92 protein-coding genes and 1 pseudogene (1 of these 93 cut by a window edge) are annotated in these 115,343 nt (G+C 36.2%); 49 read left to right on the forward strand and 44 right to left on the reverse strand.

Going from position 1 to position 115,343, the window contains the following annotated elements:
- Positions 1-744 precede the first annotated feature (744 nt).
- Entirely contained in the window at positions 745-2,676 is a 1,932-nt protein-coding gene (locus EKL97_RS04180) for a polysaccharide biosynthesis protein (protein ID WP_126564286.1), read from the forward strand.
- Positions 2,677-2,891: 215 nt separating this feature from the next.
- Here EKL97_RS04180 and EKL97_RS04185 read toward each other — a convergent pair whose 3' ends face one another.
- From EKL97_RS04185 to dnaA, 4 genes are all read right to left on the reverse strand, one after another.
- The gene (locus EKL97_RS04185) at positions 2,892-3,773 is read right to left on the reverse strand and encodes an SDR family oxidoreductase (RefSeq protein WP_126461240.1); all 882 of its coding nucleotides are present in this window, start codon (positions 3,771-3,773) and stop codon (positions 2,892-2,894) included.
- Positions 3,774-4,208: 435 nt separating this feature from the next.
- Positions 4,209-4,931: an SAM-dependent methyltransferase gene (locus EKL97_RS04190; protein ID WP_126568224.1), complete on the reverse strand. Its 723-nt coding sequence runs from the start codon at positions 4,929-4,931 to the stop codon at positions 4,209-4,211.
- Positions 4,932-5,018: 87 nt separating this feature from the next.
- Positions 5,019-5,486 (reverse strand): low molecular weight protein-tyrosine-phosphatase, encoded by a 468-nt coding sequence (locus EKL97_RS04195; protein ID WP_126568226.1) that lies wholly within the window; start codon positions 5,484-5,486, stop codon positions 5,019-5,021.
- Between the two features lie 7 nt (positions 5,487-5,493).
- Positions 5,494-6,921, reverse strand: coding sequence for a chromosomal replication initiator protein DnaA (gene dnaA, locus EKL97_RS04200; RefSeq protein WP_126461231.1), 1,428 nt, complete (start codon positions 6,919-6,921; stop codon positions 5,494-5,496).
- A gap of 186 nt (positions 6,922-7,107) precedes the next feature.
- Between dnaA and EKL97_RS04205 the strand changes: the two genes are divergently transcribed.
- On the forward strand, positions 7,108-7,512 hold the full coding sequence (locus tag EKL97_RS04205; RefSeq protein ID WP_126461228.1) for an acyl-CoA thioesterase: 405 nt from the start codon (positions 7,108-7,110) through the stop codon (positions 7,510-7,512).
- Positions 7,513-7,541: 29 nt separating this feature from the next.
- Here EKL97_RS04205 and EKL97_RS04210 read toward each other — a convergent pair whose 3' ends face one another.
- From EKL97_RS04210 to ribD, 3 genes are read right to left on the reverse strand one after another with little or no spacing between them, the layout of a single operon-like run.
- Positions 7,542-8,165 carry an IMPACT family protein gene (locus EKL97_RS04210; RefSeq protein WP_199742815.1) on the reverse strand — a complete coding sequence of 208 codons (624 nt, stop codon included), beginning with the start codon at positions 8,163-8,165 and terminating at the stop codon, positions 7,542-7,544.
- Between the two features lie 55 nt (positions 8,166-8,220).
- Positions 8,221-8,823 carry an HAD family hydrolase gene (locus EKL97_RS04215; RefSeq protein ID WP_126461222.1) on the reverse strand — a complete coding sequence of 201 codons (603 nt, stop codon included), beginning with the start codon at positions 8,821-8,823 and terminating at the stop codon, positions 8,221-8,223.
- Complete coding sequence (gene ribD, locus EKL97_RS04220) at positions 8,816-9,859, reverse strand: bifunctional diaminohydroxyphosphoribosylaminopyrimidine deaminase/5-amino-6-(5-phosphoribosylamino)uracil reductase RibD (RefSeq protein ID WP_126568227.1); 1,044 nt, start codon at positions 9,857-9,859, stop codon at positions 8,816-8,818. The genes EKL97_RS04215 and ribD overlap by 8 nt, the downstream gene beginning before the upstream one ends.
- Positions 9,860-9,999: 140 nt before the next feature.
- On the opposite strand from ribD, the gene EKL97_RS04225 reads away from it, so the two are divergent.
- A complete protein-coding gene (locus EKL97_RS04225; protein WP_126461216.1) occupies positions 10,000-10,485 on the forward strand; it encodes a GNAT family N-acetyltransferase in 486 nt (161 codons plus the stop codon).
- A 14-nt stretch (positions 10,486-10,499) separates the two neighbouring features.
- Entirely contained in the window at positions 10,500-11,375 is an 876-nt protein-coding gene (gene prmC, locus EKL97_RS04230; protein ID WP_126568229.1) for a peptide chain release factor N(5)-glutamine methyltransferase, read from the forward strand.
- Between the two features lie 59 nt (positions 11,376-11,434).
- On the opposite strand, the gene EKL97_RS04235 is transcribed toward prmC, so the two are convergent.
- Positions 11,435-12,679: an ABC transporter permease gene (locus EKL97_RS04235; protein WP_197037205.1), complete on the reverse strand. Its 1,245-nt coding sequence runs from the start codon at positions 12,677-12,679 to the stop codon at positions 11,435-11,437.
- 235 nt (positions 12,680-12,914) lie between these two features.
- On the opposite strand from EKL97_RS04235, the gene EKL97_RS04240 reads away from it, so the two are divergent.
- From EKL97_RS04240 to EKL97_RS04290, 11 genes are all read left to right on the forward strand, one after another.
- Complete coding sequence (locus tag EKL97_RS04240) at positions 12,915-14,003, forward strand: hypothetical protein (RefSeq protein ID WP_126555248.1); 1,089 nt, start codon at positions 12,915-12,917, stop codon at positions 14,001-14,003.
- 125 nt (positions 14,004-14,128) lie between these two features.
- Complete coding sequence (gene hisS / locus EKL97_RS04245) at positions 14,129-15,505, forward strand: histidine--tRNA ligase (protein WP_126568230.1); 1,377 nt, start codon at positions 14,129-14,131, stop codon at positions 15,503-15,505.
- A gap of 288 nt (positions 15,506-15,793) precedes the next feature.
- A complete protein-coding gene (locus tag EKL97_RS04250; RefSeq protein WP_126461203.1) occupies positions 15,794-16,366 on the forward strand; it encodes a nucleotide exchange factor GrpE in 573 nt (190 codons plus the stop codon).
- Between the two features lie 76 nt (positions 16,367-16,442).
- Positions 16,443-17,558 carry a molecular chaperone DnaJ gene (dnaJ, locus tag EKL97_RS04255; protein ID WP_126453722.1) on the forward strand — a complete coding sequence of 372 codons (1,116 nt, stop codon included), beginning with the start codon at positions 16,443-16,445 and terminating at the stop codon, positions 17,556-17,558.
- 229 nt (positions 17,559-17,787) lie between these two features.
- Complete coding sequence (locus tag EKL97_RS04260) at positions 17,788-18,708, forward strand: ABC transporter ATP-binding protein (protein ID WP_126568232.1); 921 nt, start codon at positions 17,788-17,790, stop codon at positions 18,706-18,708.
- Between the two features lie 97 nt (positions 18,709-18,805).
- Positions 18,806-20,122, forward strand: coding sequence for an ABC transporter permease (locus EKL97_RS04265; protein ID WP_126568234.1), 1,317 nt, complete (start codon positions 18,806-18,808; stop codon positions 20,120-20,122).
- Between the two features lie 52 nt (positions 20,123-20,174).
- Positions 20,175-21,338: a sigma-54-dependent transcriptional regulator gene (locus EKL97_RS04270; RefSeq protein WP_126461194.1), complete on the forward strand. Its 1,164-nt coding sequence runs from the start codon at positions 20,175-20,177 to the stop codon at positions 21,336-21,338.
- Between the two features lie 96 nt (positions 21,339-21,434).
- Complete coding sequence (locus EKL97_RS04275) at positions 21,435-22,121, forward strand: DEAD/DEAH box helicase (RefSeq protein ID WP_126568235.1); 687 nt, start codon at positions 21,435-21,437, stop codon at positions 22,119-22,121.
- Between the two features lie 366 nt (positions 22,122-22,487).
- Positions 22,488-23,042, forward strand: coding sequence for an REP-associated tyrosine transposase (locus tag EKL97_RS04280; protein WP_233588550.1), 555 nt, complete (start codon positions 22,488-22,490; stop codon positions 23,040-23,042).
- 509 nt (positions 23,043-23,551) lie between these two features.
- Positions 23,552-23,770, forward strand: a complete 219-nt coding sequence (locus EKL97_RS04285) for a DUF2007 domain-containing protein (protein WP_113633582.1) — start codon at positions 23,552-23,554, stop codon at positions 23,768-23,770.
- 602 nt (positions 23,771-24,372) lie between these two features.
- The gene (locus tag EKL97_RS04290) at positions 24,373-25,170 is read left to right on the forward strand and encodes a Cof-type HAD-IIB family hydrolase (protein ID WP_126568237.1); all 798 of its coding nucleotides are present in this window, start codon (positions 24,373-24,375) and stop codon (positions 25,168-25,170) included.
- 368 nt (positions 25,171-25,538) lie between these two features.
- Here EKL97_RS04290 and EKL97_RS04295 read toward each other — a convergent pair whose 3' ends face one another.
- Positions 25,539-25,724, reverse strand: a complete 186-nt coding sequence (locus EKL97_RS04295) for a hypothetical protein (RefSeq protein WP_126555233.1) — start codon at positions 25,722-25,724, stop codon at positions 25,539-25,541.
- 130 nt (positions 25,725-25,854) lie between these two features.
- Here EKL97_RS04295 and mtaB point away from each other — a divergent pair, with 130 nt between their 5' ends.
- Entirely contained in the window at positions 25,855-27,183 is a 1,329-nt protein-coding gene (gene mtaB / locus EKL97_RS04300; RefSeq protein ID WP_126461178.1) for a tRNA (N(6)-L-threonylcarbamoyladenosine(37)-C(2))-methylthiotransferase MtaB, read from the forward strand.
- 157 nt (positions 27,184-27,340) lie between these two features.
- On the opposite strand, the gene EKL97_RS04305 is transcribed toward mtaB, so the two are convergent.
- A complete protein-coding gene (locus EKL97_RS04305; RefSeq protein ID WP_126461175.1) occupies positions 27,341-28,057 on the reverse strand; it encodes a 3-ketoacyl-ACP reductase in 717 nt (238 codons plus the stop codon).
- Between the two features lie 148 nt (positions 28,058-28,205).
- Positions 28,206-29,042 (reverse strand): DUF6929 family protein, encoded by an 837-nt coding sequence (locus EKL97_RS04310; RefSeq protein ID WP_126568239.1) that lies wholly within the window; start codon positions 29,040-29,042, stop codon positions 28,206-28,208.
- A gap of 172 nt (positions 29,043-29,214) precedes the next feature.
- Between EKL97_RS04310 and EKL97_RS15970 the strand changes: the two genes are divergently transcribed.
- Positions 29,215-29,349, forward strand: coding sequence for a hypothetical protein (locus EKL97_RS15970; RefSeq protein ID WP_255416325.1), 135 nt, complete (start codon positions 29,215-29,217; stop codon positions 29,347-29,349).
- Positions 29,350-29,389: 40 nt separating this feature from the next.
- On the opposite strand, the gene EKL97_RS04315 is transcribed toward EKL97_RS15970, so the two are convergent.
- Positions 29,390-29,941 carry a hypothetical protein gene (locus EKL97_RS04315; RefSeq protein ID WP_126461169.1) on the reverse strand — a complete coding sequence of 184 codons (552 nt, stop codon included), beginning with the start codon at positions 29,939-29,941 and terminating at the stop codon, positions 29,390-29,392.
- Positions 29,942-30,164: 223 nt separating this feature from the next.
- Here EKL97_RS04315 and EKL97_RS04320 point away from each other — a divergent pair, with 223 nt between their 5' ends.
- Positions 30,165-31,547, forward strand: a complete 1,383-nt coding sequence (locus EKL97_RS04320; RefSeq protein WP_126561833.1) for an MATE family efflux transporter — start codon at positions 30,165-30,167, stop codon at positions 31,545-31,547.
- A gap of 27 nt (positions 31,548-31,574) precedes the next feature.
- Positions 31,575-31,802 carry a hypothetical protein gene (locus EKL97_RS04325; RefSeq protein ID WP_126461163.1) on the forward strand — a complete coding sequence of 76 codons (228 nt, stop codon included), beginning with the start codon at positions 31,575-31,577 and terminating at the stop codon, positions 31,800-31,802.
- Positions 31,803-31,804: 2 nt separating this feature from the next.
- On the opposite strand, the gene meaB is transcribed toward EKL97_RS04325, so the two are convergent.
- Positions 31,805-32,893, reverse strand: coding sequence for a methylmalonyl Co-A mutase-associated GTPase MeaB (gene meaB / locus EKL97_RS04330; protein WP_126555221.1), 1,089 nt, complete (start codon positions 32,891-32,893; stop codon positions 31,805-31,807).
- A gap of 166 nt (positions 32,894-33,059) precedes the next feature.
- Here meaB and EKL97_RS04335 point away from each other — a divergent pair, with 166 nt between their 5' ends.
- Positions 33,060-33,974 carry an AEC family transporter gene (locus EKL97_RS04335; protein ID WP_126453692.1) on the forward strand — a complete coding sequence of 305 codons (915 nt, stop codon included), beginning with the start codon at positions 33,060-33,062 and terminating at the stop codon, positions 33,972-33,974.
- Between the two features lie 261 nt (positions 33,975-34,235).
- Here EKL97_RS04335 and EKL97_RS04340 read toward each other — a convergent pair whose 3' ends face one another.
- The 6 genes from EKL97_RS04340 to EKL97_RS04365 form a co-directional block, all read right to left on the reverse strand.
- Positions 34,236-35,810 (reverse strand): calcineurin-like phosphoesterase C-terminal domain-containing protein, encoded by a 1,575-nt coding sequence (locus tag EKL97_RS04340; protein WP_126555219.1) that lies wholly within the window; start codon positions 35,808-35,810, stop codon positions 34,236-34,238.
- 25 nt (positions 35,811-35,835) lie between these two features.
- Positions 35,836-37,266, reverse strand: a complete 1,431-nt coding sequence (locus EKL97_RS04345; protein WP_126555216.1) for a SusD/RagB family nutrient-binding outer membrane lipoprotein — start codon at positions 37,264-37,266, stop codon at positions 35,836-35,838.
- Positions 37,267-37,280: 14 nt separating this feature from the next.
- Entirely contained in the window at positions 37,281-40,730 is a 3,450-nt protein-coding gene (locus EKL97_RS04350) for a SusC/RagA family TonB-linked outer membrane protein (RefSeq protein ID WP_126568240.1), read from the reverse strand.
- 89 nt (positions 40,731-40,819) lie between these two features.
- Positions 40,820-41,764, reverse strand: a complete 945-nt coding sequence (locus tag EKL97_RS04355; RefSeq protein WP_126561837.1) for a FecR family protein — start codon at positions 41,762-41,764, stop codon at positions 40,820-40,822.
- A 92-nt stretch (positions 41,765-41,856) separates the two neighbouring features.
- A complete protein-coding gene (locus tag EKL97_RS04360; protein WP_126461145.1) occupies positions 41,857-42,441 on the reverse strand; it encodes an RNA polymerase sigma factor in 585 nt (194 codons plus the stop codon).
- 189 nt (positions 42,442-42,630) lie between these two features.
- Complete coding sequence (locus tag EKL97_RS04365) at positions 42,631-42,852, reverse strand: hypothetical protein (RefSeq protein WP_126461142.1); 222 nt, start codon at positions 42,850-42,852, stop codon at positions 42,631-42,633.
- Positions 42,853-43,684: 832 nt separating this feature from the next.
- Between EKL97_RS04365 and EKL97_RS04370 the strand changes: the two genes are divergently transcribed.
- On the forward strand, positions 43,685-44,896 hold the full coding sequence (locus EKL97_RS04370; RefSeq protein WP_126568242.1) for an MFS transporter: 1,212 nt from the start codon (positions 43,685-43,687) through the stop codon (positions 44,894-44,896).
- Between the two features lie 287 nt (positions 44,897-45,183).
- Positions 45,184-45,822 carry a peroxiredoxin gene (locus EKL97_RS04375; protein WP_126561842.1) on the forward strand — a complete coding sequence of 213 codons (639 nt, stop codon included), beginning with the start codon at positions 45,184-45,186 and terminating at the stop codon, positions 45,820-45,822.
- Positions 45,823-45,904: 82 nt separating this feature from the next.
- Here EKL97_RS04375 and EKL97_RS04380 read toward each other — a convergent pair whose 3' ends face one another.
- The 6 genes from EKL97_RS04380 to EKL97_RS04405 form a co-directional block, all read right to left on the reverse strand.
- The gene (locus tag EKL97_RS04380) at positions 45,905-46,786 is read right to left on the reverse strand and encodes a DMT family transporter (protein WP_126568243.1); all 882 of its coding nucleotides are present in this window, start codon (positions 46,784-46,786) and stop codon (positions 45,905-45,907) included.
- Positions 46,786-47,367 carry a GDP-mannose pyrophosphatase NudK gene (gene nudK / locus EKL97_RS04385; RefSeq protein ID WP_126515818.1) on the reverse strand — a complete coding sequence of 194 codons (582 nt, stop codon included), beginning with the start codon at positions 47,365-47,367 and terminating at the stop codon, positions 46,786-46,788. Before nudK ends, EKL97_RS04380 begins: the two co-directional genes overlap by 1 nt.
- A gap of 61 nt (positions 47,368-47,428) precedes the next feature.
- Entirely contained in the window at positions 47,429-48,700 is a 1,272-nt protein-coding gene (locus EKL97_RS04390; protein ID WP_126461129.1) for an adenylosuccinate synthase, read from the reverse strand.
- A gap of 31 nt (positions 48,701-48,731) precedes the next feature.
- Entirely contained in the window at positions 48,732-49,214 is a 483-nt protein-coding gene (locus EKL97_RS04395; RefSeq protein WP_126461125.1) for a Fur family transcriptional regulator, read from the reverse strand.
- 116 nt (positions 49,215-49,330) lie between these two features.
- The gene (locus EKL97_RS04400; RefSeq protein WP_126556323.1) at positions 49,331-51,550 is read right to left on the reverse strand and encodes a RelA/SpoT family protein; all 2,220 of its coding nucleotides are present in this window, start codon (positions 51,548-51,550) and stop codon (positions 49,331-49,333) included.
- Positions 51,551-51,944: 394 nt separating this feature from the next.
- Positions 51,945-52,730, reverse strand: a complete 786-nt coding sequence (locus EKL97_RS04405) for a TrmH family RNA methyltransferase (protein WP_126556320.1) — start codon at positions 52,728-52,730, stop codon at positions 51,945-51,947.
- Positions 52,731-52,907: 177 nt separating this feature from the next.
- On the opposite strand from EKL97_RS04405, the gene EKL97_RS04410 reads away from it, so the two are divergent.
- Genes EKL97_RS04410 through EKL97_RS04430 form a run of 5 tightly spaced genes read left to right on the forward strand, consistent with a single transcriptional unit; the run spans position 52,908 to position 57,850 of the window.
- Entirely contained in the window at positions 52,908-53,510 is a 603-nt protein-coding gene (locus EKL97_RS04410; RefSeq protein WP_126556317.1) for a trimeric intracellular cation channel family protein, read from the forward strand.
- 35 nt (positions 53,511-53,545) lie between these two features.
- Positions 53,546-54,496 carry a GNAT family N-acetyltransferase gene (locus tag EKL97_RS04415; RefSeq protein ID WP_126568245.1) on the forward strand — a complete coding sequence of 317 codons (951 nt, stop codon included), beginning with the start codon at positions 53,546-53,548 and terminating at the stop codon, positions 54,494-54,496.
- Entirely contained in the window at positions 54,493-55,611 is a 1,119-nt protein-coding gene (locus tag EKL97_RS04420) for a DegT/DnrJ/EryC1/StrS family aminotransferase (protein ID WP_126568247.1), read from the forward strand. The genes EKL97_RS04415 and EKL97_RS04420 overlap by 4 nt, the downstream gene beginning before the upstream one ends.
- A 3-nt stretch (positions 55,612-55,614) precedes the next feature.
- On the forward strand, positions 55,615-57,102 hold the full coding sequence (locus EKL97_RS04425; protein ID WP_126568248.1) for an oligosaccharide flippase family protein: 1,488 nt from the start codon (positions 55,615-55,617) through the stop codon (positions 57,100-57,102).
- Positions 57,095-57,850 carry an acyltransferase gene (locus EKL97_RS04430; RefSeq protein ID WP_231507370.1) on the forward strand — a complete coding sequence of 252 codons (756 nt, stop codon included), beginning with the start codon at positions 57,095-57,097 and terminating at the stop codon, positions 57,848-57,850. Before EKL97_RS04425 ends, EKL97_RS04430 begins: the two co-directional genes overlap by 8 nt.
- Position 57,851: 1 nt before the next feature.
- Here the strand turns inward: EKL97_RS04430 and EKL97_RS04435 are convergent, their stop codons facing one another.
- Positions 57,852-58,751 (reverse strand): glycosyltransferase family 2 protein, encoded by a 900-nt coding sequence (locus EKL97_RS04435; RefSeq protein ID WP_126461102.1) that lies wholly within the window; start codon positions 58,749-58,751, stop codon positions 57,852-57,854.
- Positions 58,752-58,797: 46 nt separating this feature from the next.
- Between EKL97_RS04435 and EKL97_RS04440 the strand changes: the two genes are divergently transcribed.
- The 3 genes from EKL97_RS04440 to EKL97_RS04450 are packed head-to-tail and all read left to right on the forward strand — an operon-like array spanning position 58,798 to position 61,405.
- Complete coding sequence (locus tag EKL97_RS04440; RefSeq protein WP_126568250.1) at positions 58,798-59,904, forward strand: glycosyltransferase; 1,107 nt, start codon at positions 58,798-58,800, stop codon at positions 59,902-59,904.
- Entirely contained in the window at positions 59,901-60,305 is a 405-nt protein-coding gene (locus tag EKL97_RS04445; protein WP_126461096.1) for a sugar 3,4-ketoisomerase, read from the forward strand. Before EKL97_RS04440 ends, EKL97_RS04445 begins: the two co-directional genes overlap by 4 nt.
- A complete protein-coding gene (locus EKL97_RS04450) occupies positions 60,302-61,405 on the forward strand; it encodes a glycosyltransferase family 4 protein (protein ID WP_126568252.1) in 1,104 nt (367 codons plus the stop codon). The genes EKL97_RS04445 and EKL97_RS04450 overlap by 4 nt, the downstream gene beginning before the upstream one ends.
- Here EKL97_RS04450 and EKL97_RS04455 read toward each other — a convergent pair.
- From EKL97_RS04455 to EKL97_RS04475, 5 genes are all read right to left on the reverse strand, one after another.
- On the reverse strand, positions 61,402-62,298 hold the full coding sequence (locus EKL97_RS04455; protein WP_126568253.1) for a glycosyltransferase family 2 protein: 897 nt from the start codon (positions 62,296-62,298) through the stop codon (positions 61,402-61,404). The two genes, EKL97_RS04450 and EKL97_RS04455, sit on opposite strands and share 4 nt — an antisense overlap.
- Complete coding sequence (locus EKL97_RS04460; protein WP_126461087.1) at positions 62,298-62,984, reverse strand: cell division ATP-binding protein FtsE; 687 nt, start codon at positions 62,982-62,984, stop codon at positions 62,298-62,300. Before EKL97_RS04460 ends, EKL97_RS04455 begins: the two co-directional genes overlap by 1 nt.
- A gap of 304 nt (positions 62,985-63,288) precedes the next feature.
- The gene (locus EKL97_RS04465) at positions 63,289-64,203 is read right to left on the reverse strand and encodes a glycerophosphodiester phosphodiesterase (RefSeq protein WP_126568255.1); all 915 of its coding nucleotides are present in this window, start codon (positions 64,201-64,203) and stop codon (positions 63,289-63,291) included.
- A gap of 4 nt (positions 64,204-64,207) precedes the next feature.
- A complete protein-coding gene (locus EKL97_RS04470; RefSeq protein ID WP_126568257.1) occupies positions 64,208-65,161 on the reverse strand; it encodes an alpha/beta hydrolase in 954 nt (317 codons plus the stop codon).
- A gap of 5 nt (positions 65,162-65,166) precedes the next feature.
- Entirely contained in the window at positions 65,167-67,668 is a 2,502-nt protein-coding gene (locus EKL97_RS04475) for a TonB-dependent receptor (RefSeq protein ID WP_126568258.1), read from the reverse strand.
- 253 nt (positions 67,669-67,921) lie between these two features.
- Here EKL97_RS04475 and EKL97_RS04480 point away from each other — a divergent pair, with 253 nt between their 5' ends.
- The 11 genes from EKL97_RS04480 to EKL97_RS04530 all read left to right on the forward strand — a co-directional run bounded on the left by EKL97_RS04480 (position 67,922) and on the right by EKL97_RS04530 (position 86,968).
- Positions 67,922-70,936: a tetratricopeptide repeat protein gene (locus tag EKL97_RS04480; RefSeq protein WP_126568260.1), complete on the forward strand. Its 3,015-nt coding sequence runs from the start codon at positions 67,922-67,924 to the stop codon at positions 70,934-70,936.
- Between the two features lie 74 nt (positions 70,937-71,010).
- The gene (locus EKL97_RS04485) at positions 71,011-71,874 is read left to right on the forward strand and encodes a PhzF family phenazine biosynthesis protein (protein WP_126568262.1); all 864 of its coding nucleotides are present in this window, start codon (positions 71,011-71,013) and stop codon (positions 71,872-71,874) included.
- A 66-nt stretch (positions 71,875-71,940) separates the two neighbouring features.
- Positions 71,941-73,746 carry a TonB-dependent receptor gene (locus EKL97_RS04490; protein ID WP_158614913.1) on the forward strand — a complete coding sequence of 602 codons (1,806 nt, stop codon included), beginning with the start codon at positions 71,941-71,943 and terminating at the stop codon, positions 73,744-73,746.
- A 123-nt stretch (positions 73,747-73,869) separates the two neighbouring features.
- Positions 73,870-74,319: a hypothetical protein gene (locus EKL97_RS04495; protein WP_126564263.1), complete on the forward strand. Its 450-nt coding sequence runs from the start codon at positions 73,870-73,872 to the stop codon at positions 74,317-74,319.
- Between the two features lie 269 nt (positions 74,320-74,588).
- The gene (asnB, locus tag EKL97_RS04500) at positions 74,589-76,265 is read left to right on the forward strand and encodes an asparagine synthase B (RefSeq protein ID WP_126461053.1); all 1,677 of its coding nucleotides are present in this window, start codon (positions 74,589-74,591) and stop codon (positions 76,263-76,265) included.
- Positions 76,266-76,436: 171 nt separating this feature from the next.
- Entirely contained in the window at positions 76,437-78,062 is a 1,626-nt protein-coding gene (locus EKL97_RS04505; protein WP_126568263.1) for an amidohydrolase, read from the forward strand.
- Positions 78,063-78,254: 192 nt separating this feature from the next.
- Positions 78,255-79,871 carry an asparagine synthase B gene (gene asnB / locus EKL97_RS04510; RefSeq protein WP_126461048.1) on the forward strand — a complete coding sequence of 539 codons (1,617 nt, stop codon included), beginning with the start codon at positions 78,255-78,257 and terminating at the stop codon, positions 79,869-79,871.
- A 184-nt stretch (positions 79,872-80,055) separates the two neighbouring features.
- Positions 80,056-81,999, forward strand: a complete 1,944-nt coding sequence (gene gyrB / locus EKL97_RS04515) for a DNA topoisomerase (ATP-hydrolyzing) subunit B (protein WP_126461045.1) — start codon at positions 80,056-80,058, stop codon at positions 81,997-81,999.
- An 85-nt stretch (positions 82,000-82,084) separates the two neighbouring features.
- Positions 82,085-83,020 carry a malate dehydrogenase gene (mdh, locus tag EKL97_RS04520; RefSeq protein WP_126461042.1) on the forward strand — a complete coding sequence of 312 codons (936 nt, stop codon included), beginning with the start codon at positions 82,085-82,087 and terminating at the stop codon, positions 83,018-83,020.
- Between the two features lie 226 nt (positions 83,021-83,246).
- Positions 83,247-86,219 carry a protein translocase subunit SecDF gene (secDF, locus tag EKL97_RS04525; protein WP_126568265.1) on the forward strand — a complete coding sequence of 991 codons (2,973 nt, stop codon included), beginning with the start codon at positions 83,247-83,249 and terminating at the stop codon, positions 86,217-86,219.
- 140 nt (positions 86,220-86,359) lie between these two features.
- Entirely contained in the window at positions 86,360-86,968 is a 609-nt protein-coding gene (locus EKL97_RS04530; RefSeq protein ID WP_233588548.1) for an acyloxyacyl hydrolase, read from the forward strand.
- Positions 86,969-87,027: 59 nt separating this feature from the next.
- Here the strand turns inward: EKL97_RS04530 and lgt are convergent, their stop codons facing one another.
- From lgt to EKL97_RS04555, 5 genes are all read right to left on the reverse strand, one after another.
- The gene (gene lgt / locus EKL97_RS04535) at positions 87,028-87,981 is read right to left on the reverse strand and encodes a prolipoprotein diacylglyceryl transferase (protein ID WP_126454092.1); all 954 of its coding nucleotides are present in this window, start codon (positions 87,979-87,981) and stop codon (positions 87,028-87,030) included.
- A 54-nt stretch (positions 87,982-88,035) separates the two neighbouring features.
- Complete coding sequence (gene yidD / locus EKL97_RS04540; protein ID WP_126461032.1) at positions 88,036-88,293, reverse strand: membrane protein insertion efficiency factor YidD; 258 nt, start codon at positions 88,291-88,293, stop codon at positions 88,036-88,038.
- Positions 88,294-88,368: 75 nt separating this feature from the next.
- Positions 88,369-89,847 carry a cysteine--tRNA ligase gene (gene cysS / locus EKL97_RS04545; protein ID WP_126555582.1) on the reverse strand — a complete coding sequence of 493 codons (1,479 nt, stop codon included), beginning with the start codon at positions 89,845-89,847 and terminating at the stop codon, positions 88,369-88,371.
- Between the two features lie 141 nt (positions 89,848-89,988).
- Positions 89,989-90,660, reverse strand: coding sequence for a GTP cyclohydrolase I FolE (folE, locus tag EKL97_RS04550; protein WP_126461026.1), 672 nt, complete (start codon positions 90,658-90,660; stop codon positions 89,989-89,991).
- Between the two features lie 225 nt (positions 90,661-90,885).
- Positions 90,886-92,091, reverse strand: coding sequence for a pyridoxal phosphate-dependent aminotransferase (locus EKL97_RS04555; RefSeq protein ID WP_126461023.1), 1,206 nt, complete (start codon positions 92,089-92,091; stop codon positions 90,886-90,888).
- 127 nt (positions 92,092-92,218) lie between these two features.
- Here EKL97_RS04555 and EKL97_RS04560 point away from each other — a divergent pair, with 127 nt between their 5' ends.
- The gene (locus EKL97_RS04560; RefSeq protein WP_126568266.1) at positions 92,219-93,547 is read left to right on the forward strand and encodes a PDZ domain-containing protein; all 1,329 of its coding nucleotides are present in this window, start codon (positions 92,219-92,221) and stop codon (positions 93,545-93,547) included.
- Positions 93,548-93,745: 198 nt separating this feature from the next.
- Here EKL97_RS04560 and EKL97_RS04565 read toward each other — a convergent pair whose 3' ends face one another.
- Positions 93,746-94,132 (reverse strand): DUF1573 domain-containing protein, encoded by a 387-nt coding sequence (locus EKL97_RS04565; RefSeq protein ID WP_126568268.1) that lies wholly within the window; start codon positions 94,130-94,132, stop codon positions 93,746-93,748.
- Positions 94,133-94,349: 217 nt separating this feature from the next.
- On the opposite strand from EKL97_RS04565, the gene EKL97_RS04570 reads away from it, so the two are divergent.
- On the forward strand, positions 94,350-97,043 hold the full coding sequence (locus tag EKL97_RS04570) for a valine--tRNA ligase (protein ID WP_126568305.1): 2,694 nt from the start codon (positions 94,350-94,352) through the stop codon (positions 97,041-97,043).
- A gap of 91 nt (positions 97,044-97,134) precedes the next feature.
- Here EKL97_RS04570 and EKL97_RS04575 read toward each other — a convergent pair whose 3' ends face one another.
- The 5 genes from EKL97_RS04575 to EKL97_RS04595 all read right to left on the reverse strand — a co-directional run bounded on the left by EKL97_RS04575 (position 97,135) and on the right by EKL97_RS04595 (position 105,157).
- Complete coding sequence (locus EKL97_RS04575; protein WP_126564400.1) at positions 97,135-97,683, reverse strand: PepSY-associated TM helix domain-containing protein; 549 nt, start codon at positions 97,681-97,683, stop codon at positions 97,135-97,137.
- A gap of 527 nt (positions 97,684-98,210) precedes the next feature.
- Positions 98,211-99,338, reverse strand: a complete 1,128-nt coding sequence (locus tag EKL97_RS04580) for a PepSY-associated TM helix domain-containing protein (RefSeq protein WP_126568270.1) — start codon at positions 99,336-99,338, stop codon at positions 98,211-98,213.
- Positions 99,339-99,401: 63 nt separating this feature from the next.
- Complete coding sequence (locus tag EKL97_RS04585) at positions 99,402-101,549, reverse strand: TonB-dependent siderophore receptor (RefSeq protein ID WP_126568272.1); 2,148 nt, start codon at positions 101,547-101,549, stop codon at positions 99,402-99,404.
- A 188-nt stretch (positions 101,550-101,737) separates the two neighbouring features.
- Positions 101,738-102,217, reverse strand: coding sequence for a DUF6265 family protein (locus tag EKL97_RS04590; protein ID WP_126568274.1), 480 nt, complete (start codon positions 102,215-102,217; stop codon positions 101,738-101,740).
- Positions 102,218-102,865: 648 nt separating this feature from the next.
- Positions 102,866-105,157 (reverse strand): DNA topoisomerase 3, encoded by a 2,292-nt coding sequence (locus tag EKL97_RS04595; protein WP_126568275.1) that lies wholly within the window; start codon positions 105,155-105,157, stop codon positions 102,866-102,868.
- A gap of 949 nt (positions 105,158-106,106) precedes the next feature.
- Here EKL97_RS04595 and prfA point away from each other — a divergent pair.
- The 4 genes and pseudogenes from prfA to EKL97_RS04615 all read left to right on the forward strand — a co-directional run bounded on the left by prfA (position 106,107) and on the right by EKL97_RS04615 (position 109,492).
- Positions 106,107-107,183, forward strand: a complete 1,077-nt coding sequence (gene prfA, locus EKL97_RS04600) for a peptide chain release factor 1 (protein ID WP_126460993.1) — start codon at positions 106,107-106,109, stop codon at positions 107,181-107,183.
- Positions 107,184-107,246: 63 nt separating this feature from the next.
- Entirely contained in the window at positions 107,247-107,606 is a 360-nt protein-coding gene (locus tag EKL97_RS04605) for a four helix bundle protein (RefSeq protein ID WP_126460991.1), read from the forward strand.
- 38 nt (positions 107,607-107,644) lie between these two features.
- Positions 107,645-108,472, forward strand: a complete 828-nt coding sequence (pyrF, locus tag EKL97_RS04610) for an orotidine-5'-phosphate decarboxylase (protein ID WP_126568277.1) — start codon at positions 107,645-107,647, stop codon at positions 108,470-108,472.
- Positions 108,473-108,680: 208 nt separating this feature from the next.
- Positions 108,681-109,492 (forward strand): annotated as a pseudogene (locus EKL97_RS04615) (ABC transporter substrate-binding protein).
- Here EKL97_RS04615 and EKL97_RS15660 read toward each other — a convergent pair.
- Positions 109,487-109,636 (reverse strand): hypothetical protein, encoded by a 150-nt coding sequence (locus EKL97_RS15660; protein ID WP_197037202.1) that lies wholly within the window; start codon positions 109,634-109,636, stop codon positions 109,487-109,489. The pseudogene EKL97_RS04615 and the gene EKL97_RS15660 overlap by 6 nt on opposite strands.
- 106 nt (positions 109,637-109,742) lie before the next feature.
- Here EKL97_RS15660 and EKL97_RS04620 point away from each other — a divergent pair, with 106 nt between their 5' ends.
- Positions 109,743-110,528: an alpha/beta fold hydrolase gene (locus EKL97_RS04620; protein ID WP_126568307.1), complete on the forward strand. Its 786-nt coding sequence runs from the start codon at positions 109,743-109,745 to the stop codon at positions 110,526-110,528.
- A gap of 273 nt (positions 110,529-110,801) precedes the next feature.
- Here the strand turns inward: EKL97_RS04620 and purU are convergent, their stop codons facing one another.
- Positions 110,802-111,656, reverse strand: coding sequence for a formyltetrahydrofolate deformylase (gene purU, locus EKL97_RS04625; RefSeq protein WP_126460985.1), 855 nt, complete (start codon positions 111,654-111,656; stop codon positions 110,802-110,804).
- A 240-nt stretch (positions 111,657-111,896) separates the two neighbouring features.
- Between purU and EKL97_RS04630 the strand changes: the two genes are divergently transcribed.
- Positions 111,897-115,343: the 5' portion of a methylmalonyl-CoA mutase family protein gene (locus tag EKL97_RS04630; RefSeq protein ID WP_126568278.1), read on the forward strand. It continues 6 nt past the right edge of the window; 3,447 of the gene's 3,453 nt are visible here — the first part of the coding sequence; its start codon is at positions 111,897-111,899; its stop codon lies beyond the right edge, outside the window.

Genomic DNA, 115,343 nt, shown 5'->3' on the forward strand with positions numbered 1-115,343 from the left:
AATACACGACAGTATATAATAGTTGTTACTGAGTTTCCTCTTCCCATTCAAAAAATAATCTGTGAAAATTGGTGTAATTTGTGTTAAAAAAGACTCGTTATTTGATTTGCTTCGTCTATTTGAACACAGTTCTTTGGTCTCCTTCCTCTAACATCTATCCAGACAAAACACCTCTATTTTTAATACACGACAGTATATAATAGTTGTTACTGAGTTTCCTCTTCCCATTCAAAAAATAATCTGTGAAAATTGGTGTAATCTGTGTTAAAAAAGATTTCTTATGTGATTTACTTAAGCCGTTTGAACACAGTTCTTTGGTCTCCTTCCTCTAACATCTATCCAGACAAAACACCTCTATTTTTAATACACGACAGTATATAATAGTTGTTACTGAGTTTCCTCTTCCCATTCAAAAAATAATCTGTGAAAATTGGTGTAATCTGTGTTAAAAAAGATTTTTTATGTGATTTACTTAAGCTGTTTGAACACAGTTCTTTGGTCTCCTTCCTCTAACATCTATCCAGACAAAACACCTCTATTTTTATTGATGACACACAAGGAATAGTCTTTTTGTTCGGCTTAAAAAAAATAGTGCGTGTAAGAAAATGTTTTATTTCATATATTTGACGTGAATATCGTTTAAAGCGCATAACCTAAAACCAATCAATTTTGAACCCGGAAACCAACAGAAATGCAACCCGATTTAATTCTAAATTTTTTTCAAGAATAAACCGAAGGCTGAACATGCATAATTTAGGTTATTTGCCCCGATGGATCATCGTATTAATTGATCTTATGGTGCTTACCACCTCCTTTGTGTTTACTTTTCTGATCTTTAAAGGAACAGGAATGGATTATATTATTACCGACCACAGCACAATTTTAATTGCTGGTTTTTTTGCGACTAATTTGTTTTTCTTTTGGCTTTTCAGAACCTATTCCGGGATCATTAGGCACTCTTCTAATATTGATGCGGTCAAGTTGTTATTTTCACAAATGTCCGTACTGATTGTTTTTTTTATTTTTAATTTTCTTTTCCAAATTTTTTTTAAACAAAAAGCATTCTTAAATACAGCCCTTTTTATCAATATTGTACTTTCTTTTTGTGGCCTGTTTTTATACCGAGTGGTCGTGAAGCAAACGTTTGAGTTATATTTTTCAGAAAAGAACGACAGTAAATTGATACGAACCATAATTTATGGAACCGATGCCAATGCGATTTCGGTAGCGAATGCGCTGAAATTTGAAACACCATCCCGCTTTAAAATAGTCGGGTTTGTAGATAAGAACAATCAAAACGCATCTAAGCGCATGCTGGATTTGCCTATTTTAATCCAAAAGAAAAAGTTGCCTACACTAATGCGTTCTATAGGTGCCGAAAGTGTCATTATAGCGGATAAAAGTTTGTCTAAAGAAGAACAGATTGTGATCGTAGACCAGTGTCTGGAGTATAATTATAAGGTATTTACCGTTCCGCTGATCTCCGATTGGGAAAATCAAAAGGAAATTTCCCAAAAAGTAAAAACCATACAAATTGAAGATTTGTTGGAGCGAAAACCAATAGTGCTGGACAATAAAGCCATATCGAAACAATTAAAGGATAAGGTAGTTTTGATTACTGGTGCAGCAGGTTCTATAGGAAGCGAAATCGTCCGACAAATATTGGTGTTTAATCCTAAGAAAATTATTATTCTGGATCAGGCGGAGACCCCATTGCATCATTTAAAACTGGAAACCGAAAACATCAGTACCACAGTAAAAATATGCACGGTAATTGGAGATGTCAGAAACAGACAGGCTATGGATGAAATCTTTAAAGCCTACCGTCCGCAGGTTGTTTATCATGCTGCAGCTTATAAACATGTGCCGCTGATGGAAGAAAATCCCTGTCAGGCTATATTCACCAATATTGAAGGAACTAAAATTCTGGCTGATTTGTCTTGTTTGTACAAAGTCAAAAAGTTTGTGATGGTCTCTACCGATAAAGCGGTAAACCCCAGTAATGTCATGGGAGCCAGCAAACGGATCGCCGAAAAATACGTGCAGTCCTTGCAACTCAGGGATCAGATTGAGAACGGGGAGGAAGCTACAAAGTTCATTACGACGCGTTTTGGTAATGTTTTGGGATCCAATGGATCTGTAGTGCCTTTGTTTACAAAACAAATTGCCGAAGGAGGGCCGCTGACCATCACCCACAAGGACATCATCCGTTATTTTATGACCATACCAGAGGCGTGTCAACTAGTGCTGGAAGCGGGTGCGATGGGGAACGGAGGGGAGATTTATATTTTTGACATGGGGAAACCGGTTAAAATTATTGATTTGGCTCGAAAGATGATTAAGTTAGCGGGATTTATTCCGGATAAAGACATTAAAATACAAATTGTAGGGTTGCGTCCCGGGGAAAAATTATACGAGGAATTGCTCAATGACACGTCTAAGTCGATACCCACACACCATGCTAAAATTATGATTGCGCAGGAAATTCAAGAGGAGTTTGAAGGATTACATGCAGATATTGATGAATTAATTTGTATTGCCAGCAGGTTCGGAAATAAGGCTATTGTGACGCAAATGAAAAAGATTGTGCCTGAATTTAAAAGTATGAATTCAGCGTATGAAATATTAGATAAACACGAGGAAGTTGCTGCGGTTCCTTATTTAACAGAACAATAATTATTGTGAACTTCTCAATACGCTTCGCACTCGGAGCGACGTGTTTCGAGAGCCGTTTTTAATTCCAAATTTATTACTTCCCATACGATCGCCCAAAATCAAGATCACTCGTACGGATGAAAATTGCAATTAAAACAATCTTCATCCAGCGAGTTTCATATTTGACTTTATGATGTTTAAACTTTGGACTTAATTGGTTCCGAGTAGGGTATGGATTATTTATTTTTCTTTGCTTTAATCAACAGCTCCAGTTGATCCCAAAGTGCTTCCGGTATCGCTTCTAACAGATTGAATTGTCCGGCGCCTTTCAGCCACTCACCACCATCAATCACCACCACTTCACCATTGACATACGCTGAAAAATCAGAGACCAGATAAGCCGCTAAATTAGCCAGTTCCTGATGGTCTCCCACGCGTTTCAATGGCACTTTTTTTGCCATATCAAATTTCTCGGCTAAGTCACCGGGTAGTAAACGGTCCCATGCGCCTTTAGTCGGAAAAGGTCCCGGTGCAATTGCATTAGAACGGATTCCGTATTTTGCCCATTCTACAGCAAGACTGCGCGTCATTGCCAGGACACCTGCTTTTGCTGTCGCACTAGGCACCACATAAGCAGAACCGGTCCAGGCATACGTTGTTACGATGTTTAAAATGGTTGCTGATTTTTGTTTGGTGTCAATCCAATGTTTCCCAAAAGCAAGGGTGCAGTTTTTTGTCCCTTTCAAAACAATATCAATCACGGTGTCAAAAGCATTGGCAGAGAGTCTTTCTGTGGGGGAAATGAAATTTCCGGCGGCGTTATTAAGCAGGACATCCACTTTGCCAAAAGTGTTCAAAACCTCTTGCAGCATGTTTTCGACTTCACTATAATGACGTACGTCACATTGAATAGGAAGGCAGGTTCCGCCAGTTAGCGTTTCCAGCTCCGCAGCGGTTTTTTTTAGTTTTTCTAAATCCCTGGAGGTGATGGCGACTTGCGCACCTAATTCCAAGAAATAGTGAGTCATCGCTTTTCCTAAACCACTTCCGCCTCCGGTGACTACAATCACTTTGCCTTTAAGAGCATCGTCCCGTAACATTTTATCTGTATAACTCATGTTTTTTATGTTTTAATGGTAAATATAGCAAAATTAAATAGTATGCATGCATAATAAAATAATAATATATTGAAACGATTTGCTAAAGGATGACTCCATTACACGACGATTCAACAGTTTCTCCCGCGTGTGTGTTGTAATCATTTTTGTTTTTGGAGTGCATGCTTTTTCTATAATCGCCCAATTTGGGGTGTAATGATCGCGTACTATGGGAACTTCATAACAATAAATATACTCGTGCTGCTATTTGGAAGTTTACTCCTAAAAAAAATCATTAATTCTAATCATAAAAATAGGGTTTTATAATTAGAATTAATGATTAGAGGTGTTGTTTTATTAAGTCCAACAATTCAGCGTATTCTGTTGTTTTATTGAATTGTAACTTTGTTAACGGATCTGGTTTACCTTTTTAGTAAAAGGAAAAGAAGTTTAAATTTACATTTTGTGGATGATAAAAATAGTCGGTCGTTTGTGCAGGTCGATGGTTTCTTTTTTCCAGGCCGCAATTTTCTTAGTCTTGATATATTCGGTCGGTAAAGTGATATCCGCAGCAATGCACAAGTGTGTTTCGGGATGCAGTGTTTGTACTAAATCTTCCAATAATTTGTTGTTGCGATACGGCGTTTCTATGAAAATCTGAGATTGATTTTTTTCAGAAGAAACTCTTTCCAAGGTTTTGAAACTGGCTTTTTTTTCGTCTTTTTCAATAGGCAAATAGCCATGAAACGTAAAGCTTTGTCCGTTCATTCCGGAAGCCATCATGGCCAAAAGGATGGAAGAAGGGCCAACCAAAGGAACAACCTGAATACCTTTTTCATGGGCTAATTTGACAATCACAGCACCAGGATCAGCCACTCCGGGACAGCCTGCTTCGCTCATTAAGCCCATATTTTGCCCTTCCAGCAATGGTTGTATAAAGTCTAAATGTTCTTTGGTTTCAGTGTGTTTGTTTAAAACAAAAAGTTTTAACTCAGATTGTTTCTTCTCAGGACTAACACCTTTGATCGATTTGCGGGCTGTTTTGTCGTTTTCTACAATATAATAATCAAGGAGGTCAATACTTCTTTTTATGGTTTGCGGCAAAACATCCATAGGATCGCAATCGCCCATTGTGGTAGGGATTAGATAGAGTTTTCCTAAAACAGCGTTTGGTTTCATAGGTGTGATTTATGTTCCTTAAAATAGTGTGTTTATAGTATGATCAGTATATTGTTAGGATATCCAAAATAATTTTATCCGAAAAAACTAGGTGTGTTTGGCGATTAGCTTTTGTGCAAGAACCGTACACGCTTCATCCAGCATGTTGTACACAATTTCAAATCCATTAGGCAAACCAAAATATGGATCAGGAACATCTACTTTTTCGTTTGGAAATAATTCATTCAAAATCAGTTGTACTTTTTCTATTTGTTCCGGGTGCTCCGCAAGCTGCACTATATCCTCATAATTGGAATTATCCATGACATAGATATAATCAAATGTGTCGAAATCAGCACTGCTGAATTGCCTTCCTTTTTGATTTGAAATGTTGATTTTGTTTATTTTTGCAACAGCAATAGAGCGTTCGTCTGGCGAATGGCCAATGTGCCAGGATCCAGTTCCTGCCGAATCCACTGAGAATTTGTTCTTTGGAAGCTTAGAAGCTAATAGGCCTTCAGCCAATGGGGAACGACAAATGTTTCCCAAACAAACCATTAAAATTTTTATGGACATAAGGTGTCTATAGCGTTAATTTTTTATTGATGTCTTCCACAAATTTTTTGAATTGTTTGTCCGTAGCCACTAAATTATCAACGGTTTTGCAAGCGTGTAATACTGTAGCATGATCGCGATCTCCAATTTGGGAACCAATATTTGCCAAAGAGGCTTTTGTGAATTTTTTTGCAAAAAACATCGCCAGTTGTCGGGCTTGCACCACGTGTCTTTTTCTGGTTTTGGATTGCAGTGTTTCTAAATCCAGCTGGAAATACTCCGAAACAATTTTTTGAATGTAATCAATAGAAATTTCTCGTTTTACATTTTTTACAAATTTTTCAACGACACTTTTAGCCAGTTCCAGCGTTACTTCTTTTTTATTAAAAGACGATTGTGCAATCAATGATATAATGGCTCCTTCTAATTCCCTTACATTCGATTTGATATTACGCGCTACGTATTCGATGATTTCGTCCGGAATTTCAACGCCGTCTCTGTACAATATGTTTTTTAGGATGGAAATTCTGGTTTCATAATCCGGTTGGTGCAATTCAGCACTCAATCCCCATTTGAAACGCGAAAGTAACCGTTGTTCAATATCTTGCATGTCAACAGGCGCCTTGTCCGAAGTTAGGATGACCTGTTTGCCGTTTTGATGTAAATAGTTGAATATGTGAAAAAACACATCCTGAGTTCCTGACTTTCCGGAAAGAAATTGCACGTCATCAATAATTAAAACATCAATTAATTGATAGAAATGGATGAAATCATTTCGGTTATTTTTCTTAACCGAGTCGATGTATTGTTGGGTAAAAATTTCAGCCGAAATGTATAAAACGGTTTTTTCAGGGTATTTGTCTTTTATTTCTACCCCAATGGCATGCGCCAAATGCGTTTTTCCAAGACCAACACCACCAAAAATTAATAACGGATTGAACGAAGTTCCACCCGGTTTATTGGCAACAGCCATACCTGCAGAACGAGCCAATCGATTTGAATCCCCTTCTAAAAAGTTGTCAAAACTATAATTTGCATTCAGCTGTGATTCGATTTTTAAATTTCGGATGCCTGGAATTACAAATGGATTTCTTAATTCGGGGTTTAAGTTTTTAAAAGGTGCATCTACTTCTTGCGGCTTCATAGGAACTCTATTGGCGCTTGGCAACTGTTCCGTAAACGGTTGTTTATTGCCGTAAGTGTTTTCCATTCTGATTTTATAAAGTAACTTAGCATTTTTTCCAAGTTCTTTAGTAAGGGCCACTTTTAACAATTTTACATAGTGTTCCTCGAGCCATTCGTAGAAAAATTTACTAGGTACCTGAATATATAATGCGTTATCGGTAAGTTCAACTGATTTGATTGGTTCGAACCAAGTTTTGTACGCTTGGTCTTGGATGTTGTCTTTTATGAAAGACAAACAGTTTTCCCATACTGATTGAGCAGTTTTGTTCATATATTCTATTAAATTATTTTTAATTGGTAATTTTTATCTTACTAAAAAAAAGAGGTTGTGTGATTATTTATTGGGGTAACAAATATGTGAACAAATTTCTGTAAAAAAAAATATATAGGGCACTAATTTCCCGAATTATTGTTGTAAGGCGCTTTTTTAAATTTAAATTTTTTTAATACATAAGTAATGAAAGATCATCAAATAGAAGTTCGGGTGCGATACTCGGAAACGGACCAAATGGGAGTTGTATACCATGGGAATTACATTCCTTATTTTGAGATAGGAAGGGTGGAATGGCTTAGAAACAAAGGGATCTCTTATAAAAATATGGAGCAAAGCGGAATTGCGCTGCCTATTGTTTCTATGAATATTAATTATAAAAAATCAGCGCGCTATGATGAGTTGTTAACGGTTCATACGATTTTCAAAAGCCAGACTTCGGTGAAGATAGAATTTGATTGTGCTATTTATAATGAATCTGATGAGTTATTAACAACGGCTCAATTTATTTTGGTTTTTGTCTCCTTAAAAACAGGTCGTCCAATGGCTCCTCCAGCGTATATTTTAGAATTGTTAAAAACAATCGAATAAAGTACAAAAGAAGCAATATTGAATGGGAATTAGAGTCGTTTTATACCGATTTCAAACATCGAATTGAAAGTGTCGAATAGTTTTTCGGCATTTTTTTTTCGGGTTTTTAGCTCGATTTTACCTATCGGAAGGGTAGTGATCGCACTTATTTCCATTTCCTGAGATACAATTTCCAATTTTTGTTCCTTGATGACCCGCATTACTTTATTCATATTTTGGTACTCAAAGGCGAGGCTAAAATGACAATCGATTGTTTTCTCTATAATGGCACAGCTTTCCAGAATCAGTTGTGCCGTGGTTTTATAGGCAGTAATCAAGCCGCCAACGCCTAACTTCACGCCGCCAAAAACCCGAACTACGACTAGCAGGATATTAGTGACTGAAAACGACTGAATTTGTCCGTAAATAGGCATACCGGCACTATGGCTTGGTTCTCCGTCATCGTTTGCTCTATAGGCCACTGTGCTGGTGCCAATTTGATAGGCATAGCAAAAATGTCCTGCATGAGGATGTTGCTTCCGCAAAATATCGATGATCGGCTTTACTTCGTCCTCCGATTGAATGGGATAGGCGTAGCCAAAAAATTTGCTGTTTTTTTCTTTGAATAGCAGTTCCTCTGAAGGAAATGCAATGGTGTTGTACGTATCTTTCAATTAAATTAAAAAAAGGAGTGAAATTTGAAATTTGATATGACTTGAAGCGGTTCTTTCAAATTATTTTTTTGTCCAGTAAATGGATGACATCTTCTGTGCCTACTTGTAAATTCCAAACTTCAAATCCCAATGCGAGTGCGACATCTGTATTTTCTTTTTTATCATCGACAAATAACGTTCGCTTGGGCGCTAATTCATGGTTGCTTATCAAATGATGAAAAGCGTCAGGATTTGGTTTTCTTAAGCCTAGCTCAAATGAAAAATAGACTTTCTCAAAGCATTGGTAAAAATCCCTGTAAAAAGAAATCCCGTTTTTGCGTTCGAACGTTTCTATATGAATAGCATCCGTATTGGATAATAAAAACAAGCGGTATTTTTGCGAAAGCATTTGCAGGAATTCCAATCGATACAACGGGAAATCGAGGAGTATGGCATTCCAAGCGGCTAGAATTTCTTTGGTGGTGGCATTTGGAAGATGTTTTTGAATGCCCAAAAGGAAATTTTCACGGGAAATTTTTCCGGTTTCAAACTGGATGTTCAAATGGTCTAAATCAGCATTCCATTCCTTCAGGCCTAATTTCTGGAACGCAGTAACGGTGGCTTGTTTGTCTAAGTTGATAAAAACATCTCCAAAATCAAAAATGATAGTGTTAATCATGGTTTCTGTGAATTAGAAGTTCGTCTGAACCTATGCATTGTTTTGTGAACTGTTTTTGAACAAGAATAGGTGCCTTGATTCCAGTTTTAAATTGGATATTTCCAACAAATATTCGAGCTTCGTCCCAAAGATTAGCATCGATAAAAGTTTGCAGCGTTTGCCTTCCGCCTTCAATGATAACGGATTGAATTTGATGTTTGTACAGGGATTGAACCAAGTGTTCAGCTGTGTTTTTTTCAAAATCGATGCACTCAAAGATAGTATTTTCTTTTTCAACACCCGTTTTAAATCCGGAAAAAAGGATAGTTTTAACGTGATTGTCAAAGATGTGACTGTCTTTTGGGATGCGGTTGTTTTGATCTAAAACCACCCGAATGGGATTGTTTCCATACCAATCGCGCGCATTGAGTTTTGGGTTATCATCAATAACAGTTTGTGTTCCCACCAGAATGGCTTGCTCCTCGGTGCGCCATTTATGAACCAGTTGTCTGGAATAAATAGTGGTGATCCAGACCGGTTTTTTTTCTGATTTTTCTTTTGGCGCAATAAAACCATCTTGACTTTGTGCCCATTTCAAGATAATATACGGCCTTTTCTTTTCGTGAAAGGTAAAAAACCTTTTGTTGAGCTCCTGGCATTCGTCTTCCAAAACGCCCAGGGTTACGTGTATTCCGGCTTCCATGAGCTTTTTGATTCCGTTTCCTGCCACTTTTATATTGGGGTCAACAGTGCCTATAACTACATTTGGAATTTTATTTTTGATAATCAAATCACAACAGGGCGGTGTTTTGCCAAAATGACTGCAGGGCTCTAAACTCACGTAAATAGTTGCTTTATTCAGCAGCGATTTGTCTTTTACGGAATTTATTGCAAGGACTTCTGCGTGCGGTTCTCCTGCTTTTTTATGCCAGCCTTCGCCAATGATGTTGCCGTCACAAACAATTACACTGCCTACTAACGGATTTGGATAGGTGGTTCCCAGACCATTTTTGGCCAGCTCGACGCACCGTTTGATGTATTTTTCATGTATTTTCACTCTACAAAAGTAGTGATTTTTGCGTGTAGCCCCAATCAGGTACCCAAACTTGGGATTGAGGCAGGATTAGTTTTAAAAACTTTAGAGAATAACAACAAACAATTGATACTTTTGTGGCTAAAATTAGTTTCTGAAAAAAAATGGAAAAGTACCGCATTAGAAAAATAAAAAAAGAAGACAATCTCGCAGTTGCAGCATTGATACGAGCAGTTTTTGACGAATTAAAGATTCCAAAAGTAGGAACGGCGTATGAAGATCCGTATTTGGATTTAATGTATGAGGAGTATAATAAGCCAAAATCAGTTTATTATGTGGTGGAAAAGGATGGGAAAATTATAGGTTCTGCCGGGGTTGCCCCACTTGAAAATGAAGCAGAAACCATTTGTGAACTTCAAAAAATGTATTTCCTGCCGGAAACCAGAGGTCTTGGACTTGGAAGTCAGATGATGGCTCAGTGTTTAGAAAGTGCCAAGGATTTTGGTTTTGAAAATTGTTATCTTGAAACCATGCCATTTATGCTTGATGCCCAGAAACTGTATAAGAAAGTAGGTTTTGAATACCTTGAGTCGCCCATGGGAAGCACTGGTCATACCAGTTGTCCGATATGGATGCTCAAAAAATTATAAATCATGAATTTTAAATGAAAAACAGTTCCGTTAAAATTAGAGATTACAGAACCCAATTTATTCAAGAACTGACTCCAATTTATGATGCCGGAGAAGCAGAGAGTTTTTTCTATTTAATAGCAGAAGAAAAGCATCAACTGAAAAGAATAGATCTGGCCTTGCATCCTGATTTGGTTTTTTCGGAAACGGAAAGGGTAGTTTGGAATTCGATTTTGGCACAATTAAAACAGGAAATCCCGATACAATATCTTTTAGGCAAAACGAGTTTTTACGGATTGGATTTTGAAGTCAATGAAAATGTATTGATTCCAAGACCCGAAACCGAAGAACTAGTCGCATGGATTATTAGAAATAATTTAAAGATTGAAAAATTCAAAGATTTAAAGATTCTTGACATAGGCACGGGAAGTGGTTGTATTGCTGTTTCATTGGCAAAACACATTCCGAATGCGCAGGTTTTTGCAATTGATGTGTCTGAAAAAGCGTTGGCTACAGCCCACAATAACGCCCACAATAATGCTGTAAATATTACTTTTATCAATCAGAACATTCTTGAAACTGAAGATTTACTTCAGGAATTTGATGTTATTGTTTCTAACCCGCCGTATGTTCGCAATTTAGAAAAAGAGGAAATTAAGAAAAATGTATTGGACTATGAACCGCATCTGGCACTTTTTGTAGAAGATAATGACGCATTGATTTTTTATAAAAAAATAGCCAAACTGGCTCAAAAAAATCTGCTGCCAAACGGAAAGTTGTATTTTGAAATTAATCAGTATTTAGGCAAAGAAATGGTCGATTTACTCGAAAAAATGAATTTCAAAAACATCGAATTACGAAAAGATATTTACGGGAATGACCGGATGATTAAAGGAGAAATAAGTAATTAGTATTTATAAGTTGAAAACGGATCAGTTTTTCAAAAGTTTTAGAGACTGACCACTGTAATCTACTCATAACGCAAGGCTTCAATGGGATCCAGGACCGCCGCTTTGATTGCGGGATATAAACCGGAAGCAATCGCTACAATGAAACTGGTAATAAAAGCCGCCATGATAGCGCCCCACGGAATTACAAAGGCAAAGTCCATGGCTGTGGCAATACCAAATCCGATTAGGATTCCAAAAATAATGCCTACTAATCCGCCCATTTGGCCTATCAGTAATGTTTCTATAAAAAACTGAATGGCGATTGTCGTTTTCTTGGCTCCCAAGGCTTTACGGACTCCAATTTCCCGGGTGCGTTCCGTAACGGAGACGATCATGATATTCATCAGGGCTATCGAAGATCCCAGCACGGTGATGATGCCTATAAGCCAGGATGCCAGTCCCAGGTATTTTGTGATTCCTAAAATTCGGTTGATCAAGTCATCGCTGCGCACGACGCCAAAATTACTGTCTTCTACGGGACTCAATTTACGAATCCGGCGCATCGTACTTGTGGCGTTGTCCAGAGCTTGTTCCAGTAATTCTTTTTTGCCCACCATGACACTCACTGTATAATTGATGTTGGGTGCCGTAAACAAGGAGCGCGCTAGTTGAATTGGAATCAAAACCCGTAAATCCTGACTGTTCCCAAACGTGGATCCTTTCTCTTTCAAAACTCCGATGACCTTAAATTTAGCTCCTCGGATGGATATTATTTTATCAATGGGATTTACGTCTTTCAGCAATCCTTTTTCAAAATCAGACCCTACAACACATACATACGCATTGTTGTCAATGTCAAATCCTGTAAAATTGCGACCGGAACTGGTTGCTAATCCGGAATTCGTTATGAAAAATTCGTCAACTCCGAGGATCGCATTTTCGGGATCCGTTTTTGTTGCCTCATATTTTACTTCGGCGGCAGATGTCGCGGTAAAGGAAAGCGACGTTTCTGTAAATGGGTAGTTGTATTTTTTCTTGAAAGCCACAGCCTCCGGATAAGAAATGATGGGATTAATGATTTCTCGCTCGTCCCCGCCACGATTTCGAGTGGTGTTTTCGTACTGTTTAATGTTGAAGGTATTGGCTCCCATGGAGGCAAAATCTGAGGAAATAGTGTTTTCAAGTGCCGAAACAACCGTAAGAATACTGACTAAAGCCGTGATCCCAATAGCGATAATCATCACCGTAAGCACCGTTCGCAACAATTGCGTTCGGATGGAACCAAATGCAATCCGAATATTTTCTTTGAATAATTTTAACATCATATACGTTTGACACGAAATTACAATTTTTGTTACAAATTAAGCTTTCGAAGACAGAATATTTATTTTGAATCAATATATTTGGTGTGAGAAAAATTTAAATTTCCATTTTTAGGAAATATATTTTTTTGAAATTTTTAATTTATAATTATTTGAAATGAATAATATTTTTTTCGCCTTTTTCTGTATTCTTTTTTGTAGCAATATTGGTCACTCCCAGAATTTTAAAATCACTAAAATGATTGCTGATAAAACAACAAAAGTACCTTTAGAAAACGTTAGTATTTATAATGATAAAGATAATTCTACAACAAATCAAGAAGGATTATTTGTATTTATTTCTGGCCGTAATGAAATTAATTTTAATTTGCTGGGCTATAATTCTCTGAAAACTACTTTTGAAAGAATAGAAAGGCACGACACCATTTTTATGGAAGCCAAAGCCTTTGAACTAAAGGAGGTTGTTGTGGCTAATAATGAATCGTTTATCAAAAAAGTATATGATAAAATGGTCGACAATTATAGTGCAAAGTATACTTCAAACTTCTTTTTAAGAAATGTACTCAAAAAAGGCAACAGCATCGTCGTGTTGCAGGATATTCACGCCAAAAGAGGTAAAAATTCATTTCCCAAAAATTTTAGTGAGATCGAAGTTTTAAATATGAGGAAAACTAGTTTTTTTGAAAAAAAGAAGCAGATTGATTTTGCCTTTCCAGATTTTACAGAGTTTTTTGGTGGATTCTATCCAGCGTTGGATCAAAATATTTTTACCGAGGTGGATTATAATGATTTTGATTTTAGAAAATTTTTATTTGAAGCCAAACAAAAAAATGTTTGGGGGCAAATTAGTAAAGGGTATTTTATTATTAATAGAAATGATTACGCAATTGTCGAATTTTTTGTGTCAATCTATGATAATCCTGAAGTAATACCTTTTAAGAAATTTAAGCTTTCAAGTACGCAATATAGGACCACACGATACGAAAAACTCGTCACCTACAATAAAAACAGTACAGTAAATAAATACTATCTCAATTTAGCAAAACTGAATGCACAGGTAGAAGTATTAGCTGATAAAAATAGCGATGGGTCATTTAAATACAACTTAACAATGGATTATTTTACAACCAATTCTGTTACGAATGAAAAAGTAGAATCCAATTTTGCTGTTGACAAAGATGTTTTTAAAGCTAAATTTCCTTATTCGGCAACCTTTTGGAACACTCAAAATCAACTGCCTTTAACGAATGAGCTTAAAGATTTTTTGAAACGAGTTTCTGATAACAAAGACCAAAAGAAGGAATTTGAGATAATTGGAAATTTCTAATTTTTTTTATTTAAAAATCAGGATATTTGCAGAGAGAATTAGGATTTTCAATGTAGCCATTACGATTTTGAAGAAATCGATTTTGTTTTTTGTAATTCGTATTTCGTAATTTGTAATTAATTAAAATGGCATCAAAACCTAGTATTCCAAAAGGAACCAGAGATTTCTCACCAACCGAGGTGGCAAAACGGCACTATATCATCCAAATCATAAAAAACAATTTCGAGAAATTTGGTTTTCAACCCATAGAAACCCCTTCATTTGAAAATTCCGAAACCCTAATGGGAAAATACGGAGAAGAAGGCGACCGTTTGATTTTTAAGATTTTGAATTCCGGAGAATATTTGGCGAAAGCCAATGCCACGCATCTCGAAAATAAAGACAGTACAAAACTGACAGCGAGCATTTCGGAGAAAGCGTTGCGGTATGACTTAACCGTTCCATTTGCCCGGTATGTGGTACAGCACCAAAACGAGATTGAATTCCCGTTCAAAAGATACCAAATCCAACCCGTTTGGAGAGCGGATCGCCCCCAAAAAGGCCGTTTCAGAGAGTTTTTTCAATGTGATGCGGATGTGGTAGGGTCTAAATCATTGTGGCAAGAAGTAGAATTAGTGCAATTATATGACACTGTTTTTTCAGCTTTGGGATTAGAAGGGGTAACCATCAAAATCAATAACCGAAAAATATTATCCGGTATTGCAGACGTGATTGGAGCATCGGATAAACTGATCGATTTCACAGTGGCACTCGATAAACTGGACAAAATTGGCGAAGAAGGGGTCAAAAAAGAAATGATGGAGAAAGGAATTTCAGCAGCAGCAATTCTGAAAGTCCAGCCGTTATTCCATTTTACAGGAACCATTTCTGAAAAAATAAGCCAACTTTCAGTCTTGCTTGCTGAGTCAGAGGAAGGAATGAAAGGCGTGGAAGAATTGCGTTTCATTTGTGATAATGTGATGAAATTAGGTTTGAGCAATTCGACTTTAGACCTGGATGTAACTCTGGCTAGGGGATTGAATTATTATACCGGTGCCATTTTTGAAGTGGCGCCGCCAAAAGCTGTTGCAATGGGCTCCATTGGCGGCGGCGGACGATACGATGATTTGACCGGAATTTTTGGATTGAAAAACATGAGTGGTGTGGGGATTTCTTTTGGACTGGACCGCATTTACCTGGTGATTGAAGAATTGAATTTGTTTCCGGAAACCGTAACAGCAACTTCAAAAGCATTGTTCATTAATTATGGTGATGCTGAAGCTTTTTATGGATTGCAAGCCATTCAGAAGCTTAGAGCTGCAGGAATTAAAGTGGAATTGTATCCGGATAATGCCAAAGTGGCCAAGCAGTTTCAGCATGCCGACAAACGAGGAATTCCTTTTGCCGTAATTGCAGGAGAACAGGAAATAGCGTCGGATACGTTTGTGCTCAAAAATTTAATATCGGGGGAACAGCGTACAGTGGATTTTGAGAGTCTAAAACAAGATTTGTTGCGGTCTTAAACACATAAAAAAAGCTCCGTTTTAGTACACGAAGCTTTTTTTTACTATTAGGTAATGGTGAATTAATAATTGTTTAGAATAAAATCGTAAGTTTTTACTTTCTAAAAGTGTTCTAAATAAAAAATTTTAACAAAGCTAAAGAAACAATAGCAAGATAATCTTAAAATAATCTTAAAATTTTGAGTACTCAGGTGTTATATTGAAAAGAAAAGCGAAATCAATAAAAAGATGACAATTTGACATTTTAAAAGAATTGGCAGTACTTTTGCAATCCCAAAAAGAATAAAAATGAAGTTTAAGAATATTTTTAAAAATACGAGTACTATGACTACCGAAAATACAGAAATCGATCAAGAATTAGAGGAGGTGACATTAGAAAATAATGCCAATGAAGAGCAAATCATTGTTGAGGAATTAAGTGTAGAAGAGCAATTAACGCAAGACTTAGCTAAAGAGAAAGATAAATATTTACGCTTATTTGCTGAATTTGAAAATTACAAACGCAGAACAACCAAAGAGCGTATTGAATTATTCAAAACGGCTAATCAAGAAGTGTTATTAGCGATGCTGCCTGTATTGGATGATTTTGACAGGGCTTTGGTTGAAATAAACAAATCGGATGACGAATTGTTGACAAAGGGAGTGGAGCTTATTCATGAGAAATTAAAAAGCACTTTGATTTCTAAAGGATTAGAGCAAGTTGAGGTTAAAGCTGGAGATGTTTTTGATGCGGATTTTGCAGAGGCAATTACTCAGATTCCAGCTCCAAAGATGAAGGGGAAAATTGTTGATGTTCTTGAAAAAGGATATAAATTAGGAGACAAGATCATTCGTTTTCCAAAAGTGGTTATCGGTCAGTAGAGATGCGATTTATTGCGTCTTAATTAAATAGACAAAGACGAGATACATTGCGTCTGTACTGTATAAAAAAATAAAAATGAAAAAAGATTTTTACGAAATATTAGGCATTTCTAAAAGTGCTGATGCTGCTGAAATTAAAAAAGCATATAGAAAAAACGCTTTACAGTACCATCCTGACAAAAATCCCGGAGACAAATCGGCAGAAGATAAATTCAAACTAGCTGCTGAAGCTTACGAAGTATTGAGCGACCCTCAGAAAAAAGCCAAATACGACCAATACGGCCATCAAGCTTTTGATGGATCGGGTGGTTTCAGTGGCGGAGGTGGTCACGGAGGCATGAATATGGATGATATTTTTAGTCAGTTTGGGGATATTTTTGGTGGCGGTTTTGGTGGTTTCAACAGTGGTGGAGGCGGTGTTCGTCGCGCTAAAGGAAGTAACCTGCGCATCAAAGTAAAATTGACGTTGGAAGAAATTGCCAACGGCGTGGAGAAAAAAGTAAAAGTAAAACGTAAAGTTCAGGCCCCTGGAGTTAGTTATAAAACGTGTTCAACCTGTAACGGTCAAGGACAAGTAATGCGTGTTACGAATACCATTTTGGGCAGAATGCAATCGGCTTCTACCTGTCCTACCTGTGGTGGTTCCGGACAAATTCTAGATAAAAAACCAGCCGAAGCAGACGCGCAAGGAATGATTCTTGAAGATGAAACGGTTTCTATAAAAATACCTGCGGGTGTGGTAGACGGTATGCAGTTGAAAGTGTCTAATAAAGGGAACGATGCTCCGGGAAACAGTATTCCTGGAGATTTAATTGTGGCAATTGAAGAGTTAGAGCATGAATTCTTGAAACGCGAAGGAGAGAATTTACACTACGATTTATACATCAGTTTTGCAGAAGCGGTTCTAGGAATTTCCAAAGACATTGAAGCTATAAACGGAAAAGTGAGAATCAAACTAGAAGAAGGAATCCAATCCGGTAAAATTTTGAGATTAAAAGGAAAAGGAATTCCGAGTATCAATGGGTATGGAAACGGCGATTTACTGGTTCATGTCAATGTTTGGACGCCAAAAACGCTGGATAAAGATCAAAAACAGTTTTTCGAAAAAAATCTTACGGATGAGAATTTTATTCCAAATCCGGAAAAATCAGACAAATCCTTTTTTGAGAAAGTAAAAGACATGTTTTCATAAAAAAAGTTAGACTCGAGTTATCGATTCGATTATAAAAATACATTACCCATCCTTGTTATAATAAGGATGGGTTTTTTATGAAATCGTCATTAACAATTTGTTTGCATATAAACACCAATACACTTAAGGCAATAACAGAGGATCGCTAAAAATTAAATGCTACATAAAGGAAACAATTCTTAGTATTTTGGCACGAATTATTTACTTTTACACGAATTAAAAAATAAGCATGAGTAATATTCTTGAAGTGAATAAAGTTGTCAAGCAATACGGTGATTATGTTGCGCTTAACCAGGTTTCATTAACGGTTCCTAAAGGAAGTATCTACGGACTTTTAGGTCCAAACGGAGCCGGAAAAACATCACTTATCCGAATAATAAACCAAATTACATTACCGGACAGTGGCGAAATTATTCTTGATGGCGAAAAACTGCAACCCAAACACGTTCAATATATAGGATATTTACCGGAAGAAAGAGGCTTGTACAACACGATGAAAGTAGGAGAACAATGCTTGTATTTAGCTCAGATGAAAGGGCTTTCTAAAGCTGAAGCCAAAAAACAACTGGAGTATTGGTTTGAAAAGTTTGAAATACAAGGCTGGTGGAACAAGAAAATCCAGGAACTTTCTAAGGGAATGGCTCAGAAAATTCAGTTCGTCGTGTGTGTGTTGCACAAACCAAAACTATTGATATTTGATGAACCTTTTTCTGGTTTTGATCCCGTGAATGCCACTATTATCAAAGAAGAAATTCTGGCGTTGCGAGAAGAAGGAGCCACCATAATTTTTTCGACACACCGCATGGAAAGTGTAGAAGAATTATGTGATCACATCGCTTTGATTCACAAATCAGATAAACTGATTGAAGGAAAACTGGACGATGTTAAAAGACAATTTAAAACCAATAGTTTTGAAGTGGGTATTTTATCGGATAATGCAACGGGATTGATGTCTGCTATTACACAAAAATTTAACGTTGCTCCGGCACATTTTAAATCACTGAATAACGAGTTAAAACTGGAAATCCAACTCGGAAATGCTACGCCAAATGAATTATTGAATATCCTTACACAATGTGGACAAGTAACACATTTTGTAGAAAAAATTCCAAGTGTAAATGATATTTTCATTCAAACAGTAACACAATAGATGGTTAGACTTCTTAGATTGTCAGACTTTTTACAGTTTCCTAATCTAATTGTTCTAAAAAAATCTAAGTAATTTAAAAATTTAAGCAGTCTAAAAAATGAGTATCATTTCATTAATCATAAAAAGAGAATTTATTACTAAAGTGCGTAATAAATCTTTTGTTGTAATGACTTTTTTAAGTCCGTTGTTATTTGTTGGGATAGCAGCATTTATAGGCTATTTAAGTTCCATGAAAGCGGATACCAAACGCATCGCCATTCATGATGAATCAGGTTTGTTCGTTAAAGAATTTATACTTAAAAACAACAAAAACAGCCAGTACAAATACCTCGATTTATCTCTTGTAGATTTAAAATTTTTGAAAGACAGCATTGCTGACGAGCGCTATGAAGGACTATTATATATTCCAAAGTCAGAAAACACAAAGGATTTCGAAAATAAAATACAGTTTATTTCAAACAACAGTCCCAGTATTTCTTTTATAGAAAAAGTTCAGGATGTGATTGCTAATAAATTGACTAAAAACAATTTAGAAAAAGCACATTTAGATACGCTTGCCATAAAAAAAGCCCAGGCCCAAGTCAATATTAGTTTGACAAAAGCATCGGGTGAAGAGAGTGTCAAAGGACTTAACGAAATCAAAATTGGGATTGGTGGCGCATTTGGATACCTCATAATGATGTTCATAATCATCTACGGAAACATGGTGATGCGAAGTGTGATCGAAGAGAAAACCAGCCGAATTGTAGAGATTATTATATCCTCGGTCAAACCGTTTCAACTGATGATGGGCAAAATCATTGGAACTGCGCTAGCCGGATTGCTGCAGTTCCTTATTTGGGCTATCATTGGACTCTCATTAATGTTTGCAGCCTCAGTCTTTTTTGGGGTAAATGTGGGTCCAAGTGCCAGCGTTTCGCCTGAATTGATGCAAGCTGCACAGCAGGAAATGACTGGAACTGCCCAAATGTATATTAAGGAATTATGGAATCTGCCCATTGCAAATATCTTGATTGGATTCGTGATTTATTTCATCGGCGGTTATTTTTTGTACAGTTCGTTTTACGCAGCCATTGGTGCCGCAGTAGACAATCAGACGGACTCACAACAATTCCTTTTACCTATCATTATGCCATTGATGCTGAGTGTTTACGTTGGTTTTTTTACGGTTATCAATGATCCACACGGAACAATTGCCGTTATTTTTTCAATGATTCCGCTTACATCACCAATTGTTATGCTGATGCGAATTCCGTTTGGCGTACCTTTGTGGCAAATCGCCATTTCAGTAACGCTGCTATTTGGCACCTTCTTTTCTGTAGTTTGGTTTGCCGCAAAAATATACCGAATAGGAATACTAATGTATGGCAAGAAACCCACTTGGAGGGAATTATATAAATGGTTGAAATACTAATAGAAGTTTAATCGGTTATTTGGTTAACTGATTAACCCAATAAAGAAAAGAGATGTCAAAAATACTAATCATAGAAGATGAGGCCGCCATTCGAAGAGTACTTACAAAAATACTTTCGGAAGAAAATGATACTTATCAGGTGGAAGAAGCCGAAGATGGTCTTGCAGGTCTTGAAAAAATAAAAAATAACGATTACGATTTGGTTTTGTGCGACATCAAAATGCCTAAAATGGATGGTGTTGAGGTACTGGAAGCTGTAAAAAAAATCAAGCCCGAAATTCCTATGGTGATGATTTCTGGTCATGGCGATATGGAAACGGCTATCAATACAATGCGTTTGGGAGCCTTTGATTACATCTCAAAACCGCCCGATTTAAACCGATTGTTGAATACAGTTCGAAATGCTTTGGACAAAAAACAACTTGTAGTAGAGAACAAATTTCTGAAGAAAAAAGTCAGCAAAAACTACGAAATGATTGGCGAAAGCGACGCCATCAATCACATTAAAGTGATGATTGAGAAAGTAGCCCAAACCGAAGCCAGAGTTTTAATTACGGGACCCAACGGTACCGGAAAAGAACTGGTTGCACATCAATTACATGAAAAAAGTGAGAGAGCTAACTTCCCTTTAATCGAAGTGAATTGTGCGGCTATACCATCGGAATTGATTGAAAGCGAATTATTTGGTCACGTAAAAGGAGCGTTTACCTCCGCAGTGAAAGACCGCGCAGGAAAATTTGAAGCGGCAGATAAAGGCACTATTTTCTTGGATGAAATTGGAGATATGAGTCTTTCGGCGCAAGCTAAAGTATTGCGTGCTTTACAGGAAAGTATGATTACCAGAGTGGGAGCGGACAAAGATATCAAAGTCGATGTTCGTGTAGTCGCGGCAACCAATAAAGATTTGAAAGTCGAAATTGCCGAAGGACGTTTCCGGGAAGATTTATACCATCGTTTGGCCGTGATTTTGATAAAAGTTCCGGGATTGAACGAAAGACGGGATGATATCCCGATGTTGATTGCTCATTTTGCCGAAAAAATTGCTTTGGAGCAAGGAAACGCGGTAAAAAAATTCTCTTCAGCAGCGATTCATTTATTGCAGGATTATGATTGGACAGGAAATATTCGGGAATTACGAAATGTAGTGGAGCGTTTGATTATCCTTGGCGGAAACGAAATTTCTGAGAATGATGTGAAGTTATTCGCATCTAAATAAAATTAATTTAATGATTTAAAAATTTAATGATTTAAAGATTTGGCAATAGCTTTAATCTTTTAATTTTTTAATTTTTAATCTTTCAATCTAAAATAAATGAAACTAAAAAAAATAAACCAAGCGTTACAACAAGCCCTGATTGAAAACGGTTTGACTGAGGCCAATGCAATTCAAAAAGAAACATTTTCGACACTAAAAAGTGGTTCGGATTGTATTATTATTGCACCAAAAGGAAGCGGGAAATCAACTACAATCGTGCTAAATGTAATTCAGAGATTGACAGGAGCAACCGAAGAATCGCCAAGGGCTTTGATAATTGTTGAAGACAAAGCGAAAGTATTGGAAATGGAATCCCTATTTGAAAAATATGGGAAGTATTCTAATTTAGAAGTCTATGGTGTTCATGACAAAGGAGATATGGAATACGATAAGAATTATATTTCCAGCGGAATTGACGTGTTGATAGGGACTCCAAATAAACTAAGTGAAATGTTTACTACGGCTGGTTATAATGTAAACCGATTAAAAATGCTTGTTCTTGATGATGCAGATCCAATTTTGAAATTGCGTCATGAGACAAAAATCATGCGTATTTCGAATAGCATTGTCAAAACTCAACGTATTATTTTGTCGGAACAATTCACCGAGCGAATAGAGGTTCTTGCTGAAAAAATGCTGGTGGAGCCTTTTGAATTCGATTTTGATGGAGGAGAGGAAGAGGAAGAGGAAGAGGAAGAGGAGGAAGATTTAGAACCTGAAGTTGGAGATGACTTCCATAGCTAGAATAATTTATACTCCTTATGCTCCGCAAAGTTTTTAACTTTGAGGAGGTGTAGTTCAGTCTCAGACTGAAATAATAACAATAGAATAGGCTACATATTTGCTCCTCAAAGTTTTTAACTTTGAGGAGGTGTAGTTCAGTCTCAGACTGAAATAATAACAATAGAATAGGCTACATATTTGCTCCTCAAAGTTTTTAACTTTGAGGAGGTGTAGTTCAGTCTCAGACTGAAATAATAACAATAGAATAGGCTACATATTTGCTCCTCAAAGTTTTTAACTTTGAGGAGGTGTAGTCAAGTCTCAGACTGAAATAATAACGATATGAAAGAAGGCTACATTATCCGAGACTAATCAAAACCTCATTTTATTACGGCAACAGTTGTAGATTGGGTAGATGTGTTTTCTAGAAAAAATTACAAAGATTGCATTATTGAAAGCTTGGATTTTTGCATAAAAAACAAAGGGATGATTTTGTATGGATTTGTAATTATGTCCAATCATATTCATTTGATTATTCAATCCGAAGAAAGTAAATTATCTGATTTGATTAGAGATTTCAAAAAGTTTACGGCAAAGACTATTTTGAATAAAATAGAAAACGGACCAGAAAGTCGCGCAGACTGGATGTTAAAACGATTTGAATTTGCTTGTAAAAGTCATACGCGTAATGAAAAATATCAGTTTTGGCAATATGGCAGCCATCCCGAAGAAATCTTTTCTGAAAAATTTATGTGGTCTAAATTAGATTATATCCACATGAACCCAATACGAGCGGGAATAGTTATTAAAGCGTCACATTATTACTATTCAAGTGCATCGAATTATGTAAATGATGAAGGAATCATAGCAATTACAAAAGTTGACAATCCAGTAATAGATGTTTTAAAACCGTCTTCAATAACGAATAATTTTATTTGGTAACGAGGTCAAAATAAAATAGGGAAAACTATTAGATTATAAATAACAAGGTCAGGAGACCTTTAACGCATCCTCAAAGTTGGAAATTTTGCGGGGCTAAGAACAGATATTACATTGAAAATAATAAGGTCAGGAGACCTTTAACGCATCCTCAAAGTTGGAAACTTTGCGGAGCTAAGAACAGATATTACATTGAAAATAACAAGGTCAGGAGATCTTTAACGCATCCTCAAAGTTGGAAACTTTGCGGAGCTGGATATTACATTAAAAATAATAAGGTCAGGAGACCTTTTACGCATCCTTAAAGTTGGAAACTTTGCGGAGCTAAGAACAGATATTACATTGAAAATAATAAGGTCAGGAGACCTTTTACGCATCCTCAAAGTTGGAAACTTTGCGGAGCTGGGAGCTAAGAACAGGATATTAGATTATAAATAACAAGGTCAGGAGACATTTAACGCATCCTCAAAGTTGGAAACTTTGCGGAGCTAAACAATTAAATAAAGAGTAAAATGGGATTAATGAAAGTGTTTTCGGGAAGTGAAATTTTAGCAATGGCGTTACAAGAAAAAATCGAAGCGATTGGTGTAAATGTAGTAGTGAAAAACAATATACAATCGGCTCGATTGGGAGGATTTGGAAATTCAGATTTGGCGGTTGAATTGTTTGTTCAGGAAACCGAGTTTGCAAAAGTAAACCCCGTTATTGAAGAATTCAGAATGAGTATTTAAATTAGTATATTTGCTATTCAAATACGGATATAAGACGGATATAACTGCAAAAAAAAATAGAATTGATGGATTGATTACTTCACATCGATCATGAACGTAAACTGAGAAAATAATAGTGTTTAAATCTGTTTTAGACCAGAAATTTGTTGCTCATACTATAGCTGTTATCCAGTTTATAAAGAAGCTGATAGATGAATTTTATCAGGAAAATATACAACTATTGAGGATATATATAAGTAAATTGAGAAATGGTAATAGGTAAAAACAAATCACCCTACTTTAGTATAATGAAGCGAAAGCCGATTTAAAATTAATAGTTGAATTTATTAAATTAAAATCTCTTCAAGGAGCGAGAAATGGTATCAGAGATATTGTAATTCAAAGTAAAAATATTCATTTTGTGGAACAATATCAACTTGATGAATTCTTGGGAGAACCATACAGAAGAATGATTATTCTAACGTATAAAATTATTTATAAAATTCATTCTGAAATGAAAATTCGGATTCTTCAAATTTTTGACAATCGTCAGAATTCAATCAAATTGAAAAAGTAATTTGTGAATCCGCAGTAATTGAAACTACTACGTTTAAAAAATAAAAATGAAATATAAAATGTTGGTTTTGGACATGGACGACACATTGTTGAACGATGATCATACCATTTCAGACGAGAATAGAGGGATGTTGGCTAAGGCGCAGGAATTAGGGGTTTATGTTATTTTGGCTTCTGGACGACCTACACCTGCAATGATTGCCTACGCCAAAGAGCTACAATTGGATAATTCCTACATGATATCCTACAACGGGGCAGTAATTACCGATTTAAAGGAAGATAAAATTATTTTTGAGCAAATGTTAACACAAAAGCAAATCCATGAATTGTACGATTATAGTATAAAAAGTAAGACACATATTATTACCTATATTAACGGTAAAATTGTAAGTGAAACGGATTCTGAATACATAGAAATTGAAAAGGAAATTACCGGTTTAGCCCATAATAAAGTGGTGAGTTTTAAAGAGGAAGTGCAGTCTTCAGCTGTAAAATGTATTTTATTGCAAGAGCCAAGTTATCTTAAAGAAGTAGAAAAAGACCTGAAAATCGCTATGCCGCATCTAAGTGTCAGCATGTCTAAGCCGTTTTTTCTGGAAGTAGCACAAAATGGAATTGATAAAGGAGCCAGTATTGAATTTTTAGCCAAAAAATTAAATATTCTGCAAAGTGAAATTATTGCTGTTGGAAATGCAGGGAATGATTTAACCATGATTGAATATGCTGGATTGGGTATTTGGGTGGATAATGTGGATCCTGAATTAAGACACAGAGGAGATTTTATCGTGGCATCAAATAATAATCATGGAGTGGCTGAGGTGGTAAGACGGTTTATATTGAACTAAGATTTTTTTTAAGAGTTTTACAACTAATATAAAAATCAAGGTATTGTTGTAATCTTTGTAGGAGACCTGTTCGAATTTCTAAAAGCTTTTCTCTTTTTGTCTCAGTTCAGTAGTTTTTGAAGCAATTGCATATTCCTTCTTGTATTGTTTCTGAACGGCGTTAAAAAGCACTTGTAAAAGGTGGTGTCAGAAAAAATTCCTTTTGGGTTGTAAATTTATTTTAGCAATTTTATGCATAGAGTACAGATAAATTAAATTCATACTGAGCAAAATTCACTAAATGGTTTGCTGTATTAGTTTTAATTGCAATAATGGATGCCGTAGCACTTTTGAATTAAAATCCTTGGTAAACAGGAACTCAATATTGCTCATTTGAAACGCAAAATCAGGACTGGAAGCGTTATGAATACTATTGATTTTATATTCCCAATTTGAGTAGCGCTAGATTGAAAATCGGAAAGCTGCATTTGGTACTTATCATGCCATTCAACAATGTTTTGAGCATTTGCTTGAATTGCATTAAAAAGGAATATAATTAAAATTATTTTTTTCATCTTTTGAGTCTAAAGTAGTCTACTTCACGATGCTAGTATATAGAAAATTATTGATTTCATTTTCCAGAATATTGTTCGTAAATTTGCACTCTTAATTTTTTGACAACGATTTCATTAATTGAGTTATCTTATGGAAAACAGAAAAAAAGTTGCTTTTTATACACTAGGTTGTAAACTGAATTTTTCAGAAACGTCAACAATTGCCCGTACCCTGCAAGACGAGGGTTTTGATCGGGTAGGTTTTGAGGAAGTGGCTGATATGTATGTGATTAATACCTGTTCCGTTACGGAAAACGCGGATAAGCAGTTCAAGCAAGTTGTGCGAAAAGCGATGAAATTGAACAATAAAGCCTTTGTAGCGGCGGTGGGTTGTTATGCGCAATTGAAACCGGAAGAATTAGCGGCTGTTGATGGTGTGGATTTAGTTCTTGGTGCTACCGAAAAGTTTAAATTGACCGATTATATCAATGATTTGTCCAAAAATGATTTTGGTGAAGTACACTCCTGCGAGATTTCCGAAGCTGATTTTTATGTGGGAAGTTACTCGATTGGGGATAGAACCCGTGCGTTTTTGAAAGTACAGGACGGTTGTGATTACAAATGTACTTATTGCACAATTCCATTAGCAAGAGGGATTTCCAGAAGTGATGAACTGGAAAATGTATTGAAAAATGCAGCCGAAATTTCGAAACAAAATATCAAGGAAATTGTGCTTACCGGCGTAAATATTGGGGATTACGGAAAAGGGGAATTTGGTAATAAAAAACACGAACATACTTTCCTGGAATTGGTTCGGGAATTAGACAAAGTAGAAGGAATAGAAAGATTGCGAATATCCTCTATTGAACCGAATTTATTGAAAAATGAAACGATTGAATTTGTATCAAAAAGCAGAACTTTTGTGCCGCATTTTCATATTCCGTTGCAGTCTGGAAGCAATGATATTTTGAAATTAATGAAGCGTCGGTACCAACGTGAAATTTATACTGAAAGGGTAAATAAAATTCGGGAAGTGATGCCGCATGCTTGCATTGGCGTGGATGTGATTGTGGGTTTCCCTGGAGAAACAGACGAGCATTTCCTGGAAACCTATCATTTCGTGAATGATATGGATATTTCGTATTTGCACGTTTTTACCTATTCTGAACGTGATAATACTGAGGCAGCAACCATGGCAGGTATTGTTCCTGCTAATGTTCGGGCTAAACGCAGTAAAATGATGCGCAGTTTATCCGTCAAAAAACGCCGTGCTTTTTATGAAAGTCAGTTGGGAACTAATAGAACCGTTTTGTTTGAAAGTGAAAATAAAGAAGGCTATATTCACGGGTTTACGGAAAACTATGTGAAAGTAAAAACCCCTTGGAATCCGGAATTAGTAAATACATTACAAAAAATCAATTTGACAAAAATTGATGAAGACGGTAGTGTTCGAATGGAATTTGTTACAACTTTGGTTTAATTAGTTTTTAAACATATAAGTCATATAAGCAAAAGATTAAAAAACCATTAAGGGATTAAGTTCATTAAGTTTTATGCTTAATTTTCTTAATCCCTTAATGCTTTTTTTTACTAGATATTGGTCATTCGACTTTAAGACTTTTGACTTCCGACTACTTTTAAGGATTCGTAGACCAAATACTGCTGTTTTTAATGAAAACGCGTCGGTTAAGTTTGAGTTGTGCGATGATTAACTCTGCCATATCTTCTGCTTGCATGACTTTTTCCGGATTCCCGTCGGTCAGTTTTAAATCTTTGGCCATTTCCGTGGCAACCGTACTTGGGGTTAAGGCCGTTACACGAATATTGTGTTTACGCACTTCCTGCATCAACGATTCCGTTAATCCTAAAACGGCAAATTTTGAGGCACTGTAAGCGCTTGTCAATGCATTGCCACTTAATCCGGCTGTGGAAGAAATGTTGATGATGTCCCCGGTTTGTCTTTCGATCATATTGGGTAAAACGGCGCGAGTTACATAATAGGTTCCCATTAAGTTTACCTGAATGATGCGTTCCCAATCCGTAGGTTCTAATTCTAAAAATTTTCCAAAAGCGGCTATACCGGCATTGTTGATTAGAATATCAATGGTTCCAAATTCAGCCAATGCTTGCTCAACGGCAGCGTTTACCGAGTTGATATCAGCAACATCAGCAGTTATTGCAAGTGCTTTTACGCGCAACGAACGCACTTTTGCCGCTACGCTGTCTATTTCATCCTGTGTTCTGGCAATCAAAATTACATTAACACCTTCTTTGGCTAGGGCCAAAGCGATTGCTTTACCAATTCCTTTTCCTGCGCCGGTGATCAGGGCATTTTTATTTTTTAAATCTGTCATTTGGAGAATTATTTTAGGCCAATAAAAGGCTAAGTTTACTGTAAAAGTAGTCCGTTTTACATTTGAAATCTATTTTGATTTTCTATTTAATCTAAATTTAACGTTCTGTTATTTTGACAGGAACGAACATTTTTTAATCAAATGGACTTTATTTTTTGTCCAATGTCAGTTTGTAAATTTCGGTTTTTAAAACCTCGGTATCTTTGTCTTCACAGAGCAGGAATTCTATTTTTTCTTTTGAATTGGCGTATAAAGTCAACCCTTCGAATTTATGGGTGCTGCTAATTTTTTGTGTGAAATCGATTTTCATGGTTGTCAGGTTGATGCTTCCAATAAGACTTCCTAAAATTTCGCCATCCTCATAAGTAGATTTGGTATCTTCGGCTGTGGCCAAAAAATAAATGCTGTTGTCGACTAAAACGGCATCGGTAAAACTACTTCGTACTCCTTGTATTTTTGGGAGTTTGTAGTTGTTTGAAAGAATAGCGAAATCAATAGTGAGGTTTTTTCCTTCGATGGTAAAAAGGACATTCTTATTGGCGCTTCCGTTGCCACGATTCACTAAAAACCAACTTTTGCCATTGTAGATGGCACCTTCAATGTTGAAATCTTCGGCTTTTATTTCCCCGAAACTTTGCAGCGCTGCATATAAATTAGTGATATCATTTGTGGCAGTTACTCTTTTATGGCTGGAGTTGATTTGAATCATTTTGTTTCTTTTTTCGGTGGAACCGGAGCCAAAAACATACACGCTGTCTTCAAAATGGGTTATGGCTTCAAAATCAGCTTTGTCTTTTTTTGGCGTGTTCTCTGTAGGATTTTCCAGTAGCGGATAGCGTTTTAAATCCTTGGAATCGATGTGATATTCGTAAAGAAAGCCGCTGTTGTCGCCAATAATCAGTAGCAAATTGTCTTTGTAAACAAGTCCTGATGCGGAACCAATGCCGATAATTTGAAACAGTAATTCGAGTGTGAATTTTTCCATTGTATATGTTTTGAAAACAAGTGCCTAGCCCAGATAATAGTGGAAATCCTTTTATTATTTTTCTTTAAAATAATAAAAGATTGCAACGAATAGCTGGAATATGCTCCTAAAATTCATCAGGATTAATCCTTATAGTTTGTTACATTTGAGTTGCAAAGATAAATTATTTGTTATGAAATCTATAAATCCCGATGATTTTAAAGTGATTGGCAAAATGGAGCGAGTTGCAGGATGTGATGCATGCGCACAACAGGTTCTGGTTTTGATTTGTTTGCAAGGCATGGATACATCGTTAAGTGTAGCCTGATTCGGGAAGTTTGCGGTTTTTAACCGAATGCAAAATAACGTTATAGTTTGAAACCATAAGCCACACGAACGCCAACTTGTCCTACACCTTCTCCTAGAGTTCCATTGTTATTCACTCTAGGAAAATCAGAATAGTGCTCATATCGCAAAGAGATATCAATGTATTTTGTAGCGTAACCAATACTTGGCGCTACGATTAATGAGGTTTCATTATAACCGTTAGTCACTGCAAAAGCAGCACCGGCTTCTCCCATTACATAAAATTGATCGTCCCATATAAAAGCTTTAAAACCTGCTTTTGCCGGAATAAACCCTAGATCAGATCCATCAGCTTTACTTACAAATAAGTTGTTGAAACCAGTTGTTACGGTTACAGAATATCGTTTTGATAAATCATATTGTAATCTGGCATCGGCTCCTAAAGTTAATTTGTATGGATCATTTACGGAATATCCACCATTTACACCAACTCCTAAACGGAATCCTTGATCATAGTGCTCTACTTTGGTTGTTTCTTGAGCTTGTACATTATTTGCAAACATCATTACGATGGTACATGCAAATGCGATTTTCATTTTTTCTGTGATTTTCATAATTGTATTTTTTAAATTTATATTCTGTTTTGTAGGTTAAACTGCCCCCAAAACAACATATCAAAAGTAACAGTACCAATGCTGAAAAAGTTATACAATTATTTCGTTTTGTTATAGAATTTATAACTTGCAGCCTGTTTCACTAAAAAAGTAGTGATATATATCAAATAGTAGTGATGCAATTGAAAGCTTCTAATTATATTTGCCATCAAAAAAGCAAAAAGTGAATTTATCCCAATACTTCAAAGAGTTTTCTTATAATATAAGATTAGCGTATCCCATAATTTTAGGAATGTTGGGACATACCTTAATAGGGATTGTTGACAATTTCATGGTAGGAAAATTAGGGTCTACGGAGCTGGCGGCGGTATCACTGGGAAACAGTTTCATCTTTATTGCGTTATCGATAGGAATAGGATTTTCAACAGCAATTACTCCTTTAGTTGCAGAAGCTGATGCGGAAAAAGAGGAGGATAAAATCCGTTCTATTTTTCACCATGGATTGCTTTTATGTACAGTTCTTGGAGTCGCTTTATTTATTCTGACCGTTTTGTCCAAACAAATTATGTACTTGATGCACCAACCCAAAGAAGTGGCTGACATGGCTGCTCCGTACATTGACTGGGTTGCTTTTTCTTTGATTCCGGTAATAATATACCAGGGATACAAACAATTTGCGGATGGTTTAGCAAAAACTAAATATTCTATGTATGCCATACTTATGGCTAATGTGGTGCATATTTTTTTTAACTATGTTCTTATTTATGGCATTTGGATTTTTCCTAAATTAGGTATTCTTGGGGCGGCTTTAGGAACTGTCATTTCAAGAATTATGATGGTCGTTTTTATGCATTATTTAATAAAAAGAAATGCAGCATTAAAACGATATTTCAAAAATTTCAGTTTCAAGGAAATACGAAAATCAGTGTTGAAAAAAATCATCAATCTTGGGTTGCCTTCAGCCATGCAAATGCTGTTTGAAGTAGCATTGTTTACCGCTGCTATTTGGCTTTCAGGTTCGATTGGAAAAAACAGTCAGGCCGCCAATCAAATAGCCCTCATCCTGTCATCATCAACATTTATGGTCGCTATGGGATTGAGTGTTGCCGCCATGATCCGCGTGAGTCATACCAAGGGAATGAATGATTACAAAGAATTGATTGTTGTAGCCCGTTCTATCTTTTTACTGGCTATAATTTTAGAAACATTTTTTGCCATTATTTTTGTGGCGTTTCATCAATACCTGCCACATTTATTTTTGAATATGTCTGATTCGGCTCAAATGATTGATAATTCTGAAATTATCACTATCACATCAAAATTACTGTTAGTAGCCGCTGTTTTTCAAATTTCAGATGGAATTCAAGTTGTTGTTCTTGGTGCTTTACGTGGCTTGCAAGATGTGAAAATCCCCATGTATATTACCTTTGTGTCCTATTGGGTTATTGGTTTTCCAATTTCCTACTATCTGGGAAACTATACCAATCTAAAAGCAGTTGGAATTTGGATCGGGCTTTTGGCAGGATTGACGGCAGCCGCTTTATTTTTGTATATTCGCTTTGCAAGATTGACAAGAAAGTTGGTAATGCAAAGCGAGAATAAATAAAACAATAAATACTTAACTATTAAATTCATGGAATTACCAAAATTTTTACTGGGCGACAACACCGATTTTCCTGAAGATATTTTTATCATTCATTTGGATTATCCCCGATTTATTATCAATCTGAAAGATGATGAAGTCGAATTTATCGAAGAAGCCGAAGATCTGGATGAAGGCGAACTAAATGCAGAAATGGAAGGATTAATTATTCTTGCCAATGAGTTTTACGATAGAGAAATCAAACTTTACGAGGAGTAAATCTATTTTTTAAAATAGGTTTCTAATAATTTTTGAGCGGCTGCAAAGGGTGAAATTTCATCATTTTGCACCGCTTTTTTAGTTGCATTCATTGATGCTTGAATTTCCGGATTATTGTAAAAATTAGTTTTTAATTGTTCGTTGATGGTTTCTAACATCCAATATTGGTTTTGTTCTTTCCGTTTTTCAAAGAAATAATTATTGACTTTAGTAAGTTCCAGAAATTTATGAATGGTTTCCCAAACTTCCGCTATTCCTTCGTGACTTATGGAGCTACAGGTAGAAGTGGTAGGGATCCAGCCTGATTTTTTAGCCGGAAAAAGATGCAGAGCTCTCTTGAATTCCAGTTTGGCTAATTGAGCTTTTCGGATATTGTCTCCATCGGCTTTATTAATTACGATGGCATCAGCCATTTCCATAATACCGCGTTTTATTCCTTGTAAATCATCACCAGCCCCGGTAATTTTTAACAACAAAAAGAAATCTACCATGCTGTGTACTGCGGTTTCACTTTGACCAACACCCACCGTTTCGATCAATATAGTGTCAAAACCGCAGGCTTCACAAAGCGTGATGGTTTCCCTGGTTTTTCGGGCTACTCCACCTAGGGTTTCCCCAGAAGCAGATGGTCTGATGTATGCATTTTTGTCTTTAACCAATTCCTCCATTCGGGTTTTATCACCTAAAATACTTCCGTGCGAAATGGTACTGCTCGGATCTACTGCCAAAACAGCTACTTTCTTTCCTAAACTGGTCAAGTGCAAACCAAAGGCTTCAATAAAAGTGCTTTTTCCTACTCCGGGAACCCCTGTTATTCCTATTCTGACGGATTTATTGGCGTGAGGCAAACAAGCATTTATGACTTCATTGGCTTTCGCTAAATGGTTGGTGTTTGTACTTTCTACTAACGTAATGGCACGACTCAAAGCTGTGATATTTCCCGCTAATATACCGCTAAAGAGTTCGTTAGATGAAGGCTGTATTTTTCTAAATTGCTGGATATGTTCCACCGCTGCAGCACTGATAGCTTCAGGAGAAGAAACCCCAGGTTTTTCGTTAAGGGCAGAATGAAGTAGTTTTTTATTTGACAAAGCAGCTTTTTTTAAAAGTAAAATTAATAAAAAAGGATGGTGAATGAATGGTGATTTGCATAAAATATCAAATTGATCGTGATCACGCTTTTGATGCACAGCTAAATCAATAATTTTATTTTTTGAATTGAGTTTATAAAGGATTTGTCAATATCTTTGCACCATTATGAATAATTTTATCTTGATTTTTGTTTTTTTATTCCTCGGTATTGTGCTGCAAAATATAAAAGCATTCCCTGTTATTAGTGTTTACAAGCTGTTAAATAAGCTTGTTATTTATATTTGCCTTCCGGCTCTGGCCTTGTATTATATTCCAAAAATAGACTGGAGTCCTGAATTGTTATTCCCTATTGGGGTAGCCTGGATTGGATTTGTAGTTTCCTATTTGTTTTTTAGTTTTTTAGGAAACAAATTTGGCTGGTCTAAGAAACTCACTGGGTGTTTAATTATCACGGCTGGTTTAGGGAACACATCTTTTTTAGGTTTTCCAATAATTGAAGCATTATACGGTGAAGAAGGTTTGAAAACGGCTATTTTAGTAGATCAGCCCGGTTCTTTTGTAGTGCTTTCGACCTTAGGGATTCTGGTGGCAACAGTATACTCTACCGGAAGTCCAAATGGTGTTCAAATTGCCAAGAAGATTCTGTTTTTTCCACCTTTTATAACTTTTTTAGTAGCCTGTTTGATGAATGTTTGTAATGTGGATTTCCATGAGTACATCCAAGTTTTATTTCAAAAAATGGGAAGTGCAGTAACTCCTTTGGCTTTGCTATCGGTTGGTTTGCAATTGCGTTTTGAACGGAAAAGCCAGCACTGGAAGTTTTTAGGATTGGGCCTTTTGTATAAATTAATTTTGACCCCGGCTCTTATTTATGTGTTGTATGTATTGATTTTGCAACAGCATTCTAAAATTATTCAAGTTGCTATTTTAGAGTCGGCTATGGCCCCAATGATTACAGCTTGTATTTTAGCTTCTACGCACGGTTTAAAACCTCGATTGAGCAGTATGATGATCGGTTTTGGAATACCACTATCTTTTATCACGTTGTTGTTTTGGTATTTTTTGGTTCAATTGGTGTAATTTCTCGGTTGCTAAAGAAAAACGATAAACTAGCCTCACTTACTTCATTCCAATATCGGAAAGGATGGTGATACGTTGGTATAGGACTATGATTTCGCACTGCTTTGAAAGAAAAAAAGTTGATTTTAGTTTGAAATCCAGAAAAAGGAATGTGCCGTACTATTATATGGGAGCAGCGTACTCCTATTTATTTTGAATAAAAAAAGCTCGCCTGGATTAAAATCTTTAGCGAGCCTTTTAAAAAATAAAAAACAAACAAACTTATTTTTGATTCTCCAAGCGGTAGGAAGTTGTTTCAGTGTAGGTTTTTCCAAATTGATCTGTGGCTTTAATCTCGATCGTATGTACGCCTATTTCCAGATTCGTAGGAATTTTTCCTTTCCAAAGATGTTTGCTTTCTATAGGATTAGACGAGCGTCTACCAGGAATTAATTCTTCGGTTAGATCCCATTCATAAACCTCAGTGGCATACGAAGGATCTATTTCCTTTACATAGTCCATTGCTTTCCATTCGCCTTGGTCTACACGGTATTCGAGGCTGTCGTTTTTACTTCCCATAAAGAAATTCACATAAATTCCGGATCGGGTAGGACGGCCTTTTTCCACTACTTTGGGTGCAAAAACTTCCATTTGATAGGTTTTAGGTTTGCCCGCCACTTTATAATCCAGACTGTATTTATTTCCTTTAAAATTAATAAAGGCATATCCTTTTGGTGTTCCATCACGCATGGTCGAAACCGGAACGCCTTCAGAATTCAGTTTTCCGGAATACCAATCTCCGGAAGTGGTTCCAACATTGTAATGATGGTGTGGTTTTTCCTGTAACCAGCCATCGGTTTTGTCAAAGTAATCCTGGCGTTGAATGTGGGTATGGGCAGAAAGAGAAAGTGTGTTTGGGAAATCTTTTAAAAGCTCGAATAACTGATCCCGATCTGCATCTCTGAAAGTATCTTCATCGGTAGGCTCACTTATTGGAATATGAAAAGCCAGCACTATTAAATGTTCTTTTGAAACCAATTTCAAATCATTGGCTATAAACTGCAACTGTTTTGGTGTAAAACCGCCCCAATATCCTTTTTGATTTCGGGGATCAGGATAGAGCACATTATCCATGACGATAAAATGGACTTTACCATAATTGAAGGCATAATTTGCTGGGCCAAAATGGGCTTCGTAGGTTTCATCGGCCATTTCATCTGTGGTGGCATCAAAATTAAGATCGTGATTTCCCAATAAATTGTACCACGGAATCCCCGCTTTTTGTACCGCTTTAATGTAAGGATTAAAAAGAGCAAGGTCATTTCCTACTAGATCTCCTAGGCTCAATCCGAAAGGAACATTTTTAATTCCTTCTACTTCGGCTACAATCCCTTTGGCAAAAAAGTCAACTTCAGCCTGGGTATAAGGTTGCGGATCACCAAAAATAAGAGCTGTGAACTCTTGATTTTCCTGTTGGGGAACCAAACCAAAATCGATTGATTTAGGCAATTTTCCCGTGGGGTCTACTCCTTTGAATTTTAATTGAGGAGAGCCATTGGGTTTGTGATTGTAAAAAAACTGAGGCAGATTATTTTCATCCACGCCTACTTTATAATTGGTGGGTTTAATTACGGCTATAATTGCATCGTCGCTAATAGGCAGGATGTATTTACCTTTTTCATCGGTAAGGACCACTTCCAGACCATTGGTTACGGAAACATTAGCAATTCCTTTTTCATTTCGTTCTTTTTTGCCGTTCTGATTGTGGTCTTCAAAAACACAACCTTGAACGTTGGTTTGTGCCATAATTCCTATTGAAAACAGCAAGGCACAAATGGAGAATGTTGATTTTTTCATTGTTTATTTATTTTAAATTAAGATTTTATTTGTCCCACCAAACTTTAGTGTTAATATCATCTGTACCCAACATTTCAACTGCTTTGAGGTAATTTTGCTGGTTGTTGATTTGAATGCTCGTTGGATAATAAAAACGGGAAGGCATAATTCCATTATTTTCCATGGCAGTCGTTTTTGGAAGAATTGGGAATCCAGTTCTGCGGTATTCAAACCACTGTTGGTAATCGATAAAATAAAGGGCATAATATTTTTGAAGCATGATTTTTTCTAAAGTACCATCATAAGCTGCTAATGAATTATTAAAATAAGTACTGGGTATTGTGGCTCCCAATTGCTCCATGGCGGCCTGAACTCCTTTTTTATAATGCGTTTCGGCATCCGTGGTGAATCCTCTTTGCGCCATTTCGGCTTTTATAAAGGCTACTTCGGCATACGTCATCAAGAAAATATTCATGGGATTGGTTATCTGAGTTGCATTAAACGTAGAAGCATTGTAAGCAAACTGAGATTCAGCTCCTGCATAGGCACTGGGAATTCCTTTGTAGCCTATGGAAACATTGTTCAAGTCTCTTGCAACACCAGCAATAACAGGTCTTCGGGGATCGGCCATGGTGTTTAGATTGTCTATAAAAAAAGAGGCTATTTTTACGTTTAAACTAAAATCCTGCGGTCTTCCCCAAGGAGAAACATTAGGGGTTACCCCAGTTACTTTCAGGATGGCAGATTCGGATGTGTTTTCAAAAACAGGGTATTGTGTTGGATTTTGAATCATCGTTGCCAACTTTTGAAAAGAATTGGTTTCGGTACGGTTGGATATTCTCAACAACAAACGCATTTGAAGGGAATTAGTGAATTTTCTCCATTTCGTGACATTGTTTTGAAAGAGGATGTCACTGGCATAAATCATAGGTGTAGCGGAATTATAAAGGGCATTTGCTCGTTCTAAATCGGCTAAAATAGTGGTGTAAATTAATTCCTGAGAATCAAATGCGGGATAAAGGTTGCCTTCCTCACCGTTTACAGCTTCGGTCATGGGAACCGGTCCAAAAATATCCGTAAGATTGGCATACACCCAAGCATTTAGAGTCAGTGCAATGGCTTCATAATTGCGATCTTCTGCCCGTATCGCCGCAGTTTTCATTTCCTTGATATTATTGAGCCATTTGTAGTAATTAGCCCAGGACGAATACCCTATTTCCTGACTTAAATCATAACGGTGAAGCCCTCCGGAAACGCTGGGAAAGGGGAGCGATACCTGCATCAAATCGAACGTGACACCCGCACTTCTAGTCGCGTTGTGTGTAGCCAGACCATAAATAATAGGATTAATTAATGTTCCCGGACTTATCTGGGCAATCCGGTTAGGGTCTTCATTGAGCTCGCTAAAATCGCCCGTGCAAGCAAAGTTTAGCAGTATTAGAACTAAAGTTGCAGTAAAAATTTGTATCTTTTTCATCTTTAAATAATAGTTTAGAAATTCACTTTTAAATTAAAACCATAGGTAGCAGGGGTGGGCATTTGACCCATTTCGATACCGGGTAAAATAGTATCTCCATTTAAGGCTGCCGTTTCCGGATCGAAAATAGGAAAGTCAGAAAGAACCGCTAAGTCTCTACCGAAAACCGATACATCTAAACTTGTAATGCCGGTATTCTTAAGCCATATTGGAGAGAAACTGTATTGCAGACTTACTTCTCTCAATTTTACATAAGAAGCTTCAAAAGAGTTGGACTCGACATTGGCTCTGCGGTAATACCTGGCGTACCAGTCCGGAGTCAGTGCCTCAGTAGTGTTTTGAGAATACGTACCATCGGAATTTAATACAACTCCTTCGCCTACAATCACTCCTTCTTCGCGTCCTTTTATGGTAGATCTGATTTTACCCATTTCAGATAGTTTATGATGGGTTTGGGAATAGATGATACCGCCAAGTTGACCATCCAACATGACATTTAAACCTATGTTTCCAAATTTAAAACTGTTGTATAATCCGGCTCTCCAATCCGGAGTGGCATCGCCTATGTATTGAATTTCATCCGGATAGGCCGGTAAACCCGCATTGTCATATACAATCTGACCGTCAGGAGATCGTACAAAACCGTAGCCGTATATTGCGGTTGTTGTGCCACCCTCTTTGGCAATCAATGTGGCTGAACCTCCTGAACCAATGGTTTGTTGTCCCTGAATACCATCGGCAAGTTCCATGACGCGATTCCAGTTTTTGGACCAAGTTAAAGTGGTTGACCACTTAAATTTATCCATATTGACAATTTTTCCGGTTAGGGTGAGTTCAACTCCTCGATTTCGAACTTCGCCAGAATTCATGATGCCGGAACTGAATCCCGTTGTGATGTCTAAGGGAACAGAAATAATTTGGTTTTTAGTCGTTGTCTGATAGACCGTCGCGTCAAAATTGATTCTGTTTTTGAATAATCGCCCTTCAAAACCGGTTTCAATACTGGTGGTGATTTCCGGTTTAAAATTGGCATTATACAAGGTTGATGGCGCTACTGCTGAACTTGCAAAGGCAGATTGATCGTAGTATTTACTGGTTCTATACGGATCAGTATCATTACCCACTTGGGCAAGAGACAATCGGTATTTAAAATATTCCAGTGATTTGGGTAAGTTGAATATTTCAGAAAGAATAAAACTGGTATTTACAGAAGGGTAAAAGAAAGAATTGTTTTGTACTGGTAAAGTACTGGACCAGTCGTTTCTGCCCGTAACATCTAAGAAAATCTGATCTTTAAAAGAAAGGGAGAACAGTCCGTACAAGCTATTGACTTTTTTATAACTGTCATTTACACTTATGATTGGATTGCTGACCCCATTTGCCAATTTATAAACATCAGGAACGACCAAGCCTTCCACAGCAGCATCCATCCTTTGGTATTTATAGCTCATCGCATTTCCACCTGCTGACGCAGAAAAGGAAAAATCGTTTGACAGCTTATTCTTGTAAGTCAATAAAAAATCAGAATTTACTTCCTGCATAAATACATCCTGTGTTCTAAAAAATCCTTTAGCATACCGGTTGATACTGTAGGGTCTTTTTTGCTCCCGATCCTGATGGTAGGTGTTTAAAGCAGTTCTCAATAAAAGATCTAAATTGGGAGCCAACTGGATTGTGGCGTTCAGATTTCCCACGATTTGGTTACTTGCTAAGGAATTTGTAGCTTCATTGGCAATTAAATAGGGATTATCAATATAACTACTGAAGGGTTGCAGCTGTTGGATTTGGTTTTGACCTTGTCTCCAAATAGGGCGGTACCAATGGAGATCTACATTTGGATTTTGGAAAATCGTAAAGTAGGCGATAGAGCCATTATTGTAACCGGTACTCGGTAAATTGTCACTGTCTCTGTTGTTGTAATTGATCACCGAAGCAATTTTAATTTTATCCGAGATTTTATAATCCGCATTCACAGAGGCTGTAATTCTTTCAAATCCGGTATTAGGCATGATCCATTCATTTTTAGAATGACCAATAGACATTCTCATGGAACCATTTTTGTCCCCGCCTTGAAGCGTGAGGTTGTTGTTTATAGTAATTCCGGTACGCCAGAAATCTTTAATATTATTCTTGTAGGGAGTCCAAGGTGTTCTTTCGGTTCCTTGAGTCTGCGTTACGGGATCGTATTGAAAATAGGATTGTCCGTCAAATTTTGGTCCCCAGGCGCTACTGGTGGAACCCGTATTGTTTCCATCGGCAGAACTTAAATAGGAATAATACGGATTTCCATTTCGATCAAATGATTTGCCGGTACCCTGACCATATTCATATTGGTAATCTGGCCAACGTTGAATGACGTCAAAAGTGACTCCTGTATTATAGCTAATCCCAAGGCCTTTGTTCTTTTTACCGGATTTGGTAGTGATAATTAACGCACCATTTGCGGCACGACTTCCATAAAGTGCAGTGGCTCCGGGTCCTTTTAAGACTGTTACGTTTTCGATATCATCAAGGTTAAGGTCTGAAATACCGTTACCAAAATCAACTGGAGAATCGCGGCCCATATACGCACTGTCAGATCCTGAGCTGGTTATTTTACTGTTTAGGGGAACACCATCTACAATAATTAAGGCATTATTCCCATTGGGATTCAACGAATTATTTCCTCTTAAGGTAATTTGTTGGGAATTTAGAGGCCCGGATCCTGAGGAAACGATATTTAAACCGGCCACTTTTCCTTTTAGGCCTGAAGACCAGTTATTTGGAGCAGTTTGTGCCAGATTATCAGCATTGATGGTTTGTTGCGAAAAACCCAATTGTTTTTCCTGTCTTTTAATTCCTAAAGCGGTTACCACAACCTCGTTCAGCGCATTAGTGTTCGCTGTTAAGCGGATTACCAGTGGCGCAGAATTATTTGCGGATACTTCTTTGTCATCAAAACCCATATAGGAAACTACTAAAATCGCATTAGCCGTGGAGGTGGTCAGACTAAATTTTCCGTCAAAATCAGTTGTGGTGCTGTTTGTAGTTCCTTTTTCTAAAACGCTTGCTCCAGGTAAAGGCAAGCCTTGAGAATCATTTACTGTGCCGCGGGTGAGCTGCTGGATTGAAGGAGATTTGGTTACAGAAATGGTATTGTTGATGCGGCGAAATTGAAAGCCAGTTTGGGCGGTAATTTTATTTAAAATAGTATGTATGCTTTCCTTGTTTACCACTAAAGTCAAACGTTGTTTTGAAGAGGCGATTGCTTGGTCAAAAACAAAGGTGTAAGGAGTCTTTTTTTCTAAGATATCAAAGACTTCCCTGATTTGGATTTCTTTGATGTCGATAGAGAAGTTTTTCTCCTCGGTAGTTATAGTTGTATAAGGCATTGCAGCCATTTCAGAAAATATGAAGAGGAAACTGAACAGGTACAGGTATTTTTTTAATTTTAGGGAAAAAAGAAATTGGATTTTCAAATTCATTTTAATAGGTTTTAAATATTTATTTTGTTTTAATGGGATCTCAATTCGAATGCCACTTAAGTATTGGTTTTAATAGCGAATTCCAGCATTTACTTCTTTGGTTTTTCTCGTATAAAAATGGTGTTTTGGTTTTGAACGTGAATTTCTAATTGTTTTACCTCGGCAATACTGTTGAGGATAGTAGTGATATTTTCGTTTTTAAATTTTCCGGTAATCCGAAGTTGCTCTAATTCCGGATGCTCAAAAAGAATGGTGACATTAAATTTATTTCTCAAAATTGCGGCTGTTTCGCCAAGGCTTGTATTTTCGAGCACTATAATATTTTTAGTCCAAGCCAAGAAATCTTCCCGGGTATTGTTTGTGAGCAGTGGAAGCTGTGATGTATGAAAACGCAGTTGTTGATTTTTAGTTAGCAATACGTTGTGATTGGGGTTTTCTTTAGAATTCACGGTTACTTTTCCGGATAGCACACGGATGGTATTGGGGTAATTTTCATACGCGCTAATGGTAAAAGAAGTTCCTAAAACTTTGATTTTGAATTGAGGGGTTTCTACTGTAAAAGGACTTTTTGGATTGCGAACTACTTTGAAATAAGCTTCTCCTTTAAGGTCTAGTTTTCGGTTGTTTTTGAAATTGGTTGCGTAAGTAACGCTGCTGTTGCCATTTAAAACCAGCTGACTGCCATCAGGCAAAAAGAGTGTTTTTATTTCCCCTTTGGCAGCGGATTGTGTGATGCGATTTGTACTGGTAGATTGGGTTATTACGAAAGAAATTCCGATAAAAAGAAGTGCAATGGCAGCTATTTTGCCTATATTCGAATAGCGTTTTTGCTGCTTTCCTTTGGGCTTGTTAATGGTAGTATTTATTTTATGTAGGATTGCATTTCTTTTCTCTTGGGTTAAAGAAAAGATTATGATGTTTTGTTCTTTCTCTGTTTGTTTAAAGAAGAAGGTTTCTACAGCCTCTTTTTCGGATAGGGTGCATTTATTTTGAACATATTTTTGGGCTAATGTGAGGAAGTCTTCTTTTTGCAAAACGGGTCTTTTTACTATAAGTACCCGCTGGTATTGTTTTTACGTAGTGGGAAATTCAGTCTTAAAGATTTGGTAACAGAAGGGGGAGTGGATTAACATTGCAGCAACATTCCCGTAATAAAAATCGAGAATTGGCAGGGGTCAATCTTCATTTTAAGCAATTTCAATCCATCACTGATGTGCTTTTCTACGGTGCGGACTGAAATGTTTAATTTTTGGGCAATTTCAATATTGGTGTAATGTTCCAATCGGCTCAGGATTATGACTTCTTGGCTTCTGGGAGGGAGTTTCTTTATTTGCTTAAAAATTTCGGATTCAAATTCTTGGTATACTAAATGCTTGTCGGTTCCGGAAGGATTCGGGATGTTTTGGAGTATTTCAAGATGCCCGGAATCAAATTTTAAATCCCGAATGTGATTGGCAACTTTGTATTTGACGGCTCGGAGTAAATAACCTTCTAAATTTTCAATAAATGTATTGGCTGATTTTTCCCAGAGACTAATAAATATTTCCTGAACAATATCTTCGCAAATGGCTTCCTCTTTGTAGATTTTAAAAGCATAGGTATACAATCTTTTCCAATAACGGTCAAATAAGATGCCAAAGGCAAGCTGATCCTGGTGCTGCAATCTTGTTTGTAATTCCGTATCGGATAATAGCAGTAGTGTTGTTTTCATGCTGTAGTAGTTGCTACAAATGAAATCAATTTTAACAAGCTGGGATTCGAAAGGAGTTTAAGCTATGGTTAACGAATGTCGATGATTTATCCCCAACGGTGTTAAACATTTTTTTTTCTGGTTATTAAAAAGAAAAACGGCGCTGAAATAAGCGTCGTTTTTTATAAAGTGAAAATGGAAGGTTTTAGTTTAGCATTTTTTTCCGCTGACTTTTGCCATTGTTGCCGCACACTTTTTTCCTTCGGCTTTGCATTTTGTTTTGCATGTTTCAACTTCTGCGGCAGTCATTGCTTTGGAGTCTTTTTTGGCACAACAGGATTCTTTTTTAGCTTTTGCGACAGCTTTTACTTCTTGCGCACTAAGAGCAGTAGTGAAGAATGCAATTGCAACAAATGTTAGTATTTTTTTCATGTTATAAATTTTAAAGTTGGTTTATTTACTTTGGATATCAGTCCAAATATAGATAATAATTCAAATCAATTTTAAAATTCAGAGTACTATTAAAAATATAAGGTAAGTTTTATTTTTTATAAATATACTTTTTAAGTATTTCTCTAAATAAGTTTTGCTGTTCTGCCATTAATAGGATTATTTTACAGGACTGTCCGTAACTAATACCACTTAATTATTCCAGCCACGAATTACCCGAATTACCCGGAATTTTTATTTTAATTTTAAAAAAAATGCTGAAAATTAATGTGATTCGATGCTAACTTTTTTAGGAATAGTTCTCTTTTGTAAATATAGTCCACTTAGTCGAGAGTCCTTTTGTTTTTTAGCAACTGTCCTTTTACAGAATTATCCAAACGCTATAATTTAACTGTTCAAATATAAAATATTTTTCAGTAAAACACTCTTTTTTTACCGTTTAAAAGCTATTATCACCGTTTAAACGCGTAAAAATGTATTTTTTCTGCTTTTTTTGTAAAAAAAAAATAGGCAAGGCAGTACTGAATTTCTACAAAGAGAGGCGTAATAATTTTTATAAATACCTAAACAGGATTTTAATTTACTGTAATAACAAATCGTGCTTGTTTTAATTTTTTTCCATCTTTTTTACGGATTAAAACGCAATTTTTAACTAATTTTAGCACCTTATTCAGAGTATACAGCTAGGTCAAAAAGGAGTCAAAAGCATCTTAAATAGTATGGCTTTCAGTCTTTTGTTTTTAATTAATTTAACGGTTTAGGCTGCTTTTTGCTACTCCTTATTCGCGTTAATAATACAGTTTTATTAAAAAATATGAATTCATCTTCTGATAATGCAACACAAATTGACACTGCCGTTATTGCACAGCAAACCGTGTATCCTGTCCTGTTTTCTATTGCATTTGCTCATTTGCTCAATGATTTATTACAGGCCGTTATTCCGGCCGCGTACCCTATTTTAAAAGAAAATTTTAATTTAACCTTCACCCAAATCGGGTTAATTACCTTGGCCTATCAATTAGCGGCTTCCATTTTGCAGCCGATCGTGGGACTCTACACGGACAAAAGACCAAAACCTTTTTCCCAAATTTTCGGAATGCTTTTTACCTTATCCGGAATTGTGGGTTTGTCCTATGCGTCCAGTTTTTCAATGATCATAGTGTCGGTTGTATTGGTCGGGATCGGTTCGTCTATTTTTCATCCTGAAGCATCCCGAATCTCCTTTTTGGCCTCTGGAGGAAAACGGGGTTTGGCACAATCCATTTTTCAGTTGGGGGGCAATGCAGGAACAGCAATCGGGCCTTTACTGGTTGCCTTAATTGTGGTTCCTAATTCCCAATATCACATCATTTGGTTCGTCTCCGTCGCCCTTATCGGATTGGTTGTTTTGAGTAGGATTGCCCTGTGGTATCAAAATCATTTGAGTTTAAGGAGCGCTAAAAAAACGGTAATCAATTTGCCTAATTTGTCTCAAAAAACGATCGCAATCTCCGTGGGAATTTTGATGGTTTTGATATTTTCAAAATTCTTTTACATGGCCAGCATGTCCAGTTATTTCACCTTTTATTTAATCGAAAAATTTGGATTATCAGTGCAGGATGCCCAGTTTCACTTGGTTTTGTTTTTAGCTTCTTGCGCAATAGGAACTTTAATTGGTGGGCCTTTGGGCGATAAATACGGCAGGAAATACGTCATTTGGTTCTCTGTCTTGGGAGCCGCGCCTTTTACCTTACTGTTGCCGTTTGTCGATTTATTTTGGACCGGAGTCCTTTCCGTCCTCATTGGAACTATAATGTCCTCAGCCTTTCCGGCTATTCTGGTTTTTGCACAGGAATTACTGCCTAAAAAACTCGGAATGGTTTCTGGACTTTTCTATGGTTTCGCCTTCGGAATGGGAGGTTTAGGCTCTGCTTTACTCGGAAATCTAGCAGATCACACCAGCATCACTTATGTCTATTACCTGTGTGCCTATTTGCCGCTGATCGGAATTATTGCTTTCTTTTTGCCTAATTTAAAGAAAAAATAATACTTTTTCGTAGCTATATTTACTTCGTCAGTTCGCTTCGCTCGTATCCTGCTCTGTACTTGTATTCCAAGGTAATAAAAACTACAGCTGAAAAAGCCTCGTTTTTCTAAATCGGGAGATGCTGTTGCGATCAGAGCTCTAGGTATTTGGTTTCCTAATGGCATTATTTTTTAAAGGGCTTCGTTCTGGTTTTTATAAAAATTAGTAGAATTTTAAGAGTTGTTTTCCCTCTATAGTGTGTTTATTTCAATACCTTACAGTGTTACTAATTATTAAAATAAACAAGTATGGCAACAGTACGATTAGGCGATATTGCTCCTGATTTTGAAGCAGAAACGTCACAAGGAAAAATAGAATTTCATCAATGGCTGGGAGATTCCTGGGGTATTTTGTTCTCACATCCCGCTGATTTTACACCGGTTTGTACCACTGAGTTAGGAACAGCAGCACTGTATTATCCTGAATTTAAAAAACGAAATGTCAAGGTAATCGCATTGAGTGTAGATAGCGTCGATTCACACATGGAATGGATTAAAGACATCAATGAAACTCAAAATACTACTGTAGATTTCCCTATAATAGCCGATGAAGACAAGCATATCGCGGAACTATATGACATGATTCATCCCAATGCAAGTGAGAGTTTCACCGTTCGTTCCGTTTTTATAATAGGACCAGACAAAAAAATAAAATTGACATTGACCTATCCGGCATCAACCGGTAGAAATTTTGATGAATTATTGCGTGTCATCGATAGTCTGCAATTGACAGCTAATTACAGCGTGGCCACACCGGCCAACTGGAAAGATGGAGACAGTGTTGTAATTTCGCCTGCGGTTAAAGATGAAGATATCCCGACTAAATTTCCAAAAGGCTACGAAAGGGTCAAACCGTATTTGCGAATGACTCCGCAGCCCAATAAATAATATTTTTTAGAAAACCGTATAAACATGAAAGCAGAATGAAAATAAATTCATTCTGCTTTTCTATTTTGTCAAAAATTAAAAATTACTTCTTATTGGTAATTAATAAACCAGAAACAATGATGCCCATACTAATAATTTGTATCAATCCAATTGCTTGATTTAGGAAAAAGTAAGCAAGAATACCGCTGAATATTGGGATTAAATAATAGATTAGAGCTGTTTTCGATGTGCCTATCAATCGTATGGCTTCGTTCCACAAATAGAAAGAAACCAGCGAAGCAAAAAGGCCAACATAGGTGGTAATCAGTATCGTTTTAGTGTCAAAAACAACTTTTTTGTAAAACAAATGTTCACAAAGATAAAAAGGAAAAAGGAGCAGTGTGCCTATTACAAAAACACTAAACAAAAATACTTTTGGTGTTAATTCAGGTGGTTTTTTACGCACTAAAATAGTGTAATACGCAAAAAAGAAGCAAGCCACAAGCATCAATAAATCCCCAATGGTAAAGTTGATTTTTAGCAAGGCCTGAAGCGAACCTTTGGTGATTAGCACTAGAACCCCTGTGATTATAGTTACAATTCCTATGATTTTCAGATTAGAAACGGTCTCTTTAAAAATAATTCTGGAGATTGCAACAATAAATAACGGAATCGAAATGGCGATTAGCGATAAATTCACAGCACTTGTTGTTTTTCCTGCAATGTAAATTAACGTGTTGAAAATAGTGATTCCCAATACCGCCGTAAACACAAGATACCGGAGGTGTTTTTTAACAATTGTGAAATTTTTGATAGTGCTTTTTAAAGCAAATGGAGCCAAAACGAGACATGCAATTGTCCAGCGCCAAAAGGCCAGTCCTATAGGAGGAATGTGGTCTTTTATGCCACTGGCGATGACCATATTTACGGACCATAACAAGGTAGCAAATAAGGCAAATAGAACTCCTTTAGTGGGATTACTCATTAAACCAAATTATGAATTTTAGCATACTGTAGTAACATAATAGTCTTGGCATCCTGCATTTGACCAGATTCAATCATGGCATACGCTTCTTCAAAAGACATTTCAATCACATCTATATTTTCTTCCTCATGTGCTACTCCGCCACCGTCACTTACTTTCATAGATTCATCGTACTCGCCAACAAATAAATACAATATTTCAGTTACAGCTCCTGGCGACATATATGTTTCCATGACTTTTTTGACTGTAGAAATACGATATCCTGTTTCTTCTTCGGTTTCTCTAATGATGCATTGCTCCGGATTGTCTTGATCCAAAAGGCCGGCACAAACCTCAATCATCATGCCGGTTTCATTCCCGTTAAGATAGGTTGGCAAGCGAAACTGACGTGTAAGAATAACGGTTTTTTGTAAAGTGTTATAAAGCAAAATGGCGGCTCCGTTTCCTCTATCATAGACTTCTCTTTTTTGGGTAATCCAGGAGTCGTCTTTTTTTTGATAGTCAAAAGTGACTTTGTTTAAAAGGTACCAATTGTCTGAGAGCAATTCGGTTTTTTGTATTTTAATGGTTGGGTTTTTCATTCGTAGGAATTGATTTTTACACTAAAAAAAACGTCCCGATTTATCGGGACGTTTCATAATCTTATTTCAGAATCGTTTGCTTTCTGTCTGGACCTACAGAAACAATTTTGATAGGCACTTCTACTTCTTTTTCGATGAATTCAATGTATTCTTTTAATTCGATTGGTAACTCATCATATGTGGTCATACCAGTCAAATCTTGTTTCCATCCTTTGAAATCCTGATACACTGGAGTTACATTTTCCGGTTCAATGTTGTATGGGAAATGTGAAATATTTTCTCCTTTATAATTGTATTCCGTACATACTTTCAACGTTTCAAATCCTGAAAGGACATCCCCTTTCATCATCATCAGTTGGGTTACACCATTCACCTGAACCGCATATTTCAGTGCTACTAAGTCTAACCAGCCACAACGTCTTTGTCTTCCGGTTACTGATCCAAATTCATTTCCAACACGGGCCATAGTTGCACCATCTTCGTCAAAAAGTTCAGTAGGGAACGGGCCACTTCCAACGCGTGTTACATAGGCTTTGAAGATTCCGTATACTTCCTTGATTTTATTTGGAGCAATCCCTAAACCAGTACAAGCGCCTGCGGCAGTTGTATTAGAGGAAGTCACAAATGGATAGGTTCCAAAATCAACATCTAATAACGAACCTTGGGCTCCTTCACATAATATTGATTTACCTGCTTTTTGCGCTTGGTGTAAATATTCTTCGCTATCAATAAAGTCTAATTTTTTTAGCTCTTCGATAGCTTCAAAAAATTCTTTTTCTAATTCTTCTAAATTGTATTGTATCGCAACATCATAGAATTTTATCATGGCTTCGTGCTTGTCAGCCAAAGCTCTGTAACGATCTGTAAAATCTTCTAATTCAATATCACCCACACGGATTCCGTTTCTTCCGGTTTTGTCCATATAAGTAGGGCCAATTCCTTTTAAAGTAGAACCAATTTTTGCTTTTCCTTTAGATGCTTCTGATGCGGCATCTAACAAGCGGTGCGTTGGCAAAATTAAATGCGCTTTTCTTGAAATGATTAATTTGTTTTTGATGTCTAAATTAAATTTTTCAAGGCCTTCAATTTCTTTTTGAAAAACTACAGGATCAATTACAACTCCGTTTCCAATGATGTTTACAGCAGTTTTATGAAAAATACCGGAAGGAATAGTTCTAAGAACATGTTTTATTCCATCAAATTCTAAAGTGTGTCCTGCATTTGGACCTCCTTGAAAACGTGCAATAATGTCATATTTCGAAGTAAGAACATCCACAATTTTTCCTTTTCCTTCATCTCCCCATTGCAACCCTAGTAATAAATCTACCGTCATTCTATATGTTATTTGTAGTTAATTTTTATATTTAGGAACGATCTTGTTCGTCCAGAGTATTCTTTTCCTTTTTTACACCGTAAAGGTATAAGGAGTGATTTGTAATTTCTATATCGAAAATTTCCTCAATTGTTTTTTTGATGCTTTGGATTCTAGGGTCACAAAACTCGATTACTTCACCGGTATCAGTCATGATAATGTGATCGTGCTGTTTGTCAAAATATGATTTTTCGTAATGTGCCTGATTCTGTCCAAATTGGTGTTTGCGCACTAAAGCACAGTCCAATAATAATTCGATCGTATTGTAAAGGGTTGCCCTACTAACCCGATAGTTTTTATTTTTCATTTTGATGTAGAGATTCTCTACGTCAAAATGTTCTTCACTATCGTAAATTTCCTGAAGAATAGCATAACGTTCAGGCGTTTTGCGATGTCCTTTTTTTTCAAGATACATTGTGAAAACATTTTTTACAATTTCTTGATTCTTGTTGTTATCTGTGGAAATGAGTGTCATATGCTGGCAAAGATAAATTTTTTAGTTTAAAGATTAAAATTTCCGGTTTGTTTAGTTTCAAGTTTGTTCCGTTTCAGGTATGAAAAGCTACATTATGTAAAAAACCAGCAACTTTTCTAGGTTTTATAAACTCGGGTTACCTTATCTATTCCATCAATCTTTTTGATATTATTGATTAATTTTTTTAAGATTGTATTGTTCTGAACAATTACGGCCACCTGCCCATGAAAGATACCTGCCTCTGTGCTCAAAGAAATACTCTGGATGTTCACATGCATATTATTCGATATCACTTTTGTCAGCTGGTTGGTAAGTCCTAAAACATCCATTCCGGTTATGTTTATGATGGCTTTGAATTCTTCTTGGGAAGAGTCAATCCATTTGGCCGTCATGATCCGGTAGGCATAGTTGGATTGCATTCCAATCGCGTTTGGGCAATCTTTTTTATGCACTTTTATCCCTTCGTTTATCGTGACAAACCCAAACACGTCATCCCCGGGAATTGGGTTGCAACACGGGGATAATTTATAATCCAGTTTGTCATGTTCTTTGCCAAATACGAGCATGTCATAATTGCTGCTTATTATTGGTTTATGAATGTCCTCATCAGCTGTGCTAGCGGTTCGTTTTATTTTATTCTTGAAAAAATTAATAAAAGTATTGCTTTTTTGGGCGGCATAATCTTTGAGTTGTTGGTTTTCTATAGCGCCAATCCCGACTCTGTAAAATAAATCTAAGCTTGTTTTTAACTTAAAAAAATTGACTAGCTCATTTACAACAGATTCATTTAAAGTTATTTTTAAATGCTTTAGTTTACGCGTCAGCAGTTCTTTTCCTTCTTCTCCAATTTTCTTGGTGTTCTCGTTTAAAACATTTTTTATCTTAGTTTTGGCTCTTGAAGTGGTCACATAATCCAGCCAGTTGATCGTTGGTTTTTGATGTTGTGACGTGATTACTTCAATTTGATCACCACTTTTTAATTCAAAATTCAACGGGACTAATTTTCCGTTTACACGTGTTCCCCTGGTGCGAATGCCTATTTCGGAGTGAATGCTGAAAGCAAAATCAAGCGATGTAGCACCTTTGGGCAAGGATTTTATTTCTCCCTTTGGGGTAAAAACAAAAATTTCTTTTGAATATAAATTCATCTTGAAATCCTCCACAAAATTTACTGCATTTGTCTCAGAATTCTCTAAGGCTTCTTTTAGTAAATTGAGCCAGACATCCAAACCACTTTCTTCGGTAGCGCCATTTTTATATTTGTAGTGCGCAGCATATCCTTTTTCGGCAATTTCATCCATGCGTTCGCTGCGTACCTGAACTTCAATCCAGCGCCCTTTGGGTCCCATTACGGTAATATGCAAGGCTTCGTAGCCAGTAGATTTTGGAGACGAAATCCAATCGCGCAACCTACTCGGGCTGGGCCTGTAGTGGTCCGTTACAATGGAGTATATTTTCCAGGCGATGAATTTTTCGTCATGGGGAGTTGATTTGTAAACAATTCGGAGTGCAAATTTATCATACACTTCGTCAAAACTTACATTTTGAGCCTGCATCTTTCTCCGGATGGAGTAGATTGATTTTGGACGGCCTTTTATGATATAATCAATTCCTTCAGTATCTAAGGATGTTTTTAAAATATTTGAAATAGCCTCAATATACGCATCCTGCTCCTCTTTAGTTTCTTTTATTTTACTTACGATTTCATTGTATACTGCTGGTTCCGTATATTTTAATCCTAAATCTTCCAGTTTTGTCTTGATATTGTACAAACCCAATCGATGGGCCAGTGGCGCATAAATGTACAAGGTTTCAGATGCAATTTTAGTCTGCTTGTCCTCTTGCATCGAATCCATGGTTTGCATGTTGTGCAGGCGATCAGCAAGTTTAATCAGGATTACGCGCACATCATCATTTAGTGTCAAAATCATCTTGCGAAAATTTTCGGCTTGCATTGAAACGTTCAGGTCTCTTTGCACCATAGATATTTTTGTTAATCCTTCAACAATTTGGGCTACTTTAGGATTAAATAAGCGCTCGATGTCCTGAATTGTAGTGGGTGTATCCTCGACCACATCGTGCAATAATGCAGCTGCAATAGAGGTTGCTCCCAAACCTATTTCTGAAGCAACAATTTTTGCTACAGCGATAGGATGAAAAATATAGGCTTCACCGGACTTTCTGCGTTGCTCTTTATGGGCTTCTACAGATACATCAAAGGCTTTCCGGATGAGTTTTTTGTCCTCATCACTCAAGGTTTGGTAGCTTATTCGAAGTAACTCTTTGTACTCCTGAGCAATAGCTTTATTTTCTTTTTCTAAATCTATTTCTATCATAACGGCATGGTTCATTTCTTAAAAATAGCAATAAGTTAGCAGATATGCAATTTTATTTAAGCACGATATTACAGGATTTTTTTAAACGCTAAATTTTGAAAGTCATAACTGAAATCAGTCCGTCCGGAAATGGGTTTTATTGTGATTCAGACTGCTTTTCAATTGCGTCACATTCTAAAAATAAATACACATCAGCATGAAAATAGGTATTATTCCATTTTACCACACAATTACTGTCTTTGCAGAAAAAATAGCACCATAAAGTTGTGGGAACGTTTGGAAGCAAAATAAAATTTCTCTTTTACCTGAAAGTTGCACTTCTCTAAACCAATTGTCTTTAGGTGTGCCAATGAAAATTTTGAAATCTCCTATCAAAAAAGCATTCATCTTCAGTCTAAAATCCCCGTTGTCTTTTGGCTTCAAAGATCAAGATGGCTGCTGCAACGGAAACATTCATAGAATCGATTTCGCCCTGCATTGGAATAATAATATTTCGCGTGGCTTCTTCTCGCCATGCTGCTGTCAAGCCAGTTGCCTCTGTTCCTACTACTAAAGCCGTTGGTGTGGTGTAATCTTGGGTATGATAGGAAGTGGAGTTTTGTAGCGTTGCACAATAAAAATTGATTTTTCGTTCCTTCAAAAAAGCAATAATTTCTGCTGTAGTTCCGGTTGCAATTTGGTTGGTAAACAAACAACCTACGCTGGAACGCACAATATTTGGGTTGTATAAATCGCTTTTTGGGTTGGCAATAATCACGGCATCCAGATTAGCAGCATCCGCAGTGCGCAACAAAGCGCCAATGTTTCCCGGTTTTTCAGGTGCTTCAGCAACTAGAATCAATGGGTTTTCGGATAATTCTAAATCGGATAATCGCAATGATTTGGTTTTGGCTATAGCCAAAATACCCTCGGTGGTATCGCGATAAGCCAGTTTCTGGTAGACTTCTTTGTTGATTTCGATCAATTCTGCATTTTCAGAAAATTGATGCGCTTCAGTTTCGGAACAAAGTTCAGGTAAAAACAATAAAGTTTCTATTTCGTAACCGCCTTTGATGGCAATTGAAATTTCCCGTTTTCCCTCTATCAAAAAAGTACCGGATTGTTTGCGCGCTTTTGCTTTTTCCTGCAATTGCACTAAGGATTTTATGTGCGGATTTTGTATCGAAGTAATTTGTTTCAAGGCTTTCCTCTATTTAATTAAACACGACAAAGATACACAGAGAAAATCCAGTTTTCTAATCTGATCCGAATATTTATTTGGAAGCAATAGCAGCATTAATGCCAGTTGCTTTGGTTATTTTTACGAGTATTTTCTTTATTTTTGTAGAAATTCCATATTTAAAAAATTTCAATCTAAATGTTTTACTTTCTAGACTTTGTCGGTACGATTGCTTTTACCATGTCAGGCGCATTGACCGCTATGAGTAAAAAACTCGATCCTTTTGGGGTGTTCATCATTGCGTTTGTAACGGCTGTTGGCGGCGGAACCTTACGAGATGTTATGATTGGTAGGACGCCCGTGGGCTGGATGCTGGACCTGAATTACGTGTATGTGATTTTTTTGGGGTTTGTTTTGTCGATTATTTTCAGGAAAAAATTTGATCGTTTGCGCACTTCTTTGTTTTTATTTGATACCGTCGGACTGGGCGTTTTTACATTAATTGGTCTTGAAAAAGGAATAAATATTGGTTTGCATCCTGTTATATGCATTGCATTAGGAACGATCACAGCTTGTTTTGGAGGGGTTATTCGGGATATTTTATGCAACGATATTCCGGTGATTTTCAGACGGGAAATTTACGCCACGATTTGTATTCTGGGCGGAATGCTATTTTTTATGCTTCGGGAATTTAATTTGGATAAGGATATTTTATACATAACAACGTCAATTTTTATTATTATAATTCGGTTGATGGCCGTAAAATTCAAATGGTATCTGCCCACTTTAGAACCTAAATAAAAAATGATTACTTTCACAAAGTCTAAAACCAAAGCGTGAAAAATTATACCGTCAAACGATATCAAAAAAGCGATTATGACCATTGGAATTCCTTTATTGGTCAAGCCAAAAATGCAACCTTTTTGTTTCACCGTGATTTTATGGAATACCATGAGGATCGCTTTGAAGATTTTTCAGTACTGATTTATGACAAACAAAAACTGGTAGCAGTTTTGCCAGCTAATAAACTGGAAAACAGCATTTTTTCACATCAGGGTTTGACCTATGGCGGCTTGGTTTATTCAGCTATAATAAAAGCAGAAATAGTAGCGGAACTTGTAGACTGTCTTTTGTCTTTTTTTAAAGACCATAGCATCCAATCCTTTTATTTGAAACAAATCCCTTTTTTTTATCTTTCAAAAGGAAATGCTGAAATGGAGTTTTTCCTGCTTAAAAAAGGCGCTTTTCTGGAGAAGAAAGAAATGAATTTGGCCATTAATTTAGCAATGCCACTGACTGTTTCTAAAAGTAAATTGAAGCATTTGAGAAAAATGGAAGCACTCGACTTGCAACTTGTCGAGGAAGCGGAGCCGGACTCTTTCTGGGAATTGGTTTTAGAACCAAGATTGCGTGAAAAATACAATGCAAAACCAGTTCATACCTTGCAAGAAATCACAAAATTAAAGATATTATTTCCGCAAAACATCAAACAATTTTCAGTGTATTATGACGATGTAATAGTTGCCGGAGTGACGCTGTTTGAAACCGAAACGGTGGTGAAATCACAATACGGAGCTACCACTAAAAAAGGCGAGGAGTTGCGCGCATTGGATTTTGCATTTATTACCTTAATAGAAAAATACAAAAAACAAGGCATGCTTTTTTTTGATATGGGTATTGTAAATGATACTAATGAAAGCGGATTTCATGCCGGACTTTTGAAACAAAAAGAAGAATTAGGCTGCACGGTATATGGCCAAGACTTTTATAAAATGAATCTAGTATGATACCATTTTTAGATTTAAAAAAAACAAACAAGCCCTATGAGACTGCTTTTCAGGAAAAATTAAAAGGGTTTTTAGCGAATGGTTGGTATATTTTAGGGAATGAAGTCAGCGAGTTTGAAACCAATTTTGCGGCTTATTGCGGAACAAAATACTGTATTGGGACGGGAAATGGTTTTGATGCTTTAGTGCTCATTTTTAAAGCCTATATCGTGTTAGGAAAACTGCAAAAAGGGGACGAAGTCATTGTGCCAGCAAACACGTACATTGCCAGTATTCTCGCTATTTTGCAAGCAGATTTAATTCCGGTTCTGAGCGAGCCAAAATTAGAAACCTATAACTTGGATCCCGATTTAATTACAGCAAAAATTACTTCTAAAACGGGAGCGATTCTAGTGGTTCATCTCTACGGACAGCTGGCAGAAATGGAGAAAATAAATGAAATTGCTGTAGCAAACAATTTATTAGTAGTAGAAGATGCGGCTCAGGCTCACGGGGCTTCCTTTGAAGATGAAAGTGCGAAGACCATAAACCAAAAGCCAAAAACCCAAGCCTATAGTTTTTATCCTGGGAAAAATCTAGGGGCATTGGGTGATGCCGGTGCCGTTACGACTAATGATTCTGAATTAGCCAGGGTTATTCAGTCGCTTCGAAATTACGGGTCGGAAACCAAGTATTATAATGACTATGTAGGGATAAACTCCAGATTAGACGAATTGCAAGCTGCTTTTTTAAATGTGAAATTACCGTTTTTAAATGCTGAGAACGACCGCCGAAGAACAATTGCCAATCGCTATTTATCAGAAATAAAAAACGATAAAATAATACTTCCATTTTGGGATTTGTCAAACAATCATGTCTTTCATTTATTTGTCATTCGAACTCAGGATAGAACGGATTTACAAGAATATTTACGTCAAAACGGAATTCAAACGGTTATCCATTATCCAGTTTCGCCCCACCGTCAAAAAGCTTTCTCTTCTGAGACTGCGGGATGGAATATGTTGTCCTTTCCAATTACTGAAAAAATTCATGAAGAAGTTTTGAGTTTGCCCATAAGTCCTGCCTTGACACCGGAGGAGGTTCGTCATATTATTGCAATTTTAAATACATATTAAAAAGTGTCCGATAGTAAAACGTCATATCATCGCATTGTAAAAACGACTTCGCTTTTTGGAGGTGTTCAGTTTTTTATGATTATTATTGGGGTTATCCGGACTAAGTGTATTGCTGTTTTTATTGGGCCTGAGGGAATGGGGATTATTTCTTTGTTGAACTCGGCGATGAATCTTGTGGGCGGTGTTACTGGTTTAGGGATTGAAACCAGTGGTGTAAAACACCTTTCCAGTAGCTACAAAAACGACAATTTAAGTACGATTGCATCTGTAGCAGCACTTATAAAAAAGCTCGCAGTACTAACCGGGATTTTAGGATGCGTTCTTGTGATCCTGTTTTCTAGTTGGCTGAGCCAAATTACTTTTGGGAATTCGAATCATACTTTTACCTTTGTTTTTATTTCGATCACCTTGTTGTTCCGGCAATTAATGATTGGCCAGCTGGTTGTTTTGCAGGGTTTAAGAAAAATGCGGTTTTTAGCCAAAGCTAATTTTTATGGAAATGGATTGGGGTTGTTAGTTTCAATTCCGTTGTATTATTATTACCGGATTGATGCCATTGTCCCCACCATCATAGTTGCCTCTTTAGCCTCACTATTGGTTTCTTTTTATTATTCGAAAAAAATACCATTTGAAAAAAATGTGTTTTCCAAAGAACAAGGAAATACCGAAGGAAAAAGTATTATTAGACTTGGTATTTTATTGACATTAAGTGGTTTGCTGACCTTGTTATCAACGTATTTGATTCAAATTTTTGTTGGAAAATGGGGTGGTTTAGAACAAGTTGGGTTTTATAATGCCGGTTTTACCTTGTTGAATTCCTATGTGGGAGTAATTTTTACGGTCATGAGTACCGATTATTTTCCAAGATTAGCGTTCATTAGTGCGGATAATGAAAAAGTAAGAACCAGTGTTGTTCAGCAATCGTTTGTTTCAATATTGATTATTACACCGGTAATCATTTTGTTTTTAACGTGCATTCCGTTGATTGTGAAAATTATATTTACACCGGAATTCAACGCCATTATTCCAATGGTTTGTTTTGGAATAATAGCAATGTTGTTTCGGGCCGTTTCGTGGTCAATGGGCTATATTTTGATTGCCAAAGGCGATTCGAAAATGTTTATGCGAACTGCTGTTGGATTTAATAGCATTTCGCTTATTTTGAATATTTTTGGGTATTATTATTATGGTTTGGAAGGTCTTGGATTTAGTTTTTTGCTCTATTATTTCATTCATTTTTTGGGTTTAAAAATAATCACCAAAAAAAGATATGGGTTTTATTTTGAAAGCGATTTTTATAACACTTATTTAATTTGCATCTTGCTGTGTGTGGCAACTTTTTTGTTCCGATACCTTCCAAATCCAATTTTAAAGTATGGCTTAATGTCACTAATGGTAGTAGTGTCGATTGTTTTTGTTTTATTTGAAATGAACAAAAAGACCGCATTAAAAGAATTGTTCAATGCTATAATTAAGAAAAAGAATGATTGAAATACTTAAGAATGTTTACAGAAAAGTAAGATTTTTTTATCATCGGTTACAACTGTATTATTCCGTAAACTGGACCAAAACACTGTACTTTAATTTTAAAAAATTCCCGTATCCTATTGCTAAGCAGCTCCCTGTATTTTTTTATGGAAAAGTAAAATTTACTTCAATAACGGGTGCAATCAAAATTGAGGGAGTTGTCAAAAAGGGAATGATTGGTTTTGGACAACCTTATGAAATAAATACGCTTCACAAAGGAATTGCCGAAATCACTATTTTGGGAACGCTCATTTTTAAAGGTCACATACAATTAGGTAAAGATTATTTTATTTATGTTGGTGACGGTGGATTGTGCGAATTGGGACACATGGCTTCATTGGCCTCAAATGCAAAATTGATTTGTATGGAGCATGTTGTATTAGGGGATTACGCCCGTTTTGGTTCGGAATCACAAATTATGGACACTAATTTCCATCAGATGATGGATACTACAACGGGTGAAAAGTTTAAAATGACAGCGCCAATTAGAATAGGAAATTACAACTATGCAGCCAGCAGGGTTACGGTACTGCAAAATACGACTACCCCTGATTTTTGTACGATAGGCTCCAGTAGTGTGTGTACTGCGGATTATACGTCATTTGGTTCAAATATTTTGATTGGTGGTATTCCGGCAAAATTTATAAAAAACGCCATTTCCAGAGATTGGGAAGGAGAGAAAGCCTTGCTGGACGAGTATTTGATAGTGTAGTTTATGAAGCTAACAAATGAAATCGCAACTTAATTTCCATAATAATATAGCGCAGTAACAACGTATTATGAGCAGTTTTATAGGTGAGAATCATCTCAAAATGAATGCGTTTTAAAATTGCTTTATCCTCTTTTTTTGTTCTATTGAGCCCAATTGCTTTTTTAAGGATCAAATATGTACTCTGATTAATTTTTCTGGCTCTGGCATCTTTTTTCTTAAAAAAATGAGTGCCTAGGGAGTGGTGTACAATTCTTTTTTGAACCAGAATAGCATCAATAAAGTCAAATTCGTACGTTCGAGAAGCCCGAATCCAAAAATCCAAATCCTCGTACGCCAGCGTTTCATCATAGCCGTTCAAAGCATCGAAGAGTGATTTTTTGACCATTGATGAAACGGAGCAAATACAGTCACCACCAGAAAGAACTGATTCATAAATATCTCCCGTTGTTCTTTCCTTGACTACCTTTTGAAAGCTATCAACAGGGAAATAATAAGATTCGTGTTTGCCTTTTTCAGTGATTAATTCGACGTTTCCATATACAATTCCAAGATTTTTAAAAGTTGTGTTGTTGAAAGCATTTATTTGTGAAGTGATGCAATTGGGCAATAATACATCATCAGCAGCCAAGTCAATAATATAATCCCCTTTTGCTGTTTTTAAGGCATTATTGAAAGACTTAGTATTCCCTAAATTAGTGTCATTGGCTATAAATGGAATTTGTGGATAATCCAGAAGCCATTTCTCAATTACGGATTTAGAATTATCAGTACTGCAATCGTCCACGATAATCAACTCAATAGTATCGTAATGTTGGTTTAATACGGACATTAAGCTCTCTATTACATAATCTTTATGATTGTAACACAAACAAATAACGGTGACTAGTGGATTATCTTGCATGTTTTTTTAAAAGCGTTATATTTGAGACGAAAATAACAAATTGAGAATGATAATACCCAATAAAAAATATAAAATCGCATTAATAGGGTACCGATTAAGTGATGGAGGTGCTGAAAAAGTGATGGCTGTTTTATCCTTTTTTTTTGAAAAACAGGGCATAGAAGTTCATACTATTATTGTCCTGGATGCCGTTTCCTATTCCTATGCCGGAAAATTAGTCAATTTGGGTAAAATGAAAAACAAAACCAACGGTTTTTCAAATAAATTCAGTCGGTTTTTATTTTTGAAGAACTATTTGAAAGAGCATGAATTTGATTTTATTATTGATTTCCGATTTAGGATAAAACCCATTCAAGAATTATTAATTTCAAAATGGCTTTATAAAACCAATACTATTTTCACCGTGCACAGTTATTTGATTAATCATTATATGCCCAATTGGTCGGTGCTTACCCGATACATGTATGGAAATTGTTATAAAGTGGTTAGTGTTTCTAATCAATCGAAAGAGTTAATAGCGCGAAAGCACCAGCTGAAAAACGCAATTACCATTTACAACCCTATAGATATTGAGGAAATTGTCAGGAAGAGTGAAGAACCTGTTTCACTTAACTTCAAGTATATTATTGGGATAGGTCAAATGGAAACTAATATCAAGCAATTTGATAAATTAATTGAAGCGTATGCCCATTCGACTTTATCCCAAAAAGGGATACATTTGGTTTTATTAGGGGAAGGCAAAAGAAAAAATATTCTTTTAAAGTTAGTAAAAGAAAAAAAGCTGGGGGATAAAGTTCATTTTTTAGGGTTTAAACAGAATCCGTTTAAGTACCTGAAAAATGCTAAATTTTTTGTTTTGAGTAGCTTGAATGAAGGATTGTCAAATGTTCTACTAGAATCATTAGCCTGTAATACGCCGGTAATATCCTTTGACTGCTTAGCCGGTCCAAGTGAAATAATTGTAAATAAAGAAAATGGTTTATTAGTTGAAAATCAAAATGGTAGTAAAATGACGGAAGCGATGAATTTATTCATTGAAGACGAAGTATTGTATCAGCATTGTAAACAAAATGCATTGGCAAGCGTACAATCCTTCTCAATTGAAAATATAGGCATGCAATGGTTAGATGTAATGAAAATTAGCAGAAAATGACAACAGTAGAAAACGTACAAGTATTAAAAATTCCTGTAATAGACGATGTTCGTGGAAACTTAGCCTACATTCAAAGTGGTGTAATTCCATTTGAATTCAAACGAATTTACTATCTCTTTGATGTGCCTAGTACTGCTTTTAGAGGTGGTCATTCCCATATTCAGCAACAAGAAATTTTAATTGCATTGAGCGGTAGTTTTGAGGTGGTTGTTCATGACGGTATCGAGAAAAAAAGCTACCTATTAAATAAACCAAACGTAGGTTTACTCATTACAACAGGAATTTGGAGAGAACTGCAAAACTTTTCTTCGGGATCAGTTTGCTTGGTTTTAGCCTCAGATATGTTTAAAGAAGAAGATTATATCAGAGATTATGACGAATTTTTGAAATCAAAAAAATGAAGTTGCTATTTGTAGTTCCTAACATTAATAACGCCGGAGGTGTGGCAAGAGTTATTGCTGTCAAAGCCAATTATCTGGTTGAACAATTAGGCTATGAAGTTGTTATTCTGACTCAAAACGGAGGTCATTCTCCTTTGTTTTATTCTTTTAATAAGAAGATCACTTTTCACGATATGATTTTAAAAGGAAAAAATCTTTCTTTTTTGAAAGCGTATTGTAAGAAACTAAACAGTTGTATTAAGACTGTAAACCCGGATATTATACTTGTTTGTGATAATGGTCTAAAGGCATATTTAATTCCTTTTATTATAAAATATAAAATTCCTCTGGTGCTAGAAATGCATAGTTCCAGGTTTATTGAAGAAAGTGAAATTGTGACAAACAGTTTTACTAAATTGTTCTCGAATCTTGTTTTACAACTGAAAAAAAACGGAATAAAAAAATACAATCGATTTGTTGTTGAAACAAACGAGAGTATTTCAGAATGGAACATAAAAAACACACTGGTTATTGCGAATCCTTTATGGTTTGTAACGGAAAAATCTGGTGAATTAACAAACAAAAAAGTAATTGCGGTAGGGCGACATACGTACGAAAAAGGTTTTGACAGCATGTTGCACATCTGGAAAAAAGTGGTTTTAAAACATCCAGATTGGATATTGGAAATTTATGGAAAATCTAATGAAAATATCGATTTAAAACAACTTACCCAAAAATTGGATGTTTCAAATAATATAGTTTTTTATGAACCTGTTCAGAATATTAACGAAAAATATTTAGATGCTTCATTTTATCTGATGACGTCTCGATATGAAGGTTTTGGAATGGTGTTAATTGAGGCAATGGCTTCCGGATTACCCTGTATTGCTTACGATTGTCCTTGCGGACCAAGAGCAATAATCACGCATAAAGAAGATGGATTTTTGATTGAAAACGGGAACGAATCGGATTATATAGCGGCTATAGAAATTTTAATCGAAAACGAGGTGTTACGAAGTGAAATGGCAAAAAAGGCAAAATTATCGAGTAAAAAATATCACATCGATGCCATTATGCAAACTTGGCATCAATTGTTTATTGGACTCAAAAATGAAGTTTAGGTTCTACTCTTAAAGTCAATGGAGCATAAATAACCTGCTCTGAACAAATTAAAAACCAGTATATTAGGATTGTCTCCGGTCAGGTTTTTAAATAATAATTTTTTAAAAACGGCATTTATTTTTGAAATAATAAAAGTTGATTTGGTTGTTTTTAAAAAATGATACAGTTGTAATAATCGTACAAATTCAATGTCAATTTTTTTCTTCTGATACAATAAATTTAAATTTTCTAAAGACTCTTTGGTCTTGTTCAAATACACTAGATTAGTGTCTAAATCGCCATGTTCAACAGGGTTTTCTATATGGCTTACTTTGGATTTTAATTTGCTTAGTTGAAACGAGAGTTGGGTGTCATCGTGACCGTATTTTTTTATGGTTTTGTCAAATTGTACCGTGTCAAAACAGACTTTTTTAATTATGGTATTATTAAAAAGTAGTGAGTGGTAGGGTTTTGTCTTTCTGTTTGCAGCAGATTTATCTTCAATGAATCTTCCGTACTTCCAGCGTAGTTTTTGATTATCAGAAGGACATTTTTCTGGATGCAAGCGTCCTCCATAAACCACATCAAAATCAAATAAATTTGATAAATATCTTTTGATATAATCAGAATTCACAATAGTAGAATCCCCGTCTATAAAAAGTAAATACTCGAATTTTGCTTTTTCGGCAAGTGAATTCCTGTTTTCTCTGTGGGCAATGTTTTCTTTTAATGAAACAAAACTGCAGTGAGAAAGCAAATTTATTTTTTCATTAAAAATATTTAGGGAAGAATCAGAAGCATCATCTTGGCATAAAATCTCAAAATCAATATTGCATTCCAAACATTGTTTGCGCAGCTCCAATGCTAAAGGATACACATTATAATTGTATATTGGAATAAGAATAGAAAGCATTACACGGCTCTCTGTTGCACTACTTCAAAAATTCGTTCGTCTTCACATTTTAATGTTTTCGAAGGGAATTTCATTAGCAACGCATAATCATGAGTGGCCATAATGACTGTTTTTCCATTGGCATTGATGCTTTTTAAAACTTCCAAGACTTCAGCACTGGTTTGTGGATCCAGATTCCCGGTAGGTTCATCGGCAAGTATAAGTTCAGGATCGTTGAGTAAAGCTCTGGCAATGGCAACACGTTGTTGCTCACCACCTGAAATTTGGTGTGGCATTTTGTTGCCAAACTCTTTCATTGCTACTTTGTCCAGCACTTCATCAATTTTTCGCTGCATTTCATCAGCATCAGTCCAGCCTGTAGCTTTCAGGACAAATAACATATTGTCTTTAATGGTTCTGTCCGGCAGTAATTTGAAATCCTGAAAAACGATTCCAATTTTTCTTCTCAAAAACGGAATGTCATCTTCTTTTAAGGTGGCTAAATCAAAGTCAACAATACTTCCTTCTCCTTCTTTTAAAGCCAAATCACCATACAAGGTCTTCATTAAGCTGCTTTTTCCGGAACCTGTTTTTCCTATAATATACAGGAATTCACCATGTTTTACCTCCAAATTTACATGAGCTAAAATAGTTTTTTGTTCTTGGAAAATAGTAACGTTTTTTAAAGACAGGACAGATTGTGACATAATACAGTTTGTTTATGGGGTAAAAGTAACAAGATAACGGTTCTATTCAAAATAAATTCTATTCTATTCAACGGATTTTCAAAAAACAGGTATAAACAAGGGAAAGTCCGAATTTTATTTAAAGCCAATTTATCCGCACTTTATTGCTGCTTGAAGTTCCCATTTTAGCATAAAAAAAGAGTAGAAAATGAAGGTTTTCTACTCTTTTAATGAAATATAATTTGTTAAGGACCTTTTCAGTAGCCTCACCCAAACAGGATAGTTTTGTTGCTTTAAGGAACAAATGAAATCAAGACGGAAGTTCTTATTTTTTAAAGCGCAATCCTCTATCGGGATAATCCGTTATGATGCCATCAACTCCCCAACCTAGAACCGTTTTCATCCGACTTGCTTCATTAATAGTCCAAGGAATAACTTTCATTCCTTTGGCCTGTAATTCCGCTACAATTTCGGCAGTCAATAGCGTATGTTCTGGACTGTAGCTGTCTGGGATAAATCCCAAAGCATCTAAATTTGTTTTGACACTATCTTTGTACACCAGAGCCGCTAGTTTGTAATCAGGGTAGGCTTGATGGATATAGCGCAGTACTCTAAAATCAAAACTCTGGATAGTTAGTCTTTCCATAGGGATACGCCCTTGGATTGTTTTAATAAATAAATCTGCAAAAACCTGAGGTGTTGGATGGTATTTATTGTCCCCCTCTGGAGTACTTTTTATTTCAATATTATAGAAGATCTTTTGGTCAGATAAAAGTTCAGACTGCGCAATTACATCCAGCAGCAATGGTTTTGAAATCCTACTATTAGTCTGCTCCGGAAATTGTGGATGTTCGATGGTGCCACAATCGTAGTGCTGTACTTGTGAATAAGTAGTTTGATAGATATTTAAGTTTAATTCGTCCTCCTTGTTAATAGTGTTTCCCAAACTATCCAAACAAATTATGTGATTGAAAAATGGATCATGTGATACCAGTATTTGGTTGTCTTTTGTAACAACAACGTCTAGCTCTAAGGTGTTTACTCCCAATTTGATTGCGTTTTCAAAGGCAACTAACGAATTTTCGGGGTAGAGTCCTCTTGCTCCACGATGCCCCTGTAAATCAAAATTAAAGTGAGTTTGAATTTCACCAGGAAGTAATTGGACTGTTTGTTTTTCTTGTTTAGCCTTGCAACCTAGCAGGCACAATACTAAAACTACTGTGATTAAAATTTTATTCATATTTTTATTGTAAGATTGTTTGGTTTAAAAAGCGTACCGTAGCCCGATAAACACCTTGCCAATCCTTAGAGCGCAAATCACATGCAATAACATGATCACCACTTTCTGGAAAGGCTATTTTTGTTTTTTTATTTTCAGGGGTTCCTAAAGAGTTATACATTGTATGCATGGCAGAAACGGAAACGACTTGGTCCTGTTCTTTTTCGTTTTTATAATAATAGCCCAAGAAAACCGGACACTTGACATTTGTAAATGTAGTTTCAGTCATGTTTTGCTTAAGCATAGTGATTAAGGAAACATAGCCATTGATGTGGTAATTGGTAGACCAGTACTTAGCTTGTTCCTCTGGGCGGTTTTGTGTTTGCATATCGCCACCGATGGTTGCTTTGAATTTCTCTCTACCACCAGGCAGAATAATACCCGCCATAGCAGGATTAAATAAATCGACAAAAGGCGAATAGAGGATCAATCCCGAGATGCTAGGATCTTCGGATGCCAATTTCAAGCTTAAAGTTCCCCCTGTGGAGGTGCTGACCAAAATTACTTTTTCTCCCAGTTTTTTCCCAATTTCTAATGCTAGTTTTGCAGAGGCAATATAGTTTTCAGGCGTAAGAAATTCAAAGGTATTTTTACGATAAATACCATGTTCCTCTAAACGCGAGAGGTAGATGTTGGCTTTGTATTGTGTAGAAAGCATTTTTAAAACCGGTTCTCCTTCACGGTGACTAGCGCCAAAACCATGCAAATAAACAAAAGCAACAGCTGTTTTTTTGTTTTCATACCCATCAGCCCATATTATTTTAGCCGCATTGTTTGGCTTGATTCCAATTACTTTGGCCTCTGTAGTAGCGAGATAGGAATCTAAGCTGGATATTTCTACTGTGCTTATTCCTACTTGGCTAAAAATAGAAGTACAAAAAAAGAGTGCTGCAAGTAGTGTGTTTATTGTTTTTTTCATTTTTGTTAAAATTTAACAGCCATTTGTACACCATAGAACTGAGGTGCACCAGCTATAAAAGTTGGTATTCCAAAAGCACCACCGGTATTTCCGGCATCAATAATATACTTTTTGTCAAAAAGATTAGTCATGAATAATCCTATTTCGTATTTTTTTCTAATGGTTAATCCTGTTCTGATATTCAAAAGACCATACCCTGCTTGTGAAATATTAGGTAAATTTGTTTCTTCAAAAAACACTTTCGATTTGTATGTATAGCTTGGTCTAAGGTAAAGGTCTAAGATAGTGTTTACAGATGGATTGTAATTAAAACCAACAGAAAAGGAATGTTTTGGAGTCAATCGAAAAGTATTTCCCGCCAATTGTTGTTGGTTTCCGTCTGAATCCGTTTCATCAAAGGCAGCATCGATGTACGCATAATTGACAAAGAAAGAACTGTTTTTTGTAAACTGATATTGCAAGGCCGTTTCAAAACCAAAAGTTGAGGCAGAACCGCTGTCATTTGGCTGAATCACTAAACCATTCTGTTCGTCTAATCGTGCGATAGTCGTTTGAAAATTGCTGTAATCGTATATAAAAGCATTGATGTCAAATTGCAATCGGTTGTTTAGGAAGAGAGATTTGGCGCCAAATTCATAAGACCATACCGTTTCATCCGATAATACATTAACAGTTTTCGCGGTAACATTAATTACGTTAGGTCTTCGGCCTCTGGCAACATTCCCAAAAAGAGTAATGTGGTCCGTTATATCATAATTTATAGCAAATCGTCCAACAGCAGAGGTGAAGGTTTCGCTGGCAGTACGTTTTCCATTTGTAGGAGCAAATAAGTTGTTAGGAAAAACTCCTAAAAAATTACCCAATACACCAGGCTGATCTGCATTTTGAACCTCTAAACCGGCATTACTATTTTCTAAAGTAGCTCTTACACCCAAAGTAAAAGTCAATTTATCAGTTAAATCATAAGAGGCATCTGCGAAGATATCTCCAGAATAATTCTCTCCAAAATTGGTTGATTTTTCTTTGTTGAAAGCTAAAAGCGGAGCTCCTGCCAATGGACCAAAAGCAGGGTCGTTTGGGATATTTGGGTATAAGGTAGGAACGCCATTAACGATTAGTGTGTTTCTAGCTGCCAATAAGGCAAAATAACTTTGTTCATTTACTTCAAAAGGAACCGCTTGAGATCCTTTTTCATAAAAAACATTTGCTCCAACGAAACCGGATAATTTATTTTTATCATTAAAATTAAATCTCATTTCTTGGCTGAATTGTTTTCCTTCAGCAATTTCTCTAAAGTAAAGCACTGGAGCTGCCGTACCATCGGCATCAAAAGCTTCATCTGATTTAAATTCTCTGTAAGCTGTGGTGGCGGTCATATCCCAATTAGGATTGATTTCAGATTTCAATATCGCTGTAAGACCATAAACTTTTCTGTCGATTCCCAATTCGGTTCCTCTTTCTAAGTCCGCAAAGGTATTTGGGTTGGTTGTTCCACCTAAAGGGGCATAAGTTCCGCTTTTGAAACCCGTTCCCGGAGGAGTGTCCTGTTGCCAGTTTGCAATTAAATCTAAACTGGTTTTATCACTCATTAAATATTTTAAGGAAGTTCTAAAAGCTAGCGTTTCTTTACCATTCAAGTTGCCTCCAGATCTGTTTTCTATAAAACCATCCCTTTTACTCAGGATTCCGGCTACTCTTACAAATAGTTTGTCCTTAATAAGGGGAGTGTTTGCAAACCCATTCACTGAGAATTGGTTATAATTACCCGTTCCTATTTTTAGTTCTCCTGAATTTTCGTTTTTAGCTTTGTTTTGAATAATATGCATGGCACCAATTTGTGCACCTCTGCCAAAAAGAGTTCCCTGAGGGCCTTTTAGAACTTCAACGCGTTCAATGTCAAATAACTCTACTACAGATCCTCTGGATTTACTGATGGAAACGCCATCTTGAAAAATTGAAACGCGTGGTTCTACTCGAGAATCCCCACTATCACTGGTAATTCCTCTAATAACGATACCAGGATTATTTACACTTTGAATCTGGATTTGTAATCCAGGAACATAATCTGAAAAAGCATCATATTCTGAAATCCCTAAATTTTCAATAAATTTCCCCCCATAAGAGGTAATGGCGATGGGAACATCTTTATTTAATTGTTCTCTTTTTTGGGCGGTAACAATAATACCATCTAATTGAAAGGAACTTTCTTTTAAAATAAAATTTTGTGTTGTTTCGGATTGGTTTAAGGAGATTGAAATTTTTTGGCTTTCGTAACCAAGATAGGCCACTTGAATTGTGTAAGTGCCGAATTTTATATTTTGCAATTGGTAACTTCCAGCAATATCAGTTATCGTGTTCTTAGATATGGTATTAATATTGATTGATGCACCAATAAGAGGTTTGCCTGATTCGTCTGTAATAATTCCATTTAAAGTGCTGTTTTCTTGTGCTTTAATAGTAAAAAACCATAGTGTACTCAATAAAATAAAATAGTAATTAACTTTCATTTTTTTTATATGTTTATGTTTAAATTTATTAAAGTAAAGATATTTTTAAGGTGTTAAGTCAAAACTCGTTGTCCGTTACTATTGTGTTAACGGATCCGGTGATCAGGTTATTAAAAGGTATAATAATTGGTCAGTCTGTTTTAAGAAGGTTAAATTATAAACGGTTAAAAAAAAATATTCATAATAAAAACCAATCGCAATTCGTTATAAAGATCAGAATGCAATACATTTGAATTATTAAAATAAAACCACAATGCGTAAAATTTCTTGGCTTTTCTGTAGTTTCTTCATTAGTAGCACTATCAGTATTTCGGCACAAAAATCAACTATTTATACCCACGATTTAAAGGATTTCAACAAAGCGGTTTCGTTGTTTAACGAAGAACAATATGCATCGGCACAAATTATTTTTAATAAAGTAAAAGAATCCGCCGGCACCGATGAATTAAAATCAGATTGTGCCTATTATGTGGCAAATTGCGCCATTCGTACTAATCAATCCAATGCAGATCAGATGATGGAACGCTTTGTTTCGGATTATCCTACGAGTGTCAAACAAAATCAAGCGTATATCGAGGTGGCACAGTATCATTTTAGTTTGGGAAATTATCCCCAAGCCCTGCAATGGTTTGACAAAGTGGATGAAAGGAATCTGAGCAGAAAGGAACAAGACCAGTTTAATTTTCAAAAAGGGTATAGTTTTTTTAATGCCAAAAAGAAAAAAGAGGCAACTGTTTATTTTAATAAAGTGGTGAATGCTCCTGAATATGGTTCGCAAGCTAAATATTACTTGGGATTTATGGCTTATGAAGGAGATGATTATAAGCAAGCGACAAAATATTTTGACGCCGTTTCCGGAGAAGAAAAATACAAGGAAAAACTGTCTTATTATCAGGCGGATATGAATTTTAAATTAGGAAATTTCCAAAACGCAATTGATTTAGGGGAAAAAGCAATGGCCAAATCAAATCCTTTAGAAAAATCGGAACTTAATAAAATCATTGGCGAAAGCTATTTTAATTTAAAAAAATACGATACCGCAATTCCCTATTTAGTTGCTTATCAAGGTAAAAAAGGAAGATGGAATAATACGGATTTTTACCAATTAGGATATGCGTATTACAAACAAAAAGACTACGAAAATGCCATTTCTCAGTTCAATAAAATCATAGGTGGGAAAGATTTTGTTGCACAAAACGCCTATTATCATTTGGGGGAAAGTTACCTCAATACAAACAAGAAACAGCAAGCTTTAAATGCTTTCAAAAATGCGTCGGAAATGTCATTTGACGAAGCAATACAGGAAGATGCGGGTTTGAATTACGCTAAATTAAGCTATGAACTTGGAAATTCCTATCAAAGTGTGCCTGCAATTTTGCATGCTTTTTTGAAGAAATACCCCAATAATGCCAACCGTTCAGAAATAGAAAGACTCTTGATTGATTCTTATATTTCTTCTAAAAACTATAAAGAGGCCTTAGTAATATTGGAAAAAAACAGATCCCCTGAAAACAAATTAGCGTACCAGAAAGTTACTTTTTTCAATGGGTTAGAATTGTATACAGACGGTGATTATCCGGAAGCCTTGACTATGTTTACGCAGTCTATGAACGAACAGAAAGATCCGTATTTTACTGCCAGAGCGGCTTTCTGGAAAGCAGAAACAGAATATGTTTTGAATGATTTTAAAAATGCGTTGTTGAGTTTCAAACAATTTGCAGGCTTTGCACAAGCCTTAAAAACTCCTGAATATAAAAATCACAATTACACGATTGCGTATGCTTATTTCAAATTGAAAGAGTACGATCAGGCAGGAAATTATTTCGAAAATCAGATTGAAAAAGCACCAGAGGATAAAGTGCGTTTGAATGATTCGTATTTGCGTTTGGCAGATTGTCGTTTTGTAACCTCAAAATACGGTCCCGCAATGGATGCGTACTCTAAAGTGATAGCCTCTAAAAGTGTCGATGCGGATTATGCGTATTTTCAAAAAGCAATTTCCTATGGATTTATGGATAAAAACGATAAAAAAATAGAAGAATTGAATGCTTTTTTACAATTGTATCCAAAATCGGGTTACCGAGATGATGCTTTATTTGAACTAGGGAATACGTATGTTGCCGAAAATAAAAATGATTTAGCTTTAAAAGCGTATGAGCAACTGAATACAGAATTCAAAAAGAGTTCTTTTGCCTCAAAATCTATTTTGCGCCAGGGATTAATTTATTTTAATTCAGACAGGAATGATCAGGCAGTAGTGAAGTTTAAGAAAGTAGCGGCTGAATTTCCTCGGTCTCCGGAGGCATTAGAAGCAGTAGCTGCAGCCCGATTAATTTACGTAGATATGGGCAGAGTAGATGAATATGCAACTTGGGTACGTACCCTAGATTTTGTGGCTGTCACGGATGCAGAGCTGGATAATGATACATTTGAAGCTGCCGAAAAACAATTTCAACAAAACAATACCAAACAGGCAATTACAGGTTTTAGTGGGTATTTAAGTCAGTTTTCCCCAGGAATACACGCCTTGAAGGCTAATTATTACCTGGCGCAATTGTATTTTTCTGAAGGATCTGAAAGCAAATCAATTCCTAATTATGAATTTGTAATAGCCCAATCCAGAAGTGAATTTACGGAGCCATCTTTAGTGCGTTTGGCACAGTTTTTTCTGAAAAATAAGGAATATGACAAAGCAATTCCGGTATTGTCCCGTCTAGAAAACGAAGCAGATGTTTCTCAGAATAAAACATTTGCACAATCCAATCTGATGAAATGTTTTTATGAAAATAAGGACTATCCAAATTCAGTAGTGTACGCGGAGAAAGTCTTAATGAATCCAAAGACTGATGATAATGTCAAAAGTGATGCGCAAATTATCATTGCACGCGCAGCAATGCAAACTGGTGATGAAGCCATTGCACGAGCGGCTTATGCCAAAGTAATGACAATTGCTAAGGGGGAATTAGCGGCCGAAGCCCTGTACTACGATGCTTATTTTAAAAATAAAGAAGAAAATTTTGAAGCTTCTAATGTTGCCGTTCAAAAATTAGCCGAAAATTATGCGAGCTATAAGTATTTTGGAGCCAAAGGATTAGTCTTAATGGCGAAAAATTTTTACGGACTCAAAGACAGCTATCAGGCGACTTACATTTTAGAAAACGTCATTCAGAATTTTACTGATTTTCAGGATGTAGTTTCAGAGGCACAAACTGAATTAGACAGAATTAAAGCGGAAGAGTCCAAAACAAATGCATCGATAACTAAATAAAGCTGCGAGTGGAAGTTAGAAAAACAACCAAAATCAACGCGAAAAAATAACTGAAAACAAAAAAAACATACGGAATGAATCTACCTTTTTACATCGTTGATGTTTTTGCAGAGAATAAATATACAGGCAATCAACTCGCGGTTTTTTTAGGTGCTGATTCCTTGAGCGACCAGCAGCTGCAGACAATTGCCCGCGAAATCAACTTTGCCGAAAGCACCTTTATTACTAAGCTTCAACCGGAGAATAAAACTGCTGCAATTAGGATTTTCACACCAGACCACGAAATGAAGTTTGCAGGCCATCCAATCATAGGAACATCATGGGTTTTGATGCATAAAATATTTGAGAATAAACCTGAAAAGATTTCGCTGTCGGTTCCAATTGGTGAAATTCCGGTACATCAATCGGGAGATTTGGTTTGGCTACAGGCGGCTCAACCGGAGTTTTTGAATACTTTTTTAACGGAAGATTTTTTATCCTTCAGCAATTTAAGCAAAGCTGATTTTGAGGATAAATTTCCCATTCAGGAAGTGACTACAGGAAGCGCTTTTGTGATTGTTCCTATTAAAAGTAAAAAGGCACTAGAGCATTTGATTCTTGATAAGGATAAAATGAACGAATGGTTGCATGCACATTGCAAAACCAGTCATAGAGCGTTGTATTTTTATTGTTTGGCAGAAAAAAAGCTGAGTAGCAGGATGTTTTGTATTGAAGCGAATCAGCTTATAGAAGACGCGGCTACGGGAAGTGCGAGCACGTGTTTACAGGCTTTTCTTTTAAAATATCACTCGCCGGAAATTCAAATGATTAATCATCAGGGCGATTTTATAAACAGAGCCTCTCAGATTTATTTTGATGGAAAATTAGCTGAAAATCAGTTTGATATTAAAATTGGAGGAAAAACACAATACCTCGCAAAAGGAGAATGGGAAGTGTAACGTACCGGTTAAAAATGCAGTAGTAAAAAAAGTAGCAGTAGGAAGTTAGCAGTAAAAAAATAAAACATGACATTTAAAAACAAAGTAATATCGGTTATAAATAATAGCGTAACGTTTTCGGATCCGTTCCCTTTAGGGAGCGTTGGGTTGGGGATTTTATTTCTTTTCGTTTCTCAAGTTTCATTTGCACAAAAGAAAGAGCAAATAGGTACCGAGACCGTAAATGTAGTCAAACCCTACACACCAACCATATTAGATGCTTTCAAAGTGAAGGAAACACCGTTGCTGGACGAAGAAGATAACACAAAAAAGGAAACCGTAAAGTATACTATTTTCTCTTTCCCGGTAGCATCAACTTTCACGCCGTCTAAAGGAAAAGCAGCAGGCGTAGAGAAAGAAAAAGAATCCGTTTTGTTTCAAAACTACGCCACATTTGGTGTAGGGAATTACGGAACCTTTGTAGGGGAATTATATGTGAATCAAGACCTTAATGCTACGGATTATATTGGTGGCATGTTTCGGCATCACTCCTCCCAAGGGGGTATTGAAAAGGTGATTCTGGACGATCGTTTTTATGACACTTCGATTGATTTGATGTATGGATCAAATCGAAAAGAAGTTTCATGGAATCTGGATTTAGGATATCAAAACCAAACGTACAATTGGTATGGATTACCGGCTGATTTTGGTACTACGCTGGCGCCTCAGGACAGAGCAATCTTGATCAGTGGAATCAGGCCGCAGCAATCCTACAGTACGCTGACGTTAGGAGGGAATGTAGCCTTTAACGAAAGTTTTTTTAATAAAATGAGTCTGAAATTTAATCATTTTTCTGATATTTTTGATTCTTCAGAAAATAGGTTTTACGCCAAGCCAACTGTAGAATTTGATGTGATGGATAGTGCTGTAAAAACGGACTTAATCGTAGATTATGTTGGTGGAAGTTTCAATAATAATTATTTAAATACCAATACAGAACCAATCAAATACGGTTTTACAAATCTGGGAATTGCACCTAGTTTTGTGATGCAGGAGGAGGATTGGACACTGAATATTGGTGCCGCATTTATATATAGCATGGACAATCAAAACAGCAATAATAAATTTTTTGTGTATCCAAAATTTAACGCTTCCTATAATGTTGTTGGTGATTTGATGATTTTTTATGCGGGAGCCGAAGGAAATTTAAAACAAAACTCGTACCAGGACTTTGTAGATGAAAATCCTTTTTTGTCACCAACACTCGCTATTGCACCTACGGATCAGCAGTATGATGTTTTTGCAGGATTAAAAGGGAAATTGACTAATAATATGAGTTATAATATAAGAGGTTCATATATTAATGAGCGCAATAAGGCGTTGTTTAAAAGCAATGATTATAATGAAAATGCAACCAATCAGGACTATGCTTTTGGGAATTCTTTTCAAGTGGTGTATGACGATATGAGAACGTTGAATTTTTATGGAGAAGTAAAAGCTGATTTTTCTAAGAACGTGACTTTTGGAATCAACGGAAGCTTTAGCAGTTTTACAAATGATTTTCAACAAGAAGCGTGGAATTTGCCGGCTATAAAATTAAATTCAAGCTTGGATGTTAACATAACAGAGAAGTGGTTTGCTGGTACAAATGTGTTCTATGTGGGCGAGCGAAAAGATTTTCAGGTTAATACCAATGTGGTGACTAACGCTGCGCCTGTAACTTTGAAGTCTTATTTTGATGTCAATGCAAATGTTGGTTACAAATATAGCGACCGATTGACTGCTTTTGCCAGAGCCAATAATATCACTAATAATGCCTACCAAAAATGGCAAAATTATCCAGTGCAGGGATTTCAGGTGATTTTAGGCGTGAACTATAAATTTGATTTTTAATCCCTATCCCAGCCCTCCCCGAAGGAGAAGGAGCCGAAAAGTAAAACAATCTTCGCTTTTTTTATTTAAAAACTTTGAATGCCCGACAGGGTTTTGAACCCTGTCAGGCATGTAAATCTACTTATGACTTTCAAACAAAAAATACATACCCATTACCTGCAATTAGTTCAGGATCGAATCGATGTTTTCAAAGACATGATTGTGGCACTTACCGAAGATTCTAAAAACGATGCTAAAGGTTCAGCCGGAGATAAACATGAAACCGCTTTGTCTATGATGCACATTGAGCAGGAAAAACTCAATCGTAAATTGAGAGAAGTACTGGACCAAAAAACAGTTTTGGATAAAATTGATGCTGGCACAGTTGCCGAAACCATTATTGTGGGGAGCTTGGTAAAAGCGAACGGAATCTATTTGTACCTGAGTGTGGCACTTCCTAAAATCAATGTCGAAGGAATCAATATTATCGCATTATCACCACAATCTCCTTTGGGAAATAAACTCATGGGAAATCAAGAAGGATTTACTTTTGAGATAAATGGTACGAAGTATTTGGTTGAGGATATTAAATAAAAATCCGTTATTTACATCCGTCTCATTTGCGTCCCATTTTACAATCCGCAACTTCAATTCTATTTTTAGCACCTTTCCATTACGGTTTAAACGTAAATTCTATTTTTTAGTTATAAATTATAACTAAAAAGAGTATTTGCGTTTTTCAATTAGAACTATAACTCCATCTTTGCCCTATCAAAATGAACAAAGCAGGTTTCTTTCATAACTTGACTCGAGAGTTTTACTCGAACAGGCGAAGCAAACCTTAAACTTTAAACAAAAAAATTATGTGCGGAATAGTATGTGCCTTTGATTTAAAACAAAAAGCGGAAGTTTTAAGACCGCAAGTATTAGAAATGTCTAAAATTATCCGTCATCGTGGACCGGACTGGAGTGGAATTTTTAGTAATGAAAAAGCCATTTTGTCTCACGAACGTTTGGCAATCGTTGATCCTGCTTCAGGGAAACAACCGTTGTTCAGTGAAGACAAACAACTTGTTTTAGCGGCAAATGGTGAAATTTACAACCACAGAGAATTACGTAAACAATTTGAGGGTAAATATAACTTTCAAACCGAAAGTGACTGCGAAGTAATTCTAGCACTTTACAAAGAAAAAGGGCCTCATTTTATAGATGAAATGAATGGGATTTTTGGATTTGCTATTTATGATGTCGAAAAAGACGAGTATTTTGTTGCTCGGGATCACATGGGAATTATTCCATTATACATAGGTTGGGATGAACACGGAACTTTTTATGTGGCTTCTGAATTGAAAGCATTAGAAGGCTATTGTACTAAAATTCAATTGTTTCCTCCAGGACATTATATGTCAAGTAAAGATGGCGAATTTGTACAATGGTACAAAAGAGAATGGACAGATTATGATGCTGTAAAAGACAACGTAACCAGCATTGACGAAATTAAAGTGGCTTTAGAAGCAGCGGTTCACAGACAACTAATGAGCGATGTGCCTTATGGTGTCTTGCTTTCTGGAGGTTTAGATTCTTCTATTACTTCGGCTGTCGCCAAAAAATATGCGCAAAAACGTATTGAATCCGGAGATGTTGCCGATGCTTGGTATCCGCAATTGCACTCTTTCTCGGTAGGATTAGATGGTTCTCCAGATTTAGCTGCGGCGCAAATAGTTGCGGATCATATTGGAACCATTCACCACGAAATTAAATTCACTATTCAAGAAGGGTTAGATGCAATTAAAGATGTAATTTACAACTTAGAAACGTATGATGTGACTACAATAAGGGCGTCGACACCAATGTGGTTGATGGCAAGAGTTATTAAATCTATGGGTATCAAAATGGTGTTATCAGGTGAAGGAGCAGATGAACTTTTTGGAGGATATTTGTATTTTCACAAAGCGCCAAACGCGAGAGAATTTCACGAAGAAAACGTACGTAAATTAGGTAAATTACACATGTACGATTGTTTACGAGCGAACAAAAGTTTAGCAGCATGGGGAATTGAAGGACGTGTGCCATTTTTAGATAAAGAATTTATGGATGTGGCGATGCGCGTTAATCCACAAGATAAAATGATCAATGCAGAACATCCTATGGAAAAGTGGGTGGTTCGTAAAGCTTTTGAAGAGATGTTGCCGCCAAGTGTAGCTTGGAGACAAAAAGAACAATTTAGTGATGGTGTAGGTTATGGGTGGATTGATACATTAAAAGAAGTTGTAGCTGTTGAAATTTCGGATGAACAATTAGCAAATGCTAAATATAAATTTCCGTTGCAAACTCCTACTTCAAAAGAGGAATATTATTACCGTTCTATTTTTCATGAGCATTTTCCAAGTGATGCCGCCGCTTTGTGTGTGCCGCAAGAAGCAAGTGTGGCGTGTAGTACAAAAATTGCATTGGAATGGGATGAAGCGTTCAAAAACATGAATGATCCGTCTGGAAGAGCGGTGGCAAGTGTGCATGATGATGCGTATGCAAAAGCATAAATACAATTAATTAAGATTTTATAAATAGATAAAACGCTCTCCATTTTGAGAGCGTTTTTTATGAGAAATATATTTCGAGAGCAGTTTAGAATTTGAAAAAACATTATAATTACACATTGTCTAAAATAATTAGGAGGAGTTCTTTATATTAGCAAAACTAAAATGTTTATTATGAGATATATTACTTTATTCTTTGTTTTATTTTTATTGATTTCGTGTGATCAAAAAAATAAGATTTCCGTTGATACCATTATTACCGGTGCCACTATTTACACGGTCAATAACTCCTTTGAGAAAGCTTCGGCTATGGCAATCGATGAAGGTAAAATTATCGCTATTGGGACTAATGGTGAAATTTCAAAACAATATGAATCCAAGAATACGATAGATGCGAAAGGCAAATTCATTTATCCAGGCCTGATTGATGCACATTGCCATTTTTATAGCTATGGATTGAGCTTGCAGGAATCGGATTTGCGCGGTACCAAAAGCATGAACGAAATAATTTCCCGTTTAAAGGCTTTTCAAAAAGATAAAAATCCAACCTTTATTGTGGGTAATGGTTGGGATCAAAACGATTGGAAAGTCAAAAAATATCCAACAAAAGCAGATTTAGATGTTGCGTTTCCTGATATTCCTGTAGTTTTAAATCGAATCGACGGTCATGCCATTATTGTGAATAGTAAAGCTTTGAAGTTAGCAGGAATCACAAAGGATACGAAAGCTGATGGTGGTCAGATCGAAATTGCAAACGGGGAGCCAACGGGAATTTTAGTAGACAATCCAATGGAATTAGTGTTCAAAATAATTCCAAAACCAACTCGTAAAACACAAATAGCCGCTTTGCTTGATGCCGAAAAAGTGATGTTTGATTACGGATTGACGACCGTAAATGATGCAGGATTGGATCCGGATATTATTCACTTGATGGATAGTTTGCAAAAGGCAAAAGTGATGAAGCTTAATGTATATGCAATGATTACTGCAAATCAAAAAAACATTGATTTATACTTAAAAAAAGGAATTTATAAAACAGATAATCTAAATGTGCGTTCCTTTAAAATGTATGGTGATGGTGCTTTGGGTTCGCGTGGCGCGTGCATGCACAAACCGTATTCCGACAAGCCAGGCGAATATGGCGCTTTGTTGGCACCAATTTCTGGATTAAGCGATGTAGCTAGACAAATTGCAGCTTCAAATTTTCAGTTGAATACACATGCCATTGGCGATTCAGCAAATACGGTGATTTTGAAAATTTACAGAGAAGTTTTGACAGGCACAAAAGACCGAAGATGGAAAATTGAGCACGCTCAAGTTTTGCGTGAAGCGGATTTTGACTATTTCAAATTTGGAATTATTCCTTCGGTTCAACCTACGCATGCCACATCTGATATGTATTGGGCTGAAGACAGATTGGGAAAAGCAAGATTGAAAAATGCATATGCTTATAAAAAATTACTTCAAAAAGCTGGAATGGTAGCTCTTGGAACTGATTTCCCAGTAGAGGAAGTGAATCCGATGCTTACTTTTCATGCTGCTGTAGCCAGAAAAGACAGTAAGGAATATCCAAAAGGTGGTTTCCAAATGGAAAATGCGTTGACCAGAGCCGAAACGTTAAGAGGAATGACTATTTGGGCTGCCTATTCTAATTTTGAAGAAAAAGAAAAAGGAAGTCTGGAAGTAGGAAAATGGGCTGATTTTGTGATGTTTGACCAGGATTTAATTATGGTGAAAGAGAATATGATAGTAAAAATGAAACCAAGTAATACCTATTTAAAAGGTCAAAAAGTCAAATAATTAAACGGATGCGTTTATGAGTTATAGTTATTATAGTAGGTTTGGTTTTTCTGATAATTAAATTACATTTTTGATGTTAAACGTATTTTTTTGTTTTAAATAGTAACTAAATATCATAATTGTGTTTTGTATTTGTAACTGCTATTGCATATTTGTCGACTTAGAATTGGGAAAAAATAAAAATATAGAGTTATGTGCGGAATATTAGCCATTATCGGAAGAGGAAAAGAGGAACAATTGTTTGGAGCACTTTCAAAAAGAATGACGCATCGTGGTCCGGATGAAAGTGATTTACATGTTACTGAAAAAGGGCATATTTTAAGTCACGAACGATTGTCTATAATTGATTTACATTCTGGAAAACAACCGATACAAGGCACAAAAACGGCCTATATGGTTCATAATGGCGAAATATACAATCATCAGGAATTGAGAGATGGTGTGTTGAAAAGGCATGCTTTTAGAACCAAATCAGATTCAGAGGTTATTGTGCATTTGTACGAAGAGTTTGGATACGATTTTTGCAATATGCTGGATGGCGACTGGGCTTTTGTGGTAGTAGATGGCGATGATTTTATTGCCGGCAGAGATCCAATGGGTGTGAAACCGTTGTATTATGGTTTGGACGAAAGAGGAAGGATCTATTTTTCCTCCGAAATGAAACCTATTGCGGATCAGTGTAAAACATTTTCTACTTTTCCTCCGGGACATTATTATACTCAAAAAACAGGTTTTGTGAAATATTACAAACCGGAATATGAAGATTATTTAAAAGCCGACCAAGAATTAGATTTGGATTTAATCAGGGAAACGTTGACTGAAGCAACTCGTAAGCGTTTAATGAGCGATGTACCCATTGGAGTGTTGCTTTCAGGAGGATTGGATTCTTCATTAACATCAGCAATTGCTTCTAGGTTATTGGCGGAAAGCGGCAAAAAATTACAATCATTTTCTATTGGATTAAATGCGGATGCGCCAGATGCTGCGGCTGCCAGAAAAGTAGCGGAATTTTTAGGGACTGAACATCATGAAATTCATTTTACTGTTGCAGAAGGAATAAAAATCTTAGATAAATTAATCTGGCATTTAGAAACGTATGACGTGACTTCGGTTAGAGCAAGTACACCAATGTATTTCTTGTCGAAAGCAATTACGGATTTAGGTGTAAAAGTGGTGCTCTCAGGCGAAGGAGCCGATGAGATTTTTGGGGGATATTTGTATTTTAGAAATGCACCTTCGGCGGAGGATTTCCAAAAGGAAACTATTGAAAGAGTACAGAAATTGTTTACCGCCGATTTGTTAAGAGCGGACAAATCAACGATGGCGCACGGATTAGAAACCAGAGTTCCGTTTTTAGACAAAGCGTTTTTGGATGTGTCAATTCGCATCAAAGCAGAAGAAAAGATGCCTAAAACGTACGATGGAAAAGAAAAATACATTTTAAGAAAAGCATTTGATACGCCAGACAATCCGTATCTGCCTGAAGAGGTTTTGTGGAGACAAAAAGAACAATTTTCGGATGGAGTAGGATACAATTGGATTGATGAATTAATTGATTATTGTGCTACGCAAGTTACGGATGAGCAATTAGCTGGAGCTGTAGCTGAATTTCCGTATAATTCTCCTACAACTAAAGAAGCGTATTTTTACAGGTCGGTATTTAATAAATATTATCCGCAAGTAAGTGCGGCACAAACGGTTAGGAAGTGGATTCCAAAATGGCAGGAAAACCTTGATCCAAGCGGAAGAGCGAATGCGGCACACGTTCAGGCAGATACTGAAATTGCCAAAATAGGAGTTGTAGTTTGAAACAATAATTTAAATTTTTTATAAATGAAGAACGCTCTCAATTTTGAGAGCGTTTTTTTGTAATTATATGAACAAATGTTAATAACTTAAGGGCTTTAAAAGGGAATTTAACGGTTATATAATTTGCGTTTTTATATATTTGCGTGTTAGACAAAAAGTACATTTTTTTTAGAATAAAATATATATGAGCGAAGAAATCAAGAAGGACAGTTATTCAGCAGATAGTATTCAGGCATTAGAAGGAATGGAACACGTAAGGATGCGTCCTTCGATGTATATTGGAGATGTGGGAGTTCGAGGTCTGCATCATTTAGTGTATGAGGTTGTGGATAACTCTATTGATGAGGCAATGGGAGGCCATTGTGATACCATAATAGTTGATATTAATGAAGATGGATCCGTTTCTGTTGAAGATAATGGGCGTGGTATTCCGGTAGGAATTCATAAAAAAGAAGGGGTTTCAGCATTAGAGGTTGTAATGACCAAGATTGGTGCCGGAGGAAAATTTGACAAAGATTCGTATAAAGTTTCCGGTGGTCTTCACGGTGTAGGGGTTTCGGTGGTAAATGCATTGTCAAACCATTTGAGAGCTACAGTTCACAGTAGTGATGGTAAAATATACGAACAAGAATACGAAAAAGGGAAAGCATTATACCCGGTTAAGCAAATTGGAGAAACGACTAAGAGAGGGACAATTGTTACTTTTTATCCGGATCCAAGCATATTTACCCAAACTATTGAGTATTCGTATGATACTTTATCGGCTCGTATGCGTGAATTATCTTATTTGAATAAAGGAATCACGATTACATTTACGGATAAAAGAGAATTTGATAAAGACGGAAATTTTGTTTCAGAAGTATTTCATTCTGACGAAGGTTTAAAAGAATACATCCGTTACTTAGATGGGAACCGTGAGCCAATTATTGCGCACGTAATTTCTATGGATCATGAAAAAGGAGAAATTCCGGTAGAGGTGGCGTTAATTTACAATACCAGCTATACGGAAAATATTTTCTCGTATGTGAATAATATCAATACGCATGAGGGAGGAACGCACTTGCAAGGTTTTAGAACCGGTCTTACAAGATCGTTAAAGAAATACGCGGATGCTTCTGGAATGTTAGACAAATTGAAATTTGATATTTCAGGAGACGATTTCCGGGAAGGATTGACCGCTATTATTTCGGTAAAAGTGCAGGAGCCACAATTTGAAGGACAAACGAAAACGAAACTTGGGAACAGAGAAGTTGTTTCTCCTGTAAGTCAAGCGGTAAGTGAGATGATTGAAAACTATTTGGAAGAAAATCCAAATGATGCCCGTATCATTGTTCAAAAAGTTATTCTTGCAGCACAAGCACGTCACGCAGCCAAAAAAGCACGTGAAATGGTACAACGCAAAACCGTAATGGGTGGCGGTGGATTGCCAGGAAAATTATCAGATTGTTCAGAACAGGATCCAGCAAAATGTGAAGTATACCTTGTCGAGGGAGATTCGGCGGGAGGAACCGCAAAACAAGGTCGTGATCGTGCGTTTCAAGCTATTTTACCTTTGCGTGGTAAGATTTTGAACGTAGAAAAAGCAATGCATCACAAGGTTTTTGAAAACGAAGAGATTCGAAATATATTTACTGCGCTAGGCGTTACAATAGGAACTGCCGAAGACAGCAAAGCATTGAATATCGAAAAATTACGCTACCACAAAGTAATCATTATGTGTGATGCCGATGTCGATGGTAGTCATATTTCTACTTTAATCTTGACGTTCTTCTTTAGATTTATGAAAGAATTAATCGAACAAGGGCACGTATATATTGCCGCACCGCCTTTGTATTTGGTTAAAAAAGGAAACAAAAAAGAATACGCATGGAATGATTTACAACGTGATCAAGCAAATGAAAGAATGGGCGGAAGTGCAGGAATTCAACGTTATAAAGGTCTTGGAGAGATGAACGCAGAGCAATTATGGGAAACTACAATGGATCCAAGTTTTAGAACATTGCGTCAGGTAACTATTGACAGTTTGGCGGAAGCCGATAGAGTTTTCTCAATGTTAATGGGTGATGAAGTACCACCACGAAGAGAATTTATTGAGAAAAATGCAGTTTACGCAAATATTGATGCGTAACGTAACGTAATCATCCGTTTTTATTCTAATAGAATAACGCAAAAAAAGTAACCAAATTAACAAATAACCGAATAAACTTTAAAATATGAAAGTTACCATTGTAGGAGCAGGAAATGTAGGAGCAACATGTGCGGACGTGATTTCTTATAGAGGAATTGCCAGCGAAGTAGTACTATTGGATATTAGAGAAGGTTTTGCTGAAGGAAAAGCGTTAGATATCATGCAATGTGCTACCAATACTGGTTTTAATACCAAAGTATCAGGTGTTACCAATGATTATGCTAAAACAGCAGGAAGTGATGTAGTGGTAATTACATCTGGAATTCCAAGAAAACCAGGAATGACTCGGGAAGAATTAATAGGAATTAATGCAGGAATCGTGAAAACGGTTGCTGAAAATGTATTGAAGCATTCACCGGATACTATTATAGTGGTCGTTTCTAATCCTATGGATACCATGACATATTTGGCATTGAAATCTACGGGATTACCAAAAAACAGAATTATTGGGATGGGTGGAGCGTTAGACAGTTCTCGTTTTAGAACGTATTTGTCTTTGGCTTTAGACAAACCGGCCAATGATATTTCAGCAATGGTTATTGGGGGACACGGAGATACTACTATGATTCCTTTGACACGATTAGCATCTTATAACGGAATTCCGGTTTCACAATTTCTATCGGAAGAGGAATTGCAAAAAGTAGCTGCCGATACAATGGTTGGTGGAGCTACACTTACAGGACTGCTTGGAACATCGGCATGGTATGCTCCAGGAGCTTCCGTTGCTTTCTTGGTGGATAGTATTTTAAATGATCAAAAGAAAATGATTGCATGTTCTGTTTTCGTTGAAGGAGAATATGGTCAGGATGATATCTGTATTGGTGTTCCGTGTATTATTGGTAAAAATGGAGTAGAAGAAATTCTTGACATTAAACTAAATGATGCTGAAAAAGCCTTATTTGCTAAAAGTGCAGACGCTGTCAGACAAATGAATGACGCTTTAAAATCGATTTTGGTATAAAAATTTACATATAAAAAAGAGAAGACTGCATCTTTGCAGTCTTTTTCTTGAGATTAATCTATAAATAAATTGGTTAATCTTACCGTTAATTATATATTTGCTCGGTTTAAAAAAAATGAAGTAGCTCGATATATTCTTTTATAATATAAAAAACGAATGTAAAGTGTTCTTTCATAAGGTTTAAAGCAAAAATAAATAAATATAAAATAATTAATTTTCAGTAATAATGCAGAATAAAGGACTTATTAAATTTTTCGCAATTCTATTTGCATTGGTAAGTATTTACCAACTTTCGTTCACTTTTGTCGCGAGCAAAATTAAAAATGATGCGAAATCTTTTGCGGGTGGAAACCCTGATAAAGAAGCTAAATATTTAGATTCTATCGGTAAAGAAAAAGTATTTAGCCTTGGGTTTACTAATTTTACTTATAATGAAGTAAGTGATAAGCAAATCAACAAAGGTCTTGACTTAGAAGGAGGTATTAATGTAATACTTCAAATATCTGTTAAAGACATATTGAAAGGTTTATCGAATAACTCAAAAAATCCGGTTTTTAATAAATCTTTGGCTGATGCAACAGCAAATCTAAAAGGAAATCAAACCTATTTAGATGCATTTTTTAATGCTTTTGAAGCGAATTCAAAAGGGACCGTAAAATTAGCTTCTCCTGATATTTTTGCAAACAGAAGTTTGCAAGGTGAAGGTGGAGTCGATTTTCAAATGACCGATGCTGAGGTCGAAAAAGTAATCAAAAGAAAAGTAGATGAGTCTGTAGAAAGTGCTTTTGGTGTATTGAGAGAGCGTATAGACAAATTTGGTGTTACCCAACCTAATATTCAAAAATTAGGGGAGACGGGAAGAATTCTTGTAGAACTTCCAGGGGCTAAAGATGTAGACAGAATTAAAAGATTATTACAAAGTACCGCTCAACTAGAGTTTTGGGAAACATATAAAATAGAAGAAATTGGTAATTTTTTGATGGCAGCTAACGAGTCATTGAAGAAAACTGAAATCAATATTGCCGAAGTTAAACCCGTTGTGAAAGATTCTTTGAGCGCTTTGCTTTCGGATGGTAAAGATTCAGCTGATGCAAAAAAAGGAAATAATCCTTTATTTGATAAAATCATTGGGCAAGGTGGAGGTCCAGTTTTGGGACTTTTCTCTCCAAAAGATACGGCTGTTGTAAACGGATATTTAAAAAGAGCGGATATTAGAGTTTTATTGGCTGCAGACCAACGGTATGTGAAATTTGTTTGGGGAAAACCTTTGACTATTAAAGACGATAAAGCAAAAGCTGTTGAAGCAGTAGAATTATATGCTTTAAAAGGAAACCGAGACAATGTACCGGCAATGGCTGGTGGTGTGGTTACAGATGCAAGTGATACCTTTGACCAATCAGGTAAACCAGCAGTTTCAATGCAAATGAACGGACAAGGTGCAAAAGCATGGGAAGAATTAACAGGTAGAGCATACACTCAAAAAAGTAATATTGCTATTGTTCTTGATGATGTGGTGTATTCTGCACCAGGAGTTTCAACAGGTCCAATTTCAGGAGGTAGATCTGAAATTTCAGGAGCTTTTGATGTTACAGAAACTAAAGATTTAGCAAATGTATTGAGAGCAGGTAAATTACCGGCTGCCGCAGATATTGTTCAGTCAGAAGTGGTAGGGCCATCCTTAGGTCAGGAAGCAATTGATAACGGGACTAATTCTGCTTTGTTAGGATTGCTTTTAGTGTCACTCTGGATGATGATTTATTACGGCAGAGCAGGTTGGTATGCTAATATTGCATTAGCGGTTAACTTACTTTTCTTATTCGGAATTTTAGCAAGTATTGGTGCAGTTCTTACATTGCCAGGTATTGCAGGTATCGTATTGACAATGGGAACAGCTGTTGATGCGAATATCATTATCTACGAAAGAGCAAAAGAAGAGTTGCGTGCGGGTAAAACACTAGAAGAAGCGGTTAAAACTTCCTACAGCTGGAGAGGAGCAATGTCCTCTATTACGGATGCCAATGTAACGCATATTTTGACCGGAGCTGTATTGTTCATTTTTGGTTCAGGGCCAATTAAGGGGTTTGCTACTACGTTATTAATCGGTATTATAACCTCATTGTTTACTTCAATTTTTATTGCACGAATCTTTATTGACTGGAACATTAGTAAAAAGAACAATTTGACGTTTGTTACTAATTTCTCTAAAAATATGTTTGTCAATTTTAATTTTAATTTCTTAGGAGTTAAAAAATGGACGTATTTATTTTCTAGTATTATTGTTATCATCAGTTTTACGTCATTAGCTATTAATGGTCTTGATGAAGGAGTCGACTTTGTAGGAGGACGAACTTTTCAGGTGCGTTTTGAAAAAGCAATTGAAACTGAAACAGTAAAAGCAGAGCTAGCGGAAGTTTTTGATGGTAGTGCCGAAGTAAAAGTTTTTGGTAGTGATAATCAATTGAAAATTACCACTAAATACAAAGTGGAAGAGCCAGGAATCAAAGCAGACGAAGAAGTAAATAAATTATTGTTTACTACTTTAAAACAACATTTTTCAGCTGATATGACGTATGATAAATTTGTTAATGCTTATGATGGTAAAAAACTCGGTATTTTACAAGCGTCTAAAGTAGGGCCAACAGTTGCTGAAGATATTAAAACCAATGCTTATTGGGCGGTTCTTGGAGCAATGGCAATCGTGTTTTTATATTTGATGATCAGTTATAGAAAATGGCAATACAGTTTAGGAGCGATTGCTGCTGTTGCCCACGATGTTATTTTTGTGTTAGGAATTTATTCATTGTGCTATAAATTTATGCCTTTTGGTATGGAAATCGATCAGCATTTTATTGCTGCGATTCTAACCGTTATTGGGTATTCTATGAATGATACAGTTATTGTATTTGACAGGGTTCGTGAATATTTAGCCGGAAAAACTAAAGGTTCTTTCTCTGAAATCGTAAATCAATCTATTAATACAACGATGTCAAGAACTATCAATACCTCTTTGACGATGATTGTGGTGTTGTTGATCATGTTTATTTTTGGAGGAGAATCTATCAGAGGATTTATATTTGCTATGTTAGTTGGTATCATTGTAGGGACATACTCTTCATTGTTTATTGCAACACCAGTACTTGTAGACACCATCTCAAAAGAAGATAAAGACAGAGTCGAAAAGGCGCATCTAGAAAACTAGAAACAGCTTTTTATACCAATTAAAAAAAGAGATTTAGCGAAAGTTGAATCTCTTTTTTTATTTGTAACTTTAAACATGATTTTAATTCCTTTTTTGAAAACTGTATAATCAGATAAACGAAAATACTAGTAGTTATGCGGATGAAAGTATTAGTTATTTTAGTTTTAGTCCTTTGTATAATTCCATTTTATGCCCAAGAAAAGGCAAGTAAAGTTGATTTGGGTTTTTCGTATGGAATAGGAAATGAATTTAAAAACAGAAATTATACCTTTACAAATCAGTCTTATAAGGTGCAATTTTATTATGTTGTAAAACAAACGAAGAATTTTAAATACGCACTAGTGCTTCAGCCAGAAATTAATTTTGCAAGCCATCAACTCCTAAATATTTATTTTGTGGAGCCTGATGATCCGGATTATATTGCAAAACGGGAGCGCTATACAAAGCTAAAAGATGTAAAAGAGTACGTTCTTAATCTTGGCTTTTTAATGCGAAAACCAGTCTTTAAATCGGCGAGTATTTATGTTTTAGGGAGCATAGGTCCAATGATTATAGATACAGAAACGGAACGACTATCCAAAGGTTTTGCCTTTTCAGATGTTTTAGCGGTAGGATTTACTTTTAGGTTTAAGGGTGTGACTTTAGACGTAAGACCAAATATTCGTCATGTGTCTAATGGGGGATTACAGAAAACCAATGCGGGATATACGACTAAAAACATTGACTTTGGGATCTCCTTTTCGTTATAAAGAAAGCGTTAGCTACTAAGATGCAGCTAACGCTTTTTTTTGTTGTAACGTATTGTTATTTAGTTTGTTATTTCTTTTTCTGACGTAAGAATAAAATACAGTCCTATAAGAATAAAGGGGATACTAAGCCATTGTCCGGTTGAAAATAAACCTAAAGCACTTTCAAAACCGCCTTGACTTTCCTTAACAGATTCTACTATAAAACGGACTGTAAATAAAAGAACCAGGAACATACCAAATATAAATCCGGTATACCTTCTTTTTTCGGTTTTCCAATACAGGAAAAATAAGACTGCAAAAACAAAAATATAACAGAATGCCTCGTACAATTGAGTAGGATGTCTTACCGGAACTTGTTCCAGTAAAGAGACAAATTTAGGGTCGTTCGCAATGGCTGAGTACGCAGCTTGAGGATTGGGTATTTGAGTCGCATTGACCGCGTCCATAGCACTAAAATGGTCTTTCAAGAATTTTATTCCAAAGTCAGAAGTCGTTTTATGACCAATAATCTCCGAATTAAAAAAGTTACCCAATCTGACGAAAATAGCACCGCTTGCAACAGGAATAACCACCCGGTCCAAAATCCATAACTGGGGTTTTTTCAATATATTTTTACTGTAAAAATACATAGCAATAATTATTGATATGGCAGCACCATGACTTGCTAAACCTTGAAAACCTGTGAATTCCCATCCTTTTATAATGTATAAAATCGTTTCGTTTGGATTTTCTCGTATTGGCATAAAAATTTCCAATAAATGATTGCGATAATACTCCCAATCGTAAAAGAAAACGTGACCCAAACGTGCACCAAGTAAGGTCGCTAATACAGTCCAGATAAATAACGAATCTAATTTTTCTATTGATTCCCCTTCACGATCAAAGATATTTTTCATAATATACCAGCCTAATCCAAAAGCAATTACAAACATTAAACTGTAATAACGAATGATAAAAAAGCCTAAATCAATTCCTTCTGATGGATTCCAAACGATGTTTAAAGCGTGTGTCATGTATTGTATTTTATATGTTTGACGTAAAAATAGAGATTAAATGTAAAATTCGTATTAAAAAAGAGAATCTTTATGCGTACATGATTTTTTGGGAACCGGATCATAGCCGGTTTTTCCCCAAGGATGGCAACTAAAAACACGTTTTATACCTAAAAAACCGCCATAAAACAAACCGTGGGTTTGTAAAGCTTCAATCATATACGAGGAGCACGTGGGTTCAAATCTACAAGCCGCAGGTGTAAAGGGTGAAATGGCCACTTGATAGAAACGAACCAATAGTAAAAATGGGTAAATGATGATTTTTGATAACATGATTTTAAAATTAAAACTTCTCTGTTGTTATTCAAAATTATTTTTCAGTTGTAATCGATTTCGGTATTTAGCGGACTAGATACTAAACGAAGTTCCTTCTTTACCATCTTTTAACTGAATTCCTAATACAATCAATTGATCCCTTATTTGATCAGAAAGTGCAAAATTCTTATTGTCGCGAGCTTGTTTTCTCATTTCAATAAGCATATTGACCGTTCCTTCTAACTTCTCGTTATTGCTGTCCGAGACTTTTTCGTCTTCTAATCCTAATACGTCAAACGCAAATGCATGCATTGTTTTTGCAAAATGGTTTAAATCTTCCGCATTCAAGGTCTCTTTTTCATCCTTTAGTAAATTGATAAAACGTACACCTTCAAACAACTGCGCAATCAAAATAGGAGTGTTAAAATCGTCATTCATTGCATCATAACAGGTTTGTTTCCAAGCCGGAATGTCAACGGTGCTTTTTGTGTGAACAGTGATTTCTTTCAACGAATTCATCGCTTCCATCAATCGTTTGTATCCTTTTTCGGCAGCAACAATGGCATCATCAGAAAAATCAAGAATACTTCTGTAATGCGCCTGGAGCATAAAAAATCGTGCTACTGATGCTGAAAAAGCTTTACTTAAAACGGTGTTTTCTCCAGTCAATATTTCTCTTGGCAAAATATTATTTCCCGTAGATTTTGCCATTTTTTTTCCGTTCAAAGTCAACATATTGGCGTGCAGCCAATAATTAACCGGAGTTTGACCGGTACAGGCTTCGTTTTGTGCAATTTCACACTCATGATGCGGGAACTTTAAATCCATTCCGCCACCGTGAATGTCAAAATGATTACCTAAGTATTTAGTGCTCATTGCAGTACATTCTAAATGCCATCCCGGAAATCCATCACTCCACGGCGAAGGCCAACGCATAATATGTTGAGTTTCCGCTTTTTTCCAAAGCGCAAAATCCTGTGGATTTCTCTTGTCACTTTGCCCGTCAAGATCGCGGGTATTGGCTAGCATATCCTCAATGTTTCGGCCACTTAATCTGCCGTAATGATTGGTTTCATTAAATTTTACCACATCAAAATAAACAGAGCCATTGGCTTCATAACCAATTCCTTTTTCAATTATGGTTTTGATAATTTCAATTTGCTCAATAATATGTCCCGTTGCAGTAGGTTCGATACTTGGTGACAAAAAGTTAAAAGCATTCAGAATTTCATGAAAATCAACCGTATAGCGTTGCACTACTTCCATTGGTTCCAGTTGTTCCAGACGTGCTTTTTTGGCAATTTTATCCTCACCTTCATCCACATCGTCCACAATATGCCCCACATCCGTAATGTTTCTAACGTAGCGTACTTTGTATTCTAAATGCAAAAAATACCTAAAAATCACGTCAAAAGACATAAAGGTACGCACATTTCCAAGATGTACATTGCTGTAAACTGTAGGTCCACAAACATACATTCCTACATTTCCTTCATGAATAGGTTTGAAAATTTCTTTTTCTCCTGAAAGAGAATTGTATATTTTTAGATTTTGGCTATTGTATAATGGCATTGTAGATTATTGTTTTCCCCACCCCAGCCCTCCCAAAGGGAAGGGAGTTGAGACGTGAATGCGTTATTAATAATTGTTGTAATCTTGTTCTGATCTTACCAAGCTGGGCTCCCTCTCCTTTGCAGAGGGTCGGGGAGAGGACTAGAACTTAGTTTCTAATTTAATGTAATCTAAAAACTCTCTGCGAGTGACACTATCTTTAAATTTTCCGCCAAATTCAGAGGTTACGGTACTACTTTCAATATCACTGATTCCTCTTGAATTTACACAAAGGTGCTTGGCATCGATTACACAGGCTACATCTTCTGTACCTAATGCGATTTGTAATTCCTGAACAATTTGCATGGTTAAGCGCTCCTGAACCTGAGGTCTTTTAGCATAATATTCTACGATACGGTTCATTTTAGACAAACCAATAACTCTGCCGTTTGAAATATAAGCCACATGCGCTCTTCCTATAATTGGTAATAAATGATGTTCACAGGTAGAATATACGATGATATTTTTTTCAACTAACATTTCACCGTACTTGTAATTATTGTCAAATGTAGATGCTTTTGGTTTTTTAGCAGGATTTAAACCGCCAAAAATTTCCTTTACAAACATTTTGGCAACACGATTGGGCGTGCCTTTTAAACTATCATCGGTCAAGTCCATTCCAAGTGTGATTAGAATGCTCTCCACGTCCTTTTTTATTTTTTCAATTTTTTCCTCATCAGAAATGACAAAAGCATCATCTCGTACTGGATTTTTTGCGGATAAACTAATATGGTTTTCTCCTATTTCGTCTTGAAATTCTTCGTTTTTTATCATTAAAAGCAACTATTATTGTTGGTGTAAATATTTAAGGGGTAAAGGTAAATAATAAAAATTAAAAAATTTCTATCGCTCCTACTATTTAAGACTACTTTATTGGTTCAGCCGCCCGTTATACTCTCTTTTTTGGATCTAAAAAGAAAAGGCAATAACGAACTCGTTACTGCCTTTTATAAAATAGTTCCGGTTCCCTAAAGGGGATGTCTACCAAAATGTGTTTGATTATACTTTCGTTAGTGTCGCATTATAAACAGGAATCGCTGCTTTCAGGATTCGTACTGCGCTAATTAAATCTTCTTTCTTTAAAACATAAGCAATTCGAACCTGATTTAATCCCATTCCCGTAGTAGAGTAAAAACCGGCTGCTGGCGCTACCATTACTGTTTCTCCATTTAGGTCATAACTTTCTAATAGCCATTGCGCAAAAGCATCGGCATTAGCAACTGGTAGTTGCGCAATACAATAAAAAGCCCCTTTTGGTTTGCTTACAATAACACCATCTATTTTATTTAATTCTTCAATCAAAGTGTCTCTGCGTTCTCTATATTCTGAAATTACTTCGTCAAAATAACTTTGTGGAGTGTCAAGAGCAGCTTCGCTTGCAATCTGTTCAATCGTTGGTGGACTTAATCTTGCTTGTGCAAATTTCATTGCAGTAGCCATCAGTTCCTTGTTTTTAGAAACAATGCATCCTATTCTGGCACCGCACATGCTGTATCTTTTTGAAACAGAATCAATCATGATTGCATGTTCTTCAAGCCCGGGAACATTCATTACTGAATAATGGACATCACCATCATAAGTAAATTCACGATATACTTCATCAGAAATTAGAAATAAATCATGTTTTTTGACTAAGGCAGCCAGTTGCATGATTTCTTCTTTTGAATATAAATAACCTGTTGGATTTCCTGGATTACAAATCAGGATCGCTTTTGTTTTTGGCGTAATCAGCTTTTCAAAATCAGCTACGGCCGGTAATGCAAAGCCGGTTTCAATACTCGAGATTACTGGAACTACAGAAACTCCTGATGCGGTTGAAAATCCATTATAATTTGCATAAAATGGTTCCGGAATAATGATCTCATCACCATGATCCATCGTGCTGCCTATAGCAAACATCAAGGCTTCAGATCCTCCGGTGGAGATTATAATATCTTCAATATGTACAGGAATTCCTTGATTTGTATAATAGGCAGCTAATTTTTTTCTATAGCTTTCATTCCCGGCGGAATGGCTGTATTCTAAAATAGTTAAATCTATATTTTTAACCGCATTCATAGCAACTTCAGGAGTTCTGATATCGGGTTGGCCAATGTTTAAATGGTATACTTTGTGGCCTTTATTTTTCGCTATTTCAGAGTAGGGAACCAATTTTCGTATTGGTGATTCAGGCATTTGTTTGCCTTTATTTGATATTGTTGGCATAGTTTTAAATTATTGAATTGCAAATTTGCGATTTTTTTTTCGAATTTATCACAATTTATGCCCGGATATATCATATAAAACAAGGTTTTGTTTTATATTTTTAGTATTTTTATAAAAAGCTAGCACAATGAAAAGAACGCTAAATTTATTTTTTTTAATCTTCTCGATATACAGTGTTTTGGCGCAGCAAGGATTTCAGTTTGAAAAAAACGGAGACAAAATTAGTGTGCCTTTCAAGTTGATCAATAATCTAGTGCTTCTGCCTATAAAAGTGAATGGAGTAGAATTGAATTTTTTATTGGATTCCGGTGTAGAAGAGACCATATTATTTAGTTTGGAAGAAAAAAAAGAAGTTCGTTTTTTTAACGCTGAAAAAGTACTATTAAGAGGATTAGGGAGTCAAGAGGCGGTCGAGGGATTGAAATCGACCAATAATATATTGCAATTCGGCAGCATGTTGTATGCGGATCATTTGGTTTATATTGTTTTGAATCAGGATTTTAATTTATCCTCTCATATTGGGATTCCTGTAAACGGAATTATAGGATTTCAGTTTTTTAGAAATAATCTGGTTGAAATTAATTACTCTAAAAAGAGAGTTATAGTCTATAGCGATACCGCTAAAAATAGAAAAAAAATAGATAGAAAGTTCAAAACTATTCCTATCGCTATCGAGAAATCAAAGCCGTATTTAAAAAGTACGGTGTTGTTGAATAATAAGGAACTGGTGGTCAAGTTGCTGATTGATATAGGAAATAGTGATGCAATATGGTTGTTTCAGGATCGCTCAGAATTTCTTAAAGTTCCCCCGAAAAATTTTGCTGATTTTTTGGGCAGAGGATTTAGTGGTGATGTTGAAGGAAAAAGAGCCAGAATTCAAAAATTCGCAATGAATCAGTTTGTATTTAATAATCCAATAGTAGCTTTCCCGGACTCTACTTCAATTAGGAATGTTACTATGGTTCCTGATCGGATGGGATCAGTAGGAGGAGAGATTATGAAAAGATTTACCGTTATTTTTAATTACCCTAAAAAAGAAATGTATGTAAAAAAAAATAGTCTTTACAACGATCCTTTTGCATACAATAAAAGCGGAGTAGAGATCCAGCACAACGGATTACAGTGGGTTCAGGAAACTGTTCGGATGGAAACCGTCCCTTTGTTACCAAAATATAATGAGTCAGGCGAAACTAAAGTACTCAATGACTTTAAATATAAATTCCAATTAAAGCCTATTTATGAGATCGCAAATGTTAGAAATAATTCGCCAGCAGCAAATTCAGGAGTACAAAAAGGCGATATTATTATTTTAATCAATAACGCTCCTGCTTATAGATATTCGTTGCAAAAAGTTAATTCTCTCTTTAGATCTGAGGAGGAAAAATGGATAACATTGGAAGTGGAAAGAAACAGTCAGATTCTGAAATTTAGATTTCAGTTACAGGATTTTCTCTAACAAAAAACGCCTCCAGAGGGTTTCAGGAAGCGTATTGATGTGTACACATGGAATTTAAATCCATCAAGTAGGTCGGGTAAAAATCAAATAGGACACATTGGATTTAGAGGAATAGTGTTTTTGTCCATTGGCTCCTTAACGCGAAAGTCTGAGAAAACAGGGTATCTCCTTGTTTTAAATAAATCACAATTGCGTGATTTAATTTGCAACCACTTCCCCTTTTATTTTTAAAGCGACTCTCCCGGAATCGTAATTCACGGCATTCGATTCAACAGTTATTGTTTTTCTAATTGGTCCGGGAGCCATATTGTATTTTATGGATATTTTTCCTGTTTTTCCCGGCATAATTGGCTCGGTTGGTTTTGTTGGAATGGTGCACCCACAAGTAGAAAGTACATTTGTAATAAGTAATGGCGCATTTCCAGTGTTCGTAAAAATAAAATTACGGGTTCCATTATCATTTTTGGTAACCCTCCCATAATCGATTGTATTGTCTTTTGCAGAAAATTCAATTTTAGGGCCATTTTGAGCAAATCCTACGGTGCTAATTAATGTGAATGCAAATAAAATTAGTATTTTTTTCATTTTCATTTTTTTAAATTCATTAAAGTAAATATACTTTGTTTTAATTAACGCACAAATTTTTATTTCCCTTTTTATAGTCTACTTAATTATTTACTTTTGTGCCCTATCAGAATTACAAATATCAGACCAAAGTCTACAAGGGTATTTGTTGATCTGGTTATTGGTTTAACGGAACCAACAAACAATTGAATTTAACGATTAAATGACCCACAATAAAATGATTATTCCTGCACAATTTGACGCTAAAACTATTGAGAATAAGTGGTATGACTACTGGATGAAAAATAATTATTTTCACTCAGAGCCGGATCATAGAACACCATATACTATCGTAATTCCACCGCCTAATGTGACTGGAGTTTTACACATGGGACACATGTTGAACAATACTATTCAAGATGTATTAATAAGAAGAGCGCGTCTTAAAGGGTTCAATGCGTGCTGGGTTCCGGGAACGGATCATGCCTCAATAGCTACAGAAGCTAAGGTGGTAGCCAAATTAAAAGCTGAAGGAATCCATAAAAATGATTTAACACGTGAAGAATTTTTGGCGCATGCCTGGGAATGGACGGATAAATATGGCGGTGTAATTCTGGAACAACTCAAACAATTGGGCTGTTCATGTGATTGGGATCGAACAAAATTCACCATGGATCCTGATATGTCAGCCTCAGTGATTCGTTCTTTTGTAGATTTATACAACAAAGGTTTGATTTATCGAGGATACCGAATGGTGAACTGGGATCCGGAAGCCAAAACGACTTTGTCTGATGAAGAAGTAATTTTTGAAGAACAACAGGGAAAATTATATTATATACAGTATAAAATCCTCACCCCAGCCCTCTCCGAAGGAGAGGGAGCTGAAACTTTTAACTCCCCTCCTTCGGAGGGTTTGGGGGAGGAATTTCTGACAATAGCAACCACGCGTCCGGAAACTATTTTTGGAGATAGCGCCATTTGTATTAATCCAAATGACGAACGTTTTGCTCATTTAAAAGGGAAGAAGGCGATTGTCCCTATTTGCGGAAGAGTAATTCCTATTATCGAAGATGACTATGTAGACATAGAATTTGGTACTGGTTGTTTGAAAGTGACCCCGGCTCACGACATGAATGACAAGGCATTGGGAGAAAAGCATAATTTGGAGATTATTGATATTTTCAACGAAGATGCAACGATGAATAGTTTTGGTTTGCATTACCAAGGGAAAGATCGTTTTGTGGTTCGTGAAGAAATTGCAAAAGAACTAGGGACTATAGGTGCTTTAGCAAAAACAGAAACACACTTAAATAAAGTAGGTACTTCGGAAAGAACCAAAGCAGTTATCGAGCCTCGTTTATCAGACCAATGGTTCTTGAAAATGGAAGATTTGGTAAAACCGGCAATTCAATCCGTATTGGTTGATGGCGAAATTAAATTGCATCCAGCACGTTTTAACAATACGTACGCCCATTGGCTAAACAACATTCGCGATTGGAATATTTCGCGTCAATTGTGGTGGGGACAACAAATTCCGGCCTATTTCTATGGCGACGGAAAAGAGGATTTCGTGGTCGCTGAAAATATTGAAGACGCTCTAAAGTTAGCGAGAGAGAAAACTTTAAACCTTAAACTTGAAACAAAAGATTTAAAGCAAGATGTTGACGCTCTTGACACTTGGTTCTCGTCTTGGCTATGGCCAATGTCCGTTTTTGGAGGTATAATGAATCCGGAAAGTGAAGACTTTAAATACTATTATCCAACCAATGATTTAGTAACTGGTCCGGATATTTTGTTTTTCTGGGTAGCGAGAATGATTATTGCAGGATATGAGTACACAGGAAAAAAACCTTTTACAAATGTTTATTTGACTGGTTTAGTTCGTGACAAACAAAGACGTAAAATGTCTAAATCATTAGGGAATTCGCCGGATCCTTTAGACTTAATAGAAAAATTTGGTGCCGATGGTGTTCGGGTTGGATTGCTTTTGAGCGCTTCTGCCGGGAATGACATTATGTTTGACGAAGAATTGTGCAACCAAGGAAAAGCATTCACCAATAAAATTTGGAATGCCTTTAAATTGATCAAAGGTTGGGAAGTTTCGGAAACGATTCCACAACCGGAATCTTCAAAAGTAGCAATCGAATGGTATGAAGCCAAGTTGCAACAAACACTTCTAGAAATCGAAGACAATTTCGAAAAATACAGAATTTCCGAAGCTTTAATGGGAATTTACAAACTGGTTTGGGATGATTTCTGCTCTTGGTTCCTGGAAATGATAAAACCGGCGTACCAACAGCCAATTGACAGCGTTACTTTGGCGAAAGCCATAGCAATGCTTGAAAATAATTTAAAATTATTGCATCCGTTTATGCCGTTCCTGACAGAGGAAATTTGGCAAATTCTTGCCGAAAGAACTACAGATGAAGCATTAATCGTTTCGACTTGGCCAGAAATAAAACCGTTTGATTCCCGTTTAATTGCTGATTTTGAAAACACAATGGAGGTTATTTCCGGAATTCGTACGATCCGTAAAGACAAGAATATTCCGTTTAAAGATGCGATTAAATTTAAAATTGTCAATAATGACAATACTTCGGCTTATTTTGATTCGGTGGTGACTAAATTAGGAAACTTGACTTCCTTAGAATATGTTTTGGATAAAGTGGATGGCGCCTTGTCTTTCCGTGTCAAATCGAATGAATATTTCATCCCAATCACCGGAAATATTGACGTACAAGCTGAAATTGCTAAACTGACGGCGGAGTTAGTCTATACGCAAGGTTTCTTGAAATCAGTACAAAATAAACTAGCCAACGAGAAATTTGTGGCTGGTGCACCGGAGAAAGTTTTAGCCAACGAAAGACAAAAAGAAGCAGATGCTCTGGCAAAAATGGAAACTATCGAGCACAGTTTGGCGGGTTTAAAATAGACTTAGTCAAAATATATAAACCCGACCCATTTTCAATATGGGTCGGGTTCTTTTTTAAGTCAACTTAGTTTAGTAGGATTGAAGCAGAAATTTAGCCAAATAAAAACAAGAATAATAACGGAAATATAATTCCGGCAACGGCCAGTTTCCAACCCCTGTTTTTCCAACTGAATTTTCCGGCTTTAATCATAACCGTTCCTGTTAAGGCAATAATGATTAAGCTGATCGCAAAAATATCAGAATAATAAATCCAAAAATTAGAGGTGTTTTTATGCAATTTCATCGTTTGGCTGATAATTGGCGTTTTAGAGAAGGAAACAATTTCTCCTTTTCCAGTTTTCAGGTCAATTTCGACATCGTGTTTTTCAAAAGAAATTTTAAAGGTTCCTTTTTTTACCATTTGACGTCTCATTTTATCATCGATGCCCAATTGTTTGCCTAAATCTTCAGCAAATTTTTCATTAATTTCATTTTCAGCAAAAACTTTTACTTGGATAGCCTTGGTTTCGGTAGTGTATTTTTCCGGATGCCAGTATTCTCTGTGGTTCATCATAAGTCCTGAGATGGCAAAAGAAACAATTAATCCGATATAGAAATACCCTAAATCACGGTGTAAATTTCTTGCTTTTATTTTCATCATGGGTTTGAATTTTAGGTTTTGAATTATGAATCAGACTTTTTATTTGGTAAAAGGTTTAATTAGAATTTATATTTTAAGCTGGTCATCACTTGACGAGGTGCTGTTGGGTTTACACTGTAATTTTCATGTACGGTATAATTCAAAACATTTGTAATATTTGACAATCTGCAAAAAAAAACTCAAATTGGCTGTATGTTATGTTGTTCTTGCTAAAATATCCTCTACTACAAGACTGCCGCTTGTACCAAAAGATTTAGAAATTTTCAATTATGTGTGCAGTTTCTTGTGCAAAGCCACTTATGCTGAAAAATAAGGTTAAAGTGGGTATTAAAAAGTTTCTCATAAATCTTTATTTGGAATTATTAAAAATAACGATGCAAATATAGAATCTGAATTTGATTTAACAAAACTTATTTAGATTAAATATGGATAATAATTTAAATATTTTTTAATGTATTGTAATGCAGTTTTTTAAATAAAAAAAATCCTTGCTTTTAGACAAGGATTTTTAATTTTAGCGTGAAATGTTAAATTTTAACATTTGATTTTCGGTTTCTTCCCCACCAAATATAGCATCCGGTTATAGGAAGACTCGCAATAAGTAAACTGATTAAAAAGGCAAATATTTTTCCGGCTATTCCAAAAACGGCACCCGTATGAATGTCGTAATTCAAGAGCAGCAGTTTGTCGGCAATTTTAGCTTCTTTATACCTTCCGTAAAGGTGATCTACTTTTTGTTCTTCTAGGTTGTATTGGTCAAAATAACGGTAGTCTATTTTCCAATACGTGCCTTCCTCAGGATTTGCATTTGCAGCAATAGAAGAACTGGCACTTTCCGGTGGATGCACTTCTATAGATTTTGCTTTTGGATATTCTTTTTGCATTAAAGTCCAAATTTGATCCAGCGGTTTATCTACTTTTTTTGTTTTTATAGTCGAAATAGGATCTTCATAAACCAATGATTTTTCTCCACCAAGAACCGTATAATAAGAATAAGCAAACCATTGGAAACCCCAAACTAAACCCGTAATTGCAAAAATAACGGCTATTATTAGCACGTATAAGCCAGTAATATTATGCAAGTCATAGTTTTTACGTTTCCATTTTAATCCTTTTTTCCATTTAAACCAAAACCGTTGTTTGGCAGCATTTTTATTTTTTGGATACCAAAGAATCATTCCAGTAATCAGCAGAATCAAAAACACTAAAGTTGCCGATGCTGTAACGGTTTGTCCAATTTCATGAGGCAGCCAAAGATAAAAATGACCGTCAAGAATAAAGTTAAAAAACCCATCTTCCATATTGGTTTTTTCAAGGACTTCACCTGTATACGGATTGAGGTACACAATATAATGATAGGAAGGTTCGTAATGGAAAAATATAGCTTCCGCTGATTTGACAGAACCATTGTATTTTATGGCATGTAACACTTTGTTCGGAATTTCTTTTCGGGCAATTTCTTCCAATTGCGTAGGTAATAGAAATGGTTTTTCCTGTTTTGAAACAAACCTGTACTCATCGGTGTAATCTTGTATTTCTTCCTGAAAGGCATACAAACTTCCCGTGATGGCAATTATGAAAACAAGTATGCCTGAGGATAAGCCAAGCCAAAGATGGATTTTTAGGATTGCTTTTTTTAAGGTGTTATTTTTCATTATAAATGGATTAAACTCCTCCAGGAAATGAGGAGTTTAGTTAGACAAAACGAATTAGGAATCTTAAAATTTATATGTCAAACCGGCAGTTACACTTCTTAATCGCTGTGGAGTTACAGTAGACCAGCCTGAATAATATTTTTCGTTTAATATGTTATTTAATTTTAAAGCTAAATTGAATTTATCATTCGAATACGACAAAGCCGAATTTAATATGGTATAACTTGGTAAGGCAAATGTTCCGATATTCGATCTGTTCAACGTTTTATATTCACTGGCGTGGTTTCCGCCAAATCCTAGACCGAATCCTTTTAATTTCCCGGAAGTCAACGTGTAATTTGCCCAAAAATTTACTAGCGTTTCTGGTCCGGCTTCTTCAGGTCTTAATCCTAAATATCCATCACCGGGATTGTCTTTTGTAACTTCACTTTTGTTATTACTGAATCCAGCAATCACATTAAATCCTTTCATTGGGTTTGCCGTAAAACTGATTTCAACTCCTTTACTGTTGACTTCACCTCCCTGAATTGCGTTGTTAATATTGTTTGGATCCGTCATTAATCGGTTTTTTACATCAATGTTGTAGTAGCTAATCGATGCCGAAATGATGTCTTTGTATAAGTTTGTTTTTAATCCAAATTCATATTGATTAGCTTGCTCCGGATCAAAAGATTCCATTCTTGGATTAGAACCATCCACTTCAGAAACTTCTCGTGGCGTTACATTTACAAAGCCATTCATATAATTTGAAAAAACCGAAACTTTATCTTTAATCAACATATAAACCAGACCGAATTTTGGAGAAACGGCTGCTTGGCTGTTTTCTTCGGTCGCTGTTTTCGATTTGAAATGATCGACGCGCAAACTAATCATTGCAGATAATTTATCGGTAACATTCAACACATCTGAGGCGTACGCACTAATAACCTCAATTTCAGCAGTTGAATTTCCGTCAAACGAATCTACTAAAAGATTATCAACTCCCGCTTGGGTCAAATCTCCAGTATCTGATCCATCGATTAAGGAGACAATTCCGTTTCCAACCCAACCGGTACTCCCGTTTATAATATTTGATTTATAATAATCGACACCAGCAACCAATCGGTTTCTTAAGTTTCCAATTTTAAAGTCTCCAATAAAATTTTGTTGAATATCCGTTGCTAAAGTTTCTCCGTTTCTTTTAGAAATGAATCGTGTAAAATCATTTCCGTTTGATGCATCAAATAAATAGGAATAATACCCATTTGTTTTACTGTTGCTTCTGGATAATACCGTTTGTGAAGTCCACTGATCCGATATTTTATAAAACATTTGAGCCTGTAAATTATAAGTAGGATTGCTGATGGACAGCTCGTTTGAAGTGAATGATTTATTATAGTTTTTTTCGAATAATTCCATCGAATCAAATGATAGAGCGGAATTTCTGTTCAAGAAAAGCATCGGGGCATTTGATGAATTTCGGTTTGTAAATTCAGTATTGATCAAGAACGAAAGTTTATCACTAACTTTATAACTCAAGGAAGGCGCAAAGAAAAAGGATTTGCCAAAACCGGCATCCTGAAACGAATTTTCTTTTTGGTAGGCTGTATTGATTCGTACGGAAACATCTGTGTTTAGTGGGATATTTACATCTGCAGTAAGACGATCCATACCATACGATCCGGCATTATAACTGATTTCTCCACCAAATCTTGAATAAGGTTTTTTAGTTACAATATTTATTAAACCTCCGTATGAAATCAAACTACTGCCAAATAATGTTCCTGAAGGTCCTTTGATCACTTCAATATTGTCCACGTTGGCCGGATCAATACTTCCATTGTTGATTCCGGGAAGCCCGTTGATCATTGTTGGCTGAACTGAAAAACCTCTCATGGAAAAATATTCAGCACCATCGCCGCCACGCCCGGTTGATTCCCAAAGGCGCGTGATTCCAGTTGCATTTTTTAGCGCATCACTAAAGTTAGTAACCACTTGTTCTTTCATTAACTCGCTGGTAACGGTATTGTACACCTGTGGATTTTCAATATTATTCAAAGGCATTTTAGAGACTGTGGTGCTTTTTTCTCTTTTATACCTGTATTTGTTGGTGTTTATAATCACTTCTTTCAATGTTTTTAAGGTATCTTTTTCTTGCTCTTTCTTTTCTTGAGCAGTAACCGTTATTCCAAAAAGCAAAACGAACAGGTAAAAGGCAGGTATCTTTTTCATTTATTTAGATTAATTAAAAATAAGTTGCAAATATAAGAGTGCTTTTGTTCTTAACAAAACTTATTTAGACTAATTACAGATAATATTTAAAATTAATTTTTATTCCACTGCAAAACAGTTTTTTAACGGCATAAAAAAACCTTGCTTATTTCGAGCAAGGTTTTGATTGGAACTAAAATGTTAAAATTTTAGTTGATTTTTTTCATTGAATATTGTTCGGAACTGGGTTTTCCTTGCTGGATTCCTGAAATTTTTACCACGATACTGTCTGGATTGATTTGACTATAAATAATTTTTTGAGGATAATCATGTTTCGGGTTTTCAAAAACCAGTTGTTTCTCAGTTGTCGTTGTCAACTTGAATGCGACTGCTTTATCCTCGTTTTGTCCTTTTACCATAGTTGAATACGTTAATTCTTCTCCTTTTTGTTGCAAAATAATAGATTCAAAATGCAAAGTGTCTTTTTCTTTGATAAAATAGGATTGCGCTTCAAAAGTACTGTCGTTTACTTTTTTCCAAGTTTCAGAAAGATTTCCATCAACGGACTTATTTTCCCAATTTCCTAAAATCCAATTGGCGGCTTTCATTTTTTCTAATTCATTTGCATCCGATTCTTTGCAGGAAAAAATGGTTAACAAAAGTAATATAAGAGTTGTTTTTTGAAACATTGGTGTAAATATTTGGTGTTATTTTGAACTGCTAAATTAAGAAAAAATAGAATAACGTCGCTTTTTTAGTTTTGGAATCACAGGTTCACCATATAAGTCATATAAGTTTTTAATTTGAATAGAATAAAGGAAAAAAACAGTTCATTTAAGGAAAGTCGCATAGTTCATAAAGAATGTTTTAATTTACATTCTCTTCAGCCAATGTGACAAATAAACTAACTTTCTTAACCCGTTGGGTGCAATTAATTTTTGATGATAATTTTCGTCAGTTCGAGTGATCCCGCTTTTGGGCGGGATTATATCGAGAACTAGAAAATTAGTATTAAAAACGGTTCTCGATACACGTCACTTCGAGTGCGAAGCGTATCGAGAAGTTTGTTCCGTTTTACTACACAAAAAACACTCGAACTGACGTTTTGAATAATTGCACCCAACGGGTTTTCTTATATAACTTAAGTAATGACTAAAATTTAATGTCGTATTTTAATAAAGCACTAAATTTCTTTGCCACAGATTTCACAGATTAGCACAGATTAATTCGTTATGTAATTTTAAAAATCTTTTTAATCCTTACAATCTGTGGCAAAAACTCTTTTTAATAATTGCGACAATATATCTTTCTTGCTACTTATATGGTTAAAACAAAATTTAATCACTTTCATTCAAAATAATATAAACCAATTCTTTAGTTGGTTTTTGATCTTTCAGTTTTGCTCTGACCACATCAAAAGGCACTTTGAAATCACAGCCTGATTTATAATCGCTGCAGCCATAAGCCATTTTTCCTTTTAGCACCGTTCCTTTCTTGCATTTCGGACAGGCTAATTCGTCCGGAATGACTTTTTTTAAAGCTTTCTTGGCTTCTAATTTGAGTTGGAAATTTTCGTCAAAACGAAGTAAACCTTCCACAGTGCCGATATCAGTTTTAAAATCTTTCATGTTTACAGTAGATCCTTTTTGTAGTAATCGCAAATATTGGTTCTCGGATATTTTTTTCTCTGCAAAAGTGTAAGGCAATAGGAACGTGCAACCTGCTTTATAATTGGTACATCCAAATGAAGATTTTCCTTTGATAAGTGTTCCTTTTCTGCATTTTGGACAGGCTTCCGCCAAAATTCCTGCGGCTTTCTTTTTCTCGACTTTAACAACTTCTTTTTGAATGCTTCCCGCATGCGAGATATTGGCACGTCTGGTTTCACTTCGCACTTCATAGACCAAAGCTTCTACCATGTTTTTCATGTTCTTAATAAACGCAGCAGCGGTAAAAGTTCCTTTTTCAATATCTTTCAACTGCTTTTCCCAAGAGCCGGTGAGTTCAGCTGATTTTACTAAATCATTTTGAATGGTGTCAATAAGCTGAATTCCAGTAGGTGTAGGCAATACTTGTTTTTTGTTCCTAATGATGTATTGGCGTTTAAACAGCGTTTCAATAATATTGGCTCGCGTGGAGGGACGCCCAATACCGTTTTCTTTCATCAATTCGCGTAAATCCTCGTCGTCTACTTGCTTGCCTGCAGTTTCCATAGCGCGCAATAAAGTAGCTTCGGTAAACTGATTCGGTGGTTTGGTTTCCTTTTCTAAAAACGAGGGTTCATGTGGCCCTTTTTCACCTACAACAAAACTCGGTAAAATATCGGCTTCTTTTTCTTTGGCGTTTGGATCTTCAAAGACTACGCGAAATCCCTTTTTCAGGATTTCTTTTCCCGTCGTTTTGAAGGCTACATCTGCTGCTTTCCCAATAACGGTTGTATTGGCAACCAAACAATCGTCATAAAACACGGCTATAAATCGCTTGGTAATTATGTCATATACTTGCTGCTGATTGTATTGCAAGTTGGATTGAATCCCCGTTGGAATAATCGCATGGTGATCCGTAACTTTTTTATCATTGAAAACTTTGGGCGATTTTTTTATCTTTTTTTCCAAAAGCGGTTGCGTCAACGCAGCATAATTCGTTAAGTTTTTCAGAATCCCAGCCACTTTTGGATAGATATCATTGGGCAAAAACGTCGTATCAACTCTGGGATACGTAACTACTTTTTGTTCGTACAAAGTTTGGACAATTTTGAGTGTTTCATCTGCCGTAAAACCAAATTTGGTATTGCAATACACCTGTAATCCTGTTAAATCAAATAGTTTAGGTGCAAACTCATTGCCATTCTTTTTTTCGACAGAAACTATTTCAAACTCACTTTCCTTGACTTTATTGGCCAAGAGTTCGCCATCTTCTTTTTTCAAAAAGCGTCCTTCTTCATAGCTGAAAAGAGTTTCTCTGTATAAAGTTTGCAACTCCCAATACGGTTGCGGTTTGAAATTCTCGATTTCCTTGAATCGGTCCACAACCATTGCCAATGTTGGGGTTTGCACCCTTCCTATAGACAAAACTTGTTTGTATCCGCCATGTTTTACGGTGTACAAACGTGTGGCATTCATGCCCAGTAACCAGTCGCCAATGGCTCTGGAAAATCCTGCATAGTATAAATTATCATAGTAGGCAGATGGTTTCAAGTTCTGGAAACCCTCTTTGATGGCTTCGGTGGTTAGGGAAGAAATCCACAAGCGTTGCACCTCGCCTTTATAATTGGCTTCGTTCATCACCCAGCGTTGAATAAGTTCACCCTCTTGCCCGGCATCCCCGCAGTTGATGACCAACTCGGCTTTGTCGAAAAGGCTTTTTATGATTCGGAATTGCTTTTGGATCCCCGAATTCTCGACCACTTTAGTTTCGAATTTGTCGGGAAGCATGGGCAGATTGTTCAAATCCCAACTTTTCCAATGGGGCTTGTAATCGTTCGGTTCTTTTAAGGTACATAAATGCCCAAAAGTGTAGGTGACCGCATAACCATTGCCTTCATAATATCCGTCATGCTTGGTATTCGCTCCCAAAACGGATGCGATTTCGCGGGCGACACTTGGTTTTTCGGCAATACAGACCTTCATTTTTTCCTACTGATTTAAGGGTGCAAAGTAGGAATTTAGAAATTGGTATTAAAAAGAAATCGACAGGAGTTATGAACGGGTACGTTGTGCTGTTTTTAGGAGCAGAACGACTGTTTTTCTCAACGAAGAACCGTCCTGCTGTCTGCTGTATTCCCGATTAATAAAATCTACGGCTGAAAAAGCCTTGTTTTTCTATATCGGGAGATGCCGCTTCCATCAGGGCTATTGATTACGTCTCATTTTCATAATAACGAAAGAGAAAATGCCGTAGATTACTTCATATATTCTCATTTACTGTTAGCGCAGAATTGCATTCTGTGCCCACTCCAATTGACACCCAAACTAATTTACAAAATTACTTCTAAATCAGCTTTAAAAATTAAAAAAAAAGCTAATATCGTTTTTCGGACATAGCTTTCTGACTTGTTTTACCTGTCCTCGTTTGTGGGCACAGAATGCAATTCTGCGCTAACGATTGTGGATATCTGAGCGATCGGGGTAGCAGGAAATAGCTCCTGAAAAAGTTAAAAATAAAATAAGTAATAGCTGTTTTAAGAGGGATGTCAAATCACTTGCGGAAAATGTTTCGATAGTTGAATTATCTCTAGATTATCGTGTTATATCAATAAGATGATTAAGAATCACATTGGCTATTTGTATTATGAGATTCCTCGTGCCTCGGAATGACAAGTAGTTATTGAAATGGCAAAAAAATAAATCTTGGTAAAAGAAATCACATTGGTTATTCCCGTTAGGAGATTCCTCGTACCTCGGAATGACAAGTAGTTACTGAAATAGCAAAAAACGAACCTTGCAAACTGCAATACTTTTTCGTATTTTTGCGGTCTAAACCGAAAGATGATTTTGATTAAAATAAAAAATCGTGATAAGAGGTTACTTCTGCCCTTGGGCAAAATATATAAACGAGAAGAAATAAAGGACTAAGAAAATGTTAGATAGACTTCAAATAGTAAAACAACGTTTCGATGAGATTTCGGATTTGATTATTCAGCCGGATGTTATTATGGATCAGAAGCGTTATGTGCAATTGAATCAAGAGTACAAAAGTTTAAAAGCTTTGGCTGAAAAACGCGATGAATATGTTGTTTTGATGGCAAACATTGACGAAGCAAACGAAATAATTGCCGATAACAGTGATGCGGATATGACCGAAATGGCCAAAATGCAACTGGACGAAGCTAAGGAAAGATTGCCGGAACTGGAGGATGAAATCAAGTTTATGTTGATTCCTAAAGATCCCGAAGATGCTAAAAATGTTATGGTGGAGATTCGTGCCGGAACGGGTGGGGATGAAGCGAGTATTTTTGCCGGGGATTTGTTTCGTATGTACACGAAATATTGTGAGAACAGAGGTTGGAGAACGTCGGTAGTGGATATGAATGAGGGAACTTCGGGTGGTTTCAAAGAGGTGATTTTTGAAGTTACCGGTGAGGATGTTTACGGAACCTTGAAGTTTGAAGCGGGTGTTCACCGTGTACAACGGGTACCGCAAACGGAAACACAAGGACGTGTTCACACATCAGCGGCGACTGTTATGGTATTGCCGGAAGCAGAGGAATTTGATGTGCAAATTGATATGAATGATGTGCGTGTGGATTTCTTCTGTTCGTCAGGACCTGGTGGACAATCGGTAAATACAACTAAATCAGCGGTTCGGTTGACGCACATTCCAACTGGATTGGTGGCGCAATGTCAGGATCAGAAATCACAACACAAGAATAAAGATAAAGCTTTTGGCGTTTTGCGTTCCCGTTTGTACGAACAGGAATTAGCCAAAAAACAAGCGGAAGATGCTACAACGCGTACGTCTCAGGTAAGTTCTGGTGACCGTTCTGCAAAAATCCGTACCTATAATTATGCACAAGGTCGTGTAACGGATCACCGTGTAGGTTTGACGTTGTACGATTTGGGAAATATCATGAATGGTGATATTCAGAAAATAGTAGATGAGTTGGCGTTAGTCAACAACATGGAAAAACTGAAAGAAGCCAGCGAGGTTTTTTAAATAGGTTTTGGGCGCCGGGTTTTAGGTCTTAGTAGGTTATAGGTTTTTGTAAAACTAAAATATATGAGAAACTTTAGGGATTTAGAAGTTTGGCAAAGTTCTGTTTTACTTGTTAAAAAAATTTATATTATTACTGGTTCGTTTCCCAAAGAAGAAAAATTTGGACTGGTTTCTCAAATCAATAGATGTGCAGTTTCAATTCCTTCGAACATAGCGGAAGGTTGTTCCAGAACTTCTCAAAAGGATTTTTCTAGATTTTTACAGATAAGTTTAGGTTCGGCCTTTGAATTAGAGACTCAAATTGAAATAGCTAAAGAGATAGGTTTTGTGGATGTGTTTTTACACTTAGAAATTATTTCCGAGCTTAACATAATTCAAAAAAGAATTCAATCCTTAAAAAAGTATGTTGATTCCAAGGTTTAAAACCAACACCCAACATCTAAGAACCCACCACCTAAAAAATGACTACACAACAACTTATTGACCAAATTCAACAAAAAAAATCATTCCTAGCAGTAGGACTCGATGTCGATTTGACTAAAATTCCGCAGCATCTACTAGAATTGGAAGATCCCATTTTCGAATTCAATAAAGCGATAATCGATGCAACGCATGATTTGGCTGTGGCTTATAAACCTAATATTGCTTTTTATGAAGCGTATGGTTTGAAAGGATGGACGTCTCTACAAAAAACAATTAATTACATCAACTCAACGTATCCGGATATTTTTACTATTGCCGATGCCAAACGCGGTGATATAGGCAATACGTCTGCCATGTATGCCAAAGCTTTTTTTGAAGATTTGAATTTTGACAGTATTACCGTTGCTCCTTATATGGGAAAAGATTCAGTGGAGCCTTTTCTGGCTTTCAAAAGTAAACATACGATTATGTTGGCTTTGACTTCTAACGAAGGTGCTTTTGATTTTCAGACTTTAAACTTAAACGGAAAAGAATTGTATAAACAAGTTTTGGAAATATCTAAAAACTGGAAAAACAGCGAAAACCTGATGTATGTTGTAGGTGCAACAAAAGCTGAATATTTCACTGAAATTCGCAAAATTGTTCCTGACAGTTTCTTGCTTGTTCCCGGAGTAGGAGCACAAGGCGGAAGTCTGGCTGAAGTTTGTAAATACGGAATGAATGCGAATGTTGGATTACTAATCAATTCTTCCAGAGCGATTATTTATGCTTCAAACGGAACTGATTTTGCCGATAAAGCAAGAACCGAAGCGTTGAAAATGCAACAGGAAATGGAGCAAATTATGAGTTTGAAGTTTAACGTTTAACGTTTTTGGGTTTTTATAAAATATTTTGAATTCAATCATTCTTCATTTTAAACCATTAAGAAATTAAGTTTTATTACCCTTGCGCTAAGATTTGAATCAAAAATTTTAGCGCTAAACTTTTTAAGCCTTAATTTTTCTAAATTTCTTAATGGTTTAAAAATATAATTTTTGATTAGATTTACTAAACATTAAACATTAAACATTAAACTTGAGACAAAAAACTTTAATCGATCAAATCGGAATAACACATTCTTTTGAAACTTCGCCAAAACGCATTATATCATGGTTCCCTCACAAACGGAATTGCTGTATGATTTAGGTTTGGAAGACCGAATTATAGGAATTACAAAATTCTGTGTGCATCCGTATCATTTTAAGTCGACCAAGAAAATAGTTGGTGGCACCAAAAAAGTGCATTACGAAAAAATCAGATTGTTGCAACCGGATATTGTCATTTGTAACAAAGAGGAAAATACCGCTGAAATTGTGGAAGAGTTGCGTAAAATTTGTCCGGTTTGGGTGACCAATATCATCACGATTGAAGATAATTTTCAGATGATTGCCGACTTTGGTCAACTTTTCAATTGCAGAACCGAAGCCCAGAAATGGAACGATAAATTGGCTTTTGCCCTGAGCGATTTTAAAAACTTTATAAAAGATAAGCCGCAACAAAAAGTAGTATATTTCATTTGGAAAAATCCTTTTATGGTTGCCGGTTCTAATAATTTTATCAATGAATTACTGAAACTAAACCATTTTCAAAACATATATGCAGGCAATGCCGAGACTTCTGGACGTTACCCGGAAATTGAACTCAAAAAAATGCGTTTAGAAGGGGATCCGGATTTGGTTTTTCTTTCATCAGAGCCGTATCCTTTCAAAGAGGAAGATGCTTTCGAAATAGGAAGACACACACACCACGCAAAAACGGTATTTGTAGATGGTGAAATGTTTTCCTGGTATGGAAGCAGGCTGTTAAAAGCGTTTGACTATTTTAAAAAAATGCATCAAAAATTATAATTCGCATTCTTCTAAAATCAATTTTTCTGTTGTCACGATCGATTTAACAGAAGAATTTTCGATATGGAAATTTAGTTCTGAGAACTTTTGGTACTCTTTTTTAAGCTTTTCTATTTCACTTTTCTCTTGCAATAATCCTTTCATTGGTGATGATTTTATGCAAATTTACATTTTACGATCTTAAAAGAAGCATTATTATTTGTTAAGATTGGGATTTAAAATTAATGTGCTATTTTTACAAAAAAAAGACGTGATCAATTATACCATTTACGAAAATAAAAACAGCGACCAATGGGTAACTTTTGTTCACGGTGCTGGTGGAAGTTCGTCTATATGGTTCAAACAAATACGGGATTTTAAGAAACAGCATAGTGTTTTATTATTGGATTTACGCGGTCACGGGGAATCAAAACCTACGCTGAAAACAGCTTTCAAACAAAAATATACTTTTTCGGCTTTGGCCAATGATATTCTGGAAGTCTTAAACCATCTCAAAATTGAAAAATCACATTTTGTCGGAATTTCATTGGGAACCATACTCATCAGACAATTGGCTGAAATGTATCCGGAACGCGTGCAAAGCATGATCCTTGGCGGTGCGATATTGAAAATGAATTTCCGTTCTCAAGTATTGATGCGATTGGGTAATTTGTTTAAATATGTACTGCCTTATTTGGTTTTATATCAGTTTTTTGCCTTTGTCATCATGCCAAAAAAAAGTCACAAACAGTCTCGGGTGCTTTTTATCAACGAGGCCAAGAAATTATACCAAAAAGAATTTATCAAATGGTTTAAACTCACCGCCGAAATAAATCCGGTACTCAAATGGTTCCGTCAGGTCGAGTTAAATATTCCTACGCTTTATGTGATGGGCGAAGAGGATTATATGTTTTTACCATCAGTTAAAAAAGTGGTAGAAAATCATTGCAAATCGTCTACGTTGTTTGTAATACAAAACTGTGGACATGTAGTCAATGTGGAACAGCCTAATGTTTTTAACGATGCTGTTCTTTCTTTTATAAACACTGCTAAATAAAAATTGCCTGCATTTTTATGCAGGCAATTCTTTAACTAACCAAAACCAAAATAATAAATAACCAGTTTATTACTCTGCAAAGATCACACTTACAGAGGCGTTTTGCTGTTAAGATTTTGTTATTACTTTGTTGTACATACGTTAAGTTTTTTTTTACTTTGTTTCAATGCATACTTTTTGTTCACTCGGTAGCAAGTTACACGATGGACTGTCTCAGGTTTTAATTTTGAGTTATCTTTTTGTTTAAGACCTGGATTTTAAAGGGTAATAAGTCTATAGAAATACTATCGTTTTATTGTCATATACTATTGTTTTTCTCTCGGCATGCAGTTTTATGGCTCTTGCCAAAACCGTACGTTCCAGATCACGTCCTTTCATGATGAAATTTTCAATAGAATGACTGTGTGTAACTCGGGTAATATCCTGCTCGATAATTGGACCTTCATCCAATTCCTCAGTCACATAATGACTGGTAGCGCCTATGATTTTAACACCTCTCATGAAAGCTGAGTGATAGGGTTTTGCCCCGGGAAACGCAGGGAGAAAGGAATGATGAATGTTGATGATTTGATTCGGGTATTGCGCAATCAATTTAGGGGTGATAATCTGCATGTAGCGAGCCAAAACAATAAAGTCAATAGTATACTGCTTCAGTAAATCCAGTTGTTTTTGCTCGCCTTCGGCTTTTGTATCTTTGGTAAAAGGTACATAATGAAACGGAATATTAAAACGGTCTGCTACTGGTTTCAAATCCTCATGGTTGCTTATTATCAAAGGAATTTCTAGTGGCAATTCACCAGCGCTGTGGCGTCCTAAAATATCATACAAACAATGGTCGTATTTTGAAACAAATAATGCCATTTTTGGTTTTTCATCTTGGGTGTACATTGCCCAGGACATATTAAACGGTGAAGCCAACGTTGCTTGAAAATCATTTTTAATAGCTTCAATATTCCAATTTTTGGTATTGAATTCACATTCTAAACGCATGAAAAACACATTCTCATTAGCATCAACGTGTTGGTCCAGGTAGATTATATTGCCATCAATGAAGGCAATATAATTTGTAACGGAGGCAATAATTGCTTTTTGATCTTTGCAATGGATTAGGATTGTAATTTTTTGCATTAGCATTTTGTTTTTAGCTTTGTTTTTTAGTAATGATTAGTGTTTTTCAAAACTAAATGTATCTGTGTTTATAAAAAAGTTAGATTGGGTTGTTTTATGTTTAAAAAAAATAGCCCAATTTTAATCTATTTGTTGTCCTGCATGGCATAAACTTTATTATTTATTAATAACCAACAGTAACAACGGATAATTTTTAAAATAAAATTGTAAATTGCAGTCTTAAATTATCATATTCATAAAATGGAACAACAAAAACCATATATCCCTAACAATAAAGTAAGAATTGTTACCGCAGCTGCGCTTTTTGACGGTCACGATGCTGCAATCAATATTATGCGTAGAATCATTCAGTCTACAGGCGTTGAGGTAATCCATTTGGGTCACGATCGTAGTGTGGAAGAAGTGGTCAATACCGCGATTCAGGAAGATGCGAATGCTATTGCGATAACTTCGTATCAAGGCGGACACAACGAATATTTCAAATACATGTATGACTTGCTTCAGGAAAAAGGAGCTGGGCAAATCAAGATATTTGGTGGGGGAGGAGGAGTAATCCTGCCTTCTGAAATTGCCGAATTGCAAGCGTACGGAATCACCCGTATTTATGCGCCGGATGACGGTCGCGCGATGGGATTGCAGGGAATGATTAATGATTTAGTACAACAATCTGATTATCCCGTTGGAGATAAACTGACGGATGAAATAAAACATTTGGAAGAAAAAAATCCAAAAGCAATTGCCAGAATTATTTCATCAGCAGAGAATTTCCCAGACATAGCGGCCAAAACTCTGGAAGTTATCCAAAAAAAGAATCAGGGTTGTAAAACTCCGGTTCTTGGAATCACAGGAACAGGTGGAGCAGGAAAATCTTCTTTGGTGGATGAATTAGTGCGTCGTTTTCTAATCGATTTCCCGGAAAAAACTATCGGATTAATATCCGTCGATCCATCAAAAAGAAAAACCGGCGGTGCCTTGTTAGGTGATAGAATCCGAATGAACGCAATTAATAACCCTCGAGTTTACATGCGTTCTTTGGCCACACGCCAATCGAATTTGGCTTTGTCTAAATATGTTGCCGATGCAATCCAAGTGATTAAAGCAGCAAATTATGATATCATAATCCTGGAAACCTCAGGTATAGGACAATCCGATACAGAAATCATGGATCACTCTGATGTATCCTTATATGTAATGACGCCTGAATTTGGCGCTGCAACTCAATTGGAAAAAATCGACATGCTTGATTTTGCTGATTTGGTAGCGATAAACAAATTTGACAAACGCGGATCTCTGGATGCATTGAGAGACGTGAAAAAACAATACCAACGCAACCATAATCTGTGGGATGTAAATTTAGATACGCTTCCGGTTTTTGGGACTATTGCTTCGCAGTTCAACGATCCGGGAATGAATACGCTGTACAAAGCGATAATGGATAAAGTCCATGAAAAAACGAATTCTGATTTGAAATCAACATTCCAAATCACTCGTGAAATGAGCGAGAAGATTTTCGTTATTCCGCCACACAGAACCCGTTATTTGTCTGAAATTGCCGAGAGCAACCGGAAGTATGATGTTACGGCCGTTAGCCAAGAACAAGTGGCTCAGAAATTGTACGGGATTTTTAAAACGATTGAATCGGTTACTAGAAAAATCCCTGAATCGAATAAAACAGGAATTAATGACGATTCGGTTTTGCCAAGTGCTTTAGAATCTGAAAAACCGGGTGCTGCTGAGGACAAAATATTTTTAAATCTTTTACTAAATCAATTTGATAAAATAAAAATGGATTTGGATCCATACAACTGGGAAATCATTTTGACTTGGGACGAGAAAGTAAACAAGTACAAGAATCCGGTGTATACGTTCAAAGTTCGGGATAGAGAAATCAAAATGGCCACGCACACGGAGTCCCTTTCACATTCTCAAATTCCGAAAATTGCATTGCCAAAGTACAAAGCTTGGGGTGATATTTTACGTTGGTGTTTGCAGGAAAACGTTCCTGGAGAATTTCCCTTTACCGCAGGTTTATATCCTTTTAAACGTGAAGGAGAAGATCCATCTCGTATGTTTGCCGGAGAAGGCGGACCGGAAAGAACGAACAAACGTTTTCATTATGTAAGTGCGGGATTACCGGCAAAACGATTATCAACGGCTTTTGACAGTGTGACTTTATACGGAAACGATCCACATGTACGCCCTGATATTTATGGAAAAATAGGTAATGCCGGAGTTTCTATTTGTTGTTTGGATGATGCTAAGAAATTATATTCTGGTTTTGATTTGGTTCATGCAATGACTTCGGTGAGTATGACTATTAATGGACCGGCACCTATGTTATTAGGGTTTTTCATGAATGCAGCGATTGACCAACAATGTGAGTTTTACATCAAAGAAAATGGCCTTGAAAAAGAAGTTGAGGTAAAAATCAACAAAATATATGCAGCAAAAGGAGTTGAAAGACCGCATTATCAAGGGGATTTGCCCCAAGGGAATAACGGTTTAGGGTTGCTGCTTTTGGGTGTAACCGGAGATCAGGTTTTACCTTTGGAAGTATATAACGAAATAAAAGCAAGAACGTTATCTCAAGTTCGTGGAACCGTTCAGGCCGATATTCTTAAAGAAGATCAAGCGCAAAATACCTGTATTTTCTCTACTGAATTTGCGTTGCGATTAATGGGTGACGTACAGGAATATTTTATTACTAAGAATGTAAGGAACTTTTATTCGGTTTCTATTTCAGGGTATCATATTGCCGAAGCGGGAGCAAATCCAATTACACAATTGGCTTTCACACTTTCTAATGGGTTCACGTATGTAGAATATTATTTGAGTCGTGGTATGAATATCAATGATTTTGGACCCAACTTATCGTTTTTCTTTTCGAATGGTGTAGATCCTGAATATGCCGTTATCGGTCGTGTGGCACGTAAAATTTGGGCGAAAGCCATGAAAAATAAATATGGCGCTAACGAGCGTGCGCAAATGTTGAAATACCACATTCAGACTTCGGGACGTTCTTTGCACGCACAGGAAATAGATTTCAATGATATTCGTACTACTTTGCAAGCGTTGTATGCGATTTATGACAATTGTAATTCCTTGCATACCAATGCGTATGATGAAGCAATTACAACACCTACAGAAGAATCTGTGCGTCGTGCGATGGCAATTCAGTTGATTATCAATAAAGAATTAGGACTGGCCAAAAACGAAAATCCAATTCAAGGTGCTTTCATTATTGAAGAGCTAACGGATTTAGTCGAAGCGGCAGTTTTATTAGAATTTGACCGAATTACAGAACGTGGTGGCGTGCTTGGAGCTATGGAAACCATGTACCAAAGAAGTAAAATTCAAGAAGAAAGTTTGTATTATGAGACTTTGAAACATACAGGTGAATTTCCTATCATTGGTGTGAATACGTTTTTGAGTTCCAAAGGTTCTCCAACAGTAATCCCCGCCGAAGTAATTCGCGCCACAGAGGAAGAAAAACAATACCAAATTGATATGTTGAACCATTTGCATCAATCCAATCAGGATGTAGTGAAGGATCATTTAAATACGCTTCAGGAAGCAGCCATTAAAAACGAAAATTTATTCGAGCATTTAATGGAAGCGACCAAGGTTTGTTCCTTGGGACAAATAACAGCTGCTTTATTTGAAGTAGGTGGACAATACAGAAGAAAT

Origin of the sequence: Flavobacterium sp. LS1P28 (assembly GCF_003970335.1) — a bacterium.
Taxonomy (GTDB): Bacteria; Bacteroidota; Bacteroidia; order Flavobacteriales; family Flavobacteriaceae; genus Flavobacterium.

Coding starts and splice junctions, on each gene's coding strand:
- EKL97_RS04180 (WP_126564286.1), top strand. CDS start 745: ATGCATAATTTAGGTTATTTGCCCCGATGGATCATCGTATTAATTGAT.
- EKL97_RS04185 (WP_126461240.1), bottom strand. CDS start 3,773: ATGAGTTATACAGATAAAATGTTACGGGACGATGCTCTTAAAGGCAAA.
- EKL97_RS04190 (WP_126568224.1), bottom strand. CDS start 4,931: ATGAAACCAAACGCTGTTTTAGGAAAACTCTATCTAATCCCTACCACA.
- EKL97_RS04195 (WP_126568226.1), bottom strand. CDS start 5,486: ATGTCCATAAAAATTTTAATGGTTTGTTTGGGAAACATTTGTCGTTCC.
- dnaA (WP_126461231.1), bottom strand. CDS start 6,921: ATGAACAAAACTGCTCAATCAGTATGGGAAAACTGTTTGTCTTTCATA.
- EKL97_RS04205 (WP_126461228.1), top strand. CDS start 7,108: ATGAAAGATCATCAAATAGAAGTTCGGGTGCGATACTCGGAAACGGAC.
- EKL97_RS04215 (WP_126461222.1), bottom strand. CDS start 8,823: ATGATTAACACTATCATTTTTGATTTTGGAGATGTTTTTATCAACTTA.
- EKL97_RS04225 (WP_126461216.1), top strand. CDS start 10,000: ATGGAAAAGTACCGCATTAGAAAAATAAAAAAAGAAGACAATCTCGCA.
- prmC (WP_126568229.1), top strand. CDS start 10,500: ATGAAAAACAGTTCCGTTAAAATTAGAGATTACAGAACCCAATTTATT.
- EKL97_RS04235 (WP_197037205.1), bottom strand. CDS start 12,679: ATGATGTTAAAATTATTCAAAGAAAATATTCGGATTGCATTTGGTTCC.
- EKL97_RS04240 (WP_126555248.1), top strand. CDS start 12,915: ATGATTGCTGATAAAACAACAAAAGTACCTTTAGAAAACGTTAGTATT.
- hisS (WP_126568230.1), top strand. CDS start 14,129: ATGGCATCAAAACCTAGTATTCCAAAAGGAACCAGAGATTTCTCACCA.
- EKL97_RS04250 (WP_126461203.1), top strand. CDS start 15,794: ATGAAGTTTAAGAATATTTTTAAAAATACGAGTACTATGACTACCGAA.
- dnaJ (WP_126453722.1), top strand. CDS start 16,443: ATGAAAAAAGATTTTTACGAAATATTAGGCATTTCTAAAAGTGCTGAT.
- EKL97_RS04260 (WP_126568232.1), top strand. CDS start 17,788: ATGAGTAATATTCTTGAAGTGAATAAAGTTGTCAAGCAATACGGTGAT.
- EKL97_RS04265 (WP_126568234.1), top strand. CDS start 18,806: ATGAGTATCATTTCATTAATCATAAAAAGAGAATTTATTACTAAAGTG.
- EKL97_RS04270 (WP_126461194.1), top strand. CDS start 20,175: ATGTCAAAAATACTAATCATAGAAGATGAGGCCGCCATTCGAAGAGTA.
- EKL97_RS04275 (WP_126568235.1), top strand. CDS start 21,435: ATGAAACTAAAAAAAATAAACCAAGCGTTACAACAAGCCCTGATTGAA.
- EKL97_RS04285 (WP_113633582.1), top strand. CDS start 23,552: ATGGGATTAATGAAAGTGTTTTCGGGAAGTGAAATTTTAGCAATGGCG.
- EKL97_RS04290 (WP_126568237.1), top strand. CDS start 24,373: ATGAAATATAAAATGTTGGTTTTGGACATGGACGACACATTGTTGAAC.
- EKL97_RS04295 (WP_126555233.1), bottom strand. CDS start 25,724: ATGAAAAAAATAATTTTAATTATATTCCTTTTTAATGCAATTCAAGCA.
- mtaB (WP_126461178.1), top strand. CDS start 25,855: ATGGAAAACAGAAAAAAAGTTGCTTTTTATACACTAGGTTGTAAACTG.
- EKL97_RS04305 (WP_126461175.1), bottom strand. CDS start 28,057: ATGACAGATTTAAAAAATAAAAATGCCCTGATCACCGGCGCAGGAAAA.
- EKL97_RS04310 (WP_126568239.1), bottom strand. CDS start 29,042: ATGGAAAAATTCACACTCGAATTACTGTTTCAAATTATCGGCATTGGT.
- EKL97_RS15970 (WP_255416325.1), top strand. CDS start 29,215: ATGAAATCTATAAATCCCGATGATTTTAAAGTGATTGGCAAAATGGAG.
- EKL97_RS04315 (WP_126461169.1), bottom strand. CDS start 29,941: ATGAAAATCACAGAAAAAATGAAAATCGCATTTGCATGTACCATCGTA.
- EKL97_RS04325 (WP_126461163.1), top strand. CDS start 31,575: ATGGAATTACCAAAATTTTTACTGGGCGACAACACCGATTTTCCTGAA.
- EKL97_RS04335 (WP_126453692.1), top strand. CDS start 33,060: ATGAATAATTTTATCTTGATTTTTGTTTTTTTATTCCTCGGTATTGTG.
- EKL97_RS04340 (WP_126555219.1), bottom strand. CDS start 35,810: ATGAAAAAATCAACATTCTCCATTTGTGCCTTGCTGTTTTCAATAGGA.
- EKL97_RS04345 (WP_126555216.1), bottom strand. CDS start 37,266: ATGAAAAAGATACAAATTTTTACTGCAACTTTAGTTCTAATACTGCTA.
- EKL97_RS04350 (WP_126568240.1), bottom strand. CDS start 40,730: ATGAATTTGAAAATCCAATTTCTTTTTTCCCTAAAATTAAAAAAATAC.
- EKL97_RS04360 (WP_126461145.1), bottom strand. CDS start 42,441: ATGAAAACAACACTACTGCTATTATCCGATACGGAATTACAAACAAGA.
- EKL97_RS04365 (WP_126461142.1), bottom strand. CDS start 42,852: ATGAAAAAAATACTAACATTTGTTGCAATTGCATTCTTCACTACTGCT.
- EKL97_RS04370 (WP_126568242.1), top strand. CDS start 43,685: ATGAATTCATCTTCTGATAATGCAACACAAATTGACACTGCCGTTATT.
- EKL97_RS04375 (WP_126561842.1), top strand. CDS start 45,184: ATGGCAACAGTACGATTAGGCGATATTGCTCCTGATTTTGAAGCAGAA.
- EKL97_RS04380 (WP_126568243.1), bottom strand. CDS start 46,786: ATGAGTAATCCCACTAAAGGAGTTCTATTTGCCTTATTTGCTACCTTG.
- nudK (WP_126515818.1), bottom strand. CDS start 47,367: ATGAAAAACCCAACCATTAAAATACAAAAAACCGAATTGCTCTCAGAC.
- EKL97_RS04390 (WP_126461129.1), bottom strand. CDS start 48,700: ATGACGGTAGATTTATTACTAGGGTTGCAATGGGGAGATGAAGGAAAA.
- EKL97_RS04395 (WP_126461125.1), bottom strand. CDS start 49,214: ATGACACTCATTTCCACAGATAACAACAAGAATCAAGAAATTGTAAAA.
- EKL97_RS04400 (WP_126556323.1), bottom strand. CDS start 51,550: ATGATAGAAATAGATTTAGAAAAAGAAAATAAAGCTATTGCTCAGGAG.
- EKL97_RS04410 (WP_126556317.1), top strand. CDS start 52,908: ATGTTTTACTTTCTAGACTTTGTCGGTACGATTGCTTTTACCATGTCA.
- EKL97_RS04420 (WP_126568247.1), top strand. CDS start 54,493: ATGATACCATTTTTAGATTTAAAAAAAACAAACAAGCCCTATGAGACT.
- EKL97_RS04430 (WP_231507370.1), top strand. CDS start 57,095: ATGATTGAAATACTTAAGAATGTTTACAGAAAAGTAAGATTTTTTTAT.
- EKL97_RS04435 (WP_126461102.1), bottom strand. CDS start 58,751: ATGCAAGATAATCCACTAGTCACCGTTATTTGTTTGTGTTACAATCAT.
- EKL97_RS04440 (WP_126568250.1), top strand. CDS start 58,798: ATGATAATACCCAATAAAAAATATAAAATCGCATTAATAGGGTACCGA.
- EKL97_RS04445 (WP_126461096.1), top strand. CDS start 59,901: ATGACAACAGTAGAAAACGTACAAGTATTAAAAATTCCTGTAATAGAC.
- EKL97_RS04450 (WP_126568252.1), top strand. CDS start 60,302: ATGAAGTTGCTATTTGTAGTTCCTAACATTAATAACGCCGGAGGTGTG.
- EKL97_RS04455 (WP_126568253.1), bottom strand. CDS start 62,298: ATGCTTTCTATTCTTATTCCAATATACAATTATAATGTGTATCCTTTA.
- EKL97_RS04460 (WP_126461087.1), bottom strand. CDS start 62,984: ATGTCACAATCTGTCCTGTCTTTAAAAAACGTTACTATTTTCCAAGAA.
- EKL97_RS04465 (WP_126568255.1), bottom strand. CDS start 64,203: ATGAATAAAATTTTAATCACAGTAGTTTTAGTATTGTGCCTGCTAGGT.
- EKL97_RS04470 (WP_126568257.1), bottom strand. CDS start 65,161: ATGAAAAAAACAATAAACACACTACTTGCAGCACTCTTTTTTTGTACT.
- EKL97_RS04475 (WP_126568258.1), bottom strand. CDS start 67,668: ATGAAAGTTAATTACTATTTTATTTTATTGAGTACACTATGGTTTTTT.
- EKL97_RS04480 (WP_126568260.1), top strand. CDS start 67,922: ATGCGTAAAATTTCTTGGCTTTTCTGTAGTTTCTTCATTAGTAGCACT.
- EKL97_RS04485 (WP_126568262.1), top strand. CDS start 71,011: ATGAATCTACCTTTTTACATCGTTGATGTTTTTGCAGAGAATAAATAT.
- EKL97_RS04490 (WP_158614913.1), top strand. CDS start 71,941: ATGACATTTAAAAACAAAGTAATATCGGTTATAAATAATAGCGTAACG.
- EKL97_RS04495 (WP_126564263.1), top strand. CDS start 73,870: ATGACTTTCAAACAAAAAATACATACCCATTACCTGCAATTAGTTCAG.
- asnB (WP_126461053.1), top strand. CDS start 74,589: ATGTGCGGAATAGTATGTGCCTTTGATTTAAAACAAAAAGCGGAAGTT.
- EKL97_RS04505 (WP_126568263.1), top strand. CDS start 76,437: ATGAGATATATTACTTTATTCTTTGTTTTATTTTTATTGATTTCGTGT.
- asnB (WP_126461048.1), top strand. CDS start 78,255: ATGTGCGGAATATTAGCCATTATCGGAAGAGGAAAAGAGGAACAATTG.
- gyrB (WP_126461045.1), top strand. CDS start 80,056: ATGAGCGAAGAAATCAAGAAGGACAGTTATTCAGCAGATAGTATTCAG.
- mdh (WP_126461042.1), top strand. CDS start 82,085: ATGAAAGTTACCATTGTAGGAGCAGGAAATGTAGGAGCAACATGTGCG.
- secDF (WP_126568265.1), top strand. CDS start 83,247: ATGCAGAATAAAGGACTTATTAAATTTTTCGCAATTCTATTTGCATTG.
- EKL97_RS04530 (WP_233588548.1), top strand. CDS start 86,360: ATGAAAGTATTAGTTATTTTAGTTTTAGTCCTTTGTATAATTCCATTT.
- lgt (WP_126454092.1), bottom strand. CDS start 87,981: ATGACACACGCTTTAAACATCGTTTGGAATCCATCAGAAGGAATTGAT.
- yidD (WP_126461032.1), bottom strand. CDS start 88,293: ATGTTATCAAAAATCATCATTTACCCATTTTTACTATTGGTTCGTTTC.
- cysS (WP_126555582.1), bottom strand. CDS start 89,847: ATGCCATTATACAATAGCCAAAATCTAAAAATATACAATTCTCTTTCA.
- folE (WP_126461026.1), bottom strand. CDS start 90,660: ATGATAAAAAACGAAGAATTTCAAGACGAAATAGGAGAAAACCATATT.
- EKL97_RS04555 (WP_126461023.1), bottom strand. CDS start 92,091: ATGCCAACAATATCAAATAAAGGCAAACAAATGCCTGAATCACCAATA.
- EKL97_RS04560 (WP_126568266.1), top strand. CDS start 92,219: ATGAAAAGAACGCTAAATTTATTTTTTTTAATCTTCTCGATATACAGT.
- EKL97_RS04565 (WP_126568268.1), bottom strand. CDS start 94,132: ATGAAAAAAATACTAATTTTATTTGCATTCACATTAATTAGCACCGTA.
- EKL97_RS04570 (WP_126568305.1), top strand. CDS start 94,350: ATGATTATTCCTGCACAATTTGACGCTAAAACTATTGAGAATAAGTGG.
- EKL97_RS04575 (WP_126564400.1), bottom strand. CDS start 97,683: ATGATGAAAATAAAAGCAAGAAATTTACACCGTGATTTAGGGTATTTC.
- EKL97_RS04580 (WP_126568270.1), bottom strand. CDS start 99,338: ATGAAAAATAACACCTTAAAAAAAGCAATCCTAAAAATCCATCTTTGG.
- EKL97_RS04585 (WP_126568272.1), bottom strand. CDS start 101,549: ATGAAAAAGATACCTGCCTTTTACCTGTTCGTTTTGCTTTTTGGAATA.
- EKL97_RS04590 (WP_126568274.1), bottom strand. CDS start 102,217: ATGTTTCAAAAAACAACTCTTATATTACTTTTGTTAACCATTTTTTCC.
- EKL97_RS04595 (WP_126568275.1), bottom strand. CDS start 105,157: ATGAAGGTCTGTATTGCCGAAAAACCAAGTGTCGCCCGCGAAATCGCA.
- prfA (WP_126460993.1), top strand. CDS start 106,107: ATGTTAGATAGACTTCAAATAGTAAAACAACGTTTCGATGAGATTTCG.
- EKL97_RS04605 (WP_126460991.1), top strand. CDS start 107,247: ATGAGAAACTTTAGGGATTTAGAAGTTTGGCAAAGTTCTGTTTTACTT.
- pyrF (WP_126568277.1), top strand. CDS start 107,645: ATGACTACACAACAACTTATTGACCAAATTCAACAAAAAAAATCATTC.
- EKL97_RS15660 (WP_197037202.1), bottom strand. CDS start 109,636: ATGAAAGGATTATTGCAAGAGAAAAGTGAAATAGAAAAGCTTAAAAAA.
- purU (WP_126460985.1), bottom strand. CDS start 111,656: ATGCAAAAAATTACAATCCTAATCCATTGCAAAGATCAAAAAGCAATT.